This window comes from Prosthecobacter sp. SYSU 5D2 (assembly GCF_039655865.1).
In the GTDB taxonomy this organism is placed as follows: Bacteria; Verrucomicrobiota; Verrucomicrobiia; order Verrucomicrobiales; family Verrucomicrobiaceae; genus Prosthecobacter.
The window spans coordinates 115343-230685 of the sequence record NZ_JBBYXL010000004.1; the positions used below are offsets into that span (position 1 = coordinate 115343).

Here is a 115343-nt window from a genome sequence, read left to right on the forward strand (position 1 = left end):
TCATGGTTGTTTGGGGTTGTCTTGGTAAGAGCGCACTGTGACACACAGGCACTCTGGAGCGTTCAAAAAACGCGGGCGTTTTATGGTTGCCACCGTTCATTTTGCAAACGGATTTTCCGAAGGGGTGGCAGCTTTAGTGCGGTTTGCCAGGAATGGCCAGCAAACTTACTGTTTCAGCCCGGAAATCGTTCTCGACACGACTGCCCACCTTTGGCTAAAACGCCCCAAGCATGAAACGAATTCCTCTTTCTTCCCGCCGTGAATTTCTGACCAAAACGGCTGCCGTCATCGGCTTTCCCACCATCATTCCCGCGAGCGTGCTGGGGCAAAACGCCCCTTCTAACAAGATCACCATGGCCGTGCTGGGATGGGGCATGATGGGGCCGGGTAATACGAACAAGTTCCTGGCTGAAGCTGACTGCCGCATTCTGGCCGCCTGTGACATTGATAAACGCAACCTGGAAAAAGCGGTCGGCACAGTCAATGCGGCTTACAAAAACACGGATTGCAAAGGCTACCACGATTATCGCGAGGTCATGGCCAGGGGTGATATTGACACGGTCATGCTCGCCCTGCCGGACAACTGGCATGCGCTGACTTCGATTGAAGCAGCCAAAAACGGCAAGGATATTTACGGAGAAAAACCTCTTGCCCGGACCATCGCCGAGCAGCAGGCCATCGTTGGTGCGGTCCAGCGCTATGGCCGGATCTGGCAGACGGGCTCCTGGCAACGCAGCGAGGACAATTTCCGCATTGGCGCAGAGATCGTGCGCAACGGCCTGATCGGCAAGCTCACCCATGTGGAAGTCGGCCTGCCTGCCGGTCACAACGATTTTGCCAAAACCGGGGACAAATGGAATGTCACTCCACCGCCTGCAGAACTGGACTATGAGATGTGGATCGGCCCGGCCGCCATGCAGGATTACATTGAATGCCGCGTCCATAAAAACTGGCGCTGGGACTATAATATCGGCGGCGGCCAGCTTCTCGACTGGATCGGCCACCATTGTGACATCGCCCATTGGGGCATGGACATGGACAGCAGCGGCCCTTCTTTGGTCAAACCGCTCCAGGTGGACATGCCGCCTCGCACGGACATCTGGAACACGGCGACCAAATATCGCGCCGAGGCCACCTACGCAGGAGATGTCATCATGACCATCGCCGGCGGCCACGATGACATCAAAATGGGCACCAAGTGGGCCGGCACCGATGGATGGGTGTATGTGAACCGCAACGGCACGTATGATGCCTCCAAAGCGGAGCTGAAAAAGATCATCAAAAAACGCGAGGGAGACAAAGTGGTGGAAGCCTCCACCGCGCCAAAACTGGGGGACGACGTCATCAAGACCCGCCTGTACGAGACACCCGGGCATCACCGTAATTTCCTGGACTGTGTGAAGTCCCGCAAGCCAACTGTCACCCCGGTGGAAACCGCCCACCGCAGCGCCACGCCCGGGCATCTGGCGCTGATTGCCTTCCTCGTAAACCGGCCCATCCGATGGGACCCTGTCACCGAGACCATTCTCGATGACCCGGAGGCGTCCAGGCTTCTCACCCGCGAATACCGGGGCAACTGGAAACTGGAGGCGTGAAGAAAGCCCTGCGGCTCAGCGCTTCTTTAAGAAGAGGTGCTTGTACTTCATCATCCAGTCTTCCGGCAGACGCATGGGCTTCCCCTGGGGCATCTGGACGAGCGCCAAGGACTGGCGGCAGGTGATGAGCACCGTCTCTTCCCCTGCCCTGCGGACCTCAAACGCACACCAGAAACGCACACGCTCCACGCTGTCCAGACGGCCGGTGATGACCAGTTCATCCCCCAAGGTGGCTGGCTTCCGGTAATCAATTTCCGTCCGCACAACCACGGGATAAACCTGCGTCTGGGCCATATCCCGTAACTTCATGCCGAGCTTGGCGGCCAAGCGGGTCCTGGCCGTTTCGATCATGCGCAAGTAGGCGATGTTGTGGACGACACCGCCAATGTCAGTATCAAAAAACATGACTTCCTCGCGCGTCTCGATGGTGGTGTTTTCGTCGTTCATGGCTGATAGTGGACTGGCATCCAGATATTGGAAACGACAAGGTTTTACAACTTTCCTGAGCAATCGCTTTTCTCCCGCTGTCTGAACGAGTAACGAATGCGTCTCACCTTTATGCGCCGCGCCATTTATCCAGGAAGTTTTGATCCCATCACCAATGGCCACCTTGACGTGCTGCAAAGGGCCGCCGGGCTGTTTGATGAGCTGATTGTGGCCGTGGCCCAGGACAATGCCAAGCAGAGCCTCTTCACCCTGGATGAACGCGTGGAACTGCTGGTCGGCGCGACGGAGCACATCTCCAATCTGCGCGTCATGCCTTTTCAGGGCCTGCTGGTGGACTTCGCCAAACAGCAGTCTGCCGTGGCCTTGGTCAGGGGCCTGCGCGCAGTGAGCGATTTTGAATTTGAATTCCAACTGGCCCTGATGAACCGCAAGCTGGAACCCAACCTCGAAACAATGTTCCTCATGCCACGGGAAGAACTCACCTACATCAGCAGCCGGCTGGTCAAAGAGATCGCCCGGCTGGGAGGCAATGTGAACCAGTTCGTGCCGCCGCACGTCGTCGTCGCGCTGAAGAAGAAACAGTCAGCCTGATCCGAAGGGGCTGCCTACAACTCAACCGCACCTTATCCCATGAAACCTTTTCAATTCGACATCCGCAACCTGCCCGCAGACGGCAAGCAGGTCACCGGCACGCAGCCAGCCAGCTTTTTCAACCTGCCGGAAACCGACCTCGTCAAGGCGGAGTCTCCGCTCACCTATGACCTCACCTTCATCAAGGATGACAAGGACATCATCGTCACAGGCAGCCTGGACGCCACCTTCAGCCTGGAATGCGGCCGCTGCCTGGAGCGGTTCCAAATGAAAGTGGACTTGGCAGAATACGAAGCCGAAATTCCTATTGAAAAGGATACAACGATGGACTTGACAGACCTTATAAGAGAAGACATTCTGTTAACCCTTCCAAACTTCCCGCGCTGTGAAGATGGCAACGTTGATCCGCGCGACTGTCCAGCTGAGGGCAAATTCGAACCACGCGACGAGCCTCTGGTCAACGAAGAGCCCGGTGCAGACGGCGGAGTCTGGAATGCCCTTGATCAACTGAAATAGCGACCCCCTTCCGAACATGGCCAATCCAAAACGCAGACAATCCAAGAGCCGCCAACGCCTCCGTCAGGGAGCCAACCGCTGGCGCGCCCCCGTCCTCAAGAGCTGCCCTGAGTGCGGCACTTCCGTTCCCGGCCATGTGGCCTGCCCTTCATGCGGCTACTACAAAGGCCGTCAGGTGCTGAACATCACCGCAGGCGAGTAATCCGCCCGCCACAGCCCCCTTTCAAAAACCCCGCCGCGTTTTCCGCTGGCGGGGTTTTTGTTTTGCCATCCGGTCTCCTCTGCACACAGATGCCGCAGCCAACATGTGTGCGGCAGGACAGCGGGTTTGAATTATTGACTTTCCGCGTTGCTTCTCACCATTGCCATGAGAGCGCGAAAGCGAAACTTTTGAATTCGCCATACACCCACCACACTGAAATTGCCTCAATTTTGGCAATTTTCAAAGCAACAACACCCCATTTAATGTGAAATTGCCACTAAATCACCAAACTTTTGATTGCTATTTTATGGCTAGACGCGAAAATGACCCCCGAAATCACAATTTTCATCTGACCAACACATGAGCACACAAAAAATGGACGGCGCACAGGCGCTGATCAAAACCCTGGCCGATCTCGGCATTGAATACGTGTTCGGATATTCGGGTGGCGCGGCCATCCCGATCTTCGACGCTCTCGAAACCATGAAGACGGACATGAAGTTCGTCCTCGTGCGCCATGAACAGGGTGCCGTCCACATGGCCGATGGGTATGCCCGCGCCACAGGCAAGCCCGCCGTGGTGCTCGTGACCTCCGGCCCCGGTGCCGGCAATACCATCACCGGTCTCATGACGGCCCAGATGGACAGCGTGCCCATGATCGTGCTTTGCGGCCAGACGGTGAGCTGGATGCTGGGCAAGGATGCTTTCCAGGAAGCGGACATCTTTAACATCACGGCTCCCGTGGTGAAGCATAATTACCTGGTGAAGGATACCAATGCTATCCCGCGCATCGCCCGCGAGGCCTACCACATCGCCACCACCGGCCGTCCCGGCCCGGTGCTCATTGACATTCCGAAAGACAAAAGCCAGGCCCCCTTTACCGGTAACTACGATGAGCCTATGGACCTTCCTGGATACCATCCGGAAGAGTCTTTGAAGATTGACATGAAGGGCATCGAAGAAGCCGCCGCCCTCATCGCCCAGTCCAAGCGCCCCGTCATCCTCGCCGGCCAGGGAGCCATGATCGCCCGTGCGGACAAGGAACTGCTGCAGCTTGCCGAAACCCTCGGCGCGCCAGTGACCACCACCCTGCTGGGCAAAGGTGTGTTTCCTGAAACCCACGCGCTCTCGCTCGGCATGCTCGGCATGCACGGCACCGCCTATGCCAATAAGGCCATTTGCGAAGCCGACCTCATTCTTAACATCGGCTCCCGCTTCGATGACCGCATCATCGGCAAGGCCCACATGTTCGGCCGCAATGCCAAGCTCATCCACATTGATATTGATGCGGCGGAGTTTAACAAAATGATCCAGGTGGATGTGGCCATCAAGGGCGATGCCAAAGCCGCCCTGACCAAGCTGCTGCCGCTCATGGAGAAACTCCCTACCGAAGACTGGGTAGAGCATCTGGACGGCTACAAAAAGAAATTCCCCCTCACTTACAAGAAGCAGGGCGGCCTGCGCATGCAGCAGGTCATTGATGAGCTTTACACCCTCACCCAGGGCAAGGCCATCGTCACGACCGATGTGGGCCAGCACCAGATGTGGGCGGCCCAGTTCTACAAGAATGATGCCAGCTATCATTGGATCAGCTCCGGCGGTGCAGGCACGATGGGCTTTGGCTTCCCGGCCGCCATTGGTGCGCAGCTCGCCTGCCCGGACAAGCTCGTGGTGACCATCTGCGGTGACGGCGGTTTTCAGATGACCCTGTTTGAACTGGCCACTGCCGCCATCCACAAGCTGCCCATCAAAATCATCATCCTCAACAACAGCTACCTGGGCATGGTGCGCCAGTGGCAGGAGCTGTTCTTTGAAAACCGTGAAAGCGGGGTGGATCTCGTTGGCAACCCTGACTTCGTGAAACTTGGCGAGGCCTATGGCATCAAAGGCTTCCACATCCGCCGTCCAGCCGATGTGGAGCGTATCCTCCAGCAGGCTCTCGACTACAACGACGGCCCTTGTATCATCGAAGCCGAGTGCATCAAGTATGAAAACGTGTTCCCGATGATCCCTGCCGGCGCGGCCCTCGAAGACATGATCACCGAGGCACCCAAGCACAAGATGGAGAAGCCCACCGGTTCCACGTAATACTCGGAGCGCGGACGTCCCCGTCCGCCTCCAGTCTTGCTCCGGACTGCGGACGCCCCGTCCGCTTCCCCTCCTCCCATGAAACTGAACACCGTCATCAAGGGCGATGCGTTGAAAGAGTTAAAAAAGCTCCCCAATGCATCCGTCCAGGCGGTGATCGCCGACCCTCCTTATTTCAACGTCCTCGAAGATGAAGCCTGGGACACGCAATGGAAAACGCCCGAAGCCTACCTTGCCTGGTGCAAGCGCTGGGTGGCGGAGTGCCTGCGCGTGCTCAAAGATGACGGCCTCTGCTTCATCTTCGGCCAGTTAGGCAAGCGAGAGCACACCTTCATTCACCTCATGTCCCAGCTCTGTCTCCAGCACGCTTATCACGATCTCATCATCTGGGACCGTGCCGTGGGCTACAATGAACGCCGGGACAGCTTCACCCCGCAGTATGAGATGATTCTCGTCCTGCGGAAGGGGGAGAAGGTCAAGTTTAACAAAAAGTCCGTACGCATCCCTTACGATGCCGAGACCATCTCCGCCTACCTGCGCGACACGCGATACAAGAACATGGAGGCCCGCAAAGCCCACCTTGAAGAGGGCAAATTCGCCACCAACATCCTCCGCATTCCCAGCCTTAAAGGCCTCAACAAGGAGAAGTGCGGCCACCCTAGCCAAAAACCCCTGGCCCTCATCAGCAAACTCATCTCCTGCAGCACCGACGCCGGCGATGTCGTCCTGGATCCCTTTCTGGGCAGCGGCACCACCGCTGTCGCTGCAGAAAAAGAAGGCCGTCCATGGATCGGCATCGAATGTGATGCCACATACGCGAAAATAGCCCGCCAGCGCCTTAAGACCAGCCGCATTACTCTTTCTTAAATTTCCACCCACCCCTTTAACAGAACACCCCAGCACCATGAGCGACCGCATCCCCGCCACCACCGATAAAAAACCAGCCCCGCTGGCCGACATCATCAACATCCACACGCTCAGCGTGTACGTGAACAACCAGCCCGGCGTGCTCGGCCGCATCTGCGCGGTCTTCAGCCGCCGCGGGTTCAACATCGAATCCCTCGTCGTGTCCCAGACACGCGACCCGCGCTTCAGTCGCATGACCATCGGCATCAGCGGCCACCCGGAAGGCCTGCACCAGATCATCATGCAGGTGAACAAGCTCATTGACGTGATCCACTGCGCCGAGCATAACGACACTGACGCCGTGGCCAAAGAACTCGTGCTGGTCAAGATCGCCGCCGGCCCTGAGCAGCGCACCGAAATCCTCCAAATCGTTGAGCATTACGCCGGCAAAACCGTGGACCTTCAGGATGACAGCCTCATCGCCATGATCAGCGGCAACACCGACAAGCTGGACGCCGCCGTGCGTCTGCTCAGCAAGTTTGAGATCGTCGAAACCGTGCGCACCGGCAAGGTGGTCATGGCACGCGGCCTCGAGACGACCTAACCGCCGTTGACACACTTCTCGTTAGTCAAAGGAGTGAGTGGTTGCGCCCTCACTCCTTATTTTTTGTGGTGCGGGCTTACTGGCGGTCCTTGAGTCCAGGCTCACCCGCATGCGTGGCGCAGTGGGCACAGCAAAAGATCTTGTCTTCGGACTCCACACCGTGCCCCACGATCCGGCAGTCGCAGTGCTCGCAGGTCGGAGCCAGGGAGTGTATGGCACATTCAAAGCTGTCAAAGACATGCTCCTTCTCATGGAGGGTCACGGTGAAGGCTTTGTCATAAACATTTCCGCAGGTTTCACACGGTGCAGTATTTTTCATGGTGATGGAATGGGTTCAGAGAGGCATCGCAGCCCTCCCGCCCTTTGGCCTCGTTTTTTTAGCTCCCCGCTTGCCCTTCCCCTTCATCACGCCCACCTTGCCCCATGCCCCAGCGCATTGCCCTCTTTGGAGGCAGCTTCAATCCACCTGGCCTGCATCATCGCGTCATCGCCCAGCGCCTCGCGCAGGAGTTTGACCGCGTATGCATCATCCCCTGCGGCCCACGTCCGGACAAGCCGGTCACGGATTCCATCCCTGCCGTTTACAGGGCAGCTCTTGCCGATCTCACCTTTGGCAGGCTGCCCGGCGTCACCGTGGACCTCTTTGACCTGGAGCAGTCCACCTTCACGCCCAATTGGGATCTCCAGGCCCGTTACGAGCCGGAGGGGGAGGTCTGGCACGTTGTCGGGGCAGATCTCGTCGCGGATGGGGCCACGGGCGAGTCCATGATCCAGCGAACCTGGAAAAACGGTGCCTCCCTCTGGCAGACCGCCCGCTTCGCCGTGCTCACGCGTCCGGGTTATGTCATGGAGCCTGCAGATCTCCCGCCGCATTCACAGGTCTTCCAGATTAAGGAAACAGGTTCCAGCACCGTCATCCGCGAAAACCTCAGCAAAGGCCGGCCGGTCGAAAACCTCCTGTCCACCCGTGCCCTGGCCTATATTGCCCGGTACGGTTTATATAGAGCTCCCAACCCGGCAAGCTGGGCGCAGCAGAGCCTCAGCGGACATACGTTTTCCGCCCAGACCGATCCGCACAACGAAAAAGCCAAAGCCTGGCTGGCCGACCTAGGCCCCGGCACGGAGGAAAATCCGGGCTTTATCACTGTACTTGGTGGCGATGGAGCCATGCTCCGCTGCATCCGCGAGCGCTGGCGTGAGAGGCTGCCCTTCTTCGGTATCAATGCTGGCCATCTCGGCTTCCTCATGAATGCGCCTGAGCAGGTCTTCGGCAGCCCTTTTCCGCCTGCGGATGTCATCCTCCGCCAGATGCCGCTTCTCTATATCGAGACCGTTGACCGCGAAGGCCGCGTGCAACAGGCCTATGGCTTCAATGATGCCTGGCTGGAGCGCTCCACCAGCCAGAGCGCCTGGCTGCAAGTCATCGTCAATGGCGTAGAGCGCATCCCCAAGCTCGTCAGTGACGGTGCCCTTGTGGCCACCGCCGCCGGCTCCACCGCCTATGCCCGCAGCATGGGCGCCAGCCCTCTCCTCGCAGACACCCCCGCCTGGCTCCTCGTCGGCTCCAATGTCATGGAGCCCGCCCATTGGCGCAGCGCCCTGCTTTCCGTGGATAACACCGTGGAAATCCGCAGCCTCAGCCCGGACCACCGCCCCGTTCAGGCCTATGTGGACGGTCTCAGTCTCGGGGAGGTCATCACCTTCCGCGCCCGGCTCAGTCGCGCCGCCAGCGCCGAGCTGGCCTTCTGCGCCAGCCATGACATGGCGGACAAGATCGCCGCCATCCAGTTTCACCGTTCCACCGATGGCCACTGAGAGGACGTAAGAAACCTTCTCCGCGAGCGTATTTTGCCAATGCCACGCCTCTTGCTGACCCTCGCCACCGCTCTTACCCTGGGCTCCCCTGCCCTGGCCGATGAGCGCCCGGTCAGCTTTGTCCACGATGTCATGCCACATCTGCAGAAAGCCGGCTGCGCAGCGGGCAACTGCCATGCCAAACCCGAAGGGCAGAATAACTTCAAGCTCTCCGTCTTTGGCTACGATCCGGCTAACGACTACCATGAGATCATCCGCGATGACCGTGGCCGCCGCGTCTTCATGGCCGCGCCGGAAGAAAGCCTCCTGTTGAAAAAGGCCACCGGTGCCGTGCCCCATGAAGGTGGAGCCGTCATCGCCAAAGACAGCGAGCCTTATCAAATCCTCGTGCGCTGGCTCAAACAGGGCGCACCCGCCGCCTTGGAAAACGAAACCTCCCTCGTCAGCGTCGCCGTGGAGCCCCGGGAGCAAAGCTACAAAAAAGGCGGCAAACAAAAGCTGACCGCCACCGCCACCTTCTCCGATGGGCAGACCAAGGACGTCAGTGAGCTAACCGAATTCCTCTCTCAGGATAAAGAGATCGCCCAGGTGGATGAGCACGGCACCGTCACCGTTGGCAGCACCAGTGGTGAAGGCGTCGTCCTCGTGCGTTACATGGGTCACGTGGATGTCGCCCGCATCACCGTCCCGGCGGACAAGCTCCTGCCTGACGACCTGTATGCCAAACTCCCTGTCAACAACGAGATTGACCGGAAGGTTTACGACCGCCATCAAAAGCTCGGCCTTCTCCCCTCCTCCACCTGCACGGATGAGGAGTTTATGCGCCGCGCCTCCCTGGATGCCATCGGCATCCTGCCCACCGCTGAGCGTGCCAAAACCTTCCTCGCAGACACCCGTCCGGATAAACGCACTCTCTTCATCAACGAGCTTCTCGAACACCCTAATTATGCCGACCATTGGGCCGTCAAATGGGGCGATTTGATCCGCCCAAACCCCTCCCGCGTCGGCGTGAAGCCCGTGTACCTTTTGGACCAGTGGCTGCGCGAAGCCTTCCGGCAAAACATGCCTTATGACCAGATGGTCAAAGAGCTCCTCACCGCCGAAGGCAGCAGCCATGAATACGGCCCCGTCGCCGTTTTCCGCGACAAGCGCGATCCTATTGATACCAGCGCGTTCGTCAGCCAGATCTTCCTCGGCGTGCGCCTGGACTGCGCCAAATGCCACCATCACCCCAGCGAAAAATGGACGCAGGAGGACTACTACCAGCTCGCCGCCTTCTTCGGCCAGATGTCCCGCAAAGGCCAGGCCATCTCCGCCCCCATCTCGGGCGAGCCTGAATACTGGTGGTATGGCGGCAAGGGCTCCGTCCTCCACCCCATCACGGAGGCCGTCATGATGCCCAAACCTCCCGACGGCCCGGAGATGCCCTATGTCGAAGGCCAGGACCCGCGCACCCGCCTAACCGATTGGATGGCAGGCAGCGACAACCCCTTCTTTGCCAAAGCCATCGTCAACCGTCTCTGGTCCGAATTCCTCGGCCGGGGCATAGTCGAGCCTGTGGATGACTTCCGCGTCTCCAATCCCGCCACTAACGAAGCCCTGCTCGACTGGCTCGCCGCCGACTTCATCGCCAGCGGCTACGACCTCAAGCACCTCATCCGCACCATCCTCAATTCCCGCACCTACCAGCTCAGCTCAGAACCCAACGAGCACAACCTCGCCGACACCAAAAACTTCTCCCGCGCCCAAAAGCGCCGCCTCAGTGCCGAAGTCCTCCTCGATGCCCTCGATGACCTCACCGGCGTGCGCGACACCTTCAGCGGCCTGCCGCCCAATTCACGCGCCGTGATGACCTGGAACCACAAGCTGGAAAGCAATTTCCTGGACGCCTTCGGCCGCCCCAATGCCAGCCAGGAATGCCCCTGCGAACGAGAAAGAAAGTCCAGCGTCATCCAGGCTCTGCACCTCATGAATTCCAATGACCTTCAGGCCAAGCTCAGCGCCAAAGAAGGCAAGATCACCACCCTGGTGAACAGCGACCTGCCCGAACCCCAGATCGTCAAAGAAATTTATCTCGCCGCCTACAACCGCCTCCCCGTCGCTGAAGAGTTGCAGACCGCCTTAAAGTTCTTCACCACCCCCGGCGCCACCCGCCAGACCGCCGTCGAAGACCTCGCCTGGGCCCTCATCAACTCAGCCGAGTTTGTTTTCAACCACTGAACCCCCAGAAGCTCCCGGAGGCACGTGCTTGCATAGATCGCTCCCACAGGGAGCACGAAAGATAGCCTGTGGTGAAGGGAGTGCAGCGACCGGGAACCACCGGATCAAGAATAACCAGCGATATAATTCAGCACGTCCTGGAGGGACGCCGGAAAGGTTGTTTGCCCCCACCCAACGTAAACCGGATGATATTCAACGAGGCCCCGATCGAGCATCTCCACATACTTCTCCTGCTGCCACACGATCCCCGCCAGCTCCAGCTCCTCATGGATCCAGCGGGAAGATGCGCTCTTCAACCGCTGCATCACGTCAGCCAGGCGCATGGGCAGAAACAGCAGGTAACGATGACACCTTCATGAGGATGAAAACATCCGGCGCGTATTAAACGTCAACCATTTACGTTTTTCGTAATATAAATCAATATCATCTCACATTGCTGTGAGATGATATTCCTGGCCGTTGAAGTCCTTTAATGCTTGTCAACCTCCACCCCAAGCTCGCGCAACTGCTGGCGTACAAGCTTGAGCACCGAACGTCCTTCCTTCGTAATCCGGTAGGCACGGGGAGCTTTCGGCCCCCGGCTTTCATCCACCGTTGAGACCAGCCAGCCATTCCTCTCCATCCGCTTCAGCAGCGGATAAAGCGTGCCCGGGCTGACATCGTAACCATGGTGACGCAGTTCCTTGATCATCCATTGGCCAACGACATCCTCCTCTGCGGCGTGGTGCAGGATGTGCACCTTCCAAAAGGAAAGCAGGATTTCGCGGTTGATCAGTTTCAGGTCCATGAGGGAAAGGGCTGGCAACCTAAGAATGGCTGACTTTTTAGACCCTGCCAAGCACAGAACGCATTAATTGCCTGCATGGGCAAGTTTCAATCAGGCCAGAGTTTCAGGCGAGCACACCCTCACTTGATCTCTGCTGATTTCTCCCGGTTCTGGCCCGCCTGATGAAACAAGCTCACTCGTTCGTGCTGTGAGATTGCGGCAGATCGAATCCATTGCTCCGCAGCGTTTCTCTGCTGCGCATCACTCAGATCTAGTCCGGCCATTGCTTCTGAGCGGACTTGCTGGGCAACAGCGCCTGGAAGCTTTAGAGTCCAGTCAAATGCTGCATGGATCTTCCCCTCATCTGCAACGCCCTGAACAAACAATCGAGCAGCTTTGACGACACTTTGAGGATCGACCAGGCTAAGCTCCAAGGTGGGCAGCAAGAGAGCGTAATCTTTTGCGCGAGAGTCATCCCGCTCCAGCCACCGAATCATGTCTTTGATGAGCGGCGTCTGCCAGCCGGGCTCCGCATATTTGGAGAGGAGCGCGAAGGCTTCTTTTGGATGGCTGGGGCAGCGTACACTGACAAGACGGGTGACCAAAGTGTTGTATTGAGGATCTTGGCGAAGCTGTGCGAACATGGCCGCCAGCTTTTCCTCCGGCAATGCTCGTGCTCCCCAGGCCAGGCCATCCGCCCATCCATGATCCAGACCTGCCCCCTGCTGGAGAGCAAAGGAAAAGGCCGCCTCAGGCTCGGTTTCCGCCCACTTGGATGTCACTGCGGCCAGGAGTTCCTCCCGACCGTCACTGGCAGGCAGAGCGGCCACCCACGCAGCGGCGTCAGGGGCTGACTTGATGACCCACAGATTCAGCACTTGTCGGGCGCTCTCGACTTCATCTTCCACATAGGTGGAATTCATGATGGCCTGCAATGCAACCTCGGGATCACCTCCCGCCTTCGCTTGATAATAAGCAGCGAGCGCCCGGTCCCGGTTCTTGACACTGGAGAGTGATTCCACAATTAGCGCTTCATTGAACATCGCGGATTTGGCCCCTTGCTCCATGAACCTCTCAAAGAGTATTTCATTGCGTGACCGCTTGGCATGCTGAAGAGCTGACCGGGCATCCACCTGGAGCCACTGGGCATAAAAACGACCCACCATTTCTTCAGTCCGCTCAGCCAGTTGGGCTTCGTCACCACCGCCGGTCGCCGCCGTGGTCACCCAGGCGGCAGCCACGTTGAAGTCAGCATCCAGATCGCCTCCCATGGCACGCAGTGTGTTCACCAATCCGGCATCTTTAAACAATCCAGAGCCGGCTGCCTCAAGAAGCTGCTCATTGCTGAGCCTCGGAACCATGCCGACCAGAGACTCACTCCTCTCCTTAGCGTTTGGAGACCGCATGATCAGTTGGAAAACAGCGTCCTCAGGCCAGCTTCCTGTCATGACAAACAGGTCGAGATTGCCTTGAATCAGAACAGGATCCAGTCCTGCCTCTTCGGCCTTTGCCCAGATGGAGCCTGGATCCTCCAGATCCTCAATCCACAGTTTCGCATATTCTCCGAGACGAGCATCGGGCCCGGCTTCAACAAGCGCAGCCCATTCGTCCGGATGGCTCCTCACCCAAGGCGCAATGATGGCCGGGAAAACTGGGTTCCCGCTCCGCAGCGATGTCCAAACGACCGCTTCCCTTGGTGATTTCAGAAACCACGTCGTCACAAGATCCTGATGCAGCTTGAGCTTGACCCGGAAAGCCCTCCGTTCATCGAAGAGATGAACGTCCGCGTGACGTGCCACGACCCGGTCATACTCCGCGCGTGAAAGCAACACGCCTGCCGCACGCATGGTCGCGAACCTCTTCTCATCGTCTTTTTCATAGATGATCCCGCTCATGAGACGTTGCATCTCATCCTTCGTAAGGTTGGGTTTTCGAGCCCAGATGGCCTTGGCCTCCGCCAGCAGCTGCGCCTTCGTTGCGGCAGATTCAGTGGCTGAGGCTTTTTGCGCTGTACCTGTAAGCTTTTGTTCCTCCACAGTCTTCTCTTCAGTAAACCAGCCTGACAGCCATGGATCTTTCGATGCAATGTCATAACTCACAAAGCAGGCCGCCAGCGCCGCCGCACAACCCGCGAGGACTTTGAGATTAAGCCCTGCCAGCACGCTCAGCATTGCTCCTCCCGTCACCCCAGCCGCAGCACTGCCAATGCTGCTAAGCCCGATTTTGTGCAGGGATGCCATCAGCGTGGCCGACACGGCGTGAGACGAAGAAGCGGTCATCATGCTGCCAAGTGCCACACCGCAAAACAGTCCCTTGATTTTCAGCTTGGACCTCAATTGCTCCATGCTGTGGTCCAGCAATCTGGAAACCGAAGGCTGACTGAGGCCCATACGCCCGGCAATTTCCATCTGGGTGCGGCCTTCCAGGTAATGCTCCACAATCACGCATCTTTCTTTTGAGGCCAGTTCTGAAAGCGCCTCATCAAACACAGGCTCAAGCTCCTCCCAGGTACACTCACGGCCTTGCTGTAAAGCAACGGCAGCTGATTCATACAGCTGCCGCGTAGTCTCAGCCCTAACCACATCACAAGCCCGCCGCCACGCTACCCGATGTAACCACGCACCAACGGATTCCGTAATAGACCGACCTTTTCGCGCAAGTTCCAGAAAGGTTTCCTGGGCCACATCTTCAGCCAGCGCTGAATCCCGGGTCACCCTTCGTGCCGTGGAAAAGACCATGACCGCATGATGCTGGACGAGAGCTTTGAACTCACCGGCATCACCGGATTCATAGTAGCGCTGGAGATGGAGGAGATCGGTATGCATGGTTACATCTCAAGGTCGCGTGCCATGGCATTATTATGCAAAATTCATTCATGTCCCGCATTCGTTGTGCAGACTTGGCAAGACACCCCGGCAGCGTACCGTTGGCTTTCCATGATCCGCAATCTCCTTGCCCCCCTTATGGCCCTCGCCATGACCTCGTCCCTTTCCGCCACCGAGCTGACGCCGCAATCTTTTGAAGGGGAAGTTTCGCTCAAAGTGGGTTATTCTTATTTCCTGGCGTTGCCGGAGGGCTATGAGGCAGACACTTCCAAAAAGTGGCCGTTGCTGATTTTTCTTCATGGCGCGGGAGAACGTGGATCGGATCTGGAACTGCTGAAAAAACATGGGCCGCCCAAGCTCATAGCGGCGGGCAAGAAGTTCGAGGCGATTGTGGTTTGTCCCCAGGTACCGCTGAAGAGTGTCTGGAATGAGCACGGGGTGAAGGCCCTGGCAGATGAGATCATCCGCACGCACCGGGTGGATACCTCCCGGCTCTACCTCACGGGCATCAGCATGGGCGGGTTTGGCACCTGGGACACGGCGCTGGCGTATCCGGACACCTTTGCGGCCATCGCGCCCATTTGCGGCGGCGCGGGGGTGGGGCATGTCATGGCGGAGCGCATCAAGGACCTGCCCTGCTGGATCTTTCATGGCGACGCGGACAAAGCGGTCACGGTGGAGTTTTCCATCAAGATGCATGGGGCGCTCCAAAAAGCGGGCAGCCAGGCCAAGCTGACGGTTTATCCCGGTGTGGGGCATGACTCCTGGACGCAGACCTATGACAACGAGCAATTCTGGACCTGGCTCTTCGCCCAGAAGCGGGGTTAAGTCTCATGGCATTCATCGTTCGGAGTACCGCATTCATGCGGTGATTGGGATGGCTGCCAACCTGCATCATCACCGCATGAATGCGGCACTCCGAACGCCCTGACTCACCTGACGATGACCGGCGAGTCCGGCCGGATCAGGGTGGGCAGGCGGATGGCATCCCAGTTGGCCAGGCGCACGCAGCCGGCGCTCTGGCTGCGACCGATGGTTCGCGGCAGTGCAGTACCGTGCAGGCCGATGCCGGATTTGCTGAGCCCGCACCAGATGATGCCCACCGGGCTGTTGGGTCCCGGCGGGAGCTGGTAGGCCTCTTTGCCACGCACGCCTTCCTCCAGGAACTGCTTGTCATAACGGAAGCTCGGCGTCGTCATCATCACCTTCATGCTCCAGGTGCCCACCGGAATGAATTCCGGCTTGCCCGGCGTGATGGGGAAGGCCGCCAGCAGCCGCTCATCTGGGGAGTACACCGCCGCCATCCGCTCCGTGGTATCCACCACGATGGTGTTGGCGCTCAGCTTCGCATCTTTTGGAAAGCTCTGCATGGCCTTCACTTCCTCGATGCGAAAGGAGCGCACATTCGGCACCATCACCACATCCCCTGGTTGCAGGCGCTGGAGGTTCTTCTCCGGGTTGCACTTGGCCAGAAAACTCTCATCCGTATGGAACCGCTCCGCCACCAGCTCTGCGTAGCTGCGGTAGGCCATGTAGTCGTATTTTACCTGGTCTTCTGGCTTTTCAGGCAGCAGCGGGTTCACAAATTTGCCCAGTTCGGAACGGATTTGAAACGCGGCAAAGATGACCGGCACCTCCGCCTCCGCCGCATGCAGCACTGGAGCCCAGTCATAAATGTCACGGTGACCCATGGCGAAGTTGTAGTTCACCACCGCCTTGTACGTAAACTCCCCCACCGCGCCGTCCAGCTTTCCCGGACCGAAAAGATGCCGGTCCAGGAAGATCTGCACCTGCAGCACCGTGTTCAGGTCCCTCGGCACCCCATTCTCATCCGCCGCCGGTCCACGGTCCTGAGCCAGAGCTCCAGGCTGGGCACCGAGCAGCAGCAGGAAAATAACGATGGTTCGCATCCCTTGATCATTCACCAAAAACCCATCTTTGGCCACAAAGACCTTCTGCAGCCCTGCTTTCCGCCAACAAAATTCCCCGGCTACAAAAAAACCATTGGCAAGCTGCACGCCCCCTGTAGTTAAGCGTTCCCGCTTCCGCCATGCTTCAGCTTTTCGATGCCGTCCTAGCCTTCCTGCCCTCTTCGTCCGAACTTGTCTCGGCTGCACCGGCCATTTTGATGCTGATTGTCATTGAGGGACTGCTGAGCGTGGACAATGCCCTGGCCATCGCCGCCATGGCCAGCCACCTGCCAGGAAAGCAAAAGTACATGGCCTTGAAACTGGGCATCATCGGAGCCTACTTTTTCCGCGGCCTCTGCCTGTTCTTCGCGGCCTGGATCATCGAAAACCCGTGGTTGAAAATCTGCGGTGCGGCCTACCTCGTTTACCTGATGAGCCAGCATTTCACCGGTGCGGGTGATGAAAACAATGACGGCAAGCCTGACAGCGCCAGGCAGCGCGGCTTCTGGGCCACCATCGCCGGCATCGAGCTGATGGACCTGAGCCTGAGTGTGGACAATGTGGTCGCTGCCGTGGCCATTGACCCTCGGCTCTGGGTGGTCTGCACCGGGGTCTTCATCGGCATCCTGGCCCTCCGCTTCGTCGCCGGGGCATGCATCAAGCTGCTGGAAAAATTCCCCATTCTGGCTGACACCGCCTTTGTCCTCATCGGTTACGTCGGCGGCATCCTGGTCTTTGAGATTCTGAGCGATCCCGCCAGCGGCTTCCAGATCTTCCCCGGCCCCGTCCATGTCGGCTCCGGCCGCAAGTTCATCGGCATCGTCATCATCCTCGGCATCTCCATCCTGTATGCCCGCGTGCCCGCCGTCCAAACCGCCCTGCGCCCCCTCTTCAAGACTTTGCGCGTGCCGATGAAAATCGTCGCCATGACCGTTGGCCTGGTGCTGAAAATCATCCTGCTCCCTTTCACTCTCATCATCGGCCTTTTCAAAAGCAAAACGGCCACCGAACCGGTTCCGCCCCCGGCGATGTGATTGCGGCTGGTACCCGCTCTTGTCCCTGTATCCGCTCAGGCCTCTGAGAAACAACCTGCTGCTTAGCACTTCCCCTGCCGGGTATGCGGTGGACTTGAACCTGCAAGTGAGTGCGCCCCGCCGGGCGCACCAAACAAAAGGCCGCATCTCAAAGCGCCCCTGACAGGTCCTGGCCGGCAGATCCTCCGCCGACCCGCGCAACTTCGTATCCAAATGCTAAAACCTCACCTCACTCCCATCACATACTCCCTTAACGCCGGGCCAATGTCCGCCCGCTGCAGGCCGAAGTGCAGGTTCGCCTTGATGAAATCCAGCTTGTTCCCAATGTCGTGCCGCTGCCCCTCGTAGCGCAGCCCGTACAGCGCCTCTTCCTTCATCAGGGAGGCCATCGCATCCGTCAGTTGCACCTCCCCGCCCTTCCCCTTCGGCGTCTTCTCCAGATGCGCGAAAATGGACGGCGAAAGCACATACCGAGCACTCACCGCCAGCCGGCCCGGCGACTCCTCCGGCTTCGGCTTCTCCACAAACTGCGTCGCCCGGATCAGCCCTGGCGATATCTCCTCCCCGCCCAGGATGCCATACCGGCTCACCTTCTCCAGCGGCACCTCCTGCAGCGCCACCGCAGATCCCCCGTGCCGCTCCACCACATCCGCCAGCAGCCGCGTAACCGGCCGCGTCTCATCATCCGTCGTCACCACCGTGTCCCCCAGCAGCACCGCAAAGGGCTCATTCCCCACGTGCTCCCGCGCATACAGGATCGCATCCCCCAGCCCCCCCATCTTGGGCTGCCACACAAAATGGATCCGCGCCATGGATTGCAGCTTCCGCAGTCCCTCCAGTTCCTCCGTCCGCCCCTTCCCCTCCAGCTCCGCCTCCAGGTCAAACGCCGGATGAAAATGCTCCTCAATCGCCCTTTTGCTCCGGCTGATCACCATCAAAATATCCGTGATCCCCGCCGCCACCGCCTCCTCCACCACATACTGGATCACCGGCTTGTCCACCAGCGGCAGCATCTCCTTCGGGATCGCCTTGGAGATCGGTAAAAAACGCGTGCCATAACCGGCAGCAGGAATCACAGCTTTACGTACAGGAAGCATAGGTCCCCACCCATAATCCCATCCCCTCTCAACGCAACAACCGGAGCGCGGACGCCCCGTCTGCATCCTTCTTTCCGAACCCCAACTGTTTTTCGTACCTGCACCTCACCTGTTCTCCGGGGCGATGATCGGATGCTCTACCCCGTCGGCTAAACAGCAGGCTAACTTTCGAGGGTCGCAGCGACAAAAAGGTGGAGCCAGGAGGAGACAATGCGCAGGAGGATATTCAGATGCACACGTCATCATGGAGCACCCGCTCAGTGTTTCCAAATCTGGAGCGAGAACTGGAAATCCTGCACCACCAAGGATAAGATATCCAACGTCAGCAACCGGCAAATCTCACTCCACCATCGCCAGCTTTACCAGTCCGCCCTGCTTGGGGGCGACGACTTTGCGGTAAAAGCAGTTGCTGCGCTTGGTGTGACAGCAGCCGCCGCCGTGCTGGATCACGCGCAGGACGATGGCGTCCTGGTCGCAGTCGGTGCGGATTTCCACCACTTCCTGGAACTCGCCGCTGGTGGCGCCTTTGTGCCAGAGGGTCTTGCGGCTGCGGCTGTAATAAACAGCCTGGCCCAGCTCCAGAGTCATGCGCAGGGACTCCTCGTTCATGTAAGCCAGCATGAGGGCTTCATCCGTATGGGCATCCACGGCCATGGCGGCGATAAGGCCGTTTTCGTCAAACTTGGGGGCGAAGACCAGGTCTTCTTCGATGGCTTGCTTGGAGTCGCGAGGACCAAACTGATACGAGTTAATGGATGTCATTGAGGGGCGGAGAGATACGCCACAAATGGAAAACGAAAACGCTTTTGTTCGACTTCTGGCCGCCTCACGCTAGGAAATGGAACAGCCGAATGACGAATGCCGACCTTCTCAACTCCCCGCGCGGATTTTTTCTCTCTTTTGAGGGGTCCGAAGGCTGTGGAAAGTCCACCCAGATCCACCTGCTGCGGGAGCGGCTGGAGGCAGCCGGGAAGAGGGTGGAAGTGCTGCGCGAGCCCGGCGGCACAGCCGTGGGGGAGGAAATCCGCCACCTGCTGCAGCATGCGAAGGCTGGCGAGGGCATGACGCCGGAGGCGGAACTGCTGCTCTTCGCCGCCAGCCGGGCGCAGATCGTGAGGGAAAAGATACGCCCGCTGCTGGCCGGGGGAACTTTTGTTATCCTGGACCGGTTTTTGGATTCGACGACGGTTTACCAGGGCATGGCGCGCGGGCTGCCGCTGGAAAGCGTGCGGGCCATCAATGCCTTCGCCACCGGCGGGACGCTTCCGGAGCTGACCCTGGTTCTGGACATGGACCCGGCCTGCGCCTACCAGCGCATCCACGCCACCGGGCGGGAGCTGGACCGCATGGAAAGCCAGCCACTGGCTTTTTTTGAAAAAGTGCGCGCAGGCTACCGCCAGCTCGCCCAGGCAGAACCGGAGCGCCTGCGCCTGCTTGACGCCGCCCGCACGCCTGAGACTATTCACTCTGAAATCTGGGACCTCATCCAGAGCCGCCATCATGCCGTTTAAGCCCGAACACGCCCTGTCCCTCATCACCCGCGCGCAAAAGCTGGGCCGGCTGGCCCATGCCTACCTCATCACCGGACAGCGCGGTACGGATTGTGAAGGATTTGCCGCGCAGGTCATGAGCCTGGTCACCGCCGCCCGTCATCATGACCTGGACGACTGGTCCCAGGAGGGAGCCATCATCCTGCGCCCGCAGAGCAAATCCCGCCGCATCAAGGTGGGCGACGATGCCGATGATGTGGGCACCATCCGCTACCTGGAGCGCATGATCCACCGCACCACCGGCCCCGGCGGATACAAACTGGGCGTCATCGTGGATGCGGAGCGGATGAATGAGCAGGCGCAAAATGCCTTTCTAAAAACCCTGGAGGAACCGCCTCCGCGCACGCTTCTTCTTCTGCTGACCGCCCAACCCGGCCAGCTCCTGCCTACCATCCGCTCCCGTGTCATCGAGATCGCCCTTTTGCCACCCGGCGGCGCCCGGCATTACACGGAGCATGAGGAAAAATTGCTGGCCGTTTTGCATAAACTGACCACGCGAAAGGAAGGCAGCATCTCGGCCGCGCTCGGTTTAAAAGCTGATTTCCAGTCCATCCTGGAAGAGCTTCACGGTGACATCAAAGAGGAGCAGGAAGACGAATTCGAAAAGGAGCAGGACCATTATAAACAAACGACAGACGGCACCTGGCTGAAGCAGCGGGAGGAACAGGTGACGGCGCAGATCGAGGCCACCTACCTCCAGCAGCGGGATGCCCTGATGGACCTCATGCTCGCCTGGATGGGCGATGTGGCCCGACAGCAGGTGGGCGCGGAGCATCTGGACCTGCCTGAATACGCCGAAGCCACCGCCGCCCTGGCCCAGCGCTGGGACCCGGCAGAGACAACCAAGCGCCTGCGCACCCTGCGCAAGCTGGAGTCTCATCTGCACACGAATGTCAACGAGGGCCTGGCGCTTGAGGTGGGTTTTATCCAGGCTTTCGGACGGTAAGATGGCAGTCCCGAATACAGCACACCTTTTTTCAACCCGGTGCTAGACCGGGAGGGCAGCCGTTCGTTACACTGGGCTGAATGGTGACGCAGTCCCGAACCAAGTCGCAGTTTGAGCGGATCGAGATGCCTGGGGATTCCTCCTTTGCCTGGAAGGAAATCACCGGGCGGCATTTCACGGCCCCGTTTCATCATCATCCGGAGGTGGAGCTGACGCTGATCACGGCGGGACATGGGCAGCGGTTTGTGGGGGATACGGTGGAGCCGTTTCAAGCGGGGGATGTGGTGCTGCTGGGGTCGCACCTGCCGCATGCGTGGTTCAGCGAGGCACGCTGCCGGGTGTCATCGGCCATTGTGGTGCAGTTTCATCCGGAGACATTTGGCGGTGGCATCCTGAGGGCACAGGAGCTGGAGAGCATCCGTGGGCTGCTGGAGCTGGCGGCGCGGGGCGTGGTGATCCAGGGAGAGACGGCACGTGAAATGCAGCGCCGGTTTTCTGAACTCTCAGGGCTGACACCGGTGCAGCGGCTGACGCTGCTGCTGGAGATGCTGGAGCAGGTGGCTCTGACGCAAAACCTGCGCTGCCTGGAAGCCAAGGCACCGGAGGAGACGGTCTCGCCCGTGGACCGCAAGCGGCTGGATGAAGTGCTGCGCTACATCCATGCGCATCATCAGCGGGCGCTGGCGCTGCCAGAGATCGCGAGGGTGGCAGGCCTGGGGCCGGAATCTTTTAGCCGCTTCTTCCGCCGGGTGACAGGGCATACCTTCATTGAAACGCTGATCCAGATCCGCCTGGCGAGCGCGCTGGCGCTGCTGGGGGAAAGCACGGATACGATTGCGGCGGTGGCGTATGCGTGTGGGTTTGAGGATCTGTCGAATTTTAACCGCCAGTTCCGCCGCACGTATGGCATCACGCCGAGCGAGGCGCGGCGGCGGGCGCAAGTGCAGTAGAGCCCAGGATGAAGTGGGATGCGCCCTTTGTTCATCTTTATCGAAATGTGAGGGGCATTGCTGCGTTCGTGATGGGCACAACCGTCAGCCTGTTCACAGCCATGAAATTTATACTGCTTTCCCTCTCCTGCCTGTGTCTGTTTGCCTCTTCCACGCGTGCTGCACCGGATCTGCCGAACCTGATTGTGATCCTGGCGGATGATCTGGGCTGGTCGGATGTGGGCTGCTATGGCAACACGTATAACGAGACACCACACATGGACCGCCTGGCGCGTGAGGGCATGCGCTTCACTCAGTTTTATGCAGGGCCGGTCTGCTCGCCCACACGGGCGAATTTGCAGAGCGGGCAGGACCAGGCGCGCTTTGGCATCACGCAGCACATTCCAGGGCATAAGCGGCCCTTTGCGAAGCTGGCGGATCCGGTGGTGCCGCTGCAACTGCCGCTGGAGGTGGAAACCTATGCTGAGCGTCTCCGCACTTCTGGTTATGCCACCGGATACATTGGCAAGTGGCATCTTGGCGGCGAAGGCCACCTTCCACAGCACCAGGGCTGGGAGACCGTGACGGAGGCCAAGGGGCACACTCAGCCGCCCGAGGTGACCGGCACGGGGAAGGAACAGCGCACGGCGGAGTTCATGACCGACAAGGCGATCCGTTTTATCGAAGCCAACAAGGAGCGGCCTTTTGTGCTGCAAGTGTCGCACTATGCGGTGCACATTCCGCTGACCACGACACCGGAGCTGGAGAAAAAATACCGGGCCAAGAAGCCGATGGAGGGTTATCCCAGCAACCCGCTGTATGCCGGGCTGCTGGAGGAGCTGGACCAGAGCGTGGGGCGTATCGTGCAGGCAGTGGACCAGGCGGGGCTGGGGGAAAAGACGCTGATTCTTTTTCTCTCCGACAATGGCGGCCTGGAGCATGAGCAAAACGGTACGGTGGTGACCTCCAACAAGCCGCTGAACGGTGAAAAGGGGACGCTATATGAAGGCGGCATCCGTGTTCCGGCCATCGCCCGCTGGACGGGGCGTGTACCCGCAGGCACCGAATGCCACACGCCGGCGATCACGATAGATGTGTATCCGACGCTGACGGAACTGGGGGCTGTGCAGGGCCGAGCCAACCAGCCACAAGATGGGGTGAGTTTGGCGGCACTACTACGCGACCCGAAGGCGACCATCGCCCGGGACACGCTGTACTGGCATCTGCCGCATTATCATCATAGCACGCCGGCCAGTGCGATCCGGCACGGGGACATGAAGCTGATCCAGTTTTATGAAACGGATACGGTGGAGCTGTATGATCTGAATGATGACCTGGGCGAGACCAAAAACCTGGCCAAGGAACAGCCGGAGAATGCGCAAAAGCTGAAGGCCGCGCTGGCTGAATGGCGGCTTAAGGTGAATGCCCGGATGCCGGTGCCGAATCCTGAATACGATCCTGCACACGCCAGCGAACTGGCGGGCAAGTTAGGTGGCAAGAAGCGCGAAAAGAAAATCAAAGAGTAATGCTTTTTTGACCGGCTTTCTCGGCATCTGTTTCTGCGGTGGCGGTGAGGGTGCTGCCTTCCGGTTTGTCGCGGCCCACTTTGACCGTGTAGCTGCCGGGGGCATAGACCTTGGGCTGGAAGCTGCTGCCCTGGACGCGCACGGTGTACAGGATGTCGCCGGTGCTGTCTTCGATGACCTGGACGACGGGGTTGGCAGCACCTTCAAACTTCAGTTCGGGCAGGTAACCGGCGACCTTGCGGCCGTCGTTGGCGGCCATGTCCACGGTGATGGGCCAGCCGGGAAACTGGGCTTTATCACCTTCCTTCGCATCGGAAAAGCGCGGCCAGCATTCGAAGGTTATCTTGCGATCCTTTTTGTTAAACTTCACCACACCGTAACCGTCGGCACGTTGCTTTTCATCCTGGATGTCTGGCGGGTTGGCATAGGCCATCATGGAAATTTTGTTGCCCAGGCCGTCATGGAAATCACCAGTCCACGGCAGCGGACTGCCGGGGAGCGGATTGGGGCCTGGCTTCTCATCCAGGGGATGCCACCAGCGGCCATAGATGGTGTTGACCAATGCCGGGCTGGTGAAGGCATAAGGGCCGTCGCCAAATTCATCAATCCCATTTTTGACAGTAACGGCCAGGTGCTGGTCGCCACAGAGATGCACGGCCCAGGCGCGGCGGATTTCCTTTAGGGCATTGTTGCGCGGTGTTTGCGGCCAGCCGTTGCAGTCGAGATCAGCCAGCAGACGCTCTTTGTCCTTGCCATGCAGATGCACGGCACCGCAGAAGGCGGTCTGGGAAAGCACAGCCTTCATCTCGGCACCGGTCCAGTCCTGGCCCCATTCGTGAAGGAATTTTTCCTGGCGTTCGCCCAGCAGTTGCAGGCCGGGCAGGTCTATGGTCTTCGGATCGTAATTGGGATCGTTGATGTGGTCCGGGCGTGGTCCCATCTGCGGGATCTTGCCGGAAGGGCCGCTCTTAAATTTGCGGTCTTCAAGAATCGCGAAGTCCACCCCGCCGACGCGCATGCTGGTGAAATAGACGGTGATGCCACGCTCGACGGGTGCCGGATCCGGGGAATCAGGCAGATGCCAGGACTGCTGCCGCTGCACCTGGTTGACGTATTCCGGCGGGAACATGTAGCCACCGTCCGCATTGCCGGGAATAGCGGAGTGCTTGCCGTTTTCACCCCACAGATTGGGATGGCCGACGTCATGGTCATCCGGAATGGCGATGGTGGGGCGGTCGCGCATGAGATCGCGAAACTGGAGGCCGAACTCGATCCATCCGGCAGTGTGCTCGGTGTGGCGATACGTCTGGTCACCGGCAAAGAAAAGCAGGTCGGGGTCCTGGGCCTTGAGGTTGTCAATGATCTCCGGGCGCAGACCGGTGGTGCGGCTGGAATTGCAGGACATGTTGGCCACGGTGATGACCTCCTTTTCTACCGGGTCATGGCGGATGAGCCCCTCAAACAGGGCCTTTTCTCCATGGCGGACCCGATAAGGAACGTCCTGGCTGGCGTCCCATTGTTCGATGCGGAAGTGTGCGCTCCAGCCGGGGAAGACGACGGCGACTTTGGCAGCCTCGGTCCAGGCGCCATCGCGCTGGAATTCCAATCTGGCTTCGCGGGGTTCGCCGGGTTTCAGGGGATAAAGCTGGGCGCTCATTTTCAGCACGCCCCGGTCATGGGTATAAAGGGCAAAGGCGACGACATCCTCACGCGGCACATCCATTGGCGGCGGCGCGACATTGCCTTTGGGTTTCTTGGTCCACCAGTCGCCAACGGCCAGGGAATCAAGCTGCGGGAAATCTGCGCCAAAGGGCAAAGGAACTTCTGCGGGAGAGGCGGCAGCATAGGAGGAGCCCCGCCAAAAGAGAAAGGGCGAGACTTTGAGAAGGAGACGTCGGGTGAATTTCATGTAGAAGAACGATCCCTGGCAACGAAGCCGCAGGGGATGAAATTGCAGCATGATAAGAAACGCGGATGACGGCGTTGAAGAGGCCTATGCTCCGTTCTGTCCTTTTGGTTTCTTTTTTACATGTCGCCACCGTCTGTGTTTCAGCTCAGGATGATAACTCTCTGGTGGAGAAGCAGGGCCGCCTGCTTTTCAGCGATGATTTTAACCGGGATGAAACCACGCCGGACAAAGAGGAAATCGGCAACGGCTGGACAACCAACAGCGCCTGGCGGGCGAAGGGAAAAAAGCAGGTGGATCTCAAAGATGGTGCGATGGCCATCACCCGCGTGCCGGAGGCGGATCATGGCGTGGCCATCTTTCATGACGTGGCCTTTCAGGATGGAGCGGTGAAGTTGAAATTCAAATTGGGCGAGAATGGTGATCTGGGCGTGGACTTTGTGGACCGGGGAGACAAGACGGTTCACGCAGGCCATCTCTGTGTGGCGCAGGTGACCCCGAAGAATGTGACGCTGAAGGATTCCAAAACGGGGATGATGAATCTTGAAATCCGTGAGCGCCGGCTGAAAGAGGGTAACAACCCGGAACTGGCCAAGTTGCTGAAGGGCAAGTCTGCGGGGTTTCCGCTGAGCCTGGATGCCGAGGCGTGGCATGAGATGCTCATTGTGGTGCAGGGAGATGTGATGCGCTTCACGCTGAACGGAACATTTATCGGCCAGTTGCAGTCGGAAGGCATCGCGCACCCGACCAAACGCATGATTACCCTGGCCGTGAACAAGACGGCGATGGTGGATGATGTGCAGGTGTGGTCCTTGAAGGATTGAGCGTGAGCAGTGAGAAACAGCTCACGCCCCCTTGCTAGAGATCTCTTTATTGGATGCGAATCACAAAAAAAGTACGAATAATCTTTCCAAGACGATCTCTAATCTGCCTCACATGCTTTCCTGTTCATCCCCCCAGACTGCTTTCCCCTCTCTCATCTCCCGATGGGCACTGGCCGGCACGGCCTTTCTCTCCATGGCCGCCTGCACAGTCGGGCCCGACTTCGAAAGCCCGGACCTGAAGCTGACCAAACGCTGGCGCCAGACCACGGACATCTCCGACCTGCCTGTCCCGGATCAATGGTGGACCCTGTTCAAAGACCGCACCCTCAACGGTCTTGTGGACCGCGCCCTGGCCAACAATCAGGACCTCAAAGCCGCCCTCGCCCGCGTCGAAACCGCCCGTGCCCTCTCAGGCGTCGAGCGTGCAGACTTCTTCCCCCAGCTCAACCTTCAGAACAACGCCACCTACGAGCACCTTTCCGCCAACAGCGTCGGGGCCAACCTTCCCCCAGGAGCTGGACTCCCACCTCTGGAGCGTGACCGCCACAGCGCCATGCTGGGCCTCAATTGGGAGGTGGACCTGTGGGGCCGCGTCCGCCGCCGGGTCGAAGGAGCCCGCGCCCGCGAAGATGCCACTGTGGACAACCTCGCCGCCCAGCGCCTCATCATCGCCGCCGAAGTCGCCCGCAGCTACTTCCTCGGAGCCTCCCTGGACGCCCAGGAGCAGATCCTCCAGGAAACCATCGGCCTTCGTGACGAAGCCCGCCAGCTCCAGCAGTCCAGGTTTGAAGGCGGGCTCGCCAACGAGATGGACGTCGCCCGCGCCCGCACCGAACTCGAACTCGCCCGCAACGACATAGCGGCGATTGAGCGCCAGCGCGGTGCTGTGGAGCATTCCCTGGCTGTTCTCTGCGGCGAGCTGCCCTCCGAATTTCGTCTCGGCAAAAATCGCCGTCTGCCCACTCCTCCCCGTGTGCCTGCCGGACTGCCCAGCAGTCTTCTTCAGCGCCGCCCAGACATCCGCGCCGCCGAGCAAAACCTGCGTGCCGCCAATGCCGACATCGGTGTCGCCAAGGCCAACTTCTATCCTGTCTTCAGCCTCACAGGTGCTGGCGGCATCGAGAGCATCGGCGCGGAAGATTTCTTTGAATACCGCAGCCGAACTGCGAACATCGGCCCCCAGCTCACCATCCCCATCTTCCAGGGCGGCCGTCTGCGCGGCAACCTGCGCGCCAGCTATGGTCGCTACGAGGAAAGCCTGGCCAGCTACAAACAGACCATCCTCACCTCCTTGCGCGAGGTCGAAGACGCCATGCTCGACCTCAAAGGATTCAGCAAACAACGCGCTGCCGTGGCTGCCGCCGTCGCCTCCTCCCAGGAGACCAGCCGCCTCTCCCGTCTGAGATACGACAAAGGCCTGGCCAGCTACTTTGAAGTCGTGGACGCCGACCGCGTCGTCCTCACAACCCGCCTCACCCTCGCCCAGCTCGATGGCCAGCGCCTCACCGCCACCGTCCAGATGCTTCGTGCCATCGGCGGTGGCTGGGCCGGAGTCAGCAAGTAAAGTACTCATCACTCCCTGTCCCGAGAATGCGGGATCTGAGTGATGCGATGCCCCTGGCGGCCTCTCAAGGCATGACCCCGATCTCCGCCTCCACCACTTGCAGAGGCAGTTCCGGCTTGCCTTCGGTGAGCGTCACCTCCAGCTCATTCCACCCCGCACGCAGCAGGCTTCTGTCAGCCACAGCCCATTGCACATAAGCCTCCGTCGGTGGTGCATGGGAGCCATTGCCATGGCGCTTCCCACGCGTCACCTGAAGCAGGCTGGCCGCAGGCCCGATGTGCAACTGGCGGCCGTTCACTGCCACGGTCATCGCCACATCCTCATAAGCCTTGTTGGCCCCATGCAGCCCTAACCTCAGTCCCACATAACCCGGTTCAGGCATCGCCTTGCTTAAATCCTCCCCCACCAGCAACTTCAACCGCAGCGTCTGCCCAAGAAGCAATGCTGCCGGAATCTGCTTGCGATACTCATAGTTATCCTCCTTGTCGAGATAATAGCCCTGGGTGATCTGGTATCGCCTGGCACCCTTTTGAATTATGGCAGGCTTCAGCAACCCGGCCGTCACCCCCTCCATCATGTCCTGCCCGGCATTGAAGAAGTTAAAGTTATACAACTGGATCCCGCTGGCCCCGAGGTGGAGCTGGTTCATCCCTGCTCCCAGAACTTGCGCCGCATCCGGAGTCCGGGTCACTTCTTGCGCATAGGCGCCTTCATCGTGCACGGAACTGAAGGGCCACTGATATCCACTCCGGCCGTACAAGGAACCATACACCTGAACTCCATACGGTTGGGCCACCTGCACAAACTCATCCACCGGCATGTCATGGGAGACGGTCATCACCTGCGCCGGGATGACCACATCCACCAGCCGTTCTTCACACCAGCGCGCCACCTCCAGCCCCGCCCAGCGGCAGTTGGCCAGGGCGGGCGGCACACGCACAATGAGCCTGAGCTCACGCCCCTCCCGGGCGCTGATGGCTTTCAATCGGTCTCTCACCTGCCGCACCAGCTCCGTCATCAACGGTGCATGTTGTTCCGCCTGCCCGGACGGAAAGAAGATCTGAAAGCGGTTAAAGTCCAGTTCAAAACCGTCCATCAGGTCTGCATAGCGATCGCAGGCTTCCATGATGACTCCCAGACGGTAGGCCCGCACGTCCTCGCGGGCATAATTCAGCAGGTATTGATACATGGGATTTCCAGCCACCGGACTTATGCCAATGATAGCGTCCTGATGCTCCATCCAGAATCGCCCGGTCAGCGGATACTCCAGCGGATCGCTGCAGTAGTGGGCATCGTTCATCCGGTAGGAGGGGATGAACTTCATTCCCAGTGCACGAGCCTGCTCACCTGCGATGCGCGGGGCGTCCATGCCTGCGTCCGTCGCGGCGCGGCAGCGTTCAATGCGGGTCTTCCAGGACGGCATGCTGCTGTACTTGGTCTCCCGCCAGCCCCAGGTGCTGGCTACCTGCGTGGGATAATACAGGATGTCCGAACCTGCGCCGATGCTGTAAACCAGGGTCTGGATGGAATGGTCGTTCACCTGCCGGACCAGGGTTTGAAGTTTGGTCCGGGACAGCTCCGGGGTGGCACCTGTAAAAGAGAGGTCCCCGTCCATGTTGAGCATCAACTCAGGATCAGCCGCATTCAAAGTGGCCGAGAGGAGCAGGAGCGGGAGCAGGGCGTGGCAGGGTTTCATGTCTGAAAAGCGATACGGAATCAGGCAGACAAGCCTCTCGAAAGAGTGATGACAGGTTGAACTTTAAAGAGAGGCTGTGTGTAATGGACGGTATGAGTCTGAACCCCTCCCCTGCCCTGCCACGCCGTGCCTCACGGGCGGTGGAAGCGGCAGCTTTCCTGCGGGAGAAGATGCTGGCAGGGGCCTGGACGCGACTGCTACCTGGAGAGGCTGAGCTGGCACGGCAACTCCAGGTGGGCCGCAATACGATCCGCGCAGCGCTGGCCCAGCTTGAGGTCGAAGGACTGCTGAAGACTCAAACGGGTCGCAGGCGGGAAGTGACGGTGCTTTTATCCGCCCACCCCAAAGAGGATGACCGCAGCCAGGTGGCAGTGCTGCTGCTGGGCATGCCATATCATGCGCTGGCCTCCTCGACCCTGCTGTGGATGGAAGCGCTGAGACTGCGGCTGCAGGGGTCTGGCTGGACGTTGCGTATCCAGGTGGAAAGCGCGGCTTACCGGCGGGCACCCGGACGCGTGCTGGAAAGGCTGGCTGCGGAGCAACCGGGGGCGGTGTGGGTGCTCTACAGGTCCACGGCGACGATGCAGCAATGGTTTGAAAAGCAGGGGCTGCGGGCGGTGATCGCCGGCACGCGCCATCCGGGCAGCTGCCTTCCGCAGGTGGATACGGACTACCGCGCCGCTTCCCGCCATGCGGCGGCGCGGCTGGCAGCGCTGGGGCACAGGCACCTGGTCATTCTGACTCCGAAAGCACAACTGGCGGGCGACTCTGAAAGCATCGCGGGCTTTCGCGAAGGAGCCGGACAGGCCAGTGTCGGGTTGGCGACACACAATGACACGGTGGAGGGGGTCATTGCCAGCCTCCGGCAGGTGATGAATCTACGTTCCGCCCCGACCGGGCTGCTGGTGCTGAGGGCGGAACACTTTGCCACCTGCCTGACCTGGCTTCTCCAGCAGGGTATCAACATTCCCGGTCAAGTGTCGCTGATCTCCCGCGATGACGAACCGTTTCTCCAGCACTTGCATCCCGAGCCCACACGCTACCGGCGCAGCGCCGAAACCTTTGCCAAAAAGCTGGCGCGGCTGATCACCACCTGCGGGGACGGCAGCCCAGGACGGGCGGCGGCACCGCTGCTCATGCCTGACTTTGTCAAAGGCGGAACACTGGGCGCAGTGGCAAAGAGATAATTTTACATCCTTTATGTTAGTCCGAACTACTGAACACGTGTGTTCAGCCAGTTGGTCAGATCCTGGGTGACCTCGGCCCTCTGCACATCATGCAGCAGCAGGTGGTAGCTGCGGGTGTACCAGAGCAGGCGTTTGCGCGGAGAGCGCACCTGGCTGAAGAGCGTCTGGACCTGGTCGGGTGACGATAAAATATCATTGGGCGAGGCCAGGAACAGCACCGGCATGCGCAGTCTTTTGGCGGCATTCGGATTCGCATCCAGAAGGCCGCCAATCTCGGTGAGCAGACGCAGGGTGAAGCTGCTGATGTGATGCTCCGTCACGGCCATCTGATCCCCATGGGTGGTCTCGCTGGTCACCTGGATGTTCTTTTCATCCACCCCGGCCAGATCACCTAACGAATAACGTGACCGTGGCGACAAAGCGGCTGCAGCTTGCAAAAGGAACTTCTTAAAGCCGGAGACGGTGACGCGAAGGCCAGCGACGGGTGAGGCCAGGACAATCCCATCCGGATCACGACGGTCATTGAGACGGCTGGCAGCGGTGTGCAGACAGATGAGGCTGCCAAGGCTCTCCCCATACCAGAAGACGGGCACGCCCGGATGCTTGCGGCGCACGAGCAGATGAAAGGTCTCCAGGTCCTTCTGCCACTGGCGGGCGGACTGAATGTCGCCGCGCTCATCCTTGACGGGGTCCATGCCCTGGCCCCGGATATTGTAGGCATAGACGGTATAACCAGAGGAAGGCAGCTTGTCTCCGATGAACCAGAAGTCCGACGTTGCCCCACTGAGGCCATGAACGGCAATAACGATGCCACGCGGCTTCGTTCCGCCAGGCACCGCCCAGGTCTGCGTGGGCATGACCTTGCCATCATAGCTCACCCATTCCTGCTGACGCAGCTCCGGGCGCGGGGATGCCTTGGGCATGGAGGCACAGGCACCCAAAAGGATGGCGAGCGGCGGCAGACTGAGACGCAGCATGCGGCAGACAGGGTTGGTCATGCCGTCATTATTCAGGGATATCCACGGCTGACAAGACGGCATTCATAAACTCCACCTGGGCACGGATACGGTCATCAAAGCTGAACTCAGATGGCGTCTCAAAAGTCAGGGTGAGCTTGCAGCCAAGCTGATGCAAGACAATGGCCTCGGGAAGGCCTGGAAGGTTGGGTACGCGCTTGCGGCGGATGACACCCAGCTGAGCGCGGCTGCCGTCTATGCTTTTACGTGGATCCGGCGGCAGGCTGCGCAGCCCGGCCATGATGTTCTGGCTCACCGGCTCGCGGAAGTGGCTCAGCTCATAGACATAACAGCCCTGTCCATCATAGTCCTCATGAAGACAAAAACCGAGGCGGATGGCACGGCCCCGCATGAGCCTGCGCCAGGGGCCGCAGATGTCGTCATCCTCCACATGAAAACGGCGGTTGATGTCCAGCCCGCGATGGTCCGCACGGGTGTTGAGCATGAGGCCAAACGGGTTAAGACACGGGAAGATGAGGAAACGCTGACTGCGCAGGCGGGCTTCGTTTTCCTCCGCCCAGATGAGCAGGCCCCACGCGGCAGCCGCTTCATCGCCGTGGATACCTGAGGAAAGATAGATGACCGGTTCATCGCCGCTGCCAGTTTCCAGCCAGTGGACTTTCACGTTCTGAATCTCACTTTGAAGCACGGTTAGAGTGTGCAGCTTCACCTTCAACCGCCCGGCCAGCGACCGCCAGCGGGCCATGAGCGCCCGGTAGTCGTGAGCTTGGTGAAGAGGCAAAAGCGGCATACAGGCAAGTTACTTTTGCGCAGCTTTCCAGGCCGGGTAACCGCCTTTGAGGATGTAACACTCCTCGATTGGAATGATGGGCAGGAGCTTTTCGCGGATCGTGCGGCTGGCTTCGCATTTCTCCCCGTCGCAATAGAGAATCACCGCTTTGTCCGTGGTTTGAAGGACGTCCAGCAGCTCCAGAAGCTGCTCCTGAAAACCCTGTTCATTCAGCAAACGGGCACCCGGAATGTGGCCTTTTTCATACACCTCCTGTGGCCTCGCATCCAGCCAGACGACATCGCCCTGCCAGCGCTCCTGGATCTGCTGGAGATTGACTTCATCCTTGCCCACAGGTGCCTCGCTCAGATACAGCGCCGGGGCACGCGGATGGACGGCATGGGTCAGAGCAGCCGCCCCTGCGGCCAGGGCGATGAGCAAAGCTGCCTGGAAAACGTGTGCAATCATGGCTGGGAGGCCGGTTTTCTATACACGGAGAAAAAGGCCATCTGCCTCTGGTATTTGGGGATGCTGCTGTCAGTCTCGATGCGAAGGGCGCCAAGCATCACATCAGTGGTGTTTTTGGGCTTCACGGTGACTTCGTATTCACGGCCAGGAGTGATCTCTTTCCAGCTAAATTCAACATTTTCCCGGGTGGAGGTGATGTCTTTGATGCTCATGGGCGCATCACCGGTCATGGTGACCTTGGCGGTTTTGGCCTGGGCTTCATCACCGATCCACCATTGCAGCGTCTTGGGCTCGATCTTGATGACTTCGGGCACTTCCAATATGAACGGGATAACCCATTCTGGCTGAGACGGGTCATCGGTCTGGACATGAACGGATTTTTCATGGCGACCGACGAAGCTGGAGACTTTGAACTCCGCCTTGCCGGTGCCTTTTTCACCCGGGGCATAAACAGCTTTGTCCAGATCCGCGCTCAGGCAGGAGCAGGCGCTGTCAATGGAAAGGACCTTTACGGGCTTGGTGCCTTTGTTGTGGAAAACAAAGGTGGTGGTGACGGATTCATCCTCCGGCCTGGGTTTGAGTTCGATGAGAGGCACCTCCAAAGCCAGCTCTGCCAGGGAGGCAAAAGGCATCAGACAGGTGAGCAAGGCCAGGATGGAGAGGGATTTCATAACAAGACTGTGTTAAATGAACGTCTCCCGCGGGATTCCGTCAACCTTTTCACGGGCGCTGGCGGAGGGTTCTCAAATCGAAGAGTGATCTGAATTCGCCTTTATCAATCATGTACCGCTTTTTCCGCTAGGTTTAAGCTTGTAACACTGTTCTTTGATTCCCTTTTTCTTTTAGCAGATTAAGGCTCACTGGCGTGCATTCCTGCGAATGCCTGGAATTTTAGTTTTTTCATCATATCATCTGTGAATCCAACCACTGAAACCACTCTCCGCTTCACCGGCGACTATCCTGCCATGGGGGTGTGGGCGCTGGCGCTTGGGCTGGCGGTGGCCATGTGGTATCTTTACCGGCGGGAGTCCCGCCATCACAGCGGCCTGGGCAGGTGGCTGCCAGCGGGTTTAAGATCTCTGGCGGTATTCATCCTGGTGCTGGCCCTGTCTGGCCCGGTGCTGCGGCGGGAAACGACGCAGCGGCAGCTTGGCCGGGTGATCCTGGCCGTGGACACCTCCGCCAGCATGAAGCTGGAAGATGAGGTCCTGTCAGATGTTGCGGACGATGACAGCACCGCCGCCAACAGCGACTCCCGCCTGACCCGTGCGGAAAAGATGCTGCTGGGCGGCAGCCTGCCACTGGTGAAAAAGCTGGCGGAAACCCAGGATGTGGAGCTGGTGCTGCTGCGTGGGCAGCAGACGCAGCGGCTGTGGTGGAACCGCCAAAAGGGCAAAGATACTTCTGGGGACATGCCGCTGCGATTTGACGTGCAGGCGGATGCGCCCATTACGAACCTGGACACGGCCCTGCGGGATGCCCTGGGCACAGTGACGCCGGGCACGGCGCTGGTGGTGCTGACGGACGGACAGCACAATGGACCAGGGTCACCGGAAGAATTTGCGGCGACGATGAAGCAGAGCGGGACACCGGTCTTCACCGTCGGTTTTGGCAGCGAGGTGCCGCCCCCGGACCTGAGCGTGCTGAATGTACAAACAGCGGAGTCTGTATTTAGCGAAGAGAACCTGCAAGGCCGTGTGCTCATCAGCGATTCCCTGCCGCCCGGCGTCCCTGCCCAGATCCGCATCAGCAGCGGCGGGAAAACGATGTGGGAGCAAAATTTCAATGGCGAAGGCAAAGGCGAGCGCCGGTTTGACTTCACCTTTCCTGTCAAGCAACTGCCTGAAGCTCCCGCCCAGGAGCGGGATAAAACGCTGCGCCTGCTCCAGGTGCAAGTCGCCGTGCTTGGGGAGCGGTCCGGCATCGAAAAAACCCGCGCCAACAACAGCCGCGAGGTGGCGCTGCATCTCCTGACCAAGAAACGCAAGGTGCTCATCCTGGACGGACGGCCACGCTGGGAGACCCGCTACATTCACAACCACTTCGACCGCGATGACCGCTGGGAGGTCAAAATGGTGCTGGATGACTATGTGGCAGAGCCGCAAAACGGCACCCTGCAAAAGGATTTCCCCCGGACGCTGGAGGACCTGCTCAGCTACGACCTCGTCCTGCTCGGAGATGTTTCCCCTGCCCGGTTCAGCCGCATGCAGACGGACTGGCTGACAGAGTTTGTGGAGAAGCGCGGTGGCGGCCTCATCCTCATTGACGGGCTGCGCGGCCATTTGCAAAAGTGGGCCCAAGGAAAGACGGCATCACTCATGCCGGTACGCTGGGTTTCCGCCGCTAGTGCACCGAATGCCCGTATCACCTGGGCGCTCAGCACGGATGGCGAGCGGCAATCTGCCTTGCGCCTGAGTGACAGCCCTACCGCCAACAGCAGCCTGTGGCCCACCCTGCCGGAGATGCGCTGGGCCTCCAGTGTACAGGCGCAGCCGGGTGCGACGACGCTGGCCCATTTTCAGACTGGGGCCGATGGAGCCGCAGGAAAACCGGCGGCGGTTTTCCGCCCAGTCGGCGCGGGGGCGGTACTGTATCTGGGCACGGACGACCTGTGGCGCTGGCGCTACCAGGTGGGGGACCTCTACCACCAGCGGCTGTGGATGCAGATGGCGGCCTGGATCGCCGCCCCGCCCTTCCAGGCGGAGGATGCGAAGGTTTCCATCGGCACCGACCGGCTGCGATACACGCCCGGTGAGCAGTCGGAAATCCGTGTGCGCCTTCGCAATCCAGCCGGTGAAATAGTCAGCGGGGCGGAGCCCCGCGCTTTTCTCCTCCTGGACGGCAAAGAAGTGGCGACGCTGCAACTGGAACCTGACCCAACCCACTTTGGCATCTACCGCACGCTCACTCCGCCTCTGAAGGCCGGTGCCTATGAGATCGCCGTGGCAGAAAGCCCGGCGGCGATGCGCAGCGACCTGCGGCTGTCTCTGCGCGTGGCGGATGCAGGCAATCCCGAGTGGGCCACATTGACCATGAACCGCCCCCTCCTGGAGGCCATGGCCACCTCTTCCGGCGGACGCTTTTTGCGAGAAGAACAGGCCGCCACGGAACTGCCGAATCTGCTCCAGTCCATTGACCGCAAGCAGACCACGGTGGCGGAGACGATCCTGTGGTCGAGCTGGTGGTGGTTTGGAGCAGTGATCGTGCTGCTGAGCTCAGAGTGGCTGCTGAGGAAAAGACTGCGACTGGTGTAACGACTACCAGACACCAGGAATTTGAGGCTAATTCGAAACTGCACCTTAAGTTCTCACACCGTGCCAGGTTGTCTTTTGCCCATAAGGACAAATCCGAAGGTGCGTTCAGGTTCGAATACGAATTGAGATCAACACTGTCAGATGAGCTTGTCAGATGACCGTACATCGGCCTCAATTGTTTCTATCATCTGTCCGCTGTTCCCATGTCTGAGCCCCGTTCTAAAACCTATGCTGAGGATCCGCCAATAAGAAATGAGCCATTTTCAGCAGGCAGGGAAAGGGCGGAGAGCATTCTGCAAAGCATCACGGACGGTTACCATGTCACCGATGCCCAAGGCAGGCTGACGGAGATCAATGCGGCGGCGAGGGAGATGCTGGAGGACCAGGGGATGGATTCGGAGTCCCTGCTGGGAAGGCGGATTTTTGGTGAGGTGCTGACGGAGGCACGGGAAACTGAGGCGGCGAAAGCCTTCGAGCGCACTCTGGCAAAGCGGGTGCCGACCGAGGTGGAGCACTTTTACGAGCCCTGGCAGCGCTGGCACTTCGTCCGGCATTTTCCCCTTCCTGACGGAGGGGTGGCGACGTTTTTCCTGGACTTTACGGAGCGTAAGCTGCTGACGGCGGCGCATGAAACCTTTCGGCATCTGGTGGAGAATGCTCCCTTCGGCGTTTATGTGGTGGATGGTGACTTCCGGCTGATGCACATCAGCAGAGGAGCCCAGAAGGTTTTTCAAAATGTGGCCGAACCCCTGGGCCGCGACTTTGGCGAGGTTCTGAGGATGATCTGGGAGGAACCCTTCGCCAGCGAGGCCATCTCCATCTTCCGTCATACTCAGGTCACGGGGGAAGCCTATCATTCGAAACGGACGGTGGAAAAGCGGCATGACATCGGGGATGTGGAGTCCTACGACTGGAAGGTGGAGCGGATCGTGCTGCCGGACGGGCGGCATGGCGTAGTGTGCCATTTTTATGATCTGTCTGAACGGCAGGCTGCGGAAGCCCGCGCCACTTTCCTGAGCCAGCTCAGCCAGAAATTGGCCACGGTGAATGATGCGATGGAAATCAACCGCATCGCGACGCGGGAGGTGGGGACGTTTTTCAATGTCCACCGATGCTACTTTTTCGAGGTTGCAGAGGATGCAGAGGAAATAACCGTGCTGCCGGACTGGAGACAAGGAGGCGAGGATCTGGCGGGGGTGTATCTGACCCGGGATTTTGGCCGGGCCGAGTGGTGGCATACAGCGGCCCGTGTGCCACTGGGAATTGATGATGTGAGCTGCCACGAGTGGACTCGTGACTATGCAGAAAACTACCTGCCGGTGGACATTCAGGCGTATGCATTGGCGCCGTTTTTACGCAATGGACGCTGGGTGGCCAGCATCGGTATTAGCAGCCCGGCACCCCGGTTGTGGACGAGTGAGGAACTGGCGCTGCTGGAAAACGTGGTGGCGCGCGTATGGCCGCTGATTGACCGGGCGCGGGCGGAGGCGGCCCGGCGGGAGAGCGAGACACGGCTGCAACTGGCGCTGAATGCCTCCGGCATGGGGACCTTCATCTGGCATGTTCAGGAAGACCGGGCGGAGGCGGATGAGCGCTTCCTGGAACTTTTTGGCGTGCCGGGCGGGGAGATCAACCACAAGACCGCGCTCGCAAAGCGGGTACACCCCGATGACCTGCAGCACTATGCCTCCGCTGTGGCGAATGCGGTGGCTGCGGGTGGAAAGGGAGTGCTGCGTGTGGAGGCGCGGATTTTACAACCGGACGGCTCCTACCGCTGGCTGATTGTGACGGGGCAGACTTCCTTCGATGCGCAGAGCGGTGCGGCTGTCAGGATGGCTGGAGCAGCGATGGACATCACGGATAGCAAGCTGGCGGAGGAGCAACTCAGGCAGAGCGAGGAGCGCTTTCGTGCCGTCTTCGAACAGACCACTACAGGCATCGCCCAGACGGACCTGACGGGCCGGTTTGTACAGATGAACGACCGCTACTGTGAGATGGTAGGCCGCTCACGGGAAGAGCTGCTGCAATTGCGGATGCATGACATTACGCATCCGGAAGATTTGAAGTCGAATGCCCCCCTGTTCAAAGCGCTGGCGGAGGGCAGCGGATCTAATTTTGTGATCGAGAAACGGTATGTCCGGCCGGATGGATCCATCCTATGGACGCACAATGATGTGGTGGCCATCCGCTCCGCCAGCGGACAGCCTCGATTCATTGCCGCCACGGTGACGGACATCACGGAGAACCGGCGGGCTCAGGAGCAGCTAAGGCAGAGCGAGGAGAGGTTTCGCGCCTTTGTGACGACCAGCTCCGACAGCATGTACCGCATGAATGCGGACTGGACTGTGATGCATCAATTGCAGGGGAAGGAATTCATTACGAACACGGATCACGCCATCCGGGACTGGCTGCAAAAATACATCCCGCCGGAAGACCAGAAGCTGGTGACTGACACGGTGAGAAAAGCGATCGAGAGCAAAGGCTCGTTTAATCTGGAGCACCGCATCATCCGGGCAGACGGGTCCCTGGGGTGGACTTTTTCACATGCGGTACCCCTACTGGATGAACGGGGGGAGATCGTGGAATGGTTCGGTACGGCGAGCGATTTCACAGAGCGCAAGATGGCGGAGGTGGCCCTGAGGGAAAGCGAGACGCGCTTTCGCCACATGGCCAATAACGCGCCGGTGATGGTGTGGATCACGGAGGCGGACGGGCGGTGTACTTTTCTGAGCGAATCTTGGTATGAATTCACCGGCCAGACACCGGAAACCGGGATGGGGTATGGATGGGTGGATGCCACGCATCCTGATGATCATGACATGGTGGAGGCGGACTTTATCAGTGCGAATGAAAGGCGGGCACCGTTCAAGGTAGAATACCGCCTGCGCAGGCGGGATGGCGAGTACCGCTGGGCCATTGATGCAGCCACGCCCCGGTTTGATTCTAACGGTGAGTTTCTCGGCTACATCGGCTCCGTCATTGACATCACGGAAAGAAAGCTGGCGGAGGAAGCGCTGCGGACGAGTGAGCGGCGGAAGACGGCCTTGATCGAGCTGGCGGACCTTTTGCGGGAGCTGCGGGATCCGGCGGATCTGGCCTATTCAGCCGCCGAGCTGCTGGGCCGGGCGCTGAACGTGAGCCGGTGCGGCTATGGCACGATCAACACCAAGGAGGAAACCATCACCATCGAGCGTGACTGGAATGCGCCGGGCATCCAAAGCCTCGCAGGCGTGCTGCATTTCCGCGACTATGGCTCCTACATTGAAGACTTGAAAAGGGGGCACGCAGTCATCTTCTCCGATGCATACAAGGATCCACGCACAGCGGACAATGCCGATGCGCTAAAGGCCATCAGCGCCCAGGCGGTGGTGAACCTGCCAGTGACGGAGGACGGGGGTTTTGTGGCCATCCTTTACCTGAACCATGAGGATGCGCGGGAATGGACGGAGGATGAGGTTTCCTTTATCCGGGAGGTGGCTGAGCGTACGCGCATCGCCACTGAGCGGCGGCGCACGGAGCAGGCGCTAAGAGCCAGCATGGAGGAAGCGGCCCGGGGCCATGAAAAAGCAGAGATGGCCTCACGCGCCAAAGATGACTTTCTGGCCGCGCTGAGCCATGAACTGCGCACTCCTCTGAACCCGGTGCTGATGGTCGCTTCTGAGCTGGCAAATAACGACACCCTCCCGGAAAAGGTGCGGGAGGATCTGCGCATGATCCAGCGCAACATCGGCCTGGAGGCCCGCCTTATTGATGATCTGCTGGACCTGACGCGCATCAGCCGGGGCATGCTCCACATCCATGCGGAAAAGGTGGACACGCATGCATTGCTGCGCCACACGGAGGAGATCGTCCGCGCGGATTTGCACGGCAGAAAGCTGGATCTGCAAATGCATTTGGAAGCCGCTGAATCCTTTGTCCAGGCAGACCCGGCACGGCTTCAACAGGTGTTTTGGAACCTGTTGAAAAATGCGGTGAAATTCACTCCGGATGGAGGACGCATCAAGGTCCGCACGGCCAATCCTGAACCAGGCCGGCTGTTGATTTCAATTGAGGATTCTGGTCGCGGCATTCCCTCTGAAGCACTGGACCGTATTTTCCTGCCCTTTGAACAGGGCGACCTGGGCGGAAGACATGCCTTTGGCGGTCTGGGGCTGGGGTTGTCCATCTCCAAAGCACTGGTGGACCTGCACGAAGGCAGTCTGCAGGCCACCAGTGCGGGCCAGGACCAGGGATCCACCTTTACGGTGGACCTGGCCACCACCCAGCGCGCTCTGCCGGAGACGGCACCGAAGGATCTTTCATCTGCGGATGTCCGGCCGCTGCGCCTGCTCATTGTCGAGGATGATGTCACGTCTCTGAACGTGCTGGTGAAGCTGATGCAGCGCAGGGGTCATGCCGTTTACTCCGCCTCCACGGTTGCTGCGGCGCTGGAGCTTGCGGCTTCGCATTCTTTTGATCTGGTCATCAGCGACCTGGGACTGCCAGACGGTACCGGGCAGGAACTGATGAAGGAAATCCGCCAGCGCTACGGCTGGCCGGGCATCGCCCTGAGCGGTTTTGGCATGGAGGCAGACCTGCAAGCCAGCAAAGATGCGGGATTTGCCATCCATTTGGTTAAACCGGTGGCAGCGGCAGACCTGACACGGGCGATTGCCTCGATTCAGGAGAACTGACCGGGCAGTGATTCGCGACGGATGTGGATCCTTCGATGACGGCCGCCTTGGCGACGTGTATTCATCTGGCACAATGGTCAGCCGCAGCCAGGACACCTATAAATCCCTCATTGACACCACCTCTTTATTCAGGAACATATCAACGCATCTTGATGCGATGATTTGTTATTTTCATCACAAACTGAACCACGACACAAACACATGTCCGACTATAAAGTAAAAGACATCGGCCTTGCCGATTTTGGCCGCAAGGAACTCGATATCGCCGAGGCTGAAATGCCAGGGCTCATGGCCACCCGCGAAAAATACGGCCCGAAGAAGCCCCTCGCGGGCGTCCGCATCACCGGCTCCCTCCACATGACCATCCAGACCGGCGTGCTCATCGAGACGCTGAAGGAACTGGGTGCTGACGTGCGCTGGGCCTCCTGCAACATTTTCTCCACCCAGGACCACGCTGCCGCAGGCATCGCCGCTACTGGCACCCCTGTTTTCGCCTGGAAGGGCGAGACTCTGGAAGAATACTGGTGGTGCACCTGGAAGGCCATCATCTTCCCAGGGGACAAAGGTCCAGAACTGATCGTGGACGACGGCGGCGACGTGACGCTGCTGATCCACAAGGGTTATGAAATGGAAAACGGTGACGACTGGGTCAACACCCCTTCAGACAACCACGAAGTGAAGGTCATCAAGGACCTGCTGAAGGACATCGCCAAAAACCAGCCCGGCATCTTCCACACGATCGTCAAAGATCTCAAAGGCGTCTCCGAAGAGACCACCACGGGTGTGCACCGCCTCTATGAAATGGCCAAGGCAGGCAAGCTGCTTTTCCCGGCCATCAACGTCAACGACAGCGTCACCAAGTCCAAGTTCGACAACCTCTACGGCTGCCGCGAGTCCCTCCTGGACGGCATCAAGCGCGCCACAGATGTGATGATCGCCGGCAAGGTCGGCGTCGTCTGCGGTTATGGCGACGTGGGCAAAGGCTGTGCAGCGGCTCTCCGCGGCATGGGCGCCCAGGTCATCGTCACGGAAATCGACCCTGTGTGTGCCCTTCAGGCCGCCATGGAAGGTCATCGCGTGATGCCGATCGAAGACACCCTCGGCTACGGCGACATCTACGTCACCACCACGGGAAACAAGGACATCATCACCCTGGAGCACATGGAGAAGATGAAGGACCAGGCCATCGTCTGTAACATCGGCCACTTCGACAACGAAATCCAGGTGGACCGCCTGAACGCCCGCACGGACGTCAAGCGCCTGAACATCAAGCCCCAGGTGGACAAGTACACCTTCCCGGCCGGCAACAGCATCTTCATGCTGGCTGAAGGCCGCCTCGTGAACCTCGGCTGCGCCACCGGCCACCCGAGCTTCGTGATGAGCAACAGCTTCACCAACCAGACCCTGGCCCAGATCGAGCTTTGGGAAACCAAGGACACCCGCCCCATCGGCGTGACCGTCCTGCCCAAGAAACTGGACGAAGAAGTCGCCCGCCTGCACCTGGCCAAGATCGGCGTCAAACTGACCGTTCTTTCCAAAGACCAAGCCGACTACATCGGCGTGCCGGTTGAAGGCCCGTACAAGACGGACCACTACCGGTACTAAGAGGTAACCGGGTTTTCAAACTCGTTGATTCATGAACGCGGATGGCTGAAAGGCCATCCGCGTTTTTGCTTTGGCAGCTTCGACTGGCGATTGAGTGACTTTCGTGCCTGAATTGCAACCATGAGCATTGAGGAAATCAAACGCGAGATCACTGTCCTTTCGCACGCTGAACTCAATGAAGTGACCGCATTCCTCTTTCATCTTCGCCACCGGAACGATCCTGACTTCCAGCAAACCGTTGAGGCAAGGTCCAATGACCTCGACAAGTCGAACTGGCTGACTCCAGAGGAGTTTGAGTGCGAGCTGAAAAAGCGGTAAAAACCTTCGTCATTATTCGCTCGCCAGCAAGGCCGCTATAAGTTCATCCAAAGACAGGCTGACGATGGCGGTGACTTTGTCGCTCATGGCGTAGGGGAGGATGAGGGAACCGCCGTGCAGGAGGGCGCCGCAGCTATAGACGACGTTGGGGACGTAGCCTTCGCGGCCGCTGCCTTCGGGGCAGAGCAAGGGCTGGCGGAGGCGGCCGATGACGCGGGTGGGATCCTCCAAATCCAGCAGGGCTGCGCCGATGCAGTACTGGCGCATGGGGCCGACGCCGTGGGTGATGACGAGCCAGCCGGCCTCGGTCTCGATGGGGGAGCCGCAGTTGCCGATCTTCACGGATTCCCACATCTCCTCCGGGCGCATGAGTAACTGGGGTTCGCTCCAATAGTGGGGGTTATCGGAAAACATAATGAAGAGATTTTCATCATCCTGGCGGGAGAGCATGACATAACGCCCGCCAATGCGGCGCGGGAAGAGGGCCATGCCTTTATTTTGAACGGCGCTGCCATTGAGAGTCAGGACGCGAAAGTGGAGGAAGTCCTCGGTTTCGATCAATTGCGGCAGGATAGCGCGACCGTTATAGGCGGTGTAGGTCGCATAATACATTTTGGAGCCATCATCTTCAGTGAAGAGCACAAAACGCGCATCCTCTATGCCATTGCTTTCATTGTTGGAGACCGGGAAGATGATGCGCTCGCTCATGGCAAGCTTCTCGGAAAATTGAAGCTCGTAATTGGAATCGGCCAGCCATTGGATGCAATCGAGAGTGGGGTTCAGGTCCTGGAGGGCGGATTCGGCACCTTCGCGCACGTTGGTGAGGCTTTGATTGAGATCGCTGCGCGTGAAGTTTTCTGCCAGAGGCGACAGAACTGCCTGGGTATGGGCATTCTCGAATCCCATTTCATGCAGCTTGCTGAGGAAATTTGGTTTTCGATACTTTGGGTTAGGCACCACCAGGGGCAGGGTGACGAAACGGGAAACGGGGTCCAGGGTGATGACGCCATCCTGGGCGATGATTCCGGAGCGAAACTCGATGGAAGAAATGTGTCCTTCGCCGGTGGCGCGCAGGCTCATGATGAAACGCAGAGCTCCGTCTGGCACACCGCTCTGGTCTGGATGCGGGACCATGGAGGGATTGAACAAGGCGGCGGATTCCAGCGCATATTCGCCGGAAAAAATGGCTCCGATCAGCAGCTGCCGGTCCAGTGACAAAGGCTGCTCACTGGGGATGTGATGGCGCACTTTTTCAAAATGGGCATGCAGGGCGGAGACGAGGTCATGATGGCGGGCTTCGAACCCGATGCGCAGCTCTGCCAGCTGCAATGCCACATCATCCTCCGTGAGGGCGAGCGCACGGCCAATGATGGTGGCGACGAGATGCACATTCGAAGGGATGAAAGGACGGATGATGACACGTGCGCTCTCAGGCAACAAAGTCACCTCATGATGGCAGAGGTGGATTTGCTGATTCATAGGGGTGGGGCTGGAGGTGGCAAGATCAACTGTTCGGCATGGTGCATTTCTGCGAGAGCCAGATGAAAGGCGAGGGTGGACTCAGCGCCCTGGTTTTCATTGACACGGTCGGCATGGAGACCGTCGCTGCAGCCGCCGGTGCTGGAGTCATACAAGGGCAGGCCGAGATCGTTCCGGCCAAGGAACCACTCGAAGGCGCGCTTGGCCTCGCGCGGCCACAGGGGGTCCTGGGTGGCGCGGAAGGCTTCGTGGCAGGCGCAGACCATGGCCTGTGCTTCCACCGGCTGCTGGTCGAAGTCAGCCCGTTCACCGTCACGCTGGTAAAAGCCGTTGCTACCAATGGGGCGGAAGTGACCCGCCTGGGTCTTTTGGATGGATACCAGCCAGCGGAGGGATTTGAGACCGATTTCCAGGGCTTCCGGATCCGGCATCCACTGGCCACTGAGGATGAGCGCCTGGCAGATGCGGGCATTGTCGTACGTCGCTCCGGGCTCAAACCAGGGCCAGTCTTCCGTAGCGTAGTCGTTCCACAGCTTGACGAGCTTTGCCGTCAAGAGGGCCCGCATGGCTTTGACATTCGTTTTCGGATCATCCGGATAATGGCGGAGATACTCGTGAATGCCCAGCAAGGTGAAAGTCCAGGCACGCGGGGAGGTGAAGGAAGCCACCGCGGGCAGGCCGCGCTGAAAAAGCTGGGCTGATAGTTTGCGATGCCCTTCATTTCGCGACCGTCCGGCACCGGTGCCCACAGCCCAAAGGGCGCGGCCATGGCTGTCCTCGCTGCCGGCTTCTTCAAGCCACTGGCGGCCATGGCTCATGAAGTTGCGAAAGCGGCCGGTCTCGTAATTCAATGCGGCCGCGAGAAAGGCTAGGTAGCTGGTCGCCAGGCCGTCCAGGCTCTGCGTGGCGGGCAGGCTGCCGGATTCATCCAGCAGATTGCAGAGGATGAAGGAGCGCGCATTGTCATCGGTGCAGTAGCCTTCATGAAAATTAGGCACGTTAAAAATGGCGTGCTGGTAGATGCCGGTGCTGTCGCTCATCCGCACGACGTGATCCAGCCGCAGTGGCGGCAGGGCATACGGGCGGCTGCTCAGCGTCCATCCCGCGAAGGCCGCACGGGACTGCGCCTTGCGGTCCGCGCGTGCGTGCTGAAAGGATTCCAGGAATCTCCGACCTACCGCAGGCCAGATCATCTCACGGCCAATGGCATACGCATCCTGACAGATTTTCTGCTTGCGAGCAGGATCATCGAGCAGAGCGCAAACGGCGGTAGAGATGGCCGGGGCATTACGGAATGGGACGAGGGCTCCGCGCCCGTCCGCCAGCAGCTCCTGAGCATGCCAGTAGGGGGTGGAGACGACCGCTTTGCCAGCGCCAAATACATAGGCCAGCGTGCCGGAGGTGACCTGCGCCTCATTTAAATAAGGAGTCAGATAAATGTCCGTCGCGCCGATGAATTCCTTCAGGTCTTCCTGCGAGACAAACTGGTTGTAAAAGATGACGTGATCCTTGACCCCACGGTCCTCCGCCAGGCGCTGAAGGCTGAGGCGATAACGCTCCCCCTCCCGGGCGATGAGATGCGGATGTGTGGCACCGAGTACGAGATAAACGACATTGGGATGCTGCCGCACGATCTCAGGCAGTGCCTCGATGACGTATTCAATCCCCTTCCCTGGACCGAGCAGGCCGAAGGTGAGCAGGACATGACGGCCCTCCACGCCGAACTGGGCCTTGTAAACATCGGACCCGGCAAAGGGCATATCAGGAATGCCATGGGGAATAATGTCCACCTTGGCATCCGGCACCTGGTAGGTTTCGCGGAGGATTTCCGCGCCTTTGCGGGCCATGACGATGAGGCGGTCGCTGCGGGAGACGAGTTCATCCATCACCTTGCGCTGGGCCGCATTCGGCTCACGCAAAATGGTGTGCAATGTGGTGACCACGGGCATCCGGACTTCCTTCAGCAAAGCCAGCAGATGGCTTCCAGCCGGGCCTCCATAGATGCCAAACTCATGCTGCACGCAGAGCACGTCCACGTTGTTAAAGTTCAAAAAATCCGCAGCCCGTCGATAGGAGTGCAGGTCTTTTTCCTGGAGCTCAAAACGCACTCGTGGAGGATAGTCATAACCCTCTGGCCGGTCATTGACGGCCCCCACAAAACACTCGATCTCAGGGGCGGCCTGGGCGACGGATTCACAGGCATCGTGGGTGAAGGTCGCGATTCCACAAAGCCGTGGAAGATAATCCCCCAGAAATGCGATCCGTTGGGTGGAGGTGGTCCTGTTCAGGACCAGCCTTTCATATTCGTAAACATGGTTAAGCAGACACCCTGCACAGTGTTAAGCAACACCTGCTTTTACGGTCCATCTCTCACACCATCGTGCCTTTTACAGATTTTCGTGCATCTTTCGGTTTTGCAGCCATAGCAGCCAAGCTGCTGAGGAAACTGAGGGTGACCTGGTCTCCTTCAAACTTGCAGGTGAGGGTGTCGTGATGGGGCGTTTCGTAATAACGGAGAGTGATGGAGAGGCTGCTTTCATCCTTCCAGCAGGCGCTGGCGGCGATTTTTGAATCCACCGGCTTGACCGGCTTGCCGCCTGAGATCAGGCGCGGCGGAGTGTCGGGAATCGCAGCGGTGCCGAGGTGCCAGCGGCCCAGGCCACAAGTGATTTCATGGGATTGCCCGGCGGCTTTGAGGGTCAGCAGACAGGCATCATTCTGAAAGCTGAAACTGGCTGAGGTGAAACCGGCATCGTTTGGTTCAAGCGCAAAGACTTTACCATCAATACGCTTTTTGTTAGGCGAGCCGGCGATGCCTGCTGGTGGAGTGAGTTTCAGTTTGTCCAGTCGCGTGGCCAGGACTCCATCTTCTGACTTGGTGGGCTGGTGGAAAGCGGAAAGCAGGTGCTGCCAGACGAGGTCTAGCTGGCCCTGCATGTTCTTGTTTTCACTCGTCATCACGATGACCGCATCATGCTCTGGCAGGACGATGGTGAACTGGCCAAAGGCGCCGTCGCCCCGGTAATGACCATGCTGGCAGCGCCAGAACTGGTAACCGTAGCCTTGCAGCCAGTCGGGGCGGCCAGTGGCCGGATCTCCGGGCTGCTGGATGTGAAAGGAGGTGGCTTCCTCCACCCAGGCGGCGGGCAGGATCTGTGCTCCATGCCACTGGCCTTTCTGCAGATAAAGCTGGCCAAACTTGGCCATGCCTTCCGTCTGGATGCTCAGCCCCCAGCCGCCAGTATTGATGCCGCGCGGACAAGACTCCCACTTCATGCCGCTGATGCCAAGCGGGGTAAACAGGCGCGGAGTGAGGTAGTCCAAAATCGTCTGGCCGGTGACCTTCTGCACAATGGCGGAGCACATGTAGGTGGCGGCGCTGTTATACATGAAAACCGTGCCCGGTTTGTGAGCCAGCTTCTGCGCCAGGAAAGTGCGCACCCAGTTTTCAGACTTCACCACGGGCTGGGTGGGTTCTTTTTCATTGCCCACGGACATGGTGAGCAGGTCCTTCACGCGAAGGGCGGCGAGGTTCTCGCTGATCGTCTCCGGCAGGTCATCCGGGAAAAAGGAAACCACTTTGTCCTCCACCGTCAGCTTGCCTTCGGCAATGGCGAGGCCCACTGCTGTGGAGGTGAAGCTCTTGCTCATGGAGTACATGGTGTGAACAAACTCCGGGCCATACGGATCCCACCAGCCTTCGGCAACGACCTGACCGTGCCGCAGCATCATGAAGCTGTGCAGCTCAAAGCTGTTTTCCTCCACCGCATCGAGAAAAGACAGGATGGCTTTGGAGGCGATGCCCTGCGCCTCAGGCGTGCTGCGCGGCAGGCTGGAGGATACAGGGTCCAGACTTTTCGCATCCGTGCGTGGAAGACACAGACCGAGCGTGCCAAGGCTGATGTGTTTGAGAAAAGTTCGGCGCTGGAAATGCATCCACCGACGCTACAAGAGCCGCCCCTGCGGTGACAAGCGTGAACAATCGGCCCCGCCCAATTCATCCCCTCCCCTCTTCAGCCTTCTTCCAGCTTGCCCTGGCGGATGATCATGCGGCGGTCACCGCGTTTGGCCATCTGCTGGTCATGAGTGACGACGACCAGCGTTTTTTTGGATTCATCCACCACGCTGATGAGCATGTCCATGACGCCGGTGCCAGTGCTGGCATCCAGGTTGCCGGTGGGTTCATCGGCATAGAGAATGCCGGGGTCATTGATCAAAGCGCGGGCGATGGCCACACGCTGCTGCTCCCCGCCGGAGAGCTCCGTGGGCAGGTGGTCAATACGCGGGGTGAGGCCGACGCGGTCCAGAAGCTCGCGGGCCCGGCCTTCGGCTTTGCGGCCACCGATCATGGCAGGCAGCAGGACGTTTTCCAGCGCGGTCAGCTCCGGCAGGAGAAAGTAGTGCTGGAAAACGAAACCCATGGTCTGGTTGCGCATCCGGGCGCGGGCTTTGGCAGCACCATGGTAGAGGGACTTGCCGTGGACCAGGACATCTCCCTGCGTGGGTTTTTCCAGGCCGCCCAAAACATAAAGAAGGGTCGTCTTGCCCGCGCCAGACTGGCCGCAAAGGAAGACTTTTTCACCGGCGGCCACCTCCAGATCCACCCCCTGGAGCACTGGAAGCTGGTGACCGCCCAGGGTGTAGGTGCGGTGTACATCGGTGGCGACGAGGGGAACGGCGCTGGCGGGGGCATTCATCAGGTGCCTATTGGGGCATCCGATGGGCAGTTTGTCATTCTGATTCTTCGTCCCTGGCACAGTCTGTGCACTTTGCGTGCCGGCAATTTCACTTCTCCGCTTTTGTCACGCACAGATCGCTTGCAGAACCCCGCAGACTGATTCCATATCCCACCCCGATGCTCCCATTCCTCGCCGCCGCTACCGAAGCCCACGCCTCATTGCCCCCGTACTGGACCGTTGCGCCCTTTGCCCTGCTGCTGCTGTGCATTGCGCTGATGCCGCTGTTCGCCCTGCATTTTTGGGAGCACCACTACCCGAAGGTGGCCGTCGGCCTGGGCCTGGTCACCGCTGCTTATTATTTAGGCGTGAGGGGAGACTGGCATCCGCTGCAGCATGCCGGGCATGAATACATCAGCTTCATGGCCCTCGTGGGATCGCTCTTTGTCATCTCAGGTGGCATCAATATTCGTGTCAAGGGGGAGGCGACTCCTTTTCGTAACACCGTCTTCCTGGCCATCGGTGCGGTCCTGGCCAATTTCATCGGCACCACCGGTGCCTCCATGCTGATGATCCGCCCCTGGATCAAGATGAACAAATACCGCATCACGGGCTTTCATGTGGTGTTTTTCATCTTCATCGTCAGCAACGTTGGCGGCTGCCTGACGCCGATTGGCGACCCTCCGCTGTTCCTCGGTTTCCTGCGCGGGGTGCCCTTTGGCTGGGTGCTGGAACATTGCTGGAGCGGCTGGGCGATGGCCTGCGCCATGCTGCTGGCTGTGTTTTTTGTGGTGGACACCCTTAACTTCCGCAAAGCCCCCAAAGACGTCCGGGACAAAGAAACGGCCCATGAGACATTTAATATCACCGGCCTGCCTAATCTGTTTTTCCTTGGCCTCGTTTTGGTGGCCGTCTTCTTGCCAAAAAACCTCCAGGAAACCCTCATCGGTGGCGTGCTCAGCGTTCCCGCCATTGTCATGATCCTGGCTGCAGCAGGCTCTTATTTCACCACCAAACCGGCGGTGCATGAATCCAATGACTTCAACTTTGGGCCGGTCAAAGAAGTGGGTTATCTTTTCATCGGCATCTTCCTAACGATGATCCCGGCTCTACAAATCCTGCAAAGCGGCGAGGCGGTGCAGATCAGCACACCCATTGGCTACTATTTCGCCACCGGTGCCCTCTCTGCTTTCCTGGACAATGCGCCTACTTACCTGAGCTTCCTGGCAGCCGCCATGGGCAGCGAGGGACTATCCGTGGATTCACCTGTGGACGTGCTGGCCTTTGCGGGCAGCCATGCACACATTCTCATGGCCATTTCGATGGGCGCGGTCTTCTTCGGTGCAGGCAGCTACATCGGCAACGGTCCCAACTTCATGGTCAAGGCCATTGCGGAGAAAGCCAAGGTCAACACCCCGGACTTCCTCCGCTACATGTGGCAGTTTTCCATCCCGGTGCTGCTGCCCATCCTGGTGGTGGTGGGTTATGTCCTGCTGCGCGGCGGGCACTGAATTCATCAAAAAGGCCCGTCGGAAACGACGGGCCTTTTATTTTTAAGAGGTCGGGAGAGGCCGGGCTTGTTCACTTGTTCTTTGTCAATGTCGGCAGCCATTCGGCCACGCGCAGCAGCCAGTCATTGGCAGGATCGCCGTTTTTCTTCATGCCGAAACCGTGGCCACCTGTGCTGTAAATGTGCAGCTCGCAGGGGATGTTCAGCTTTTTATACTCCAGGTAAATGAGGGCGCTGCCAGCCGCGCTGTGGGGGTCATTATTCGCATGAATCAAGCACATCGGCGGGGCCTTGTCGGTGACTTTGATTTCAGGCACAAGCTTGAAGGCGTTCTCTTTTTCCACCAGATAGGCCGGATAAACCGGCACCGCGAAGTTTGGCGTGGCATCGGGCACATCCAGGGCGGGGTCCTGCTCATAGGTGCGCTCATTGGCATGAAGTGCGGTCATAATGCTGAGGTGGCCGCCTGCGGAGAAGCCCAGGATGCCGATGCGGTCAGCTTTGATGCCAAACTCCGCCGCGCGGTTGCGGAGGATGCCCATGGCCCGCTGGGTGTCCTGCAATGGCACGCGGCTGGGATCTTCATTGTCGCGACGCGGCACGCGGTATTTCAGCAGCACCGGCGTCACGCCAATCGTGCGCAGGTAATCACAGACCTGCGTGCCCTCATGTTCGATGGCCAGGATGCCGTAACCGCCGCCAGGGCAAACGAGAACGGCAGTGCCGTTGGGATTTTCCACCGAATAAATGGTGATGCTCGGGTCGCTGACGTTGCCCAGGCGTTTCACGCCATCGTCCTTTTCTTTGATGATGTAGGCTTCGGGTTCCGGTTTGAACCCTTCCGCTTCCGGCGCGCCTTTGGGCCAGAGTTTGATGACTACGGGCTCCGCAGCCAGGGTCAGGGAGGTGAGACTGAGCAGGAGGAGGGAGACAAGAGGCAGCCGTTTCATAGTTGGAAAGAGGCAAACGAAGCATGGAAACCGCTTCACGCGCAAATTCATTGGCTGTCTGCATCATTTATGTTGCACTCCTTCCAAGGTGAACCATTATCTCGACCCGCTCGCAGCCGTTTTTGGCAGCGCAGCACACGGGGCGTAGCTCAGCCTGGTAGAGCGCTTGCTTTGGGAGCAAGAAGTCGTCAGTTCGAATCTGGCCGCCCCGACCATCCCAAGTGGATGGTTTTGCATTTGAAGTTTTTGGTCCCCGGATGTCCGCCCTTTACGCCTCCACACTCACCACCTTCAAAGCTCAAGGCTGGCATTATCGCGAAGTCGCCGGCATGGAGGTCATTGAGGCCGATTTTGAAGCCCATCATACCAAGGTTCCTCTGCATGTACAGGTCTATGGGGAGGCGCACATCGCCAGCGTGGTGGCCACATCTTCCATTCAGGTGCCCCGCAGCCATCGCCTGCAAGTGGCGGAGCTGCTGATGCGCACGAACAAGGAGCTGAACCTGGGCAATTTTGAATTCGACTGGGACAGCGGCGCTGTGATGTTCCGCATCTCCAACATCTTCCCGCCGCATCGCTACGATGAGCGCATCCTGGCCAGCCTGGTCCACAGCACCATTGCCGAAATGGACCGCGTGACACCCTTCCTGGGGGAAATCTGCCAGACGCCCAAAGGCGAGCTTTTGCTGCTGAGCGTGCGCGATCTGATGAAGCGCGAGGATCTGCTGCCACCGCCGCCGCCAGAGCAGGCTTGAGCGGCAGGGACAGCGCGTTTATTTTTGCGTTTCCCCGCCCATGCCAACCGTCACCCGCTTTGCCCCCAGCCCCACCGGCTGGCTGCATTTGGGCCATGCCTATGCCGCCCTATTTGCTGCCAAGCAGGCACGTCAAAACGATGGCCACTTTCTCATCCGGCTGGAGGACATTGACGGCACCCGCTCCCGGCCGGAGTATGAAACGGCGCTGTTTGAAGACCTCGCCTGGCTGGGCCTGAGCTGGGAAAAACCCGTGCGCCGGCAGTCGGATCACACTCAGGATTATCGGGGGGCACTGGATCAACTCGAGGCCCTCGGCCTGCTGTATCCCTGCTTCTGCACCCGCCGCGAAATCCAGGAGGAAATCGCCCGCGCCGGGCAGGCTCCGCATGGACCGGACGGGGCGCTGTATCCCGGCACCTGCCGCCATCGCAGCATTGCTGAAAGGAAGGATCTCATCGCCAGCGGACAGGCCTATGCCTTGCGGCTGGATGTGGGAAAAGCTGCCGCACTGGCTGGCCGGGAACTCCATTGGGAAGACGCCGCCCGTGGCCCCCAGGTGGCCACACCGGCCATCTTTGGCGATGTCGTCCTGGCTCGTAAAGACACCCCCGCCAGCTATCATCTGGCAGTAGTGGTAGATGATGCCCGGCAAGGCATCACCCTCGTCACGCGCGGGGAGGATCTCTTTGAAGCCACCCACCTGCACCGGCTTTTGCAGGAGCTGCTAAAACTCCCCGTGCCGCGCTGGCATCACCACCGTCTCATCACCGATGAGAACGGCAAACGCCTGGCCAAACGTGATGATGCCCGCTCCCTCCGCACGTTGCGGGATGAAGGCTGGAGCGTGGACGATGTTCTGCAGAAGTTGGAGCTTTGAGGCCTCCATTATGGCTTTGAAGGCCCTAACCAACGATTCAGAAATTCAAACGTGCCAATGCCGTTGATGGTATGGGGCCCGTCAAAGTGCTCAATGGTGGTGCGATCCATGATGCCTAACTGATTGTAGAGCTGGCGGATCTTGGCATACTCATAGTTCACCCATTCATCCACACCCACACCGTCCTTGTGGCCGCGCTCCACCATGAAAGGACGCGGCGCGATGAGCGCCCCCATTTCCGCATAATTGAATGTGCCTCCCAGGTTCCATTCCCAGATCTCATACTCATGAGTGAAGACATAGCTGAAACGCTCGTCCGTCGTCGCGCACTTGCGCACCCATTCATTGAAGTCGCCTGAGCAGATGCTGAGGCAGTAGCCGGGCAGCACGGCGGGTGTGCGCATGGCGCTTTTGCCGCCATAGCTGAGCCCGTAAAAGGCGATCTTGTCAACCTGGACAAAAGTCTGCGCCTGCAACCATTCCAGGATGCGCTGATGCTGTCCGTTGATGACTGAATAAAGCGTCTTGCCCAGCGGGTTCAGCTTTCGCTGGAGCGAGCGGAAAGCGTGCATGCCGCGATACGGATTGTGCGGGGCAAAGACGATGTATCCCTGCTCCGCCAGCCGCAGCGCAAAGGCCTTGTAGGCATTCCACGCCCGCACGGTCTGATCCGTTTCAAAACAATGTTCCGGCAGCCCCTCAAGCCCATGCTGGCACACCACGGCGGGCCGCTTTTCACCGGGTTTCAGGTCCTTGGGCAGCGCCAGCCAGCCCCAGGCAAAGACATCCTGCCAGACATCCAGGGTGACTTCATGGATGACCACCTTTTCCGTCTCCTTGAGCACGCGGCTGCGTGGGTTCATCGGCACATCCGGATCAGGAAAACGTCCAATGACTTCCGTCCAAAAACGCTCCCGTTCCGTGGCCGTGTGTTTCTCAAAATCCGCCACCGATGTCAGCGGCAGTTTCTTCCAGAACTCCGCCTTTCTTTGGGCCTCCGTCGTCACCAGAAGGCGCTGGGTGAACTGCCCCAGTTCACGCACCTGGTCACGCTGGGCCATTGGTCTCTCCGGCGGAGCATTGACCGGCTGCTTTTCCTGTCGCGCAGCCGCCATCGCTTTCAGCATGGAGCCAGCCGTTTCACCAGGGAAAAGATGGCTGACGATGTCCCGTGTGGAGGACTTTTTATCGAAGACCTGCGCCCAGTCCTTGAAGGCCGGGACCAGGTCGCGTGCCCGCTGCATCTCCGACTGCACGGCTTCCGCTGACGGCATGGTGATGACACCCGGTGCGGCAACCTCGCGCTGGCCCTTTAAGGCGATGGGCGGACCCGTCACATTCGGAAAACCCGCATGCTGTACCGCCAGGCGCCGGGGCGCGATGAGCGAGGCCAGCTCCGCCTCCCCAAACTCCCGCAGCAGACCGAAGACATTACGATACAGCGGCTCCTGCCAAAGGCCTTCACGCGGGCCGAAGTGCCCCCACACATACACCGAATCAATGCGCGCATCCAGCGCCCCCGCATGTATCGCCAGCATGCCCCCTTCCCCCAGCCCGGCCACACAGACGGGCAGCTTTTCCGGCTGTGCGGCAAACCAGTCCACCAGGCCCAGCACCTTGTGCAGTTCATAGCCAATGATGTGTCTTCCCAGGATGTAAGACTGCCGGTAGATCCATTCGCGATGTGGAACATTGGTGTGCAGCCCCAGACGGTCACTACCGGAATACGTCGAATCTCGGGAGATCAGCATCGGAATAACAATCTGCGCACCGGCATAAGCCAGGGTGGCATCCAGCAGTTTCTCCGGCGTGGTATCGGCATCCGGCAGGTACACAATGCGTGCCAGCACCGGCCCCTTCGGCTGGATCAGCAGCCCCTCCCCATGCACCCCATCCAGCACCTGCCAGCGCACCCGCTGCACCGTCGCAGCCGCCGTTTCCAGCAGAAGCGAAGGAGTTTGCGTATCCCCCACCAGCTCCAGAGCCGTCACGGGAAGCCGCTCATCCGCCATTCCCAGGATCTCTTTGAGACGCTTCCTGTTAGGCTCCACCGACTTCTCATAAGCCTCCGGCGAACTCAAGTCACGGTTCCAAAACGAGGCCCGTTTCCCCTTCGCCGTCTCAATTTCGCGCAGCAAAAAGCGGTCAATGCCCGCCACCATCGTGGCCGAAAAATCCGCATTCGGTTCCAGCGGTGCCGTGCCGGGAAGCTGCATGGCCAGGGCGGCAAGAAGGGAGAGAGAGTTCACAGGCGTCGGTGGTGCAATGAGTTGGATTTAACATACGCACTTGCCGCCTCCCGCCTCGCAGCCAATCACCGCGCCAGCTTCGCAATCTCCGTCTCTGTCAGTACCCGCGAGAACAGCATAAACTCATCCATGGTCCCGCTGAAGTGGCGGATGGCCACACGATCCTTGCGTCCGTTGTCGCTCCAGTTACCCAGATCGGCCACGCCGATGCGCACGGGAAACACATTCACAATCGGCACCTTGGCAGTCAGCTCGCCGTTCACGTAATGCCGGACTTCTTTGGACACCGGATCAATGACCGTGGCCAGATGCATCCACTGGCCGAACCGCTCCGGCGTGAACAGCGCAGGCGTATCATGGTCACGCGAGACATGGCCATCCCGTCCGGCAATGCCCAGGCGCAGCTTGCCATCGCGCATGATCTGCCAGTGGACGGCCCCGTTTTCATAACCTTCCACCATGAAGAGCGAATTGAACGCCCGGTCCAGGCCATGTACCCGCACCCAGGCACTGAGTGTCAGCGCATCGTGATCTCCCGGCACGCTCACACGCACGCGGTCGCTCACATTGCGAAATTCCAGCGCCCGTTTGCCGGGCCAGCGCCCCTCGGTCCAGTCGCAGCCCACGATGCTCCCGGCGGGCACCTGGGGGGCATTGGCCGCATGGTTACGCAGCGACCGGGTGCCGGCGGCATCTTGAAAGTCTAACCGCATTTGCAATGACGGATCCGCATTCCAAACGGAACTTTGCACCAGCCAGTTTTCAAAAGCCAGCCGCTGGGATTCTGCCGTGCGCTCATCCACGCTGCCCAGCGAGGCAAAGGCGGCCAGGTTGGCGCGAATGGCCTGGGTATCGCTTCCCAGCGTCATCCCCTCCCCTTCCCGCAGCGGCTTCATGGCAGCACCGGCCGCATACAATTCCACCTCACCTTTGAAAACATGCAGCTCACCGGCCGCATCGTTCAAGTCCAGGCCAAAATCCGTGCCCAGGTCCACAATCGTCCCCTTCGGCGTCTCAATGCGGAAGCCCACGGCCTGCGGCGGCACATGCGCACTCAGTTTTCCAGAGGCGCAATAAGCCTCGCTGGAAGAAATCAGCCGGAACTGCGCCGGTCCCTCCAGCGTCACCCGCGCCCCCTGGTAAAACTCAATCTGCGCCAGGCCGGATTTCAGCCTCAGCCAGCCGGGGCTCAGCGGGCTGCCCGGCGCATGAGATTCCCCTTCCCACTCCACATTCACCCCGCGTGCCAGCACGGCCACTGCCGCCGTCGTGGCCTCTGCATCGGCATAGGTCACGTTTGGCTCTGGCCGGGTCACATCCACCAGCCACGTCACCGCAAACGTGATGCAGGCCGCCAGCGCCGCCACGGAGGTCAGCGTCACGAAGCTAAAACGCGCTTTCCCCTTTGGCCTCGCCACCGCCGGCAAAACCACGGGCGAAGATGGCAAGGCCGCCGCCCTGGACTCCTGCAGCATGGCATCCATGGAAAGCTGATTCAACAGCCTGTCATGCAGTGCCCCGGCCTCGGCACCGGGCTTTTGTAGAAGCTCCAGCAGACAGGCCGCCTCGTCCTCGGACAGATTATCCTCCAAATAACGCTGGATCAGCACCTCCGGGTCGTGGCTCGTTTCAGACATGGGCGGCACCTCCTTGCTGAATCTGGCGCTGGATGCACTCGCGCAGCTTTTCCCGCACCCGCGAGAGTGCCCGGCAGACGGTATCGGCTTTCATGTCCAGTTGGTCAGCGATCTGCGGGGTGCCGATGTCGCTGTAATAATAAAGCTGGATGAGCTCGCGGCTTTTTTCCGGCAGCTTTTGCAGGCAGCCGCGCAGCAGGCCCACCTCCTCCTCATAGCGCGGCGGCAGCTCGCTCTCCTCCGCCAGCAGGCGGATGTGGTCGGCCAGTTTCTGCACCACTTCCGGCCTGGATTTGGTGCGGTCACGCCACAGGCGCATGGCCACATGGCGGGTCATGGTGGCCAGCAGCGGGCGCAGATCCTTTTCCAGATCCCACCGGTCCTCCTTGGCCATGAATTCCAAAAACACCTGCTGGGCGATGTCCTCCATCAGCCCCGGCCACGGGGCATACTTCAACGCCACCCCTTTCACAAAGTCGTGGTGGGTGAGGAAAAGCCCGGCGGCCCGTGTCTCATGAGTGTTCATTCCCAACTATCTCACACCGCCCTGCAAAACCGGACAATAAAATGCCTTTTCAGCCGTTCGATTTAGACTGCTGAAAGGCAAAGATCATGAAAAGCTTGCGGGCCGGGATTCGATCCGTCATTTCTTGAGCGGCTGTATTCCATCTATTTTCAAAGTCCCCATGCCCCCTCCTGATCCATCCGATGACTTCAGCCAGCTGCCCACCGCTGACGGGGCCGTGAATGAGGGGCCTCTGCCTCACGATTTTTCCCGCCAGCCGCCCCCGCGCCGCAAGCAGACGCGCATCGGCCCCCGTGCCACTCAGGAAGCAGCACCGCCTGAGCCGCAGGAAACCGCAGACCCATCTCCAGCTCAAGCTCCGGAATCCCAAGAAGCGCCGTCCATGTCTGACGAATGGCAGGAACTTTTTCACAGCCCTGAAATCGCCCAGTCCCTCGCCTCCGACTGGGACCAAGTCCCCGCTGGGCCAGAATCGGAATCACCCGCCAGCGCCCCCTCCCCCCCACCGCTCCCCCAGCCAAAGCCCCGGCGTACCGTGGTCGGCCGTCGTGCACCTGCCCCCGAATCCGCCCCCCTGCCCCGAGAGGAAATCAGCCCACCAGAAGAAGAGGCCAGTACTCCGTCATCGGAGCCCCCACCCGCTGCCAAAGAACCGCCACCGGTTCCGAAAGCTCCGCCCGTTCCTCCGCAAACACCGCCCGCCAGCTCCCCCAACAAAACGGCTGATAAACAGCTCACAGACACATCGAAGGATCCAGCCAGTCCTTCCACGTCATCCACCCCTCCATCAACGGACAGCACTCCGCCCAAGGACGAATCCGGCAGCCAGGACACGCCAGCCACTCCGCCTCCTGTCCCCTCAGCCCCCCCTGGACCGTGGCAAGAAAAATGGAACCGCTGGGGTGGCAAAGCTCTCAGTCTCAGCGTAGCCATCCATGTTCTATTGCTCATCGGCGGGGCCACTTTTGTGGTGACCCAGGTCCGGGAAGATCAGGTGGATTTCCTGCCAGGTGGCGGCACCCAGCAGTCCGCCGCCGCCTCACAGGCCCTGGAGCACAAGATCCAGCAGAAGAAAACACCCTGGCTGAAAAAAGCCATGCCCGCACGCAAGATCGCCGCCGTGGGCTCCATCTCAGACATCATCCTCCCGGATGATGTACCTGACCTGATGGACCTGCCCCAGGCCAAAGACCTCCTTTCTGACAGCCGTCTCACCGCAGGCATGGGGCTGGGCGGTGCAGGCGGCGGCTTTGGCAAAGGCATGGGCATGGGCGGCATGAGCGGCATCGCCTTTCAGCCCTTCTCCATGTTTGGCATGCAGATCAAAGCCAAAAAACTTGCCCTCATTCTGGATGTCTCCACCTCCATGCTCCCCCACCTTCCGCGCGTCATTGAGGAAGTGGACAAGGTGGCCAAGGGCAGCGTCGTCATCCTGTTCTTCGGCTGCGGCCTGGAACCTCCGCCCCCTGGCGGGGTGGATGGAGATGACACCTATTCGACCTCCAGCGTGGACTTTGAAAAATTCTGGCGCATGGGCGGTGCATCCCAGGCTGAAACCCGCAAGTTCCGCATTGACCCCAAAAAGGAGATTCAGAATGAAGCCATCTTCAGGATGCTCTCCAGGCGCCCGCAAACCTACTTCATCCACCTCACCGGCCTGGGCTACACCTGGCAGGCCCTGTTGAGCGACAAAGTCCGCACCGCCGACGGCATCTACTGGTTCTCAGACTTCCAGGACCGGGTGGACTTCAAACAGATCAACATCGTCCGCGAAAACCTGCAGCAGCGGAAGCAGCGCCTCTACATGCACGCTTACATGCAGGGCGGTTCCTATGATCTGGTTAAGACCCAATTGGTGGAAAAGACCGGCGGAGATGTCTTCCTGGAGGAATAAAACCGGCGGAGTTACTTGATCCGTCCCCAATGACTGGTCAGCGGCCAGTAGCAAAACAGCGCCGGACCGACCAGGTTGCGCTCAGGCACCGCCCCCCAGGCCCGTGAATCACTGCTGTTGTAACTGTTGTCACCCATGGCGAAGTACTGCTCTTCACCCAGTTCTATTCTTGAAATGTAGCCGCCCACCATGCGCGGATCTGAATAGCCGCGATAGCCATTGACAGGTGCCACCCCGGTGCCTTGCATCACCTTCTGAAAACCCGGCTCCTGAGCCTCTGCGCCGTTGATGAAAAGCTTGGGAGCTTTCACCTCCAGAACGTCGTGAGGCACGCCGGCCAGGCGCTTGATGTAATGTTGTGAGCCCTGCTCCGCAGGCACATTGATGCCCCGGATATGCTTGGTGGTGAAAACAAACACCTCGCCACGGGTCGGAGTCCGAAAGTGATACGAAAATTTGTCCACCAGCACATGGTCGCCATTGCGCACGATGCCGCTGGCCAGAAGCTGTCCTTCCTTGATTTCTTCCCCCCCGCGCAGGCGGTAGTCCCGGCGTAAATCTGGCGTGTCCGTCCCCACTGTGATGGGTTGTGAGTTAAGATGCTCATTGAGCTGAAGCTCATCCAGCAACTGCCGCATCGGCGCATTGATCTTGATTGTATGCCCATCTTCAAAATGCAGTTTGCAGTAGGGCATAAAGATCAGGAATTTATGCTCTGTGACGGGTTCCTCCCTCCGTAACCGCCCTGTGTGATCAGACACCACATGAATGTGCCGGGTGCTTGTGAGAAACGATTTCAGATACCCGCCGATCCCCGGCCTCGGATCCTCCGCCGTCGCCTCCGCTGTGATTCCATTCAGCGTCGGCTGCATGGAGCCGGTGGGAATCTGGAACGGCTGCGCAATGTAGCCGCGAATGCCCAGCGCGATGACGATGGCCACAAAAAACACTTCCACGTTGTCTCCGATCTCGCTCGGGGCCGCCTCCGGCAGCGCGCGCTCGCAGACCTTGTTGATCTCTTCGTTCAGCTCTTTCAGACGCTCCTTGTCCCGCGCTTTCATGGCCTGCTCCAGGCTACTCCTCAGCCCGCAGATCTCTTCCAGCTTCGCCGCAGGCAGCAGATCACGCTTGTAATCAATGAAGCGGGTGACGCCTTTGTGCAGCAATTTTGCGTGCTTCAGATAACGTGGGGTGAGGAAAAACATGCGCCCGGATGGTCGGAGACCTGCTGCTTACGTCAAGGACGAGCTGACTTGCTGACCAAAGAATGTCTCAAGACGCTCATTTTCTGCCTTTCGGACGTATTTTAATAAACATCGCTCTTGCCAAACCCTGTGGCTTTGGATTCTCCTAGTGGCAAGCTCAGCACACCCCAAAAACTCTGGATGGCGGAACGATATAAAATTTACGACAAACTCGCCGCAGGTGGCGTGGGTGCAGTTTTCCGTGCCTACGACAACGAGTTGAAACGATGGGTGGCCATCAAGCGCCTCATGTCCGCCAAGGATGCCACAGGCGACCAGGGTCTGGCAGCCGAGCTGCGCCGGGAGGCAGACGCCCTGGCCTCCCTGCGCAATCCCAACATTGTCACCATCTTCGACGTCGCCAGCGATACCGAAGGCCTGTTCATGGTCATGGAGCTGCTGGAGGGGGAGGATCTGGCGGATGTCGTCTCCCGCGGCCCTTTGCATTACGACGATTTCAAGGAACTTGCCTCGCAGAGCCTCGAAGGCCTTTTGGCGGCCCATCAGCGCCACATCCTGCACCGCGACATCAAGCCGGAGAATATCAAAGTGGAGCGTCTGCCCGGTGGGCGCATGCAGTCCAAGATCATAGATTTCGGCCTGGCCCGCGCAGGGATGAGAGCCCGCAAACAGACGGAGGACCAGGCAGGCACCGTCATGGGTTCCATTTTCTACATGGCCCCGGAGCAGCTCACCCGCGCTCCTGTGGATGTCCGCACGGACCTTTACTCTCTGGGCTGTGTCTTTTACGAAGCGCTCTCCGGTCGCAAGGCCTTTGATGGCGAGACCCTCAATGAGGTCATTGATAAACACATCAACCACGACATCATCCCGCTCAACCTGGTGGCCCCGCATGTGCCCCCCTGGCTCGGTGCCTGGGTGCTGCGGCTCATGGCATTGAATCCTGAGGACCGCCCCACGGATGCCCAACAGGCCATTGAAGAATTCCGTGCCTGGGAAAAAATGTCCGCCGCGCCACCCATGATGCCATGGATGCCCCCCGGCTATGCCCAGCAGGGAGGAGCCTATACTCAGCCCATGTATCCGGGGAATGCCACCACCGGCACCATCCCGGTTCAGACGGGTTATTATCAGCAGCCCCAGGAGGAGGAGGTCTATGCCCAGCCCGTCCTGGAGGTCTATCCGGATCCTGAGCCCATTTTGGAAATGGCGGCTTATACCACGCCTCTGGCCAGGCCCAGTCCTGCCACCGGCAGCCGCCCCGTCAGCCGTCGCACCGGCGGCGTCAGCAGGACACCTTCATCCCGTCTGCATGCACCGGTAGAATTGGAAACCAGCCCCGCAGCCAAGAACAAACTCATTGCCATCATCGGTGCCTCCGTCGTGCTGATACTGGTAGCCGCCTGGTTCATTTTTGGCCGCCAGGGAGACCCCGCCAGCGGTGGTGCCGCCACCTCAGGCCTCCTCGGATCCAGCGGCCCCCAGCCTGTCACCCATGAGCTGCCGAAAGACCGCATCTTCCCCCCGGCTGATGGCGATATCTGCGTCCATCTGGTCGCCGGTGTCGGCGGCACGGATGACGAGGGCAAAATCACCGGCCCCGCCGGCAGCGTCATCGAGTGGCATGACCTTTCCCCACTCGGCAACGACAACCTGATGCGTGCCTATGACAAGAGCGCTGATTTTGCCCCCAAGCGTGCCTTCTGGCCCACTCCAAAAGATGGCCTCATCGGTGCCAAAGCCAACCGCAGCGTGCTGGATTTCCGCCCTCGCGACGGTAACCCTGTTGCGATGGCCCTGGTGGATGCTGCCGATGAAAAGGGCAAATTCCCTTTTGGTGACATCCCTGCCAAGGGTGAGGCAGGCATGACACTCGCCGTGGTTTTTCAGGCAGATGAATCCCGCCTCCCCATGCGGCTCCTCACGCTGACCTCTGAAGATGGAGCCACTGTTTTTCTGCGTCTGGACAAAACCAAAAAACTCATCGCTGAATTCAAAAACGGCACCTCCCAAATCTCCATCACCAGCCGCTCGGTGGACCCCACCCTGCCCTGCACCGCAGTCATTACATGGCAGGCCAGCACCGGCACCGTTGAACTCCGCGCCCGCGACGCCCCAGGAAGAACCTTTGCCTCCAAGGCCAAAGCGAGGCCCCCCACCAGCCCCCTGACCCGGCTGCAACTGGGCAAAGTCGTCACTGACGACAAGGAGAACGCACCCACCGCAGAGCAGTTTTCCGGTTTCATTGCGGAAGTTGTCCTTTATTCCTCCCTGATCAAGGTGGACCAGATCCAGCTGCTCGAAACCAAGGTGCTGCGAGATCATTACATCCAGGGCCCGCCCACAGCCACGAAGTCATCCAAGAAGTGACTGCCTCCTTCAAAGCGTTTGCGGTTTTATGAAATCACGGCTTTGTTATTCTTGAATTTTCTTACCTCACTGCGCCGTCTCACCGCCCATGAACCGATCCCCATTTTACAGTTTGTTTGCCGCCACTGCCCTGACCGCCCTGGCCTCAGCCAGCAACGTCTCCGCGCAGGCTGCCAGTTCCGGCGCACAGGAGTTTGACCCGCGCGCCTTCCCAGGCCAAGTCGTGGAAGACGTTGTCGTCCCGGTCCCCAGTGAGGTTTTTTCCGTGCTGGACAAGCTGGGCGAGCCGAACTGGCGCCAGGAAATCCGGACGATTGACTTTCAAAAAACCGCTGATCGCACCAAGCTTTCCCTGATGTTTGGCCTCGTCGTCGCCGAAGGCTTCGTCGCCGTCCAGGCTGAGGACAAGGAAGCGGTCAAGGACATCGGCCGCGAAGTCATTGACCTCGCCACGGCTCTCGGCCTCATCAAGTCCGTCCGGCCTCATGCCCAGGCCATCCTGGATGCCGCAGACAAATCCGACTGGTCCAGCATCCGCAGGGAGTTTGACCAGACGCAAAAGACCGTCCGTGACTCCATGATCCAGATGAAGGACAACGATCTTTCCCAGTGCGTCAGCATGGGCGGCTGGCTGCGCGGCACCGCATCTGTGACTTCCGTCATTGCCAAAAGCTTCTCCGCCGACCGCGCGGAGTTGCTCAACCAGCCCATGCTTGTTGAGCACTTCATCAATTCCATCAACAAAATGTCGAAGGACAAGAAGGACCACAACAATGTGGCCGACATTTCCAAGGGTCTCAAGACCATCCTCGCCAAGATGGAAGGTGCCGTGGACGGCTTCACCAAAGACGGCGTCCGTGAAATCGGCAAGACCTGCGACAGCCTGCTGAAAGATATTCAGGCGGCACGGTAAGCCCGGCTTCACGCCTTCCCCCAACCCTCTTCCCTGGCCAAGCTCATGCTTTTTTCACCCTCACGTCTTTTTCACCGCGCCACCGCCCTGCTCACTGCCGCAGTCCTGCTTGCCAGCGCCCCCCTGAGCCATGCCACCATTGACGATGCCCACAGCTTCGCCATGGAAGCGGCTGTTCCCTTTGTGGAACAAGGCTTCATCGTCCGTGAAGACTACTGGAACGGCGAGGTCAAAAGCGGTCAGAAACTCATGGTCCGCCACCAGATGTTCAAAGGAAACGAGTATGCCTTCTGGCTGGGCTGCGCCCAGGAAGAAGTCACCTTTGAACTCCAGGTCCTGGATGAAAAAGGCAACGAAATCGAGCTCGATTTCAAAGCCAGCGGCATGTTCGCCACCGTCCGCGTGAACCCGCCCAAGACCGGCACCTACAGCGTCGTCTTTTCCTTAACTTCCAAGAAGGAAAAAGGTCTCTACTGGGCACTGGCCTACGGCTACCGTTGATCTCACGATTCACGGCTTAACCGCCCACGCGAATGCTTTCCATTGATTTCCGCTGCCCGCTACCGGAGCGCGGACGGCCCCGTCCGCAGCCAAGCAGATAAACGGAGTGCATATACATTTATCCGCAAGCCAGACTGCGGACGCCCTCGTTCGCAGCCAGGCGCACATCAAGATGCATCTGGCCTGAACCCTCGATGGCAAAATGACTTTCTGTCCCACCTTTCTTTCTACCTGCCTCTTTTTCCATGTCAGTCGAAACCCTCACCTATGAGTCGCCCCAGTTTCTTCAAAAACTGATCGGCCACGACCTTGCCGGCTTACGCATCATTGCCGATGCTCTCCATGTTCAAATCACCAGCCGCGATGGCTGGGTACGCCTTGAAGGGGAAGAGCCCGCCATCGCAGCCACCAAGGAAGTCTTCGCCCAGCTTGAGCGAGTGCGGCGCCAGGGTGGTGAGGTCACGCCCACCCTTCTCCGCCTCATCACTGAAAGCGTGCTGACTGAACATGGCGATGCCGACCCTGCAGATGCCATTATGAACCTGCGCCTGCAGGGCTCCTCCAAAAAGCCTCCGGTCCTCGTCAAGACCCGGGGCCAGATCGCTTATGTACAGGCCATGAGAGAGCATGAAGTCGTCTTTGGCATCGGCCCCGCAGGCACGGGCAAGACCTATCTTGCCATGGCTCAAGGCCTCCATTTCCTCAGAGAAAAAGCCGTCCAGCGCCTCGTCCTCACCCGCCCTGCTGTGGAGGCTGGGGAGGCCCTTGGCTTCCTCCCGGGCGACCTCAAGGAGAAAATCTTCCCTTACCTCCGCCCCCTCTACGATGCTCTCTATGACATGATGGACCCGGACGAGGCAGAACGCATGATCGAGCGCGGGGCCATCGAAATCGCCCCCCTCGCTTACATGCGCGGCCGCACCCTGAAAAATGCCTTCATCATTCTCGATGAAGCCCAGAACACCACTACCGAACAGATGCTCATGTTTCTCACCCGCTTGGGAGAAGGTGCCCGCTGCGTCATCACTGGTGACCCGTCCCAGGTGGACCTTCGCCGTCATGTCCGCTCCGGTCTTCGTGAGGCTGTTGAGGTCCTCCAGGGCGTCGAAGGCGTCAAGTTCGTCAGCTTCCTCTCCAAGGACATTGTGCGTCTGCCAGTCGTCCAAAGGATCATTGAGGCTTACGACAGACATCGGGAGGCCAAAAATGCTCAAAATTAAACTGTTCTTAAGAACACATTTTCTTGCAAAAGCTTGCTTGTCGCAGTCGTAGTATGTGTTAGGCTCCTTCTAATATTTCTCGAAAAATCTACTCATGTTCGATTCCATTCGCCGGGCAAAACTGCAAAGAGCTGGGCTCTCTTGTGGTAAAAAGCGCCTGAAGCATCAAGAAGGCGATTTGATGGATGAACTGCGGACCCACCCCGCAGCTACCGTGGCGGTTTATGGGACCTTTTTCATAGCACTTGGTCTTCTCATGAAGCTGGGTGCCTCAGTCATCCCTGGTACCGTCACTCCCCAGCCCATTGCCTATCTTTGCATGGCGGCCATCGCCTCAGCCATGGTCGTCCACCTGCGCGTCGCCTTGCGGGAGGAGGTGGAGGACAATGCCGAGCTCTCGCTCGTTCTTGGCACCCTGCTGCTGCAAATGGGGGCCAATGTCGCCATGCTGGATTACGGCAATCAGCAGAGCTGGTCCGGGGCTCTTCTCGTTGTGGCCATGCCACACGCCTTTGCTCCGTTGGTGCTGTCTGTCATTCTCGGGCGTAAAATGGGCCTGTTCGCCGCCATTTATTCCACTCTCCTGGGTTCCATGGTCTGCGTGGCGGTGAATCCCATCACCTTCCTTGCCAGTTCCTCCCTTATTGGGTTCCTGGTCGTGCTGTTCACCAAACGCGTGCGTCGGCGCAACCGCCTCTTCATGGCGGGTCTGTACATCGGTGGCGTCGCCGCTGTTTTTTCCCTTCTTCTCTATGAGGCCTCCGGCACCGGCTCCGCCAGCGTTTCCCTGGGCCGCATTCTCGCCGTCCCTTTCATCATGGGCATCGTCACCGGCCTCCTTGTCGGCGGGTTGCTGCCTGTGATTGAGTCGCTTTTCGGCGTCACCACTGAAGTCTCGTGGCTGGAACTTTCCGACCTGAATCACCCCTTGATGAAGCGCCTCAGCATTGAGGCTCCCGGCACCTACCATCATAGCCTCGTCGTCGCCAACCTCTCCGAGGCTGCCGCCGAATCCATCGGTGCCAATGCCGCCATGACCCGCGTCTGCGCGTATTTCCACGATATCGGCAAACTGACCAAGCCCGAGTATTTCATCGAGAACATGGATCCTGCGGACAATCCGCACGATGACCTCACCGCGCGCATGAGTGCTCTCATCCTCATCGCCCATGTCAAAGACGGCGTGGACCTGGCCATCAAGCACAAGCTCAATGTCAGCATCATTGACGTCATCGAGCAGCACCACGGCACCTCCCTCGCCTGGTATTTCTACAAGCGTGCCCTCGACCAGAAGGCCGAAATGATCCGCCTCGTCGAGCAGGGAAAATCCAAGGAGGACGACATTCCCCAGGTCAGCGAGGGTGTCTTCCGTTACCCTGGCCCCACGCCCCAGTTTAAGGAGGCAGCTATCATCTCCCTCGCGGATGCCGTCGAAAGCGCCTCGCGTGCCATGGAAAAACCCAATGCCTCCCGCATTGAAGCCCTGGTGGATGAACTCGTCTTTGATCGCATGAAAGATGGCCAGCTGGATGAGTGCGACCTCACCATTGCCGACCTCGCCAAGGTCAAAGCCAGCTTCGTCAAGACCCTGCTTAGCATGATGCACAGCCGCATCAAATACCAGAAGGCCTCTGAAACGGCCTCCACATCCGTCATCGCCAAGGACTCCACCCCCGCCGCCACTCCTGTTCATGACGGCATGACCCTGGCCATGGACAATCCTTATGCCACCGGCGCAGGCAGTGAGAAAAAGCGGCCCGCCCGCAAGCCCCCCTCTGCCGCTTAAAGTAATGGCCAAGCTGTTCCTTTATAACCGTCAGAAGACCCGCCGTCCCGACCTTCCCCTCCTGCGCCGCCTCGTCAAAGCTGCCCTGCCCCACTGTCTGGCCGCTGCCAAATCCCCTGACGCTCCGCTGCACGAACTGGAGGAGATCGAGTTTACCGTGGTTTCTGATGATGAAATCGAGGCCGTCCATGCCGAGTTTCTCGATGACCCGACCCCTACCGACGTCATCACCTTCCACCACGGGGAGATCCTTGTCAGTGCCGATACAGCCCTCCGCCAAGGGGCCGACCACGGCATGCCCTTTGATCACGAGCTCGCCCTGTATATGATTCACGGCCTCATGCACCTTGCCGGCTGGGATGACCACGAAGAAACGGAAGCCGCAGAAATGACCCGCCTCCAGGAAGCCATCCTGCAAAAAGTGCTGGCTATCTAAAGACGCTCCAAGGAGAGGGACTTGCCCAGTCCCTGCGTGCTTCCCCAGGTTTGCCCTTATTGCATCCGGTAATAACCGTCCGGATTGTACATCCAATAGGCATCCATCGGATTTAACCGGGGCAGAAGGCCCATTGGACGTCCGCGCTCATCTTTGCTCTCTACCACCCCGCTCTCCACCTCTCCTGCGGAGAGCATCCGTGAGGTGGATTCTGCCTTCGGCTCCAGATCCGGGTGTCTTAGCAGTGCCGTTTCTTCGATCTCCTCCACGATAGTGTCCACCCACCCCAGCTTCTGGGCATCATCGGCAAATTCATTCCAGTCCCCCGTGGAGGACTTCTTGTACATCGCCGCGATGAATTCATCCCGGCTCAACCCCATCTTCTGCGCCACCGGATCCGCCAGGCGTCTCCACCATTCCTCCAGTTCATTCACACTTTCCCGGTGCTGCGTCAAATTGCCCATCACACCGGCGGAGAGCTGATGGTGCATGATCACCGCATTCGGATACGCGAAGGACTTCTTGGAGACCGTCGTGATGCAGGCCGCCATGCTCGCCGCAAAGGACTTCACCACCGTATAAACCGGTGCCCGTGATCCATGCATCGCCTTGATGATCTTGTACCCCGCCATCACACTGCCGCCCGGGCAGTCATCAATCACAATGAAGATCGGTGCCTCCGCATCGCGATTGTTAAAATACGCGATCCGGTTCGCCATGCTGTCCGCTGTTTTGGAAGTGATCACCCCATTGAGCGCAATCGTCCGGTCAGAAAGGATCAGCTTCTTGCCCTGCAGCGGATTCTCCAAATAAGACGGGGCCTTCCCGCTCGCATACGTGCGCGCCTCGGATTCCTTCTCCTGCAGTTCCATCTGCAGCGCCAGCGCACTCGTCTTCCGGCGGATGGCATTCTCCTCCTTCCTCATCAGGAAGCCCTCCGTATCCACCTCGTTTTTGGCGATGGCATATTGCATCATCAGCACTTCATTCTTCCGTCGCAGTTCGGCCATTGTCTCATAGCTCGCCGCCTGCTCGGCAGCCGCCGCCACGTCGGTCTTCATGCGCATCTCTTCAATCTGCATCTTGCTCTCCGCCAGCGCCCGTTTGCGTGCAGCCAACTGCTCATCCAGCTTCGCCTGTTCCAGCGCCATCCGCGCCTCGATCTGCTCCCTCTCCACCACCAGCTTCGCCGTCTCCTCTTTCATGCTTACCAGCGGATCACAGCGTGGACTGGCTGGCGCTTTACCAGTCACCGAGATTTCGATTTTCTGTCCTTCCGACAGAACTTTGGTCTTTTCAGAAGCTGGCTTTTGAGGTGTTTCCCCGGCCACCAGACCGGACAGCAAAACCGATGAAGAGAGAAGGATGATCCGGTACATAATTTTATAATGCAACGGCCTCCATCAAAGGCAGGAACCATGCCAAGTCACCCACCACCATTTTCAGTCTAACAAAAAGCATTCAAGCAAATTGCAATACTGCCCCATCCAAAAAACAAAATTTTTCTACCCTGAATCTTTTTACCCTGTCCTGCCTCACTCCCCCTTCCCCGCCACCAAAAACCGCTCCATCTCTGCGAACAAAAACTCCGGTTCATCCATCTGGATAAAATGCCTCGCCTTGGACGCAAAAGTCACCTCATGCTCCGGGATGCTCGCTACTTGCACGCGGTAGTGCTCCTCCATCTGTTTGCGCTGTTCGGGCGTCGTTGCCATTGCCGTCGCCCCCAGCAACAACACCCGCGACCGGATCTTGCCCACCAGTGGCCGCAGGTCCGTGGTCATCAGTTCATACAGCGCCTGCCCCACCGCCTTGGGGTCTGATTTCACACTCGATTCCGCGATCTCTTCAAAGTCCTTTTCATCTGTCACCATCGGCCGCAAAAACAACCGCAGCCCAAAAGCCGCCTGGGCCGGTGTCTGCGACTTCCGCATGGATCGCATCCCATCCGCCAGCCCCTTTACCGATTCCGGCGTCGCTTTCGGGTCCGCCAAACCGGGGAAATAAGGCACCCCGTCCACCGCAATGATCGGCCCCAGCTTGTCTGGAAAAGCCGCCCCCAGCCAGAAGGACATAAAAGCCCCCAGGCTGTGCCCAACAATCACCGGCCTCTCCAGTCTCTTGTTCTGTATATACTGCCCCAGCCCGTCGCGAATCCTCTCCAGCATCGGACCCTGGATCGCCGGCTGCCCGGCAAACCCCGCCAGCGTCACCACATGGCACTCATAGCGGTCTTGAAAATGCGCCACCGTCCCGTCCCAAACATGCCCTCCGCAGCTTAGCCCCGGAATCAGGATCATCGCCGGTCCCTGCCCTGTCACTTTCACCGAAAACAGTTCCGCCTCCCCGGTCTCCTCGGCTCTTGCTTCAACCGCACAAATCCCTAACAAAAGGGCCAAACCCCACCCCATAGACATTTTCAAAGCGATATCCATGACTGAAGACTCAGCCAGGAAGCCAGTAAGAAAACAAACTTTTTTTCGCCATTTCACTACGCTTGCTCTCACCTCCACCTCTCCAGGGCCCAGCCCCCCTTCACCACCCAAATCATCAATCACAAATCATAAGTCATAAATCCTTTCTCTTGCACCCCCGACCGCTCCGCGCCATCTCAATTGAACCGCCCTGTCACCCACCTTGCCTGATCCAGAGAACCAACGCACTCTTGTAGCCATACCTGCCCGCTGGGGATCCACCCGATTCCCAGGCAAGCCGCTCCACCTCATCGCCGGGAAGCCCCTGGTGCAGCACGTCTGGGAGCGCTGCCAGGACTGCCGCCAGGTGGATGACATCATCATCGCCACCGATGACGAGCGCATCGCCGAAGCCGCCGCCGCTTTTGGCGCCCGCGCCGTACTCACCTCGCCCGACCACCCCAGCGGCACTGACCGCATTGCCGAGGCCGCCCGTTCGTTTCCAGACCACCGCACCATCATCAATGTCCAGGGGGACGAACCCCTCATTTCCCCTGCACTCATTGATGAACTGGCCGTCGTCCTTCGCCGTGAGCCCCAAGTGCGCATGATCACCGCCGCCGCACCCATTCATGACGAGACCCAGGTCACCGATCCGAACGTCGTCAAAGTCGTCTTTGATGTGAAAGGCGACTCCCTTTACTTTTCCCGCTCCCCCCTGCCCTTCGTGCGCAACCCCAGCCCCGGCGTGCGCCATTACCGGCATTTGGGGATTTATGGCTTTCAGCGCAGTTTTCTCTTTCAATTCGTCGCCTGGCCTCCATCTCGTCTGGAGCAGACCGAATCGCTTGAGCAACTTCGCGCCGTCGAAAACGGCGTCCCGCTCCGCATCGTCCTCACCGACGACCTCTCCCCCGGCGTTGACACGCCTGAACAGGCTGCCGCCATCGAAAAACAACTTCTTTCCCCCTCCCTCTGACCCATGCCTACCTCCCAGCAGCACCAGCCCATGAAATACATCTTCGTCACCGGCGGAGTCGTCAGTTCACTTGGCAAAGGGCTGGCCGCATCCGCCCTCGGCACCCTGCTCGAACTCCGTGGCCTCAAGGTCATCATGCAGAAGTTCGACCCCTATCTGAACATTGACCCCGGCACGATGAACCCCTACGAGCACGGGGAAGTTTACGTCCTGGATGACGGTGCTGAAACCGACCTCGACCTCGGCCATTACGAGCGCTTCACCCATACCAACCTCTCCCGACTGAACAACCTGACCAGCGGCCAGGTGTACCAGAGCGTGCTGAACAAGGAGCGCGCGGGCAAATACCAGGGACGCACCGTCCAGGTCATCCCGCACGTGACCAACGAAATCAAGGACCGCATCAAGGAAGTGGCCACCAAGATGACGGCCGATGTCATCATTACCGAAATCGGCGGCACCGTCGGTGACATTGAGGGCCTGCCTTTCCTGGAAGCCATCCGCCAGTTTGGTCACGAGACCGGCCAGGGCAATGTCCTGTTCATCCACGCCACCCTGGTCCCTTACATCAAGGCCGCCCAGGAGCTGAAGACCAAGCCCACCCAGCAATCCATCGCCAAGCTGCGGGAAATCGGTATCGCCCCGCACATCATCCTCTGCCGGACTGAGCATCCTCTGGATCAGGACGTGCGCGAAAAAATCTCCCTCTTCGGCAACGTCCCCATTGAGGACGTCATCGAGGTCCGCGACGTCAAGCATAGCATTTATGAAGTCCCCCTGAAGCTCCACGAAGAGCGCCTGGACGACGTCGTCTGCAAGCAGCTCAACCTCACCACCCACCAGCCTGACCTGGGCAAATGGCGCCATTTTGTCCAGCGCGTCATTCACCCCACCCACCACGTCCGCATCGGCGTCGTCGGCAAATACATTGAGCTTCAGGATGCCTACAAAAGCATCTACGAAGCCCTTACTCACGCCGGTGCCGCCAATGACTGCAAAGTGGACATCGTCCGCGTGGATGCAGAGGCCATCGAAAAAGGCGGCCCCGACATCTACCTCAGCGGCCTCCAGGGCATCCTCATCCCCGGCGGTTTTGGCGACCGTGGCACCGAAGGCAAGATCCTCGCCACGGGTTATGCCCGCCGCTGCGGCATCCCCTTCTTTGGCATCTGTCTCGGCATGCAGATTGCCGTCATCGAATTTGCTCGCAATGTCTGCGAGCTGAAAGACGCCAACAGTACCGAGTTTGACAAAGCCACCCCCGCCCCCGTCATCAGCATGATGGAGGAGCAGAAAAAAGTGAAACAGCTCGGCGGCACCATGCGCCTGGGCAACTGGGTCACCCAGCTCACCCCTGGCTCCAAGGTCCACGACCTTTACAAGGAAACCGTCATCAACGAGCGCCACCGCCATCGTTACGAGGTCAATGACGAGTACAAGGAGCAGCTCGAATCCCACGGCATGGTCATCAGCGGCATCTCCCAGAAGGGCGAGCTGGCTGAAACCATCGAGCTGCCAGACCATCCTTTCTTCGTCGCCTGCCAGTTCCACCCGGAATTCAGCAGCAAGCCCAACGACCCGCATCCGATTTTCAACGGCTTTGTCGCCGCCGCCCTCCACCACCACAGCGTGCCGGAGCCGCTCTGCTAAAGCATCCCTCGGGTTAAAATTTCGCTACATCCAGCCATGCACCGTCGTATTTGCCACATGACGGTTCGCTTGGCCTGCCTGCCTTTTCTCTTCCTGTATGTCTCCGCCTCTGCGCTTGAGACCCGGGTGGCATTCAAGGAGGCTCCGCATAAATATCTCGAATACAAACCGGACGACCGTTTCGCCCGTCTGCAAAAGCAAATCGAAAAGAGTGAGGTCAAGCTGGATACCACGGATGACAAAGCCTTCCTCGCCAGCCTGTTGAAGGCCCTGGACATCCCCGAGTCATCCCAGCTCCTCGTCTTCTCCGCCAGCTCCCTGCAGAGCGAGATCATCAACCCGCGAAACCCCCGCGCCCTCTATTTCAATGAGGACACCTACATCGGCTATGTCCCTGGCGGCAAGGTGGAGATCATCGCCATGGACCCGGAAATGGGGGCCATGTTTTACATCTTCGAGCGTCTGCGCCCCGGCGGAGGGGTGCCGCCCATGATGAGGTCGGACAAATGTTTCAACTGCCATGCCGGCAATGCCACCCGCCGCGTGCCGGGCCTCATTGCCGAATCTCTCCTGCCCATGCTCAGCGGAGCCAGCCTGGAAACCTACCGCCGTGATGAACAGGGCCATCAAATTCCCCTGGAGAAGCGCTTCGGCGGCTGGCATCTGACCGGAAAGCATCACCTCAAGGAGAACCTGGCCAATGTCATGGGCAGCACCAGCGCCTCACGCGGATTCCAAAAGACTCCCGTGGAGCCTGGCAAGATGTCCGACCTGGGCCTGCACCTGCGTCCCACCAGCGACATCCTCCCCCACCTCGTCCACGAGCACCAGATCGGCTTTGAAAACCGCGTTTTCCATGCCGCCTACGTCATGCGCCAGCTCCTGGCCGATGGCCGTGGCAGCCTGCCCATGTCCGCCAAACCGGAGCTTGAGGAACTGGCCGAAGAGCTCGCCCGTTACATCCTCTTTGTGGACGAGGCCAAACTTCCCCGCGAAGGCATCGAAGGCGATCCCGACTTCATCCGTGACTTTCAGCGTAACAAAAAGCCCGTCACTGCCGGCCCCTCCCTGAAGGATTTCGACCTGAAGACCCGCATTTTCAAATACCGCTGCAGCTACATGCTCTACACCGACTCCTGGCAAAAACTGCCCGCGATGCTCCGCGAGCGGGTTTATTTCAAAATGGCGGAGGGCCTTCGCGAACAGAACGCCAACCCGGCCTACGCCCACCTGCCATCCGAGGAAAAAAGGGCCATCCGCGTGATCCTGAAGGAAACCCTGCCCGGCCTGCCGTCTTGGTGGCGGTAAGGTGACGATTCTGTGCACGATTCAACGTTTCCGTTCGTAATGATGACCAACCAACGCTGCCGGGAATAAAATCCCCGGTCATGCGTCTGATCCCTGTCCCGCACCACAGTCCTTCACGGAAAAGGTGCGAAACACCAAACCGACAAACCAAACCAACGAACATCCTATGAAGAAACTGCTCGCTATCGCTCTCTCCCTCTTCGCCGCCTCCGCCATGGCTGCCGAGTATCCTGATATCAGCATTGCCGACCTCAAAACGGCCATCGCTGAAAAGAAAGTTGTCGTCATTGACGTCAATGGTTCTGATTCCTATGAAGCCGGCCGAGTGCCGACCGCCATTGACTTCGCCTCCAAAGGTGGTGAGCTTGAAAAGGTTCTCCCTGCTGACAAGGACACCCTCGTCGTCGCTTATTGCGGCGGCCCAAGCTGCAGCGCTTACAAAAAGGCTGCCAACAAGGCCAAGGAACTGGGCTACACCAATGTGAAGCACCTTTCCGCCGGCATCTCCGGTTGGAAGAAGGCTGGTGAAACCCTCGAGAAGTAATTCTCTGATCTGACTGACGCCGGGATGCTGGACAAATCCACATCCCGGCGTTTTTATACCTCCTGCCCGCAATCCCATTTTATGAAAAAACTCTTCCTCGCCCTCACTCTCCTCATTTCCGCCGCCCTGCATGCCGCTGATGACAAGAAAACGGTCACCTATGAAGGCGAGATCACCGGTGTGGTCTGCGCCTCCTGCAAAGCCCACATCACCGCCGCCCTCACCCAGAAGCTGACGGATGTCGTTAGTGTGGATGTGAAACCTGGTGAAACACCGGAAAGCCAGAAACTCATTCTCGTGTCTCACAATGGGGACATCACCAAGGAATCCGCCACTGAGGCTCTCGGCACCTACGCCAAGAACTACCAGATCCTCAGTCTGGCCAAGAAGTAAGCCTCCGTTCCCAGCATTTTTCGAAAGGGCCGTCCTCTGACGGCCCTTTTTGTTAGGCCGTCCATGCGGTGAAAAAATTTGTCCGGTTTTCACCCCAAATGCGGGAGGTAACAAGCAACCCGCGTTTAGTCACTTCTGCCAGCCATGATCCGCTTCATCCTGACCTCCCTATGCCTTCTGTCCATTGCCCAGGCCCAGTTGCCACTGGAGCTGAAACCCGGCACCCGGGTGGCCCTGGTGGGCAATTCCCTGTTCGACCGGATGCGGGACTACGGCACTTTCGAGGCCCTGCTGCACCAGAAGTTCCCGGAGCACCGGCTCATCGTCCGAAATCTGGCCTGGAGCGCCGATGAAGTAGCCCTGCGTCCTCGCCCGGACGGATTCGGTGACCTGAACCAGCACCTCACCGAGCATCAGGCAGATGTGATCTTTGCGGCCTTTGGGTTCAACGAATCCTTCAAGGGCCAGGAAGGACTGGCGGAATTTGAGACCCTGCTGAAAGCCTTCCTCATCGAGCTGAAGAGCCATCGCTACAATGGCAAGTCGGCCCCGCAGATTGTGCTTGTCTCCCCCACTCCAGCGGAGAAACCGCATGAAGATCTAAATGCTCAGATCCAGCCTTATAGCGAGGCCATGAAGAAGGTGGCACAAGCTGAAGGCGTTGGCTTTGCGGAGGTATTCTCCACGATGAATGAGCGGATGGATGCTCCGGCCTATACCATCAACGGCGTTCACTTGAACGAGCAGGGATACCGCCTCTTTGCCGAGGAGCTATACCGGGCCACCTTTGATGAAACGGCCCCCACGCTGAATGAAGCTGTGCGCGCTGCGGTGGTGGAGAAGGAGACAAAGTTCTTCCAGTATTATCGGCCGCTTAACTACTACTACATCAAAGGCGGCCGTGCGGAGCCGTATGGGGTGGTGAACTTTCCGGGGGAGCTGGAGAAGCTGAAGCAGATGGTGGCCATCCGTGACGGCGTCATTTGGGACATCGCCGCAGGCAAGACTCCGGTTCAAACGGATGCTCCAGAGACGGCGATTGCCGCGCTTATAGACGACTCCAAGACCACTCCCCTGCCCTCCATCACGGGGGACCGGCCGGTGAATGAATGGATGAGTGCGGAGGACGAGCTGAAGTCGTTTCAGATTGATCCGCGCTTTGAGGTGTCTTGTTTTGCCAGTGAGGAAGACTTCCCGGAGTTTGTGAAACCTATCGCAATGCGATTTGATGCCAAAGGCCGCCTGTGGGTGAGCACGAGCACCACGTATCCGCAGATCCTTCCCGGCCATGTGCCTGAGGACAAGATCCTGATTTTGGAAGACACCAACAACGACGGCAAGGCGGACAAGTGCAGCGTGTGGGCCGACAAGCTGCACATCCCGCTGAGCTTTGAGCTGGGCCATGGCGGCGTGTATGTCTCCGACCAGCCGCACCTGACCTTCCTCAAGGATACCGATGGCGACGGCAAGGCGGATCACCGGGAGAAGCTGCTGACCGGCTTCGGCACGGAGGACAGCCACCATGCGCTCCATGACTTTGTGTGGAGCCCGGAGGGTGACCTCATCTTCCGTGAGAGCATCTTTCATCACAGCCAGGTGGAGACGCCTTATGGGCCGGTGCGGGCGCGTGAGAGCAGCTTCTTCCGATATACTCCGGAGACCGGCAGGCTGCTGGCCTTTGGCAGTTATCTGAGCACGAATCCCTGGGGCATCACCTTTGATGACTGGGGTTTCCATGTCGGCAGCCACCCGGTATTCGCCAGCGCGGTGCATGCGCTGAATGCCCCGTATCCGGACATCCATGTGCCAGCGGGCGGTTTTATCCCGGCGTATAGCGGCACCTGCGGCCAGGAGTTCCTGAGCAGCAGCCACTGGCCCGCCGACTTGCGCAAAAAGCATTTTATGCGCGTGCGGTATAAACCCACCAACGAGGTGGAACTGCACGAATGGGTGGAGCACGACAGCCACTTTGAAGAGAAGAAGGTCGGTATTGTCTTCCAGTCCACCAACCTCAGCTTTATCCCTGTGGACATCCAGCAAGGACCGGATGGTGCCATGTATGTGGCCGACTGGTATAACCCCGTCAAAGGCCACATGCAGTATTCCCTGCGCGATACCCGTCGCGATAAAAAGAGCGGCCGCATCTGGCGCATCACCGCCAAGAACCAGCCTCTGGAAGAGGCCCCAAAGATCGCCGGGGCAGCCATTCCTGAACTGCTGGATCTGCTAAAGAGCGAGAACTACCGGACACGGTATCGGGCGAAGGTGGAGTTGAGGGAAAGGTTCGCCGCAGGAATCGACGGAAATGATGACTCAATAGGCGAGTGGATGCGTCGTGAATTTGATGGTGAACTCAAGCCAGAATGGCATCGGCTGGCTCTTGAGACACTTTGGTTGTTCCAAAGCTTCACAAGAATTGAACAGGGGCAAACGTTGGGACAGAAGCTCGAGATGGGTGAGTTGCTCCAAGACGTGTTTGCCGAAATTCTTCTTGAGAAGGGCGCTCCGGCAGTTCGAGCCGCCGCCGCCCGAAGTCTGAGATGGGAGTTTGATAACTTTCCCGTCGCAGAGTATCTTCAGAATGCATCTAACGACAAATCCGGCATCGTCCGCCTGGAAGCGGCCATCTCGGCCAGTTACATCGGCACCCCGGAGGCTCTGGAGGCGGCGCTGGATTTGCTGAAGCATCCGATGGACGAATATTTGACCTATGCGCTGCGGACGGCTTTGGACAGTCACACGCTGCAACCGTTGTGGAAAGGCAATGCGGAGTTTATGGCGAAGCATCCAGAGCTGGAATCCTTTTTGAAGGAGTCTGAGCCAAAGAAACCCAACTGGCTGTCCAAGAAAAAGAAGGCGGAGAAGCCGGATCCTTTTGATGACCAGGCGGGGCTGCAAACGGTGATGATCAAGACGATCCCGGAGCGGCTGCTGTTTGATGTGCGTGAGTTCACCGTGAAACCAGGCGCACCGGTGAAGCTGGTTTTTGACAATCCGGACGTGACACCTCACAACCTGCTCATCGTGCAGCCTGGCGCGGCGGATGAAGTGGGCATGGCGGGCAATGAGATGGCGAAGCTGCCGGACGGCATGGCCAAGGGGTTCCTGCCGGACAGCCCGAAGATCCTGCATCATACCAAGATGCTGATGCAGGGGGAGCGGGAAGTCTTGCGGTTCAAGGCCCCGGATGCACCGGGGCGGTATCCGTATATCTGCACCTTCCCCGGTCACTGGCTGGTGATGAAGGGGGAGATGATCGTACAGTAGTCATCACTCTCCGAGTGATGCGGGGTTGTTGCGGACGAGGGCGTCCGCACTCCGTGGTCTGCTCTTGGACGGTGACAAAACGACTTTTTGGAGGCGGAGGCGGGGGTTTTGTTTCAGGGTGGGGAATGACACCGGCTGAACTTTTTCTTGATCACTCTGCGGACCTTTTTAAGCGCGTGCGCGAGCAGTTGCCTGCGATCCAGGAGACGGCGGATCTGTTTGCGAAGACGATTCTGGCGGGGCAGATGGTGCATGTGTTTGGGTCGGGGCACAGCCGCATTTTGGTGGAGGAGATGTGGCCGCGGTATGGATCGTTTCCGGGATTCAATCCGATTGTGGAACTGAGCCTGACGTTTCATAACCTGGTGGTCGGGGCCAATGGGCAAAGGCAGGCGATGTTCCTGGAGAATGTCAGCGGACTGGCGGCGCGGATTTTGCGAAACTTTGACCTGAAGGCGGGGGACAGTGCGCTGGTGGTGTCCTCCAGCGGCTGCAATGTGGTGCCGGTGGAGATGGCGGAGGAGTTTCAGCGGCGCGGAGTGAAGGTGGTGGCGCTGATTTCCAAGGACCATGCGGAGGCGAGCACGACGCGGCATCCGGGCGGGAAGAAGCTGCAGGACTTTGCGGACATCGTGCTGGATACGGGTGCTCCTGTTGGGGATGCGATGGTGAAGATCGAAGGACTGGAGACGCCGGTGGCCCCGGGGAGCACGGTGGGCGGGTGCCTGATCGTAAATGCGGTGAAGGCGGAGGTGGCGCAACGGCTGACGCAGGCTGGGCAGCCGCCGAAGGTGCTGACAGCGGGAGTGCTGGTGGGGGGGGTAAAGGCGACGGCACTTTTTGAGGCGGCGTATGATGAGCATGCGCGGCGGCTGGCCCCCTATTATCAGGGGCTGGGGGTTTGAGAAGACTGCAGAAGAATCAGTTGCGGCGCAACTGAGCTACGGGGCGGATGCCGAAGATGGCGAGGAGGCCGGAGAGGGCGAGGAAGGCGGCGACGCCGTTCATGGCGGCCTGGTGGTCGAAGTGAGCTTTGAGCCAAGCGATCATTTCGGGGCCGAGGTAACCGGCGAGATTGCCGATGGAATTGATGCCGGCGATGCCGACGGCGGCAGCGGTGCCGGAGAGCATGGCGGTGGGCAGGGTCCAGAAGCAGGAAATGCTGCTCATAACGCCGGTGAGCGCGACGGCGAAAAGGGCGAGCACGAGGAAAGGATGCATGCCTGGCAGACCGCTGAGAGAAAAGGCGATGGCGGCGGTGGCTGAGGAAAGGCCTATGTGCCAGCGACGCTCACCCGTGCGGTCGCTGTGACGGCCGACGAGGACCATGCCGATGGCGGCGCAGCCCCAGGGGATGGCGGAGTAGAGGCCAACCAGGGCATCATCCTGGGTGAGCTTGTCCTTGATGATCTGGGGGAGCCAGAATGAGGTGCCGTAGAGACCGATGATGGCACCGAAATAGATGCCGCAGCAGATCCAGATTTTGACCGATTTAAAGGCATCGAGGAAACCATGCAGGCCGTGGCCTTCAGCGGTCTTCGCCTTTTCATCGTGAGCGAGATTGTCTTCCAGCAGGGCTTTTTCGGCATCGGTCAGCCACTTGGCCCTGGAGGGGCGGTCGGCGAGGAGGAAGGGCACGGCGGCACCTAACAAAATGGTTGGAATGGCCTCCAGGATGAAAAGCCACTTCCAGGCGGCGAGGCCGTACCAGCCGTCGGAAATCTTGAGCAGCCAGCCGGACAGAGGACCACCGATGACCCCGGAGACAGCAATGGCGGTCATGAACAGGGCGACCATGTGGGCATGATGACGTCGGGGGTACCAGTAGGTGAGGTAAAGAATGATGCCGGGGAAGAAACCGGCCTCGGCGACGCCTAACAAAAAGCGCAACGTGTAAAAGGAGACCGCGCTGTCGCTGAGGGCCATGCAGCCGGACACGAACCCCCAGCCAATCATGATGCGGGCGATCCAGATGCGTGCGCCAACGCGGTGGAGGATGACGTTTCCGGGGACTTCAAAGAAGAAATAACCGAGGAAAAAGATGCCTGCACCGGTGGCAAAAACGCCGTCATTGAACCAGGGCTCGGCCTTCATGGACAGCTTGGCAAAGCCGACATTGACGCGGTCAATGTAAGCGAGGATGTAGCAGGTGAAGAGCAGCGGAATGAGCCGCCAGGTGACCTTGCGATAGACGGCGGTTTCTTCAGGGCTGGCTGGATGGTGGTTCATGAAAGCGGCTGTGATACTCCGGTGTAAGCGTGCGAGGGAATCCTTTTCGATCACTGGTCACAAGAAAAGACAGGCATTTTGTGCTGGCCGTGGCGGGGATGCATGGACAAGAAGCTGCACCCTGAGGTCAAGCATTGGCATCGCTTTGCGCTTTGCCCGGCGGGCTGAATGTGATTAATGGCAACCTTCCCAACCGACCCTATGAACCTGTCCCAACCGATGGATACCCCGCCCAGCACTGTCTCCCGCACGGCCTGGCTGATCGTGGGCCTGCTGTTTCCCGTGGCGCTGCTGAACTATCTGGACCGGCAAATGATCGCCTCGATGAAGGCCTCGGTGATGGGGGAGATCACGGACATCGGTTCTGAAGAAAATTGGGGGCACATGCTGGCGTCCTTCAAATGGGTGTATGCGATCTTCAGCCCCATCGGCGGATATATCGCAGACCGATTTAGTCGTAAATACACCATTTGCGGCAGCCTTTTTGTGTGGTCGCTCATTACATATCTGACGGGGCATGTGAACAGTTTCCAGGAGCTGTACTGGGCGCGCACGGCCATGGGCATCAGTGAGGCCTTTTACATTCCGGCGGCGCTTGCGCTGATTACCGATTTCCATACCGGGCCGACCCGCTCGCGTGCGGTGGGTGTGCATCAAATGGGCATTTACTGCGGGGTGATGGTGGGTGGCTTTGCCGGGTATGCGGCGGACTGGCCGGACTTTGGTTGGCGCGGTGCTTTTGATGTTACCGGACTGATCGGCATTCTGTATGCGGTGCCGCTTTTATTTTTGCTGAAGGATGCACCACGCTCGGCGGCGGAAATCGCGTCACCGGTGGCCAAGCCATCCGCATTCACGGCGATGAAAGAGCTGTTTACAAATCCGTCTTTCATCTTGCTGGTGCTTTACTTCACCCTCCCTGCCCTGGCGGCCTGGGTGGTGCGGGACTGGATGCCGGCGATCTTGCAGAAGGAATTTAACATCAGCCAGGGCAAGGCGGGCGTTTCCGCGGCGCTTTATTGGCAGGGGGCGGCGCTGGTGTCGGCCATCCTTGGTGGCTGGCTGGCGGACCGGTGGATGCGGAAGTCACCACGAGGCCGCATTTATGTGAGCGCCATCGGCATGCTGTGCATCATCCCGGCGCTGTTTGGCGTGGGGAACGCGCCTGCGCTGGGTTCCTTTGGCCTGGCGATTGCGGCGCTGATCCTGTTTGGCATCGGCTGGGGCTTCTTTGACTGCAACAATATGCCCATCCTGTCCCAGATCACCCGGCCGGAGCTGCGGGCGACGGGTTATGGGGTGATGAACTTTGTGAGCATGATGTGCGGCGGGGCGGCGGACTGGGGCTTTGGCTACATGTCGGACAAGGGGGTGCCGCTGAACATGATCTTTGGGGTGTTCGTCTGCGTTTGCATTGTGTCGGTGGGGATCGTGCTGATGATCCGGCCGAGGGAGCAGGTGGGGCCGAGGGCGTGAGGAGGGTAACTTGTACTGAAGCCCGGACTTTGGCACTTAATGTGACTTTTTCTCGACAGGCCAGGGTCCTGCGACGTTCTTGTATAGAATAACCATGATCCGACTTACCTGTGCCCTGTTTTTGATTTGTCTTTCGGCGGCTGCGCAATGGCCGCATGAGAAGAGTGACCTGAAGCCTGATCCGCAGGCGACGTTTGGGAGTCTGGAGAACGGGCTGCGGTATGTGATCCTGCCAAACAAGGAACCACCAGGCCGGGCGAGCATCCGCATATATATGGATGTGGGATCGCTGATGGAGGAGGATGACCAGCAGGGCATGGCGCATTATTTGGAGCACATGGCCTTCAATGGCAGCCGACATTTCCCTGGCGGTGAGATGGTGGAGTACTTCCAGCGGCTGGGCATGGGCTTTGGTGCGGACACCAATGCACACACATCCTTTAAAGAGACGGTGTACATGCTGGAGCTGCCGAAGGTGGAAGAAAAAATGCTGGGCGAGGGCATGCAGCTTTTCCGCGATTATCTGGACGGGATGTCGCTGGGTGAGAAGGACATTGACAAGGAACGCGGCATCATTCTGAGCGAGAAGCTGAGCCGTGATTCGATTGACTACCGCACGATGCTGGAGGGCTACAAGTTTGCCCTGCCGGATTCCCTGCTGCCGAACCGCCTGCCCATTGGCACGGAGGAGACGATCAAGACGATGCAGCGGGCGCGGTTTGTGGAGTTTTATAACAAGTGGTACACACCCAAGCGCACGGTGATCGTGGCGGTTGGTGATTTTAAGGATGTGGACATGGTGAAGCAGGAGATCGAGAAGAACTTTGCCGATGCCAAGGCGGTGGGACCGGATGCGGAGGACCCGGACCTGGGCAAAATCAGCACAGGGCGCGGTCTGATTGCCAAGCTTCATACGGAAATGGAAGCGAAGGCGGTGGACATCTCCATCGAGATGCTGCGCCCGGCGAAGAACAAGCCTGACAGTGCGGCCACGCGGCGTGAACAAATGGTGCGTGACCTGGCGGATGCGATGATCAACCAGCGCCTGTCCAAGCTGGCCAAGGCGGAGAATGCGCCCTTCATCAGCGGGGAGTCCTACAGCTATGAGTATCTTGAATTTGTGGAGGTGATCGGCATCATGGGCCAGTGCGCCCCGGACCAGTGGAAGGAGACGCTGACGCTGCTGGAGACGGAGATTCGCCGGGCGGTGGAGCACGGGTTTACCGATGCGGAATTTGAAGAGGCCAAGGCCTCCTTGCTGAAGACGGTGGAACTGCGCGCGGCACAGGCGGACTCACGTAAATCCCGCGACCTGGCCAGCGGGCTGGTGAGCATCCTGGCGGCAAAGAAGGTCATCACGCATCCTGCCGATGACATGGAGCGGGTGAAGGAGGCATTGGCGGGCCTGAAGAAAGAAGAGTGCCACACGTCCCTGGCTGAGACCTGGAAGGGTGACGATGTGCAGATCTTTGTGGGCGGAAAATTGAAGCTGGAAGGCGATGCAGCGGAGCAGATCAAAACTGTTTACAATGAGAGCAAGGGCAAGCCTGTGGAGGCACCGAAGCAGGAAGAAACGGCAGCCTTTGCCTACACGAACTTTGGCGAGCCAGGGAAGATCATTCATCAGAATGTGGTGAGTGACCTGGAGATGACGCTGGCCACCTTTGAAAACAACGTGCGCGTGAACATCAAGCCGACGCCTTTTGAAAAAGGCACGGTCCGGGTGACGATCAACTTCGGCGGCGGCAAGCTGAGCACACCGAAGGACCAGCAGGGCATCATCCCTTTTGCGCAGAGCACGTTCATCATGGGCGGGCTGAAGGAGCACAGCGTGGATGACATCCGGCGCATCTTTGCCAGCAAGAGTGTGGGCAGCGACTTCAGCGTGGGCGATGAGGCCTTCATGCTGAGCGGACGCACCACTCCTGCGGACCTGGAGGCGCAGTTGCAACTGCTGACGGCGTATATGACAGCCCCGGGTTACCGTGAAGAGGCACAGCGCCAGTTTCAGAAGAATCTGGAGCCGATGTATGTGCAACTCCAGCATACGGCGGAGGGCATCATGGCGGACAAGGTGGTGGCCTTCATCCATAGCGATGACCACCGGTTTGGCTTTCCGCCGATCTCCACCATGCAGAAGCGCAATCTCGGCGAGCTGGAAGCATGGATGACGAAACCACTGACAGAGGAATACGTGGAGGTGTCCGTGGTGGGGGATGTGGAGCCGAAGGCGGTGCTGGATGCGGTGGCGAAGACGCTGGGCGCGCTGCCGAAGCGGGCGGCGGAGAAACCGAAATTTGAAGAGGCTCGCATGATGCCATTCCCGCAGGGGCCGGTGACAAAGGACATCCCGTTTGATACGGAGATCCCGAAGGCGATTGCAGCGATGTACTGGCACACGGGCGATATGCTGGACATCCAGCGCACTCGCCGTCTGAGCCTGCTGGGCGCAGTCTTGGATGACCGCCTGCGCATCAAGGTGCGTGAGGAGCTGGGCGAGACTTACAGCCCGGCCTGCTACCACGTGGCCAGCGATACCTTCACAGGATACGGTTATATGACGGCAATGATCGAGTGCAAACCGGAGCAGGCGGAACCCATTGCCAAACTGGTGGTGGAGATCGCAGCGGAACTGGCGACCGGACCGATCACGGACGATGAATTTGAGCGGGCGCAGAAGCCGCTGATGAGCCAGCTGGAGCAAATGCGCCGGGACAACCGTTACTGGTCGCAAAACGTGGTCCGCAATGCCCAGGAGCATCCGGAGCGGATCGAGTGGGCGAAGAACCTGCTCAGTGATTTCCAGGGCATCACAAAGGAGGAAATCCAAGCTCTGGCCAAAGAGTTCCTTGAGGCAAATCGTGCCGTGGCGGTGAAAGTGCTTCCCAAAGAGAAGAAGTGAGCCTAGTTCACCTGGTTACCTAGGTTAACGGCTTTCCTTTTCCTGCTCTGCACCTGATCTGCCATGAATGACTCTGCCCCGGATTCTGCCTACGCACCGCCACCGCTTCCAACTTATCAGCCGTCATACGACCAGGCGGCCATCCAGGCTCCGCCGCCGGGAAAACCAAGTTCCAGCGAGCTGCTGAAACAGATCCGGTTAGCGGTGGAACAGGTGTTCATCGGCCAGACGGAAGTGATCCAGCAGGTGCTGGCGGCGCTTCTGGCAGGCGGCCATGTGCTGCTGGAGGGCAAGCCGGGCCTTGGCAAAACGCATCTGGTGCTGGCACTGGCGAGGACGTTTGGCGCGGAATTCCGGCGCATCCAGTTCACCCCGGATCTGATGCCCTCGGATGTGACGGGGCATACGCTCTATGACCTGGGCAGCCAGAGTTTCCGGGTGCGGCAGGGGCCGGTCTTCACGCAGCTTTTGCTGGCAGATGAGATCAACCGGGCACCAGCGAAGACGCAATCGGCGCTGCTGGAGGTGATGCAGGAGGCGCAGGTGACGATTGACGGTGAGACGTATGGGCTGGCGCTGCCATTTATGACCTTTGCCACGCAGAACCCGATCGAGCAGGAAGGCACGTATCCCCTGCCCGAGGCGCAGCTTGACCGCTTCCTGCTGAAGATCCTGATTGATTACCCGGGTTTACAGCAGGAGTCGGCCATTGTGAAAGCGGTGTCGTCCGCTGCCGGTGGCCGGGGGCTGAGGCCTGAGCAGGTGCAGCCGGTCTGCACGACGGAAGATATTTTGCAGGCTCAACAAGAAGCGGCCGAGGTGGAGGCGGTGGACAGCGTGGTGGCCTATGCTGTGAACCTGACGCGGGCAACCCGCCATCATGGGGCCATTTCCCTGGGCGCAGGAACGCGCGGCGCCATCAGCCTGGTGAGGGTGGCCAAGGCGTATGCGCTGCTGGAAGGGCGGCGATACATCACTCCTGGGGATGTGAAACGGGCGGCGCTGCCGGTGCTGCGGCATCGGGTGTCCCTGACACCAGAGGTGGCCATCTCCGGCCAGACGGTGGACCATGTGCTGGAGACGGTGATCCGCAGTGTGGAAGCGCCAAGGGCGTAGGGCGGTTTACGGTATTCGGTTTTCGGCCTTTGAACATTGCGGCGATGCGACCTTCTTTATTGACTCTACGACTGGTGTCTGGCTGGGCCTTGCTGGGGCTGGCGGCGTCGGTTTGGAGTGTGCTGCAGGCGGTGTGGGCGGGGGCGGGAGTGCTGCTGCTGATCGCGGCACTGGCGGATTTTTTTACGCTGCCGAACCGGCGGCGGCTGGCGGTAACGCGGGTGGTGCCGGGGAGGTTCGCACTGGGGGTGAGGTCGCCGGTGACACTGACCTTGAGGCATTCGATGAGCCGGTCCTTGAAGGTGACGGTGCATGATGGGCTGCCGCCGGAGGGGCTGGCGGAGGGGCTGCCGTGGGAAGGCACGCTGCCGACGCAGGAGCACGTGGATTTGACCTATGAGGCACATTTTGCCAAACGCGGGCTGCATACTTTCAGCGCGGCACATATTTTAGCACACTCTTTGTTAGGCCTGTGGCGGCGGCTTTACCGGGTGGGGGAGAGCAGCGAGACGCGGTGCTACCCGAACTATGAGCCGGTGGTGCGCTTTGCCCTGCTGGCCACGGCCAACCGGGAGGAGCAGATGGGCATCGTGAAACGGCGGCGCAGCGGAGCGACACTGGATTTCCATCAGTTACGGGAATACCAGGACGGGGATGTGCTGTCGCGGGTGGACTGGAAGGCGACGGCGCGCCGGCAGACGCTGGTGAGCCGGGACTATGAGGAGCAGCGCAACCAGAGCATCATCCTGGTACCGGACTGTGGACGGCGGATGCGGGCGATGGACGGAGAGCTGAGCCAGTTTGACCACTGTTTAAATGCGATGCTGCTGATTGCCTACATTGCCTTGCGACAGGGGGATGAGGTAGGGGTGACGGGCTTTGGCGGGGCGCAGCGCTGGCTGAAACCGGTGAAGGGCCCACCGGCGATGCCGACGCTGCTGAATCATCTCTATGATTATGAGACGACAACGGAGCCGAGCGATTTCATCGAGGCGGCCGAGCGTGTGATGGCGCTGCAAAAACGGCGGGCGCTGATCATCATTCTGACCAATCTGCGAACAGAAGACACCACCCATCTGACCAAGGCGGTGGCACTTTTGCAAAAGCGGCACCTGGTTTTAGTGGCCATGCTACGAGAAGGCGAGATGGAAGCGCGGAGTGACAAACCCATCTCCAACCTGGATGATGCACTGGGCTATGGGGCGCTCTGCCACTATGAGCAGCAGCGGGTGCATTTACTGGATTCGCTCAGGGCCAGCCGCATTGTGACGGTGGATGAGACAGCTCAAAATCTGCCGATTGCGCTGGCTAACAGGTATCTTGATCTCAAGGCGGCGGGGCGGATTTGACAGGACGAGGCTGTTGGTGACACCCAACTGCAACTGCCTCAGCGTGACTCATCTATTCAAGCAAACGATGGAGCTTCGCATCACTCGGATAGTGATGGGTACTAAACTAAGACTGAAGGACGATCTTGATCTTGCCTGAGGTTTTGCCAGAGGCATTCAGGCTGTCCATCAGGGTGGGGCCAATAGGCTGCTGAGGGCTGGAAGACGTAGCGGGCGCCACATTGGATTCAGCCTCCAGAGCGGCTTTGAGGGCCCCTTCGACCATCTGACCGCAATGGATCTTCATGGGAGGCAGGGCACCCAGGGGCGCACTGAGTTCGGCTGCGCTCATTTGCAGGGCTTCCTCCTTGGTCTTGCCACGAATGAGTTCAGTCGCGAGGCTGGCCACGGCAATGGCCGTCTGACAGCCGAAGCTCTGAAAGCTGGCCTTGTCAATGACCTTGCGGCCATCCTGGTCCTTGTACTTCAGCCACATGCGCACCATGTCGCCACAATCAGGCGAGCCGACGGTGCCGACGGCATCGGCATCCGGCATTTCTCCAAGGTTTTGCGGATTGGAAAGGGCGGACTGGAGGGTGGATTCGTTCACAAAAGAGTTACGCCGTACGGCCGCAGCAGTTCTTGAATTTTTTTCCGCTGCCGCAGGGACAGGCGTCATTGCGGCCGACATTGGCGAGGGGCTTTTTCTGGCCCATGGCGCTGGGGAGAATCAGTTTCGGGCCGTCACTCATGGGGTTGTGCGGCTTGGGTTTTTCTGGCTCAGGCTCTGGAGCGGGCCGGGCAGCCGGGGAAAGCTGGAGGTTGCCGTCCTGGATCTGAATGCCGCCGGCCTGCTGCTGCTGCATCATGGCGATCTGGGCAAGGAACTGCTCAAAGGCGGCAAGCTGCTGGGTGCTACGGAAGAGGTTGCTGACAACCTCGCCGTTGATGTTGCGCATCAGTTCCGCGAAGATGGTGAAGGCCTCCTGCTTGAACTCGATGAGCGGATCCTTCTGGCCGTAGCTGCGCAAGCTGATGCCTTCCTTGAGGGCATCCAGAGCATAGAGGTGCTCCTGCCAGAGGCGGTCAATGGCGTTGAGAAGGATCATCTTCTCAATCTCCTGCAAGGCCTGCGGATTGGCTCCGCTGACCTTGATGTCATAGGCGGCGAAGATCTTGTCCTGCAGCCATGCACACTGGGCTTCAAAATCGAGGGCCTTGAACTCTTCGTCAAAGTCACGCAGGCCAATAGGCACGGTGGCATTGATCCACTGGATCAAGTTTTCGTAATCAGGCTCCATGTCGCTGCCTTTTTCCTTGGGCAGGAATTCTTCCATGCGCTCCTTGAGCCCTTTCTCAACGGCGTCGTTGATGAGCAGGCGGGGATCGTTGCTTTCCAGCACGTCATTGCGCCATTCATAGACGACCTCACGCTGCTGATTCATGACGTCATCGTATTCGAGGACGCGCTTGCGCCAGCCGTAGTTGCGCTGTTCCACACGCTTCTGCGCGGTCTCCACGGAGCGATTCAGCCACGGGTGCTGGAGCTCTTCACCTTCGGCCATGCCGAAGCGTTCCATGATCTTGGTCATGCGATCGGCGGCACCGAAGTTGCGCATCAGATCATCCTCAAAGCTGAGGAAAAATTTGCTTTCACCCGGGTCACCCTGACGGGCGCAACGACCGCGAAGCTGACGGTCCACACGGCGGGATTCATGGCGCTCTGTGGCGAGCACGAGCAGGCCACCGAGGTCGGCGACACCTTCGCCCAGCTTGATGTCCGTACCACGTCCGGCCATGTTGGTGGAGATGGTGACCGAGCCGCGCTGACCGGCACGCGCGACGATCTCGGCCTCCTGGCGGTGATATTTGGCGTTCAGCACCGAGTGCGGGATCTTTTGCAGCTTGAGCATGCGGCTGACCGTTTCTGAGGCTTCCACGCTGGCGGTGCCGACGAGCATCGGCTGGCCTTTGGCGTGGCGCTCGCGGATCATGTCAATCACGGCGCTGTATTTTTCGCGGCGTGTTTTGAAGATGCTGTCATTGTGGTCCACACGGCGGATGGCGCGGTTGGTCGGAATGGTCAGCACATCCAGGCCGTAGATGTCATGGAACTCTGAAGCATCCGTTTCAGCGGTACCGGTCATGCCGCCCAGCTTTTCATAAAGACGGAAGTAGTTCTGAATGGTGATGGTGGCCAGGGTCTGCGTCTCGGCATCAATCTGCACACCTTCCTTGGCTTCGACAGCCTGGTGCAGACCGTCGCTCCAGCGGCGGCCGGCCATCTTGCGGCCTGTCTGCTCATCCACGATGACGACTTTGTTTTCCTCGACCACATACTCCACATCCTTCTCATAAAGGCAGTAGGCACGCAGAAGCTGGCTGATCTGGTGGATGCGCTGGCCCTGGTGGGAGAGGCGGTCCTGGAGTTCGTTCTTCTTCTGCAGTTTCTGGGCTTCTGTCAGGGATGAGTCACCATCAATCTCAGAATAAAGCGTGGCCAGATCCGGCAGCACGAAGGCATCCGGCTCATCGGGACTGAGGAAGGTGCGGCCCATTTCGCTGAGGTCGGCATCGTGGCTCTTTTCCTCAATGGAGAAATAGAGTCCTTCTTTGAGGGCGAAAAGATCCTTCTTCTGCGTGTCCTCATACATTTTCAGCTCGGCCTTTTCCAGGGCACGACGAAGTTCATGGTCTTCCATGCAGCGCATGAGGGCGCGGTTCTTGGGCTGGCCCAGGCGGCATTGGTAGAGCTTGCGTCCGGCCAGCTCGATATCGCCATTCTTGGCATCCTCTTTCGCCTCTGAGACTAGGCTGTTACAAAGCGTGTTCTGCCGCCTAACCAACTGTTCAACCAGCGGCTTGTAGCGTTCGTACTGATGGGTGCTTTCCGCTCCGGCCACCGGGCCGCTGATGATGAGAGGCGTGCGGGCCTCATCAATGAGCACGGAGTCCACCTCATCCACGATGGCAAAGTAATGCCCGCGCTGCACCTGCTGCTCCTTGCTGGAGGCCATGCCGTTGTCACGCAGGTAGTCAAAGCCGAACTCGCTGTTGGTCCCATAGGTAATGTCAGCCTGGTATTGCTCGCGCCGGAGGTGGCTGGGCTGGTCGTTCTGGATGCAACCGACAGTCAGTCCGAGGAACTTGTACAAATAACCCATCCACTCCGAGTCTCGGCGGGCCAGATAATCATTGACGGTGATGACGTGCACGCCACGACCTGTCAGGGCATTGAGCGTGACCGGCAGCGTTCCGACAAGAGTCTTGCCCTCACCCGTGGCCATTTCAGCGATCATGCCTTTATGAAGAGCAATACCGCCGATGAGCTGCACATCGAAGTGCACCATGTTCCACTTCAGCGGGTTGTCACAGACGATGTGCTCCTGCCCCACCAAGCGGCGGGCGGCGCACTTCACCACGGCATAGACTTCCGGGAGGATCTCATTGAGCTTCTTGGAAATGATGGCGGCAAACTTTGGCTGGATTTCGTTCCAGGCGTCGCGGGCCCTGTCAATGCGGGCTTTCTTGTCCTCAAAGGAGGCAGAACTCCAGGCGCTTTCCGCCAGGTAATCCGTCTCCAGGGAGGGAAAATGGGGCTTTAAAGCATTGAAATAGCCTTCGACGTGACGCAGGCAGGCTTTGACCGTTTCTTCGTCCGCAATGCGCAGGGCGACACCGCCCAGGAAGTGGGGGGTATGAAAAGCACGAAACTGGGCTTTCCAATTGGCCACGCGCTCCCGCAGTCCGTCATCTGAATCATTCTGAAACTGGGCTTCGAAACGATTGATTTCGCCAACAATCGGCTGCAGGCGCTTGACGGTGCGCTGATTCTTGGTGCCAATGATTTTTTTAATGATCCACTCGAACATAACAGAAAGGAAAGACGAAAAAACCGCCGCTGCGCAATGGGCGTGACGGTCGGGCTGTCTACCTTGGAGAGAATGAACGACTTGGCAAGCAGGGAGGGAGGAGGGACTGATGTCTATTTAAAGAACCGGTGCCTGAGCACAGTCCGTCATGTCCCGCCTTTTGACGAAATTTATGCCGCCATCTGGCTCATGCCATAATTGCCATGAGCGCCGCCTCTTTTAAGCCATTGCGGCCTTCTCAGACAATGCTGGCGTTGAAAAAACGCTCCAGAATGAACTCATCAAAGAGGATTGCGAGGGAACGCCGCACCGGGTTTCTGCAATGAAGTCCGCCACCTCATCCGCGCGCCCCAAAGAAGAAGCTGACTTTCCAAAAGCTGGCATAGAAGTCCATCCCAATGCATTTTGGAGAGAACAAGCGGAGCTTTTCAAATTGGAGGTCACGGAGGTCTTCATAGAATTGAGAACGAGTATTGGCAATATTGCAATCTTACCGGATTTGGAAAGCCTGATTCTTTAAATTGAATCGCTGAAGTGACGCAAAATCGTTAACGAGGCGCAAAAATGAGAATTACAGGCCAGGAAAATGCCGAGGAGTGAAGCCGGCATAGCTGCGGCCCTTGGTGCGCCAGCGTGGGCCCTCACCCACCTTGCCACCTGACGTGTCCAGGCGAAGTCCGCACACAGTCATGAAAACATGTTCACCAGGCTTCACCCAGATGGTGAAGAAGCGGCCCTCTCCAGGCTTGCCGTAATTGGCAAAACCGGCCGAAGTAAGGGGGCTTTTCAGCAGACCAGCCTTGATGAGAGCGTATGAAGTGGAACTGGAGCAGTCATAAGCGCGGTCTTCCACGCGGCCATGACCGGCACCCCGGACATACGGGCTGCTCTGCAGATGGTTTGCAGCATTGATCAGATACTGGACCTGGCCTGGCAGGCTGGCAGAGCAGGACGCATAACGGCCATCATAACGGATCAGTGAACCTGCAGCCGGAGCTGTGCGGGCGACCGGGACGGCGCGGGCAGCCATCATCTGCTGCTGGGCGGCTGCAAAGGCAGCCTGCTGCTGCATGTGCGCATGATAGGCCGCTGCCTGCTGCTGGGCATGATAAGCAGCCCAGGCCTGCTGATTCATATGAGCCTGATGTGCTGCATGCTGCTGGGCGTAGGCCGCTTGCTGGGCTGCATAGTGGCTGGCTGCATAACCGTTTTGAGCCGAGGCCATCTGCGGAAAAAAGGTGACCGCAAAGAAGATTGAGAGAGCGGCGGTGAGTTTGGAAACTGTTTTCATGGCAGGTTCTTGTGATTGATATGGTAATTATATCAAAAACTAGAATCACTGCAACTTTCATTTCATCATTTTGTAGAATTTCTGTAAAATGAGAGGCTCAATGAGGATTTTTGCATGATCCACATTTTACGTATAATCTATAATAATCCGGATAAAGAATTTATGATGAACAAGTTGGAACAAAATTCCAATTATGCATTTTCACAAATTATCATTTATCATATCCAGTCTTATTTTGATAATTTGAATCGGAAAACGATTCGATTATTATAAATGCAAATTTATGTACTGGTCACAAAGGCCCATTTTGGGCTTGTATCGGTTCCGAATGCCTGATTTCACCCCCAGTTTAGGACTTTTTATCAGAAGACCTTTCTTCAGGCTGCTGAGCATCGCTGTTGGCTGGTGCCAATCAGCACCAGCACGGGGGGCAGACCTCCGCCAGTCGTGAGCGGAGCACCTTCCGTTTCATTCCTGAGAATGAACGGAGATAGCCTAAAGACTTAGCCTCTGGCCGGTTTCGTTGCAGGTGGAGCCTCGGTAAAGGAGGCGATAGCCAGGGAAATGGCGGCAACGACCACGCAGGAATCCGCCACATTAAACGACGGCCAGGGGTTGAAAGGAGGAAAACCGAAATCAAAACGCAGGAAGTCCACCACGTAACCATGGAGCAAGCGGTCCGTCAGGTTGCCAAAGATCCCGGCCACAAGCAGCGCCACAGCCGTGCGGCTGAGCCAGCCTGGAAACGCACCTTTCTTGTACATCCAGATGATGAAAGCCAGCGCGGTGAGGGATATCACCCCAAAAGCATAATTTGCATACTCGGTGCCATTGAACATGCCAAAGGCCACGCCGGTATTGGCGGTGTGATGCAGCCAGAAGATGCCTGGAATGACTTCTTGCTCGGTGACATGCAGCTCAAAGTTTTTCACGATCCAGAGCTTCGACCACTGGTCGAGGATGTAGAGAGGCACGCTGAGAAGAAGCAGAAGGCGGATCATGGTCGGAAAAAGAGGCGTTGGTGCGCGGCAGCTTCCCACATAGCCGGTCTGACAGACATCTCAAGCACTCAGCCACAGGAAGACGGATGATCTTGCAGCGCCCCGGCCCCAGCACATAATGGGCGGCTGCATGGTGAAGCCACCCAACCTCCAGGACATAGCCGGACATCTGGGCATCTCAAAAATGACCGTCTCCCGTGCGCTGCGGGGGGAAAGGTACGTGGAGGAGGTACTGCGTACACGCATTTTAGAAACGGCTGCTGAGCTGGGCTACCGGCCGGACCCGGAAATCTCCAAGCTGATGACCCACATGCGGCAGAAGCGTCTCTCCCAGTCACCGCGGACACTGGCCTTTGTCTGGGCGGAGCGGAAAGAAATGGAGATCATCCAGTCCCCGTGGTCACAAAGTCTCATTAACGGTGCGCGGGGGAGGGCTGACCGGTTGGGTTTTCAACTGGATGAATTTTATCTCTCCGCCAAAGGCATGACCGGAAGGCGGCTCTCGGAGATACTGGAGGCGCGCGGCATCCCAGGCTTCATCCTTTCTCCGCTGGTCAGCCGCAGCCGGGGCCATGTGTCCATGCAGTGGGAAAAATTCAGCAGTGTCATCATCGGCCTGGGTTATGCACGGCCCGCCTTGCACCGCGTCCATCATCATCACTATCTGGGCATGATGACAGCCATGCGGCAGCTCAAAAAGCTTGGCTACAAACGCATCGGTTACTACGGCGGCAGCGTGGTTAATGAGAGGATGTTTGGTGCATGGTCGGCCAGCTTCCTGACCCACCATCCCCTGCCTTTGAAGCAAGCGGCGGATCTTGTTTGCCTGCGGAAGGAACCCACGGAAAAAGATTTCCACCTATGGCTGGCCCGCACCCGGCCAGAGGTGGTCATCAGCAGCGGCCACAATCTTCAAGACTGGTTGAAGGACAAAAGCATCCCGCAGGACATCGGCCTGGTAACCCTAAACTGGCAGGAAGACAGACCCGAAATCAGCGGAGTGGACCAGCAGGCTGCGGTACTGGGAGCGGCAGCGCTGGATCTGCTGGTGGCTCAGGAGCAGTACAATGAACGCGGCATTCCCCAGCACCCCAAGATCATCATGACCGAAGGCGAATGGAAACCGGGCGAAACCATTCGCTGCCTGCGTCATGTTTGATCAAATGCAGGCCGTGGGGCATCTATATAAAGTCTGCATATTGCGGGCACCGCCTCATCCTCCGCCCTCGTTCCCTGATTTGATTCATGAAAAACACCTTATGGCTGCTGCTTCTTCTGGGGGCCGGTCTGGCGCTTTTCAGCTCGCAGAAAGAAAGCGGCTCCTGTTCGGACTGCGGGCCGCTGCCGGATATCTCCAACCTGGCGGCACTCGGGCCAGGCTCATCCACCATGAAACTCCCCTACCCCGCCCCGCCCGCACCTGAAGACTGGCAGAAACTAACGGCTGAAGAGCGCCTGGCCCATGTGAAAAACCGGGTGCAAAAACCGCTCGCGACCGAACTGGAAAAAAAGGGGCTGAAGCTGGGAGCGCCTGCCTTTCTGCGCATCTTTAAAGAGAGTGACGAAATGGAACTCTGGCTGCAGGAAGGCAGGCAATGGAAACTTTTTCGCACCTATCCCATTGCCGCCATGTCCGGGGATCTTGGCCCCAAAATGAAAGAAGGCGATGGCCAGGCGCCGGAGGGTTTTTACGCGGTGACGAAAGCCGGGTTGAACCCGAAAAGCACCTTTCATCTGTCCTTTAACATCGGCTATCCCAACGACTATGACCGCCACCATGGCCGAACAGGCAGCTTCATCATGGTGCATGGCAATGAAGTGAGCATCGGCTGCTTTGCCATGACGGATCCCGTGATTGAAGAAATCTATCTGGTGGTGGAGGCCGCTTTGAATGAAGGACAGGCCGAGGTGCCCGTGCATTCATTCCCCTTTCGCATGACCGGGGAGCGGCTGACGGAGGCTGCGGATCACCCCGCAGCCAGCTTTTGGAAAGAGCTGCTGCCGGTTTATCTGGCCTTTCAGCCCGACAAGCCACTGCCGCAGGTGTATCACCGGGCCGGCCAATACCGCCTGCACTGAGGGAATAAGGCGGTCTTCACTTCACCCATTCGCTCATTTCGTAGAGCTTGGGATTGCGAATGGGGGCGCGACTGCTGTGGACGATCTTCTTCATCTGCGCGAAAAGATCGGCATCGTCTCCTTCCCCCAGGCCGCCGAATTCGGACTCCAGCTTCTCCGGATCTTCCCCGGCTTCCAGGCGGCGCGCCATTTCACGCAGTTCAGGCGGCGTTTTGTCTCCCATCAGGTCAGTCAGCTTGCGCATGAAATGGCCAAGCTGGCGCGGGTCCGGGTTTTCCTCGTCCATGGCACCCATTTCCCCCTCCATGTCAGCCATCAGCGCCTCCATTTTGGCATCATCCAGACCGGCAAAGGGGTCATTCTCGGTTTCTTCCTTCGCTTTCCCGATGATGGCAAAACGGGAGATCTGCTTTTGCAGCTTGAACTCCGGATTGTCCGGGCAGGCAGGCACCTGGTCCCGATACGCGAGGGTGCGGGCCAGGAACTGATAAACAGTGTTGTTTTCCGGGCAGTAAAACTCGTAGATGGGCATGGTCGGAAGGGAAAAATGGAAGCGCAGCTTCTATACGGAGCAACCCCATTTTGCCAAGGATCAATACTACCAGAAAGAGGGGTTATTCGAAGATCAAAACAGCTCTTGCAGGGCCACACGCAGATGCCGGCTGCCCGGCGGCGTGCGATGCAGGAAATGCATGGCCTGTTTCAGCACGGATTCATCGTATTCCTGGCAAAAGGAAGCCAGGGTCAGCCCCTGCGGCAGGCCATCGGTGCTGTCGGCGATCTTTTTGAACCGTGCTTCCCATTCCTGCTCCGGGGTGGGAGGCGGGCGATTAGGCTCATCGGATGTGGGGTATTTATCCCACGCCCATGGAGCAACAAAATAGATCCAGGCCACCATTAGAGGCACAATGAGCAGGCTCAGCCATATCGGTAAGGACACCATCGCTAGGTATAGGATAACAAGCGGCAGAAAAACCACCCCTACAAGGCCCTTCCTGACTGCATTCATTTTCGAACTACGCCATAACCATTTCAGAAAGTTGTGTGGTTTTGTCGACATCAGATACCCCCCCAAACGGAATCAATTCGCCCCGCATTTCTCCAGACAGGCCAAATACCCCACAGGCCCGCTTGTGAAATTTTTCACAAATTCGGGTTGCCCCTGTCCGTGCGGCTCCGATAATCGTTAATCTCTCTGTTTTAACGCCATGTCTGCCCCCGCCGCTGCTGCCACTCCCTCCGCACCTCCACCCGTTGACCTGGTGAACGTGCAAATTGACGGCGTCTGGTACAAGTTTCCCAAGGGCACGCGCATGATCGAAGCGTGCAAGCAGGTGAAAAAAGAGGTGCCGCATTACTGCTATCACCCCAAGCTGACCAGCCCTGGTAACTGCCGCATGTGCCTGGTGGAAATGGGCATGCCGCCCCGTCCCACTCCTGGCCAGGAGCCGGAAAAGGATGAGCACGGCATGGCCAAGATCGGCTGGATGCCGCGTCCGGTCATCGCCTGCGCCAACACGGTGGCCGATGGCATGGGCATCCGCACGGAGTCTGTGCTGACGCAGGAATGCCGGAAGGGCGTGATGGAATTTCTCCTCATCAACCACCCGCTGGACTGCCCCATTTGCGACCAGGCCGGTGAGTGCCGCCTGCAGGAATTCAGCGTGGAGCACGGCAAAGGCGAAAGCCGCTTCCGTGAAAACAAGGTCAAAAAGCCGAAGAATGTGGACATCGGCCCGCGCGTGCGCCTGGACGATGAGCGCTGCATCATGTGCAGCCGCTGCATCCGCTTCACGGCAGAGATCGCCGATGATCCGGTTCTCGGCTTCACCGAGCGCGGCAGCCACACGACACTGGCCGTGCATCCGGGCAAGCGCCTGGAAAACAATTACTCGCTCAACACGGTGGACATCTGCCCTGTGGGTGCGCTGACCTCCAATGACTTCCGCTTTCAGCAGCGCGTCTGGTTCCTCTCTGAGACGAACAGCATCTGCACCGGCTGCGCCCGGGGCTGCAACATGGAGATCGGCGCCCGTGGCGATACCATCTACCGACAGACTCCCCGCGACAACAACGATGTCAATTCCTCCTGGATGTGCGACCGTGGCCGTCTGGACTTCCATTTTGTAAACAGTGAATTCCGCCTCACGGATCCGCTGGTGAAGACCGGCGGCAGGCATGAAGTCAGCACGTGGAAAAAATCCATTCAGGCCGTGGCCGACGGGCTCGCCGGGCTAAAGGGCGAAGAGATCGCCATCATCGCCAGCGCGCGCATGACCAATGAAGAACTGTTCTTCGTGAAGCAATTGGTCAAGCTGCTGGGCACGGAAAACGTGGACGTCATCCAGCGCATCGGCGAGGGCGACAACTACCTCTCCGCCGCTGACAAAAACCCGAACACCAATGGCGTGAAGCAGATCCTCGGCTTTGAACCCGGCAGCCGCATCGCCGGCATCACCGAGCTGATGAGCCGTGGCAAACTGAAGGCCGTACTGGCCCTGGGCGAAAATCTTCTGAAGGCCGGCTTCGAGCGCCAGGACCTGGAGAAGGTCAGCTTCCTGACCACCCTGCACATCCTGGCCAATGCCACCGCTGAGCTTTCGCAGGTCGTGCTTCCAGGCACCGCCTATGCCGAAAAACGCGGTAGCATGATCAACGCCACAGGCCGCTTGCAGCGCCTGAACAAGGCGGTCAATGCCCCCGGCAACGCCCGCGACACCTGGGAAATCCTGCGCGACATCGTCGTCGCCTGTGGTGGTTCTAACGGTCTCTATAGCGTAGAAGACGTCTTCAAATGCCTGGCCAATGACACGGCGGTGTTTAACGGACTGAGCTTTGCCAAGATCGGGGATCTGGGCATCCCTCTCATCGAGACCGGAGAGACGATTCCGCTGCTGGAGCGCGAAAAAGAGCGCAAGGCCAAAGGATTGATCGTTGGTTAGACCTCTGTTCTGGCGGTTGGCAAAGAAACGTGGCTTCCATCGCAAAAAGGTGGAGTTCGTGTGTGCTTGCAGTTGCACAGGCTGACGGTTTTACGCTCGGTCAGAGTAAACTTCTTGGAGCGCATGCCGGTGCCGGTATGCTCGCCGTCGCACATCGGCTGGTGGCCGCTCAGCCCGCAGGAGCACCACCAATGGTCCCCGGCCTCCAGCTCAACGATGGCTGGCTGAGTATCGTAGATTTTCGGGAGCATGGCGAATGAGGCTGGGTTTTATCAGCCGTTGACCACCGTGCGCAGAATGTCCTGGACGAGGGCCGGGCCACGGAAAACCAGGCCGCTGTAAACCTGCACGAGCTGCGCGCCAGCCTGAAGCTTTTCCTTCGCATCACCGCCGCTGAGGATGCCGCCCACGCCAATGATGGGAGTGCCTTCTTTGAGCAGCATGCGGAAAGCCTGTATGACCTGGGTGGAGCGCTCCTTCACCGGTGCACCACTGAGACCACCAGCTTCCTTTTCCAGAGGGTGCCCGGCCACCGCCTCGCGGTTAATCGTCGTGTTGGTGGCGATGACGCCATCCACTGCCAGTTCATTAAAGACACGAGACAGAGCCTCGATCTGCTGCCCGTCCAGGTCCGGGGCGATCTTCACCAGCACCGGTTTCATCTGGCCATATTCTTGGGCCAGGCGGCTTTGTTCGGACTTCAGTGCAGCCAGAAGAGAGCGGATGGATTCCTCCGCTTGGAGATCCCGCAGGCCTTTGGTATTCGGGCTGGAAATGTTTACGGCGATGTAATCCGCCACCCGATACGCCGCTTTGAGACCCGCCAGATAGTCCTTCACCGCATCCTCGTTAGGCGTGTCAAAATTCTTGCCGATGTTCACCCCCACCACCGCTTTCGTTCGGCGTTTTTCCAGACGTTTCACAGCGGCGTGGATGCCCGGGTTGTTGAAGCCCATGCGGTTGATGAGGGCATCGTGCTCAGGCAGGCGGAACAGGCGCGGCTTTGGGTTCCCCGGCTGCGGACGTGGGGTCAGAGTACCGACTTCCACAAAGCCAAAACCCAGCGCACCCCAGGCTTCCACGGCTGAGGCGGATTTGTCCATGCCCGCCGCCAGCCCCAGGACATTGGGAAATCGCAGCCCCAGGCATTCCACCGGCTTTTGCGGCAGCTTTTCCTGGCCCGCCGTCAGCAGGCCGAGGCTGTGGGCCATGCGCATCATGCGCGTTGTCCACTCATGCGCCCTTTCCGCATCCATACGGAAAAGCCAGGGTTTTAATGTGGGGTACAGATTGGCGATGAGAGACATGTCTTCTCTCAAACTCCGCCCCTCCCCTCTGTCAAGGCGGCGTCGCCGTGCGCCCTGGCAAATCAGCAAAAAGTCACTGCCACCAGGCCGGTCCCACTTTGCTGCGGGCCAGGGGCTGCCTTTTTTCAATGGCTGGCTCTTTGCCCCATCCGAGGCCCTCAGTAACCGGCACGCCCGGCTCTTTTCCGTAGAAGTGGTTATCCTGCCAGCGGATTCCTGCCAGATCACCACGGGCATCCACAATGATGGACTTCGTGGCGCTCACTTGGTTCCCGGTGATCAGGCAGTCCACGGGAGGCAGTGACGGTTTACCGGGCACTTTGTCGCCTTCCAGGGCGATCAGGAAGGGATGCTTACAGTCCACGATGCTGTTGCCTTCCACGCGGGCACGCTTCACCTGGAAGTAGCCATGAAGCGGGGAATCCGGCAGGCCCATCATGAAGGTGATGGCGCAGCGCACCTCGTCGCCAGCCAGGTTTTCCAGGTAGTTGTCGCGTACGATGTGGTCCTCGCCAATGATGCGGATGCCGCCGGTGCCTTTGGCCTGGTTACCAAAAAAGCCGTTCTTTTCCACGATGCAGGCGTTGCCATGGCGGAGCGTCAGCGTGCCGCTCACTTCGAGGAAAGAGTTCTCCTGATACAGATTGCCGCAGGACTTGTTGGAGATGCACTCGGCCTCGCCGTTGCATTTTTCGAAGAGGTTTTGACGGATGATGCAGGACGCTGTCTGCATGGAGTTCTTGCTGTCCCCCACACGAATGGTTTCGCCGCCGTTTTTGCCCAGTTTTTCGCGGGGGCCAAAGTAATTCTGCTCAATGGTGTGCCGGCCCACATTTTCACCGCCTAGCCACACGACAAGAGTCGTCCCTTTGGATGCCTTTCCCTGAATGAGGCAGTGGTCCAGCCTGTTGTCCGCGCCGTAAATGCCCACCCAGTGAGATTCCTTTTCATCCTTGCTGGCCAGGTCGGGTGTCAGCGTGATCACGCAACCGGTCAGCCGGCAATGCCGGGCGAGGTTTTTGGAATCGATGCGAAACTCAATGGTATCTCCCACAGCCGGATCAGGGTTTTGAAACCACAGTCCCTCTACGACCAGATTCTCCCCGCCGATGCGCAGTCCTGAAGCTCCCGTGAAGATGGTCTTCCCCGGCACGGCTGCCCGCAGTGTAATGGGTGCCTCCTTCGTCCCCTGCGCCCTAAACTTCACCAATGTATCCGCCCATTCGCCTTCGCGGAGCAGGATCGTATCCCCCGGCATCGCGGCCTTGACAGCTTTGGCCAGCGCATCCGCATCCGCGACAGGCATCACACGGGCATGGGATAAAAGGGGCAGAAAAAGGGCGGCAATGAATAAACGCATACTGGAGGACGAGGGGGTGGAAGAGATAAGCAGAAGCCACGCTCTTCTTGCATCCTCATGAAAACAAGAGACGGAATCCCCCGCAGGAGATTCCGTCTTTGTCAGAGCACACTAACCAAAAGGATGATCAGGCCTCTTCCTTTTTCGGAGCTTCGGCTTCTTTTTCGAATTCCGGACGCGGACTGCTCTTTTCACCGTCCTGGGATGGCGGGCGGCGGAAGCCGCCTTCGCCCCCTTCAGGTCCGCCACGGCGTGGGGCTCCATCGGGCCCACCGGGTCCGCCAGGTCCACGGCCTGGACCGCCAGGACCTCCGGGTCCGCCTGGGCCACGCATGGCGTTGCGCATCCGCTCCATGCCCTCTTTCATTTCTTCTTTGGACAGATTGCCGTCAGAATTGAAATCCATGCGGCCGAAGCGTGTTTCGATCTCCTGTTTGGAGAATTTGATGTATTCTTCCTTGCTTACAATGCCGTCGCTGTTTTTGTCCATTCGGCCAAAGACTTCATCCATCATGGGCGGGCCGCCAGGACCTCCAGGACCGCGTGGGGGTCCGCCTTCAGGACGGCGTCCACCTTCGGGCGGCATGGGCCGGTCACCCTCCGGTTTGGGGGCATCTCCTTCGGGCGGACGACGAAATCCGCCCTCATCTCCTTTGCGGCCCCCCCCTTTGCCTTCGCCACGTCCACGCATCCGGTCGCCCATTTTTTCGGCCACGGCTTTGATTTCGGCCTCGTCCACATAACCGTCGCTGTTGGCATCCATGGCGGCGAAGCGCTCGTCACCACCTCCGCGGGCGATGCTGCCATATTCCTCTTTGCTAATTTTGCCGTCGCTGTTTGCATCGGCCCGCTTGAGGAACTCTGCCAGGCGGTTGCCGCCTCCTGGCGGGCCTTTGCGCTCCCCTTCCTGGGCCAGGCCCAGGGTGGTGCCTACTGCCAGCAGGCTTAAAATATAAACTGTTGTTTTGTGTGATTTCATAATTGGACAGGTTGGGTGTTTTTCAACAACAGACACTCCAACACAGCGCATCAGGCGCAGTTGCGCACTCTTTCAGAAAAGATGCGATTTTACTGCACAGTACTTTTGACCTGCCCTTGTCGCAACCTCGTCACCAGAGTCTGGCCAGGTGCCACTTCATCCTCCTGGGTGATGACTTTTCCATGGGCATCCGTGGTGTAGGAGAACCCGCGCGCGAGCACGGATTCAGGCCCCAGATTTCTGAGCAGCTTCACCTTGGAGGAGACATCGTCCTCCATCCTTTCCAGCCGGTGCAAGAGAAGCTGCTTCAACTGCTGCGCCTGGTTTTCCAGCCGGTGCGTGACCTCGGTCAGCATCACTTGCGGATGATGGCTGGTGACGGTCTGCTGCCGCTCTGCGACTTGGTCGGCCAGCGCCTGGAGATGCTCACGGACCGCGTCTTTGAGACGGTATTCCAGGTCATCCACGGTCTGTTCCGCAGCCTGCAACTGGCGCTCGGGTTCAGATTTTAAAGCCCCGCGCCGTATGAAATCCAGCGTCTGCTCATACTGGTCCAGCCGCACACTGAGCTGGCCGTTGAGGCGGCGGGAGAGCGATTCAAAATGCCGTTTCAGCTCGGCCGCATCCGGTGCCAGCAGCTCTGCGGCCGCACTCGGTGTCGGTGCCCTCAGATCCGCCACAAAGTCGGCAATGGTAAAGTCAATCTCGTGGCCCACCGCAGATATGACCGGAATCCGCGAGGCATACACGGCGCGGGCAAGCGACTCTTCGTTGTATGCCCACAGATCTTCAATGCTGCCGCCGCCACGCCCGATGACAATGGTATCCGGCACTGGCAGTCCATGCGCTTCGGCATCATTCAGTATTTCCAGTGCGCGGATGGTTTCCCGCTCCACCCCCTGCCCCTGCACCCTGACGGGAAACACCAGCACATGAATCCAAGGTGCCCGGCGGGTGAGGATGTTCAGCATGTCCTGGATGGCCGCGCCGGTGGGTGAGGTGATCAGCGCCACCACGCGCGGATATTTGGGAATGGGCTGCTTTTCGGAAGGGTCGAAAAGCCCCTCCTCATAAAGCTTGCGCTTCAGTGCCTCAAACTGCGCCTGCAGGCCGCCCTTTCCTTTCATCTGCACCTGCTTCACCACCATCTGGTACTGCCCGCGCGGTTCATAGACCGATACCTCCCCCTGCACCTGAACCTGGGCACCGTCGCCCAGCCGGATGCCACTGCGGGCTGCTCCGCGAAACATCACGCAAGAGAGCTGTGAGCCTGCATCCTTAAGGGTGAAATACTGGTGCCCGCTGCTTTGCAGACGATGGTTGCTGATCTCCCCTTCCACCCACACCGTGCCGATGTGGCCTTGCAGCACCTCGCGAATTTCGCGGGTGAGTTCGGTGACGGAGAGTACATTCTCAGGCTGCATGTGCCCTGTCCCTGTAGCGCTGCCTGACCGGCCTGCCAGCGGGAAATCATCACCAGAAGCTGCCCAGGAAAAAATCCCACACTGAACCGGCCGTGGCTGCCCAGCAGCGGCCCACCTCCGCCACTCCGAGGCCGGGAGAGGGTGAAGCAGCAATGAAGAGCGCCACCAGCAACAGCACATTCACCAGGAAGATCAGCAGCATGGAAAAGAACTCACCGTTCCGTTGCAGGTCGCTCTGCTCAATGAACACCGTCTTCCACGTGAAGGTGGCATGAAAGCACCAGGTCAGTCCCAGCATCGCATAAAAAAACCAGACCGGTTTAAAGTTCAGATCCACGCTGCCAAGGCCCACATGCTGCATTCCGTGAAGGTTCCAGAACATGCCCACGATGCCGAACAGCAGCAGCACGACCAGCGAATAAAAGGGCAGCAAATAAGGGGCCAGGGTGATCCAGGTGTTGGACTTGTTCGTTTCCACATATCCACCCGTCGCCGAAAAGTCCCAATCCAATATCTTGCCCCCAAAGGCACGTGCCACAAGCAGATGACTGACTTCATGGCCAAAGACATAGCTCCGCACCGGCCGCCAGCCCGTGGCATAGGTCACCGCCCAGGCCAGTCCGCCCACCACGAAAAAAATCACCTCCTCAGTCCGCCAGAATTCCAGCCGGATCACCGCACGCCAGAGCATTTCAATCAGGGTAAAGGCCGTGACCAGTCCCAGCGGAAAAAGCAAAATGACCGCCACCGCCCGTTTCATCTTTTTCACACTCTTCAGCCGTTTTTGATGCGGGTGGCGGCTCACATTGGTGAGCTGGCCACGGTCACTCCGCCGCAGCGTGCGATCTTTGGTGCTGGCACGGAAAGTGTTCTGTGACATGAGGAATGCAGTTATTTAGCAAATCTTAACATTTTAACAATCGAAGATGTTTATATGTTCATAACTTTGGGGTATAACTTTTGCGCTAAATTGCTCATTCCCTCGTAAAGACCCATTTAATTCTAGTTTTTTTAAACAATGTTGAAACCTCACTTGTCGAGAGGCAACAGGTCGGCGATACTTTCTTAATCCTGAGAAACCCCCTCTTACTCCCGTTATGAACCCGGATGTGCTTCAGTTTCAGTGCAGCGCGTGTCAAAGCGTGCTCACCGTGCCATCCCATATGGCAGGGGTGACCGGCCCGTGTCCGATCTGTGGCCAGATGGTCACATCACCAAATGCTTCAACGTCTGCTCCCGCGTCCTTTTTTGGCAACCCGGCGCCACAGCCGCAGCCTCCGGCACAACCCGCTCCGCCTGCGCAACCACCCGCTGGGCCCGCTGGCTTTCCTCAAGGGCCGGTGATGCCGATGCCCCATTCCATTTCCCAGCATCTCAGTCCGGGCGGAAATCCTCAGGCCCCCCAAGGTGGAGCGTTTTTGGGAGGCCTGCCACCCTCGGCTTCCAGCCCTCCATCTCAGGCCACCCCTCCACCAGCTCCCTGGCAGCAGCCCGGCCTGGGACAAACTCTGCTGGGTGGGAGCCCTCAGCAGCCAGCCTTTCCTCAATCTCCCGCCAGCACCCAACCGCAGGGACTGCCACCACGCAGAGCGGAAGGTCAGCCCCCCCTCTCAGTTCCTCCACAGCAACCCGCCACGCCTTGGGGCAGCAATCCAGACAGGCAGGGTGCCATGCCTGCCGCTACCCCAAATACAGGCTCCGCCTTCCTTCCCCAACCGCGCGTAGCAGGTACGGGTGCCCCCGCTCATAGCAGCCTCATCCCCGGCTCACCGACATTACCCCTCTTCGGGAACCAAGCCGGTGCACCGTCCTCACCTTCGTCACTGCTTTCCCGCGAAATCCCCGCAGCAGCGCCAGTACAATCGCCCGAGGCACCCAGTGAGTTGTCGCCTGCGGCCCCACGGCCCATGCGGCCCATCAAAAAACCTAACCGCAGTTCTAACATTTTCATGTTTGCCCTGGCGGTGATTTTTCTGGCAGGTTTTCTGGCCGCTGCCGGCTGGATGTTCCGGGAGCCTCTCATGGAAGTGGTGAACCGCTACATGCCACCCGATGACGATGCGGCGATGACCGAACTGCCGGAAGGTGCCATCACGCCAGATTCCCTGCCTGCGCAGTTCACGGAACCAAACGTGACGGAAACGAAGCCCAAAGCCGTTTTTGACCCGGAAGAGACGGCCCCTCCTCGTGCTATCGTGCCGACTCCTGAAGACATGGCCGCCCTGCAATCTGTCCCCACGCCTGAGACTCCCGCAGGCGGTCTCATGGAGGTCCCCTCCAAACCGATGGCGCATGGTCTTCAAAACGACACCTCACCCGACACTACCAGCAGCGTCGTCATGCCCGCCGCCAGCGAAGTCAAAATTGAGGTTTCGGAAGAAGGCAGGCCCGCAGCCGATGCCCTCCTCAAGTTCCTCAATGCCAAAGACCTTCAAGAGCGCCTGAAATACACCCTTGCCGCAAGCTCCATGAAACCGCTGATGGAGCGGTATTATCAGACGCAGGCGGATGGCCCCATCCGCATTGATGCCGCCGGACTGGTGCGCCTGGACCCCAAGCCCCAAATGGGCGGCGGTGCCCATGCCGTGTTTGGTGTGGAAAGCCGCGCCTGGGAATATCCCGTCCCGGTAATGCTGGAGGAAGGCCGCGACGGCTGGCAGGTGGACTGGCTGTCTTTTGTGGAATTCAAAGACCGCATTCTGGAGAAGTTCTTTGAAGAATACCAGGAAGGTGCCGCCCGTTTTCACGTCGGCATCACCCGCATGCATTACTTCGAGGGCAAAGTCCCCAATTCGGATAACAAAGACGCTTTCCGCATCGGTCCAGCCCCGCCAAACCCCTTCCTCACCACCGTGTTTGTGGAAAAGGATTCCCAGGTGGGCCGCGATCTCAAGGAGCGCATCCCTTGGGGTGCCCAGGTCTGGGCCATCGTGGAGCTGGAGTGGGTCAAGCTGGGTTCTCAGCAGTGGGTGCAGCTCGTCGGCGTGCCCCAGCTTAACTGGTATTCCGTTCCACCTGAACCCAAGGGAAAATCCGGCAAATCCAGTGATCTGCCCAACGAGATTCAGCGCGCCGTGCCAGTGGGACGGTAAAGCCGCTCACCTTGCCGTTCCGCAAACATCGCACCCGTTTCGTTTCGGCAGCTTCACCCGGCGGAACTGCATCGTGCCCAGGTCCATGCACAGCATCTCACCCGCCAGCGGTTTGCCGATGCCGGTGATGAGCTTGACCACCTCCATCGCCCCCAGGCAGGCGGCCGTGCCGGAGACTGCGCCAAAAACCGGAAACTGCCGTGTCCACGTTGGCGGCACCTCCGGCACATAACACGCCAGGCAGCCGGTCTGTCCTGGAATAAACGTGGTCACAGTCGCCTCCAGGGTGTGCATGGCACATTCCACCATGGGTTTTCCCGCCCGCATTGCCGCCGCATTCAGCGCCAGTCTTTCTTGAAACAAAGGCGCCGCATCCACCACATAGTCCGCCTGCGCCACCAGGGCTGCCGCATTGTCCTCGTTCACATTCTCAGCCACACCAACCACCTCGCAGTCGGGGTTCAGCTCCCTCAATCGTTTCACGATGTTTTCCATGCGCGGCTGTCCGACATGGGCGCGGGTTTGCAAAAGCTGGCGGTTTAGATCCGGCAGTTTCAGGTTGCCTCCATGCGCCAGGACCAGCCTGCCCACCCCCGCAGCCGCCAGTTCCATGGCCACCAGCCCTCCAAGCCCGCCCACGCGGGAAACCAGCACGCTGGCACCTTTCAGCTTCCGCTGCCCATCTTCCCCCACGCCCGGAACCCACATCTGCCATTGGTAGAGGGAGCGGTCGGCATCGGTGAGTTCGGGCAGGTCAGGCATGCGCGGAGCCTAAACCGGGAGCAGCCTGCGCTTCAATCGTCAATCTGTCCGGTTTTTGCTGGCCCTGCGGGTTGCAGTCTCTACACTCGCACCGATTTTCCTGCCCATCCTGACCATGAAACAGTACGCCCTTGGCATTGACTATGGCACCAACTCCTGCCGCTCCCTTCTCATTGACCTTGAAAACGGAGCCGAGGTCGGTTCCTCCGTCTTCAACTACCCCTCCGGTGAAATGGGCGTGCTGCTGGATCCCAAGAACCCCCACGTCGCCCGGCAAAATCCCCAGGACTATCTGGACGGCATGGTGGCCATCACCCGGGGTGCTCTGGAGCAGGCCGCTGAGAAAATCCCGGGCTTTGATCCCGCCCAGGTCGTCGGCATCGGCATGGACACCACCGGCAGCACCCCCATCCCGGTCAACAGCGATGGCACTCCGCTCGGCCTTCTCCCAGAGTTTAAAAACAACCTCAATGCCATGGTCTGGCTCTGGAAAGACCACACCGGTTATGCCGAGGCTGCTGAGATCACCGCCCTGGCTCAGGAAATGCGTCCCAACATCATCGCCAAGTGCGGGGGCATTTATTCCAGCGAATGGTTCTGGAGCAAAATCCTCCGGCTCCGCCGCACCGACCCCGCCGTCTTCGAAGCTGCGTATAGCTTCGTCGAGCATTGCGACTGGCTGCCTGCCGTGCTCGCGGGCGATACCAATCCGCATACCCTGAAGCGCAGCATCTGCGCCGCCGGTCACAAGGCCATGTTCAGCGCCGAATGGGGCGGCCTGCCCGACCAGGAATTTCTTGGCAAACTCGATCCCGCCCTCGCTGATCTGCGTGACCGCCTTTACGACGAAGCCCACACCTCCGATGTCAAAGCCGGCACCCTCTGCGTCGAATGGGCCGCCAAGCTCGGCCTGCCGGAAGGCATCGCCATTTCCGTCGGTGCGTTCGATGCCCACATGGGTGCAGTCGGTGCCGGCATCAAAGAAGGCACGCTGGTGAAAATCCTCGGCACCAGCACCTGCGACCTCATGATCACCCCCGCCGACCAGCCCCTGGCGGACATCCCCGGTGTCTGCGGCATCGTCAATGGCTCTGTGCTCCCTGGTTATTACGGTATCGAAGCCGGCCAGAGCGCTGTCGGGGACCTTTTCCTCTGGCTCGTCAAAAATCTCGTTCCCGAAAGCTACGGCAGCAGCATTGGCGACAAGTTTAACGCCATGGAAAAAGCCATGTCCGCGCAGAAGCCCGGTGCCTCCGGTCTGCTCGCCCTGGACTGGAACAATGGCAACCGCACCGTCCTGGTGGACGTCCGTCTGACAGGCCTCTTGTTAGGCCAGACCCTCCACACCGAGGCCCATGAAATCTACCGCGCCTACATCGAGGCCACCGCCTTCGGCGCCCTTACGATCATCAAGCGCGTGGAAGAATACGGCGTGGAGATCCGCGAGATCATCAACACCGGCGGCCTCTCCATCAAAAACGCCACCCTCATGCAATGTTATGCCGACATCATCGGCAAGCCTATGAAGGTCAGCCAGAGCGAGCAGACCTGCGCCCTGGGTGCCGCCATTTTCGGCGCGGCCGCCGCCGGCATCGCGGATATCGGCACCCTCCAGGCCAAAGTCACCGCCACCCGCGAAAAAGTCTATTTTCCCATCCCGGAAAACCAGGCCGTTTATGCCGAATTGTATGCACTTTATCACACCCTGCATGATGCCTTTGGCACCGCTCAATGGCAGGGCAACCTGGCTCACGTCATGAAAAAGCTCCTGGAGATCCGCTCCCGTCAAGGTTGATTCGCCTTGTCTGTGACTGGTAATTCACATTTTTCGAAAGACACCTTTTTTTCAAACGGGGGTCCGCCCCCTCACAGACGGGGTTTGACAGTACGATTCAAACGCTGACAATCCACACCAATGGAGGAAACGCCAGACATCCCCGAAGACGCAAAAAAAGACAAGGGCTTGTGGGAAAAAACCCGCAAGAGCCTGATCGAACGCCTGAACAACTGGGAGGACCAGCGCACCTGGAATGAATTTTACCAGACTTACTGGCGGCTCATTTACAGCGTCGCAACCAAAGCTGGTCTGACCCGCGAAGAAGCCTTTGACGTCATCCAGGAGACAATCATCGCCATCGCCCGCCAGGTGCAGAAAGGCCAGTATGATCCCCGCGCCGGATCATTCAAAGCGTGGCTCCTGCAAATGACTCGCTGGCGCGTCCTGGATGTCTTCCGCGCCCGCAAGCGCCAGCCCTCCCTCGCCGACCAGGGAAATTCCGACAGCGAGGAGACCAGCAACCTCGCCCTGGACCGCCTCTCCAATGACAAGGACAACCTCCTGGAAAACATCTGGGACAAAGAGTGGCGGGACAACATCACCGCCGCCGCCCTGGAGCGCGTGAAGGCCAAAGTCTCCCCACGCCAGTTCCAGATCTTCGACTGCTATGTCATGAAAGGCTGGGGCGTCAAAAAAACCAGCGAAGCCCTCGGCATCAATGCCGCCCAGGTTTACCTGGCCAAGCACCGCGTCGGTGCCCTGGTCAAAAAAGAAGTGCAGGCCTTGGAGCACACCATGCTCTGAAATTCCATGCCCGTGGCCTCCCGGGCAGCCACGAATACAGGTGCAGAGTGAGGCGCAGACCATCTGCATCTCACGCCTACCGGGGAAAGGAATCCAAAGAATTTTTTTCCCAAAAATCTTTTTACCCTTTCTGTCCATGCCTCCCGCTGACCGCATCCACATTGATGAAGTCCTGCCCCCCGGAACCCCTGGCAGCCAGGCTGGAAAACTCGCCCAGGAGTCTGAACTCGCCCGCTTCCTGGCTAAATGGCTTGACAACTGGCTGCGAATTCCCGGCACCAATTTCAAGATCGGCCTGGACCCCATCCTCGCCCTCTTCCCTGGTGTCGGCAGCACTGTCGCCTCCGGCGGCGGCCTCATCATCCTGGTGGAGGCAGTCCGCTCAGGCGTCAGCCTCCCTGTGCTCATCCGCATGGGCGGCAATATGCTGGTCAATACCTTCTTCGATTACATCCCCCTAGGCGGTCCGGTGGTCAGTGCCTTCTTCAAGTCCAACATGCGGAACCTCCGCCTCCTCCAGTCCTGGCAGGCAGGCCATCAGCAGGCCGTCCGTAAAAGCACCTTCCGCGTCTTCATCTTCGTCGGTCTCCTTGTCGTGTTTCTCATCGCCATGCTCATTGGCCTATTTACCTTCTACGTGTGGCTTCTGCGCGAGACTGGATTGGTTGAGTGAGCCTGTTTTTAAACAGGCGGCTTTCCCCATGCGATTAAAGTGATATCAGGTGCTCATGGCCAGACCGGCATATCGCGCTGCCCCAGGGAACGATGTCATCCTCATCTTTCTGACCTTGCTCACCTTGGCTGGAATGGTGGCCATGGTGCCGGTGCTAGGCCCTGGCCCCCAGAAAGGGTGGCATACGGTTATCTATTTTAGCCCATGCGTGGTCACAATCACCATCGGATATCTCATCATCACCCGGCGTCATCGGCGGCCGCTGGTCCATCCATGGGGATGCTGATACAGGCTGCCGCTTTCTGACCCCGGCAACCCGGATGGAACTGGCCCATTCCCCCAAAGGCGAATCCTGGTGCCTAGGCGGCGGCTGGGTCTGCTGCATCTTCCGGGACACCCTCAAGGATGATGACTTACTCCGGTTTTATGACCGCGCGGAACAGTTATTGAAGGAGCCGCGATAAACTATCACCGCGCCCTTAAAATCGCCTCCGCCACCCGCATGCCGTCAGCCGCAGCAGAGATGATGCCTCCGGCATAACCGGCCCCTTCACCGGCCGGATAAAAATTCTTCAACGAGACACATTCATAGCTCACCGGATCCCGCGGAATCCGCACTGGTGCCGAGCTGCGTGTCTCTGCTGCCGTCAGCACGGCATCTTCCAGGTCGAAACCCGGCATGCCTTTGTTGATGCGCGGGATGGCTTCCTTTAGCGTCGCGATCACACCTTCGGGCAGCACTTCACGCAGGTCGCTCCAGACCACCCCGGGTTCATAGGAAGGCTTCACCGTCCCTTGGCTGGTGGAGGCACGTCCGGCCATGAAATCCCCCAAAAGCTGCGCCGGGGCATGGTAATTGCTGCCGCCCACCTCATAGGCCCGCCGCTCGATCTGCCTTTGAAACTCGATGCCCGCCAGCGGATGTGCCTGGCCATAATCCTGCGGCCCCACCTCCACCATGAAGCCCGCATTCGCGTTCGCCTCGGCCCGCGCATAGCTGCTCATTCCATTGGTCACCACCATGCCTGGCTCAGATGTGGCCGCCACCACCAGCCCCCCCGGGCACATGCAAAAGCTATACGCGCTGCGCTCAGTCTCACAATGCGCCACAAATTTATACGGAGCCGAGCCTAGGCGCTCATGCCCGGCCCATTTGCCAAACAGCATCTTGTCCACCAGCCGCTGCGGATGCTCGATGCGCACGCCCACAGAGAAGGGCTTCGGATCAAAAGGAATGCCCCGCTCATGAAGCATGGCAAAGGTGTCCCGGCTGCTGTGCCCGACAGCAAAGACAATGGGACTGCCCTCGATCACCGCCCCGTCCGCCAGCACCACCGCACGCATCACCCCTTTTTCGATCACCACATCCTTCACCCGGCAGCCAAAGCGCACTTCGCCCCCCAGGGAAATGATTTCCTCCCGCACATGCCGCACCACTTTAATAAGCCGGTCCGTGCCAATGTGTGGCCGCGCCTTCACCAGGATGTCCTCCGGCGCACCTGCCGCCACCATTTCCTTCAGCAGCCACGGGATGCGGTGCTCCCGGTCGCGAATTTGGGTATATAGTTTGCCATCGGAAAAGGTGCCTGCCCCCCCTTCCCCATACTGCACATTGGATTCCGGATTAAAATCCCAGCCGCGCCGCCAAAAACCCGTCACATCCCGCGCCCTGTCCCCTGCCGCCTTGCCACGCTCCAGCAGGATCGGTTTCAGCCCCGCCCGTGCCAGCAACAGCCCCGCAAAAAGCCCGCAAGGCCCCGTCCCCACAATCACCGGCCTGCCTTGCTTCGCGGCCCCTTGACCGCCTTGACCCACCTTGACCTCCAAATAAGTCTCATCCGGTGCCACAACCACCTTGGTATCCGCCTTGAGCGCCTTCAGCACCCGCGCCTCATCCGCCACCTCCACCAGCAGCGTATAGCTGAAGTTCACATGGCCGCGCCGCGCATCAATGGCACGCTGCTTGAGGGTAAAAGTGGCATCCTTCACCCCGAGGCGTTTCAACAAGGCCGCACGCAGGTCGGCATCGGTATGGTCCACAGGGAGATTGAGTTGAGAAACTTGCAGCATGGGAGGCGGGAATGTCGTTCGTTCATACTCGCCTAGGTTGCAACCAGTTGACTGCCGCCTTGCCATCCTTGCGCATCCTGCCAAAGTCCCCTTCCCCGAATGTCCGCCAAGTCTGCCTCCCACAACACCCCTGACCGTCCCGATGTAAAAGGACCCGGTGCGTCCACGCTCCCTTCCGATGCTATACCGGCCAAAAAAATCTGGGACCGCACGGCCTGGAGGGATGCCGCTTTTTTCCTGCGCTACTTGCGCCCCCATTTCAACGTCTTCATTCCGGCGCTGATCGCCCTGGCCATGACCGCCATGCTGACCGTGGCCTTCATCAACATGCTGGCCGAGGTGGCCGGCAAAGGCCTCGGTGGGGCCAAAGGACCGGAATGGATGGAGGAGCTCTGGCACTCCGTCATGATCATGGTGGCCATTGTATCCACCCAGGCATTCATCGCCTTCTGGCGCATCATGCTCTTTGCCAAAGCCAGCGAGCGCGCCCTGGCCGCCCTGCGCATGGAGACCTTCAGCCGCATCATCCGGCTGCCCATGTCCATCCTCAACGCCCGGCGGGTCGGGGAGCTTTCTTCCCGCCTGGCCAATGATGTCGAGTCCATGCGGGAAACCCTGGTGCTCACCATCCCCATGCTCATCCGGCATACGGTCATGCTCATCGGCTGCCTCGTCCTAGTCCTCCAGATTTCGGTCAAGCTGGCCCTGGTCATGATCGGCACCATCCCGGTGGTCATCGTCATGATCGCCATCTTTGGTGCCAGGATTCGCAAGCTCACCCGCAAGGCTCAGGACAATCTCGCGGGTTCCCAGGTCATCGTGGAAGAAAGCTTGCAGAGCATCATCAGCGTCAAAGCTTTTGCCAATGAAGCCCATGAGATCGCCCGCTATGACAGCCGGCTGGGCCATTTCCTCAAGACCGCCATCCGCGCCGCCGCACCCCGCGCCGCTTTTGTCTCCTTCATCATCTTTGCCTTCAGCCTCGCCCTCATCGTTGTGGCCTGGGTCGCTTTAAAAATGCTCAGCGAGGGCGAAATCCCTGCCGCTGACCTCTCCCGCTTTGCGGCTCTCAGCGGCATGATCGGAGCCTCCTTTGCCGCCTTTTCTGAGCTCATTGCCCAACTCCAGCGCACGCTTGGTGCCACGGATCGCGTCCGCGAAATCCTGCTGGAGCCAACTGAACCCGAGGTGGCCAACCCACCCAAAATCCGGTTCAAGGGTGAAATTGAGGTGGATAACCTCTGTTTCTCCTACCCCTCCCGCCCAGATTCACCCGTCCTGCGCGAATTCTCCTTCAAGGCCCTCGCCGGCCAGCGCATCGCCCTCGTCGGCCCCAGCGGCAGCGGCAAGACCACCTCCATCTCCCTGCTCTACCGCTTTTATGAGCCCACCAGCGGCCGCATCCTCGTGGATGGCCAGCCTATCCAGGACATGGCCCTGCCGACCCTCCGCCAAAACCTGGCCCTCGTTCCGCAGGAGGTGCTCCTCTTTGGCGGCAGCATCCGCGAAAACATCGCCTACGGAAAACCGGACGCCACCGAGGCCGAAATCTACGAAGCCGCCAAAAAGGCCAATGCCCATCTTTTCATCGAGACCATGCCGGAAGGTTATGACACCCTCGTCGGAGAGCGCGGCACCCAGCTTTCTGGTGGCCAGCGTCAGCGCATCGCTATTGCCCGCGCCATCCTCGCCGATCCGGCCATTCTAATTCTGGATGAGGCCACCAGCAGCCTGGATGCCGAGAGCGAGCGACTCGTCCAGGATGCCCTGGACAAGCTCATGGAAAACCGCACTTCCATCATCATCGCCCATCGCCTCTCCACCGTCCGCCGTTGTGACCAGATCCTCGTCCTCAGTGCCGGCACCATCGTCGAGCGCGGCACCCACGAGCAACTTGTCGCCAAAGAAGGCAGCCTTTACGGCACCCTGGCGCGTTTACAGTTGGAATAAATCCTGACCACATTCGTCTCATAACCGTGCGCCTAGCCACCCCCAATACCATGAAACATCTTCTCACCCTCCTCGCCGCTCTCATCGCCCTGCCTATGATGGCCGCAGACTTCCCAAAAGGCAGCCCCAACTTCAGCACCGATTACAAGGCCGCGCTGAAACAGGCCAAAGCAGAAAACAAGCCCCTCGTCGTCGTCTTTTCCGCCGTCTGGTGCGGTCCCTGCCAGTCCATGAAAAAGACCGTCTATCCAAGCAAGGAAGTCGCCCCCATGCATGACAAATTCGTCTGGGCCTATCTGGATGTGGATGTCGAAGCCAATGGCGACCCTGCACGGAAATACAATGTCACCGGCATCCCTCACATCCAGTTCTTAGACGCCAAAGGCAAAGACATCGGCAACCAAATCGGCGGTACCAGCCCCGGCGAATTCGCCGGCACCCTCGAAAAAGTCCTGGCCAAAACCGCCCCAAAAGCAGAATAAAATTCTGCTCTAGCTACCTCAATTTAACCCACCCGCGATCCGTCGCAGGTGGGTTTTGTTTTATCCGCCCTTATTCACACAGATCCCCTTTATTCACATAAAGCATCCTCTATCAAATCGTATATCTTGTTTTAGAC

93 protein-coding genes and 1 tRNA gene are annotated in these 115343 nt (G+C 59.1%); 54 read left to right on the plus strand and 40 right to left on the minus strand.

What is annotated here, in order from left to right; translation table 11 throughout:
- Positions 1-230: 230 nt before the first annotated feature.
- Positions 231-1595, plus strand: a complete 1365-nt coding sequence (locus tag WJU23_RS07910) for a Gfo/Idh/MocA family oxidoreductase (RefSeq protein WP_346332011.1) — start codon at positions 231-233, stop codon at positions 1593-1595.
- Positions 1596-1610: 15 nt separating this feature from the next.
- Here WJU23_RS07910 and WJU23_RS07915 read toward each other — a convergent pair whose 3' ends face one another.
- The gene (locus WJU23_RS07915) at positions 1611-2042 is read right to left on the minus strand and encodes a thioesterase family protein (protein WP_346332012.1); all 432 of its coding nucleotides are present in this window, start codon (positions 2040-2042) and stop codon (positions 1611-1613) included.
- Positions 2043-2153: 111 nt separating this feature from the next.
- On the opposite strand from WJU23_RS07915, the gene coaD reads away from it, so the two are divergent.
- The 6 genes from coaD (at position 2154) to ilvN (ending at position 6889) form a co-directional block, all read left to right on the plus strand.
- Positions 2154-2633: a pantetheine-phosphate adenylyltransferase gene (gene coaD, locus WJU23_RS07920; RefSeq protein ID WP_346332288.1), complete on the plus strand. Its 480-nt coding sequence runs from the start codon at positions 2154-2156 to the stop codon at positions 2631-2633.
- A 39-nt stretch (positions 2634-2672) separates the two neighbouring features.
- The gene (locus WJU23_RS07925) at positions 2673-3149 is read left to right on the plus strand and encodes a hypothetical protein (protein ID WP_346332013.1); all 477 of its coding nucleotides are present in this window, start codon (positions 2673-2675) and stop codon (positions 3147-3149) included.
- A 16-nt stretch (positions 3150-3165) separates the two neighbouring features.
- Positions 3166-3351, plus strand: coding sequence for a 50S ribosomal protein L32 (gene rpmF, locus WJU23_RS07930; RefSeq protein WP_346332014.1), 186 nt, complete (start codon positions 3166-3168; stop codon positions 3349-3351).
- Positions 3352-3711: 360 nt separating this feature from the next.
- Positions 3712-5439, plus strand: a complete 1728-nt coding sequence (gene ilvB, locus WJU23_RS07935) for a biosynthetic-type acetolactate synthase large subunit (RefSeq protein ID WP_346332015.1) — start codon at positions 3712-3714, stop codon at positions 5437-5439.
- A gap of 78 nt (positions 5440-5517) precedes the next feature.
- Positions 5518-6306 carry a site-specific DNA-methyltransferase gene (locus WJU23_RS07940; RefSeq protein ID WP_346332016.1) on the plus strand — a complete coding sequence of 263 codons (789 nt, stop codon included), beginning with the start codon at positions 5518-5520 and terminating at the stop codon, positions 6304-6306.
- 37 nt (positions 6307-6343) lie between these two features.
- Entirely contained in the window at positions 6344-6889 is a 546-nt protein-coding gene (ilvN, locus tag WJU23_RS07945) for an acetolactate synthase small subunit (protein WP_346332017.1), read from the plus strand.
- 76 nt (positions 6890-6965) lie between these two features.
- Here ilvN and WJU23_RS07950 read toward each other — a convergent pair whose 3' ends face one another.
- Positions 6966-7208, minus strand: coding sequence for a hypothetical protein (locus tag WJU23_RS07950; RefSeq protein ID WP_346332018.1), 243 nt, complete (start codon positions 7206-7208; stop codon positions 6966-6968).
- Positions 7209-7312: 104 nt separating this feature from the next.
- Here WJU23_RS07950 and WJU23_RS07955 point away from each other — a divergent pair, with 104 nt between their 5' ends.
- Positions 7313-8704 carry an NAD(+)/NADH kinase gene (locus WJU23_RS07955; RefSeq protein ID WP_346332019.1) on the plus strand — a complete coding sequence of 464 codons (1392 nt, stop codon included), beginning with the start codon at positions 7313-7315 and terminating at the stop codon, positions 8702-8704.
- 39 nt (positions 8705-8743) lie between these two features.
- Positions 8744-10924 carry a DUF1549 and DUF1553 domain-containing protein gene (locus tag WJU23_RS07960; RefSeq protein ID WP_346332020.1) on the plus strand — a complete coding sequence of 727 codons (2181 nt, stop codon included), beginning with the start codon at positions 8744-8746 and terminating at the stop codon, positions 10922-10924.
- 104 nt (positions 10925-11028) lie between these two features.
- On the opposite strand, the gene WJU23_RS07965 is transcribed toward WJU23_RS07960, so the two are convergent.
- The 3 genes from WJU23_RS07965 to WJU23_RS07975 form a co-directional block, all read right to left on the minus strand.
- Complete coding sequence (locus WJU23_RS07965) at positions 11029-11247, minus strand: hypothetical protein (RefSeq protein WP_346332021.1); 219 nt, start codon at positions 11245-11247, stop codon at positions 11029-11031.
- A gap of 146 nt (positions 11248-11393) precedes the next feature.
- Entirely contained in the window at positions 11394-11711 is a 318-nt protein-coding gene (locus WJU23_RS07970; protein WP_346332022.1) for a PadR family transcriptional regulator, read from the minus strand.
- A 119-nt stretch (positions 11712-11830) separates the two neighbouring features.
- Positions 11831-14515: a sigma-70 family RNA polymerase sigma factor gene (locus tag WJU23_RS07975; protein ID WP_346332023.1), complete on the minus strand. Its 2685-nt coding sequence runs from the start codon at positions 14513-14515 to the stop codon at positions 11831-11833.
- Positions 14516-14626: 111 nt separating this feature from the next.
- Between WJU23_RS07975 and WJU23_RS07980 the strand changes: the two genes are divergently transcribed.
- Positions 14627-15343 carry a prolyl oligopeptidase family serine peptidase gene (locus WJU23_RS07980; RefSeq protein WP_346332024.1) on the plus strand — a complete coding sequence of 239 codons (717 nt, stop codon included), beginning with the start codon at positions 14627-14629 and terminating at the stop codon, positions 15341-15343.
- A 104-nt stretch (positions 15344-15447) separates the two neighbouring features.
- On the opposite strand, the gene WJU23_RS07985 is transcribed toward WJU23_RS07980, so the two are convergent.
- Complete coding sequence (locus WJU23_RS07985) at positions 15448-16425, minus strand: L,D-transpeptidase (RefSeq protein ID WP_346332025.1); 978 nt, start codon at positions 16423-16425, stop codon at positions 15448-15450.
- Positions 16426-16565: 140 nt separating this feature from the next.
- Here WJU23_RS07985 and WJU23_RS07990 point away from each other — a divergent pair, with 140 nt between their 5' ends.
- The gene (locus tag WJU23_RS07990) at positions 16566-17459 is read left to right on the plus strand and encodes a DUF475 domain-containing protein (protein ID WP_346332026.1); all 894 of its coding nucleotides are present in this window, start codon (positions 16566-16568) and stop codon (positions 17457-17459) included.
- Between the two features lie 224 nt (positions 17460-17683).
- Here the strand turns inward: WJU23_RS07990 and galU are convergent, their stop codons facing one another.
- Together galU and hisI are read right to left on the minus strand one after the other, a co-directional pair.
- Entirely contained in the window at positions 17684-18556 is an 873-nt protein-coding gene (gene galU / locus WJU23_RS07995; protein ID WP_346332027.1) for a UTP--glucose-1-phosphate uridylyltransferase GalU, read from the minus strand.
- A 339-nt stretch (positions 18557-18895) separates the two neighbouring features.
- The gene (gene hisI / locus WJU23_RS08000) at positions 18896-19318 is read right to left on the minus strand and encodes a phosphoribosyl-AMP cyclohydrolase (protein WP_346332028.1); all 423 of its coding nucleotides are present in this window, start codon (positions 19316-19318) and stop codon (positions 18896-18898) included.
- 89 nt (positions 19319-19407) lie between these two features.
- Here hisI and tmk point away from each other — a divergent pair, with 89 nt between their 5' ends.
- The 4 genes from tmk (at position 19408) to WJU23_RS08020 (ending at position 23507) form a co-directional block, all read left to right on the plus strand.
- A complete protein-coding gene (gene tmk, locus WJU23_RS08005) occupies positions 19408-20067 on the plus strand; it encodes a dTMP kinase (protein ID WP_346332029.1) in 660 nt (219 codons plus the stop codon).
- A complete protein-coding gene (locus WJU23_RS08010) occupies positions 20057-21052 on the plus strand; it encodes a hypothetical protein (protein ID WP_346332030.1) in 996 nt (331 codons plus the stop codon). The genes tmk and WJU23_RS08010 overlap by 11 nt, the downstream gene beginning before the upstream one ends.
- Positions 21053-21132: 80 nt before the next feature.
- The gene (locus tag WJU23_RS08015) at positions 21133-22002 is read left to right on the plus strand and encodes an AraC family transcriptional regulator (protein ID WP_346332031.1); all 870 of its coding nucleotides are present in this window, start codon (positions 21133-21135) and stop codon (positions 22000-22002) included.
- Between the two features lie 101 nt (positions 22003-22103).
- The gene (locus tag WJU23_RS08020) at positions 22104-23507 is read left to right on the plus strand and encodes a sulfatase (protein ID WP_346332032.1); all 1404 of its coding nucleotides are present in this window, start codon (positions 22104-22106) and stop codon (positions 23505-23507) included.
- Here WJU23_RS08020 and WJU23_RS08025 read toward each other — a convergent pair.
- Complete coding sequence (locus WJU23_RS08025) at positions 23497-25416, minus strand: metallophosphoesterase family protein (RefSeq protein WP_346332033.1); 1920 nt, start codon at positions 25414-25416, stop codon at positions 23497-23499. The two genes, WJU23_RS08020 and WJU23_RS08025, sit on opposite strands and share 11 nt — an antisense overlap.
- A gap of 86 nt (positions 25417-25502) precedes the next feature.
- Here WJU23_RS08025 and WJU23_RS08030 point away from each other — a divergent pair, with 86 nt between their 5' ends.
- The gene (locus tag WJU23_RS08030) at positions 25503-26237 is read left to right on the plus strand and encodes a family 16 glycoside hydrolase (RefSeq protein ID WP_346332034.1); all 735 of its coding nucleotides are present in this window, start codon (positions 25503-25505) and stop codon (positions 26235-26237) included.
- Positions 26238-26430: 193 nt separating this feature from the next.
- Positions 26431-27801, plus strand: coding sequence for an efflux transporter outer membrane subunit (locus tag WJU23_RS08035; RefSeq protein WP_346332035.1), 1371 nt, complete (start codon positions 26431-26433; stop codon positions 27799-27801).
- 64 nt (positions 27802-27865) lie between these two features.
- On the opposite strand, the gene WJU23_RS08040 is transcribed toward WJU23_RS08035, so the two are convergent.
- The gene (locus tag WJU23_RS08040) at positions 27866-29497 is read right to left on the minus strand and encodes a hypothetical protein (protein WP_346332036.1); all 1632 of its coding nucleotides are present in this window, start codon (positions 29495-29497) and stop codon (positions 27866-27868) included.
- Between the two features lie 92 nt (positions 29498-29589).
- Between WJU23_RS08040 and WJU23_RS08045 the strand changes: the two genes are divergently transcribed.
- Entirely contained in the window at positions 29590-30684 is a 1095-nt protein-coding gene (locus WJU23_RS08045; protein WP_346332037.1) for a substrate-binding domain-containing protein, read from the plus strand.
- A 26-nt stretch (positions 30685-30710) separates the two neighbouring features.
- Here WJU23_RS08045 and WJU23_RS08050 read toward each other — a convergent pair whose 3' ends face one another.
- Genes WJU23_RS08050 through WJU23_RS08065 form a run of 4 tightly spaced genes read right to left on the minus strand, consistent with a single transcriptional unit; the run spans position 30711 to position 33569 of the window.
- Complete coding sequence (locus tag WJU23_RS08050; RefSeq protein ID WP_346332038.1) at positions 30711-31682, minus strand: alpha/beta fold hydrolase; 972 nt, start codon at positions 31680-31682, stop codon at positions 30711-30713.
- 7 nt (positions 31683-31689) lie between these two features.
- Positions 31690-32451, minus strand: a complete 762-nt coding sequence (locus WJU23_RS08055; protein ID WP_346332039.1) for a M14 family metallocarboxypeptidase — start codon at positions 32449-32451, stop codon at positions 31690-31692.
- 9 nt (positions 32452-32460) lie between these two features.
- Positions 32461-32898 carry a rhodanese-like domain-containing protein gene (locus WJU23_RS08060; protein ID WP_346332040.1) on the minus strand — a complete coding sequence of 146 codons (438 nt, stop codon included), beginning with the start codon at positions 32896-32898 and terminating at the stop codon, positions 32461-32463.
- Positions 32895-33569, minus strand: coding sequence for a DUF1573 domain-containing protein (locus WJU23_RS08065; protein WP_346332041.1), 675 nt, complete (start codon positions 33567-33569; stop codon positions 32895-32897). Before WJU23_RS08065 ends, WJU23_RS08060 begins: the two co-directional genes overlap by 4 nt.
- A 243-nt stretch (positions 33570-33812) precedes the next feature.
- Here WJU23_RS08065 and WJU23_RS08070 point away from each other — a divergent pair, with 243 nt between their 5' ends.
- The 4 genes from WJU23_RS08070 (at position 33813) to WJU23_RS08085 (ending at position 42748) form a co-directional block, all read left to right on the plus strand.
- On the plus strand, positions 33813-36152 hold the full coding sequence (locus WJU23_RS08070) for a VWA domain-containing protein (RefSeq protein WP_346332042.1): 2340 nt from the start codon (positions 33813-33815) through the stop codon (positions 36150-36152).
- 203 nt (positions 36153-36355) lie between these two features.
- Positions 36356-40825, plus strand: coding sequence for a PAS domain S-box protein (locus WJU23_RS08075; protein ID WP_346332043.1), 4470 nt, complete (start codon positions 36356-36358; stop codon positions 40823-40825).
- Between the two features lie 201 nt (positions 40826-41026).
- On the plus strand, positions 41027-42430 hold the full coding sequence (ahcY, locus tag WJU23_RS08080) for an adenosylhomocysteinase (protein WP_346332044.1): 1404 nt from the start codon (positions 41027-41029) through the stop codon (positions 42428-42430).
- Between the two features lie 120 nt (positions 42431-42550).
- Positions 42551-42748 (plus strand): hypothetical protein, encoded by a 198-nt coding sequence (locus WJU23_RS08085; RefSeq protein ID WP_346332045.1) that lies wholly within the window; start codon positions 42551-42553, stop codon positions 42746-42748.
- A gap of 12 nt (positions 42749-42760) precedes the next feature.
- Here the strand turns inward: WJU23_RS08085 and WJU23_RS08090 are convergent, their stop codons facing one another.
- The 4 genes from WJU23_RS08090 to WJU23_RS08105 form a co-directional block, all read right to left on the minus strand.
- Positions 42761-44227, minus strand: a complete 1467-nt coding sequence (locus WJU23_RS08090) for a glycoside hydrolase family 130 protein (protein WP_346332046.1) — start codon at positions 44225-44227, stop codon at positions 42761-42763.
- Entirely contained in the window at positions 44224-46515 is a 2292-nt protein-coding gene (locus WJU23_RS08095) for a glycosyltransferase family 4 protein (protein ID WP_346332289.1), read from the minus strand. The genes WJU23_RS08090 and WJU23_RS08095 overlap by 4 nt, the downstream gene beginning before the upstream one ends.
- Before the next feature lie 82 nt (positions 46516-46597).
- On the minus strand, positions 46598-48163 hold the full coding sequence (locus WJU23_RS08100) for a serine hydrolase (RefSeq protein WP_346332047.1): 1566 nt from the start codon (positions 48161-48163) through the stop codon (positions 46598-46600).
- Between the two features lie 77 nt (positions 48164-48240).
- Positions 48241-48924: an ABC transporter ATP-binding protein gene (locus tag WJU23_RS08105; RefSeq protein ID WP_346332048.1), complete on the minus strand. Its 684-nt coding sequence runs from the start codon at positions 48922-48924 to the stop codon at positions 48241-48243.
- A 158-nt stretch (positions 48925-49082) separates the two neighbouring features.
- Here WJU23_RS08105 and WJU23_RS08110 point away from each other — a divergent pair, with 158 nt between their 5' ends.
- On the plus strand, positions 49083-50414 hold the full coding sequence (locus WJU23_RS08110; protein ID WP_346332049.1) for a sodium:proton antiporter: 1332 nt from the start codon (positions 49083-49085) through the stop codon (positions 50412-50414).
- Positions 50415-50484: 70 nt separating this feature from the next.
- Here WJU23_RS08110 and WJU23_RS08115 read toward each other — a convergent pair whose 3' ends face one another.
- Positions 50485-51363 carry an alpha/beta hydrolase gene (locus tag WJU23_RS08115; RefSeq protein WP_346332050.1) on the minus strand — a complete coding sequence of 293 codons (879 nt, stop codon included), beginning with the start codon at positions 51361-51363 and terminating at the stop codon, positions 50485-50487.
- Between the two features lie 138 nt (positions 51364-51501).
- On the opposite strand from WJU23_RS08115, the gene WJU23_RS08120 reads away from it, so the two are divergent.
- The 3 genes from WJU23_RS08120 to gluQRS all read left to right on the plus strand — a co-directional run bounded on the left by WJU23_RS08120 (position 51502) and on the right by gluQRS (position 52998).
- Positions 51502-51578 (plus strand) — tRNA-Pro (locus tag WJU23_RS08120).
- A 42-nt stretch (positions 51579-51620) separates the two neighbouring features.
- Positions 51621-52118: a hypothetical protein gene (locus WJU23_RS08125; RefSeq protein WP_346332051.1), complete on the plus strand. Its 498-nt coding sequence runs from the start codon at positions 51621-51623 to the stop codon at positions 52116-52118.
- Positions 52119-52158: 40 nt separating this feature from the next.
- Entirely contained in the window at positions 52159-52998 is an 840-nt protein-coding gene (gene gluQRS / locus WJU23_RS08130) for a tRNA glutamyl-Q(34) synthetase GluQRS (RefSeq protein ID WP_346332052.1), read from the plus strand.
- Positions 52999-53006: 8 nt separating this feature from the next.
- On the opposite strand, the gene WJU23_RS08135 is transcribed toward gluQRS, so the two are convergent.
- The 3 genes from WJU23_RS08135 to WJU23_RS08145 form a co-directional block, all read right to left on the minus strand.
- A complete protein-coding gene (locus tag WJU23_RS08135) occupies positions 53007-55247 on the minus strand; it encodes a hypothetical protein (RefSeq protein ID WP_346332053.1) in 2241 nt (746 codons plus the stop codon).
- Positions 55248-55312: 65 nt separating this feature from the next.
- Complete coding sequence (locus WJU23_RS08140; protein WP_346332054.1) at positions 55313-56884, minus strand: LamG-like jellyroll fold domain-containing protein; 1572 nt, start codon at positions 56882-56884, stop codon at positions 55313-55315.
- Positions 56877-57410, minus strand: coding sequence for a sigma-70 family RNA polymerase sigma factor (locus WJU23_RS08145; protein WP_346332055.1), 534 nt, complete (start codon positions 57408-57410; stop codon positions 56877-56879). Before WJU23_RS08145 ends, WJU23_RS08140 begins: the two co-directional genes overlap by 8 nt.
- Positions 57411-57570: 160 nt before the next feature.
- On the opposite strand from WJU23_RS08145, the gene WJU23_RS08150 reads away from it, so the two are divergent.
- Entirely contained in the window at positions 57571-59304 is a 1734-nt protein-coding gene (locus WJU23_RS08150; RefSeq protein ID WP_346332056.1) for a hypothetical protein, read from the plus strand.
- Positions 59305-59315: 11 nt separating this feature from the next.
- Here WJU23_RS08150 and lepB read toward each other — a convergent pair whose 3' ends face one another.
- Positions 59316-60509 (minus strand): signal peptidase I, encoded by a 1194-nt coding sequence (gene lepB, locus WJU23_RS08155; RefSeq protein ID WP_346332057.1) that lies wholly within the window; start codon positions 60507-60509, stop codon positions 59316-59318.
- A 129-nt stretch (positions 60510-60638) separates the two neighbouring features.
- Between lepB and WJU23_RS08160 the strand changes: the two genes are divergently transcribed.
- The 6 genes from WJU23_RS08160 (at position 60639) to ybeY (ending at position 67735) form a co-directional block, all read left to right on the plus strand.
- Entirely contained in the window at positions 60639-62879 is a 2241-nt protein-coding gene (locus tag WJU23_RS08160) for a protein kinase (protein WP_346332058.1), read from the plus strand.
- Between the two features lie 88 nt (positions 62880-62967).
- Complete coding sequence (locus WJU23_RS08165) at positions 62968-63792, plus strand: hypothetical protein (protein WP_346332059.1); 825 nt, start codon at positions 62968-62970, stop codon at positions 63790-63792.
- A 45-nt stretch (positions 63793-63837) separates the two neighbouring features.
- Positions 63838-64293: a hypothetical protein gene (locus tag WJU23_RS08170; RefSeq protein ID WP_346332060.1), complete on the plus strand. Its 456-nt coding sequence runs from the start codon at positions 63838-63840 to the stop codon at positions 64291-64293.
- Between the two features lie 245 nt (positions 64294-64538).
- The gene (locus tag WJU23_RS08175) at positions 64539-65513 is read left to right on the plus strand and encodes a PhoH family protein (RefSeq protein ID WP_346332061.1); all 975 of its coding nucleotides are present in this window, start codon (positions 64539-64541) and stop codon (positions 65511-65513) included.
- A gap of 94 nt (positions 65514-65607) precedes the next feature.
- A complete protein-coding gene (locus tag WJU23_RS08180; RefSeq protein WP_346332062.1) occupies positions 65608-67299 on the plus strand; it encodes an HDIG domain-containing metalloprotein in 1692 nt (563 codons plus the stop codon).
- A gap of 4 nt (positions 67300-67303) precedes the next feature.
- The gene (ybeY, locus tag WJU23_RS08185; protein ID WP_346332063.1) at positions 67304-67735 is read left to right on the plus strand and encodes an rRNA maturation RNase YbeY; all 432 of its coding nucleotides are present in this window, start codon (positions 67304-67306) and stop codon (positions 67733-67735) included.
- 56 nt (positions 67736-67791) lie between these two features.
- On the opposite strand, the gene WJU23_RS08190 is transcribed toward ybeY, so the two are convergent.
- Both WJU23_RS08190 and WJU23_RS08195 read right to left on the minus strand, forming a co-directional pair.
- Positions 67792-69114: an ATP-dependent Clp protease proteolytic subunit gene (locus WJU23_RS08190; RefSeq protein WP_346332064.1), complete on the minus strand. Its 1323-nt coding sequence runs from the start codon at positions 69112-69114 to the stop codon at positions 67792-67794.
- A 156-nt stretch (positions 69115-69270) separates the two neighbouring features.
- On the minus strand, positions 69271-70035 hold the full coding sequence (locus tag WJU23_RS08195; RefSeq protein WP_346332065.1) for an alpha/beta hydrolase: 765 nt from the start codon (positions 70033-70035) through the stop codon (positions 69271-69273).
- A 337-nt stretch (positions 70036-70372) separates the two neighbouring features.
- Between WJU23_RS08195 and kdsB the strand changes: the two genes are divergently transcribed.
- From kdsB to WJU23_RS08230, 7 genes are all read left to right on the plus strand, one after another.
- Positions 70373-71128 (plus strand): 3-deoxy-manno-octulosonate cytidylyltransferase, encoded by a 756-nt coding sequence (gene kdsB, locus WJU23_RS08200; protein ID WP_346332066.1) that lies wholly within the window; start codon positions 70373-70375, stop codon positions 71126-71128.
- 30 nt (positions 71129-71158) lie between these two features.
- Positions 71159-72778 carry a CTP synthase gene (locus tag WJU23_RS08205; RefSeq protein WP_346332290.1) on the plus strand — a complete coding sequence of 540 codons (1620 nt, stop codon included), beginning with the start codon at positions 71159-71161 and terminating at the stop codon, positions 72776-72778.
- Positions 72779-72814: 36 nt separating this feature from the next.
- Complete coding sequence (locus WJU23_RS08210; protein ID WP_346332067.1) at positions 72815-74086, plus strand: hypothetical protein; 1272 nt, start codon at positions 72815-72817, stop codon at positions 74084-74086.
- 166 nt (positions 74087-74252) lie between these two features.
- Positions 74253-74630 (plus strand): rhodanese-like domain-containing protein, encoded by a 378-nt coding sequence (locus WJU23_RS08215; RefSeq protein WP_346332068.1) that lies wholly within the window; start codon positions 74253-74255, stop codon positions 74628-74630.
- Between the two features lie 81 nt (positions 74631-74711).
- The gene (locus WJU23_RS08220; protein WP_346332069.1) at positions 74712-75023 is read left to right on the plus strand and encodes a hypothetical protein; all 312 of its coding nucleotides are present in this window, start codon (positions 74712-74714) and stop codon (positions 75021-75023) included.
- Positions 75024-75167: 144 nt separating this feature from the next.
- Entirely contained in the window at positions 75168-78290 is a 3123-nt protein-coding gene (locus WJU23_RS08225) for a PVC-type heme-binding CxxCH protein (RefSeq protein ID WP_346332070.1), read from the plus strand.
- Between the two features lie 125 nt (positions 78291-78415).
- The gene (locus WJU23_RS08230; protein WP_346332071.1) at positions 78416-79195 is read left to right on the plus strand and encodes an SIS domain-containing protein; all 780 of its coding nucleotides are present in this window, start codon (positions 78416-78418) and stop codon (positions 79193-79195) included.
- A 16-nt stretch (positions 79196-79211) separates the two neighbouring features.
- Here WJU23_RS08230 and WJU23_RS08235 read toward each other — a convergent pair whose 3' ends face one another.
- Entirely contained in the window at positions 79212-80519 is a 1308-nt protein-coding gene (locus WJU23_RS08235) for an MFS transporter (RefSeq protein ID WP_346332072.1), read from the minus strand.
- Positions 80520-80720: 201 nt separating this feature from the next.
- Here WJU23_RS08235 and WJU23_RS08240 point away from each other — a divergent pair, with 201 nt between their 5' ends.
- The 4 genes from WJU23_RS08240 to WJU23_RS08255 all read left to right on the plus strand — a co-directional run bounded on the left by WJU23_RS08240 (position 80721) and on the right by WJU23_RS08255 (position 87362).
- On the plus strand, positions 80721-81995 hold the full coding sequence (locus WJU23_RS08240) for an MFS transporter (RefSeq protein WP_346332073.1): 1275 nt from the start codon (positions 80721-80723) through the stop codon (positions 81993-81995).
- Positions 81996-82089: 94 nt separating this feature from the next.
- Positions 82090-84897, plus strand: a complete 2808-nt coding sequence (locus tag WJU23_RS08245) for an insulinase family protein (RefSeq protein ID WP_346332074.1) — start codon at positions 82090-82092, stop codon at positions 84895-84897.
- A 63-nt stretch (positions 84898-84960) separates the two neighbouring features.
- On the plus strand, positions 84961-86013 hold the full coding sequence (locus WJU23_RS08250; protein ID WP_346332075.1) for a MoxR family ATPase: 1053 nt from the start codon (positions 84961-84963) through the stop codon (positions 86011-86013).
- Between the two features lie 44 nt (positions 86014-86057).
- Entirely contained in the window at positions 86058-87362 is a 1305-nt protein-coding gene (locus WJU23_RS08255) for a DUF58 domain-containing protein (protein ID WP_346332076.1), read from the plus strand.
- A gap of 106 nt (positions 87363-87468) precedes the next feature.
- Here WJU23_RS08255 and WJU23_RS08260 read toward each other — a convergent pair whose 3' ends face one another.
- Positions 87469-87951: an iron-sulfur cluster assembly scaffold protein gene (locus WJU23_RS08260; protein ID WP_346332077.1), complete on the minus strand. Its 483-nt coding sequence runs from the start codon at positions 87949-87951 to the stop codon at positions 87469-87471.
- Between the two features lie 7 nt (positions 87952-87958).
- Positions 87959-91213, minus strand: coding sequence for a preprotein translocase subunit SecA (gene secA, locus WJU23_RS08265; RefSeq protein WP_346332078.1), 3255 nt, complete (start codon positions 91211-91213; stop codon positions 87959-87961).
- Between the two features lie 322 nt (positions 91214-91535).
- On the opposite strand from secA, the gene WJU23_RS08270 reads away from it, so the two are divergent.
- On the plus strand, positions 91536-91733 hold the full coding sequence (locus WJU23_RS08270) for a hypothetical protein (protein ID WP_346332079.1): 198 nt from the start codon (positions 91536-91538) through the stop codon (positions 91731-91733).
- Between the two features lie 51 nt (positions 91734-91784).
- Here WJU23_RS08270 and WJU23_RS08275 read toward each other — a convergent pair whose 3' ends face one another.
- Both WJU23_RS08275 and lspA read right to left on the minus strand, forming a co-directional pair.
- A complete protein-coding gene (locus WJU23_RS08275) occupies positions 91785-92504 on the minus strand; it encodes a hypothetical protein (protein WP_346332080.1) in 720 nt (239 codons plus the stop codon).
- A gap of 503 nt (positions 92505-93007) precedes the next feature.
- Positions 93008-93505 (minus strand): signal peptidase II, encoded by a 498-nt coding sequence (gene lspA, locus WJU23_RS08280; protein WP_346332081.1) that lies wholly within the window; start codon positions 93503-93505, stop codon positions 93008-93010.
- A gap of 130 nt (positions 93506-93635) precedes the next feature.
- Between lspA and WJU23_RS08285 the strand changes: the two genes are divergently transcribed.
- Both WJU23_RS08285 and WJU23_RS08290 read left to right on the plus strand, forming a co-directional pair.
- Entirely contained in the window at positions 93636-94664 is a 1029-nt protein-coding gene (locus WJU23_RS08285) for a LacI family DNA-binding transcriptional regulator (protein ID WP_346332082.1), read from the plus strand.
- Between the two features lie 86 nt (positions 94665-94750).
- On the plus strand, positions 94751-95584 hold the full coding sequence (locus WJU23_RS08290) for a L,D-transpeptidase family protein (protein WP_346332083.1): 834 nt from the start codon (positions 94751-94753) through the stop codon (positions 95582-95584).
- A 16-nt stretch (positions 95585-95600) separates the two neighbouring features.
- Here the strand turns inward: WJU23_RS08290 and WJU23_RS08295 are convergent, their stop codons facing one another.
- The gene (locus tag WJU23_RS08295; RefSeq protein WP_346332084.1) at positions 95601-96116 is read right to left on the minus strand and encodes a cytochrome C; all 516 of its coding nucleotides are present in this window, start codon (positions 96114-96116) and stop codon (positions 95601-95603) included.
- A 93-nt stretch (positions 96117-96209) separates the two neighbouring features.
- Positions 96210-96527 carry a hypothetical protein gene (locus tag WJU23_RS08300; protein ID WP_346332085.1) on the minus strand — a complete coding sequence of 106 codons (318 nt, stop codon included), beginning with the start codon at positions 96525-96527 and terminating at the stop codon, positions 96210-96212.
- Between the two features lie 265 nt (positions 96528-96792).
- Here WJU23_RS08300 and WJU23_RS08305 point away from each other — a divergent pair, with 265 nt between their 5' ends.
- Positions 96793-98526 (plus strand): molybdopterin-dependent oxidoreductase, encoded by a 1734-nt coding sequence (locus WJU23_RS08305; protein ID WP_346332086.1) that lies wholly within the window; start codon positions 96793-96795, stop codon positions 98524-98526.
- On the opposite strand, the gene WJU23_RS08310 is transcribed toward WJU23_RS08305, so the two are convergent.
- From WJU23_RS08310 to WJU23_RS08335, 6 genes are all read right to left on the minus strand, one after another.
- Positions 98523-98777, minus strand: coding sequence for a CDGSH iron-sulfur domain-containing protein (locus WJU23_RS08310; protein ID WP_346332087.1), 255 nt, complete (start codon positions 98775-98777; stop codon positions 98523-98525). The two genes, WJU23_RS08305 and WJU23_RS08310, sit on opposite strands and share 4 nt — an antisense overlap.
- Positions 98778-98798: 21 nt before the next feature.
- Positions 98799-99833 (minus strand): quinone-dependent dihydroorotate dehydrogenase, encoded by a 1035-nt coding sequence (locus WJU23_RS08315; RefSeq protein ID WP_346332088.1) that lies wholly within the window; start codon positions 99831-99833, stop codon positions 98799-98801.
- 73 nt (positions 99834-99906) lie between these two features.
- Positions 99907-101193 carry a polysaccharide lyase 6 family protein gene (locus WJU23_RS08320; protein WP_346332089.1) on the minus strand — a complete coding sequence of 429 codons (1287 nt, stop codon included), beginning with the start codon at positions 101191-101193 and terminating at the stop codon, positions 99907-99909.
- 127 nt (positions 101194-101320) lie between these two features.
- Positions 101321-102172 (minus strand): EF-hand domain-containing protein, encoded by an 852-nt coding sequence (locus WJU23_RS08325; RefSeq protein WP_346332090.1) that lies wholly within the window; start codon positions 102170-102172, stop codon positions 101321-101323.
- 89 nt (positions 102173-102261) lie between these two features.
- A complete protein-coding gene (xseA, locus tag WJU23_RS08330; RefSeq protein ID WP_346332091.1) occupies positions 102262-103596 on the minus strand; it encodes an exodeoxyribonuclease VII large subunit in 1335 nt (444 codons plus the stop codon).
- A gap of 49 nt (positions 103597-103645) precedes the next feature.
- A complete protein-coding gene (locus WJU23_RS08335; protein ID WP_346332092.1) occupies positions 103646-104476 on the minus strand; it encodes a hypothetical protein in 831 nt (276 codons plus the stop codon).
- Positions 104477-105266: 790 nt separating this feature from the next.
- On the opposite strand from WJU23_RS08335, the gene WJU23_RS08340 reads away from it, so the two are divergent.
- Complete coding sequence (locus WJU23_RS08340) at positions 105267-106688, plus strand: hypothetical protein (RefSeq protein WP_346332093.1); 1422 nt, start codon at positions 105267-105269, stop codon at positions 106686-106688.
- 6 nt (positions 106689-106694) lie between these two features.
- Here the strand turns inward: WJU23_RS08340 and WJU23_RS08345 are convergent, their stop codons facing one another.
- Positions 106695-107450 carry a HesA/MoeB/ThiF family protein gene (locus tag WJU23_RS08345; RefSeq protein ID WP_346332094.1) on the minus strand — a complete coding sequence of 252 codons (756 nt, stop codon included), beginning with the start codon at positions 107448-107450 and terminating at the stop codon, positions 106695-106697.
- A 115-nt stretch (positions 107451-107565) separates the two neighbouring features.
- On the opposite strand from WJU23_RS08345, the gene WJU23_RS08350 reads away from it, so the two are divergent.
- From WJU23_RS08350 to WJU23_RS08360, 3 genes are all read left to right on the plus strand, one after another.
- Positions 107566-109245 carry a ribulokinase gene (locus WJU23_RS08350; RefSeq protein ID WP_346332095.1) on the plus strand — a complete coding sequence of 560 codons (1680 nt, stop codon included), beginning with the start codon at positions 107566-107568 and terminating at the stop codon, positions 109243-109245.
- Between the two features lie 120 nt (positions 109246-109365).
- Complete coding sequence (locus WJU23_RS08355) at positions 109366-110031, plus strand: sigma-70 family RNA polymerase sigma factor (protein ID WP_346332096.1); 666 nt, start codon at positions 109366-109368, stop codon at positions 110029-110031.
- 136 nt (positions 110032-110167) lie between these two features.
- Positions 110168-110704, plus strand: a complete 537-nt coding sequence (locus WJU23_RS08360; protein WP_346332097.1) for a DUF4112 domain-containing protein — start codon at positions 110168-110170, stop codon at positions 110702-110704.
- Between the two features lie 468 nt (positions 110705-111172).
- On the opposite strand, the gene WJU23_RS08365 is transcribed toward WJU23_RS08360, so the two are convergent.
- Positions 111173-112774 carry an FAD-dependent protein gene (locus WJU23_RS08365; RefSeq protein ID WP_346332098.1) on the minus strand — a complete coding sequence of 534 codons (1602 nt, stop codon included), beginning with the start codon at positions 112772-112774 and terminating at the stop codon, positions 111173-111175.
- Positions 112775-112873: 99 nt separating this feature from the next.
- Here WJU23_RS08365 and WJU23_RS08370 point away from each other — a divergent pair, with 99 nt between their 5' ends.
- Both WJU23_RS08370 and WJU23_RS08375 read left to right on the plus strand, forming a co-directional pair.
- Positions 112874-114724, plus strand: coding sequence for an ABC transporter transmembrane domain-containing protein (locus WJU23_RS08370; RefSeq protein WP_346332099.1), 1851 nt, complete (start codon positions 112874-112876; stop codon positions 114722-114724).
- Between the two features lie 50 nt (positions 114725-114774).
- Positions 114775-115206, plus strand: coding sequence for a thioredoxin family protein (locus tag WJU23_RS08375; RefSeq protein ID WP_346332100.1), 432 nt, complete (start codon positions 114775-114777; stop codon positions 115204-115206).
- Positions 115207-115343: the final 137 nt, after the last annotated feature.

What these genes read in the sequence shown, in the direction of transcription:
- WJU23_RS07910 (WP_346332011.1), top strand. Translation starts at nt 231, where the DNA reads ATGAAACGAATTCCTCTTTCTTCCCGCCGTGAATTTCTGACCAAAACG.
- WJU23_RS07915 (WP_346332012.1), bottom strand. Translation starts at nt 2,042, where the DNA reads ATGAACGACGAAAACACCACCATCGAGACGCGCGAGGAAGTCATGTTT.
- coaD (WP_346332288.1), top strand. Translation starts at nt 2,154, where the DNA reads ATGCGCCGCGCCATTTATCCAGGAAGTTTTGATCCCATCACCAATGGC.
- WJU23_RS07925 (WP_346332013.1), top strand. Translation starts at nt 2,673, where the DNA reads ATGAAACCTTTTCAATTCGACATCCGCAACCTGCCCGCAGACGGCAAG.
- rpmF (WP_346332014.1), top strand. Translation starts at nt 3,166, where the DNA reads ATGGCCAATCCAAAACGCAGACAATCCAAGAGCCGCCAACGCCTCCGT.
- ilvB (WP_346332015.1), top strand. Translation starts at nt 3,712, where the DNA reads ATGAGCACACAAAAAATGGACGGCGCACAGGCGCTGATCAAAACCCTG.
- WJU23_RS07940 (WP_346332016.1), top strand. Translation starts at nt 5,518, where the DNA reads ATGAAACTGAACACCGTCATCAAGGGCGATGCGTTGAAAGAGTTAAAA.
- ilvN (WP_346332017.1), top strand. Translation starts at nt 6,344, where the DNA reads ATGAGCGACCGCATCCCCGCCACCACCGATAAAAAACCAGCCCCGCTG.
- WJU23_RS07950 (WP_346332018.1), bottom strand. Translation starts at nt 7,208, where the DNA reads ATGAAAAATACTGCACCGTGTGAAACCTGCGGAAATGTTTATGACAAA.
- WJU23_RS07955 (WP_346332019.1), top strand. Translation starts at nt 7,313, where the DNA reads ATGCCCCAGCGCATTGCCCTCTTTGGAGGCAGCTTCAATCCACCTGGC.
- WJU23_RS07960 (WP_346332020.1), top strand. Translation starts at nt 8,744, where the DNA reads ATGCCACGCCTCTTGCTGACCCTCGCCACCGCTCTTACCCTGGGCTCC.
- WJU23_RS07965 (WP_346332021.1), bottom strand. Translation starts at nt 11,247, where the DNA reads ATGCGCCTGGCTGACGTGATGCAGCGGTTGAAGAGCGCATCTTCCCGC.
- WJU23_RS07970 (WP_346332022.1), bottom strand. Translation starts at nt 11,711, where the DNA reads ATGGACCTGAAACTGATCAACCGCGAAATCCTGCTTTCCTTTTGGAAG.
- WJU23_RS07975 (WP_346332023.1), bottom strand. Translation starts at nt 14,515, where the DNA reads ATGCATACCGATCTCCTCCATCTCCAGCGCTACTATGAATCCGGTGAT.
- WJU23_RS07980 (WP_346332024.1), top strand. Translation starts at nt 14,627, where the DNA reads ATGATCCGCAATCTCCTTGCCCCCCTTATGGCCCTCGCCATGACCTCG.
- WJU23_RS07985 (WP_346332025.1), bottom strand. Translation starts at nt 16,425, where the DNA reads ATGCGAACCATCGTTATTTTCCTGCTGCTGCTCGGTGCCCAGCCTGGA.
- WJU23_RS07990 (WP_346332026.1), top strand. Translation starts at nt 16,566, where the DNA reads ATGCTTCAGCTTTTCGATGCCGTCCTAGCCTTCCTGCCCTCTTCGTCC.
- galU (WP_346332027.1), bottom strand. Translation starts at nt 18,556, where the DNA reads ATGCTTCCTGTACGTAAAGCTGTGATTCCTGCTGCCGGTTATGGCACG.
- hisI (WP_346332028.1), bottom strand. Translation starts at nt 19,318, where the DNA reads ATGACATCCATTAACTCGTATCAGTTTGGTCCTCGCGACTCCAAGCAA.
- tmk (WP_346332029.1), top strand. Translation starts at nt 19,408, where the DNA reads ATGACGAATGCCGACCTTCTCAACTCCCCGCGCGGATTTTTTCTCTCT.
- WJU23_RS08010 (WP_346332030.1), top strand. Translation starts at nt 20,057, where the DNA reads ATGCCGTTTAAGCCCGAACACGCCCTGTCCCTCATCACCCGCGCGCAA.
- WJU23_RS08015 (WP_346332031.1), top strand. Translation starts at nt 21,133, where the DNA reads ATGGTGACGCAGTCCCGAACCAAGTCGCAGTTTGAGCGGATCGAGATG.
- WJU23_RS08020 (WP_346332032.1), top strand. Translation starts at nt 22,104, where the DNA reads ATGAAATTTATACTGCTTTCCCTCTCCTGCCTGTGTCTGTTTGCCTCT.
- WJU23_RS08025 (WP_346332033.1), bottom strand. Translation starts at nt 25,416, where the DNA reads ATGAAATTCACCCGACGTCTCCTTCTCAAAGTCTCGCCCTTTCTCTTT.
- WJU23_RS08030 (WP_346332034.1), top strand. Translation starts at nt 25,503, where the DNA reads ATGCTCCGTTCTGTCCTTTTGGTTTCTTTTTTACATGTCGCCACCGTC.
- WJU23_RS08035 (WP_346332035.1), top strand. Translation starts at nt 26,431, where the DNA reads ATGGCCGCCTGCACAGTCGGGCCCGACTTCGAAAGCCCGGACCTGAAG.
- WJU23_RS08040 (WP_346332036.1), bottom strand. Translation starts at nt 29,497, where the DNA reads ATGAAACCCTGCCACGCCCTGCTCCCGCTCCTGCTCCTCTCGGCCACT.
- WJU23_RS08045 (WP_346332037.1), top strand. Translation starts at nt 29,590, where the DNA reads ATGAGTCTGAACCCCTCCCCTGCCCTGCCACGCCGTGCCTCACGGGCG.
- WJU23_RS08050 (WP_346332038.1), bottom strand. Translation starts at nt 31,682, where the DNA reads ATGACCAACCCTGTCTGCCGCATGCTGCGTCTCAGTCTGCCGCCGCTC.
- WJU23_RS08055 (WP_346332039.1), bottom strand. Translation starts at nt 32,451, where the DNA reads ATGCCGCTTTTGCCTCTTCACCAAGCTCACGACTACCGGGCGCTCATG.
- WJU23_RS08060 (WP_346332040.1), bottom strand. Translation starts at nt 32,898, where the DNA reads ATGATTGCACACGTTTTCCAGGCAGCTTTGCTCATCGCCCTGGCCGCA.
- WJU23_RS08065 (WP_346332041.1), bottom strand. Translation starts at nt 33,569, where the DNA reads ATGAAATCCCTCTCCATCCTGGCCTTGCTCACCTGTCTGATGCCTTTT.
- WJU23_RS08075 (WP_346332043.1), top strand. Translation starts at nt 36,356, where the DNA reads ATGTCTGAGCCCCGTTCTAAAACCTATGCTGAGGATCCGCCAATAAGA.
- ahcY (WP_346332044.1), top strand. Translation starts at nt 41,027, where the DNA reads ATGTCCGACTATAAAGTAAAAGACATCGGCCTTGCCGATTTTGGCCGC.
- WJU23_RS08085 (WP_346332045.1), top strand. Translation starts at nt 42,551, where the DNA reads ATGAGCATTGAGGAAATCAAACGCGAGATCACTGTCCTTTCGCACGCT.
- WJU23_RS08090 (WP_346332046.1), bottom strand. Translation starts at nt 44,227, where the DNA reads ATGAATCAGCAAATCCACCTCTGCCATCATGAGGTGACTTTGTTGCCT.
- WJU23_RS08100 (WP_346332047.1), bottom strand. Translation starts at nt 48,163, where the DNA reads ATGCATTTCCAGCGCCGAACTTTTCTCAAACACATCAGCCTTGGCACG.
- WJU23_RS08105 (WP_346332048.1), bottom strand. Translation starts at nt 48,924, where the DNA reads ATGAATGCCCCCGCCAGCGCCGTTCCCCTCGTCGCCACCGATGTACAC.
- WJU23_RS08110 (WP_346332049.1), top strand. Translation starts at nt 49,083, where the DNA reads ATGCTCCCATTCCTCGCCGCCGCTACCGAAGCCCACGCCTCATTGCCC.
- WJU23_RS08115 (WP_346332050.1), bottom strand. Translation starts at nt 51,363, where the DNA reads ATGAAACGGCTGCCTCTTGTCTCCCTCCTCCTGCTCAGTCTCACCTCC.
- WJU23_RS08125 (WP_346332051.1), top strand. Translation starts at nt 51,621, where the DNA reads ATGTCCGCCCTTTACGCCTCCACACTCACCACCTTCAAAGCTCAAGGC.
- gluQRS (WP_346332052.1), top strand. Translation starts at nt 52,159, where the DNA reads ATGCCAACCGTCACCCGCTTTGCCCCCAGCCCCACCGGCTGGCTGCAT.
- WJU23_RS08140 (WP_346332054.1), bottom strand. Translation starts at nt 56,884, where the DNA reads ATGTCTGAAACGAGCCACGACCCGGAGGTGCTGATCCAGCGTTATTTG.
- WJU23_RS08145 (WP_346332055.1), bottom strand. Translation starts at nt 57,410, where the DNA reads ATGAACACTCATGAGACACGGGCCGCCGGGCTTTTCCTCACCCACCAC.
- WJU23_RS08150 (WP_346332056.1), top strand. Translation starts at nt 57,571, where the DNA reads ATGCCCCCTCCTGATCCATCCGATGACTTCAGCCAGCTGCCCACCGCT.
- lepB (WP_346332057.1), bottom strand. Translation starts at nt 60,509, where the DNA reads ATGTTTTTCCTCACCCCACGTTATCTGAAGCACGCAAAATTGCTGCAC.
- WJU23_RS08165 (WP_346332059.1), top strand. Translation starts at nt 62,968, where the DNA reads ATGAACCGATCCCCATTTTACAGTTTGTTTGCCGCCACTGCCCTGACC.
- WJU23_RS08170 (WP_346332060.1), top strand. Translation starts at nt 63,838, where the DNA reads ATGCTTTTTTCACCCTCACGTCTTTTTCACCGCGCCACCGCCCTGCTC.
- WJU23_RS08175 (WP_346332061.1), top strand. Translation starts at nt 64,539, where the DNA reads ATGTCAGTCGAAACCCTCACCTATGAGTCGCCCCAGTTTCTTCAAAAA.
- WJU23_RS08180 (WP_346332062.1), top strand. Translation starts at nt 65,608, where the DNA reads ATGTTCGATTCCATTCGCCGGGCAAAACTGCAAAGAGCTGGGCTCTCT.
- ybeY (WP_346332063.1), top strand. Translation starts at nt 67,304, where the DNA reads ATGGCCAAGCTGTTCCTTTATAACCGTCAGAAGACCCGCCGTCCCGAC.
- WJU23_RS08190 (WP_346332064.1), bottom strand. Translation starts at nt 69,114, where the DNA reads ATGTACCGGATCATCCTTCTCTCTTCATCGGTTTTGCTGTCCGGTCTG.
- WJU23_RS08195 (WP_346332065.1), bottom strand. Translation starts at nt 70,035, where the DNA reads ATGATCCTGATTCCGGGGCTAAGCTGCGGAGGGCATGTTTGGGACGGG.
- WJU23_RS08205 (WP_346332290.1), top strand. Translation starts at nt 71,159, where the DNA reads ATGAAATACATCTTCGTCACCGGCGGAGTCGTCAGTTCACTTGGCAAA.
- WJU23_RS08210 (WP_346332067.1), top strand. Translation starts at nt 72,815, where the DNA reads ATGCACCGTCGTATTTGCCACATGACGGTTCGCTTGGCCTGCCTGCCT.
- WJU23_RS08215 (WP_346332068.1), top strand. Translation starts at nt 74,253, where the DNA reads ATGAAGAAACTGCTCGCTATCGCTCTCTCCCTCTTCGCCGCCTCCGCC.
- WJU23_RS08220 (WP_346332069.1), top strand. Translation starts at nt 74,712, where the DNA reads ATGAAAAAACTCTTCCTCGCCCTCACTCTCCTCATTTCCGCCGCCCTG.
- WJU23_RS08225 (WP_346332070.1), top strand. Translation starts at nt 75,168, where the DNA reads ATGATCCGCTTCATCCTGACCTCCCTATGCCTTCTGTCCATTGCCCAG.
- WJU23_RS08230 (WP_346332071.1), top strand. Translation starts at nt 78,416, where the DNA reads ATGACACCGGCTGAACTTTTTCTTGATCACTCTGCGGACCTTTTTAAG.
- WJU23_RS08235 (WP_346332072.1), bottom strand. Translation starts at nt 80,519, where the DNA reads ATGAACCACCATCCAGCCAGCCCTGAAGAAACCGCCGTCTATCGCAAG.
- WJU23_RS08240 (WP_346332073.1), top strand. Translation starts at nt 80,721, where the DNA reads ATGAACCTGTCCCAACCGATGGATACCCCGCCCAGCACTGTCTCCCGC.
- WJU23_RS08245 (WP_346332074.1), top strand. Translation starts at nt 82,090, where the DNA reads ATGATCCGACTTACCTGTGCCCTGTTTTTGATTTGTCTTTCGGCGGCT.
- WJU23_RS08250 (WP_346332075.1), top strand. Translation starts at nt 84,961, where the DNA reads ATGAATGACTCTGCCCCGGATTCTGCCTACGCACCGCCACCGCTTCCA.
- WJU23_RS08255 (WP_346332076.1), top strand. Translation starts at nt 86,058, where the DNA reads ATGCGACCTTCTTTATTGACTCTACGACTGGTGTCTGGCTGGGCCTTG.
- secA (WP_346332078.1), bottom strand. Translation starts at nt 91,213, where the DNA reads ATGTTCGAGTGGATCATTAAAAAAATCATTGGCACCAAGAATCAGCGC.
- WJU23_RS08270 (WP_346332079.1), top strand. Translation starts at nt 91,536, where the DNA reads ATGAAGTCCGCCACCTCATCCGCGCGCCCCAAAGAAGAAGCTGACTTT.
- WJU23_RS08275 (WP_346332080.1), bottom strand. Translation starts at nt 92,504, where the DNA reads ATGAAAACAGTTTCCAAACTCACCGCCGCTCTCTCAATCTTCTTTGCG.
- lspA (WP_346332081.1), bottom strand. Translation starts at nt 93,505, where the DNA reads ATGATCCGCCTTCTGCTTCTTCTCAGCGTGCCTCTCTACATCCTCGAC.
- WJU23_RS08285 (WP_346332082.1), top strand. Translation starts at nt 93,636, where the DNA reads ATGGTGAAGCCACCCAACCTCCAGGACATAGCCGGACATCTGGGCATC.
- WJU23_RS08290 (WP_346332083.1), top strand. Translation starts at nt 94,751, where the DNA reads ATGAAAAACACCTTATGGCTGCTGCTTCTTCTGGGGGCCGGTCTGGCG.
- WJU23_RS08295 (WP_346332084.1), bottom strand. Translation starts at nt 96,116, where the DNA reads ATGCCCATCTACGAGTTTTACTGCCCGGAAAACAACACTGTTTATCAG.
- WJU23_RS08300 (WP_346332085.1), bottom strand. Translation starts at nt 96,527, where the DNA reads ATGGTGTCCTTACCGATATGGCTGAGCCTGCTCATTGTGCCTCTAATG.
- WJU23_RS08305 (WP_346332086.1), top strand. Translation starts at nt 96,793, where the DNA reads ATGTCTGCCCCCGCCGCTGCTGCCACTCCCTCCGCACCTCCACCCGTT.
- WJU23_RS08310 (WP_346332087.1), bottom strand. Translation starts at nt 98,777, where the DNA reads ATGCTCCCGAAAATCTACGATACTCAGCCAGCCATCGTTGAGCTGGAG.
- WJU23_RS08315 (WP_346332088.1), bottom strand. Translation starts at nt 99,833, where the DNA reads ATGTCTCTCATCGCCAATCTGTACCCCACATTAAAACCCTGGCTTTTC.
- WJU23_RS08320 (WP_346332089.1), bottom strand. Translation starts at nt 101,193, where the DNA reads ATGCGTTTATTCATTGCCGCCCTTTTTCTGCCCCTTTTATCCCATGCC.
- WJU23_RS08325 (WP_346332090.1), bottom strand. Translation starts at nt 102,172, where the DNA reads ATGAAATCACACAAAACAACAGTTTATATTTTAAGCCTGCTGGCAGTA.
- xseA (WP_346332091.1), bottom strand. Translation starts at nt 103,596, where the DNA reads ATGCAGCCTGAGAATGTACTCTCCGTCACCGAACTCACCCGCGAAATT.
- WJU23_RS08335 (WP_346332092.1), bottom strand. Translation starts at nt 104,476, where the DNA reads ATGTCACAGAACACTTTCCGTGCCAGCACCAAAGATCGCACGCTGCGG.
- WJU23_RS08340 (WP_346332093.1), top strand. Translation starts at nt 105,267, where the DNA reads ATGCCTGCCGCTACCCCAAATACAGGCTCCGCCTTCCTTCCCCAACCG.
- WJU23_RS08345 (WP_346332094.1), bottom strand. Translation starts at nt 107,450, where the DNA reads ATGCCTGACCTGCCCGAACTCACCGATGCCGACCGCTCCCTCTACCAA.
- WJU23_RS08350 (WP_346332095.1), top strand. Translation starts at nt 107,566, where the DNA reads ATGAAACAGTACGCCCTTGGCATTGACTATGGCACCAACTCCTGCCGC.
- WJU23_RS08355 (WP_346332096.1), top strand. Translation starts at nt 109,366, where the DNA reads ATGGAGGAAACGCCAGACATCCCCGAAGACGCAAAAAAAGACAAGGGC.
- WJU23_RS08360 (WP_346332097.1), top strand. Translation starts at nt 110,168, where the DNA reads ATGCCTCCCGCTGACCGCATCCACATTGATGAAGTCCTGCCCCCCGGA.
- WJU23_RS08365 (WP_346332098.1), bottom strand. Translation starts at nt 112,774, where the DNA reads ATGCTGCAAGTTTCTCAACTCAATCTCCCTGTGGACCATACCGATGCC.
- WJU23_RS08370 (WP_346332099.1), top strand. Translation starts at nt 112,874, where the DNA reads ATGTCCGCCAAGTCTGCCTCCCACAACACCCCTGACCGTCCCGATGTA.
- WJU23_RS08375 (WP_346332100.1), top strand. Translation starts at nt 114,775, where the DNA reads ATGAAACATCTTCTCACCCTCCTCGCCGCTCTCATCGCCCTGCCTATG.